Genomic DNA, 112,557 nt, shown 5'->3' with positions numbered 1-112,557 from the left:
TCGCGCACGTCCCGGAGCTCGCGGATTCGAGTGCCTTCGCCGACGCGACGGTCGGGCAGGTGCTCGACATGACCAACTCCATGGCCTTCACCGAGGACTACGCCGATCCGCTGTCCGGCATCCGCCGGTACGGCGCCGTGCTCGGCTGGACCGACCCCGTGCCGGGCATCCGCTACGAGGACAACCTCCCGGACTACCTCGCCACGCTCGAACGCGACGACGCCGAACCGCACGGCCGCACGTTCCACTACCAGACGCCGAAGACCGACGTGCTGAACTGGATCACGAACCGCGTCGAGGGCCGGTCGTTCCGCGAGACGCTGCACGACCGCCTGTGGTCGCGGCTCGGCACGGACGGCGAGACCTACGTGCTGCTCGATCGGAACGCGACGCTCGTCGCCGGCGGCGGCCTGAACGCGACTCCCGAGAACCTCGCCCGGTTCGCCGCGATGATGACCGCCGACGGCGTGTTCGCCGGCGAGCAGGTCGTGCCGTCGGGCGTGATCCGGAAGATCGCCGCCGGCGGCGACATCGCGGCGTTCGACCGCGGTCCCGATTCCGACGACGTCGTGCACCGGCGCGGTGAGTGGAGCTATCGCGCGCAGTGGTGGGTGCGCCACACGCCGGGTCGCGAGGCGTTCATGGCGATCGGCATCAACGGCCAGTGGATCCACCTGGACCCCGCCAGGCGCATCGCGATCGTGAAGCAGTCGTCGCAGCCGGTGTCGAAGGACGAGTACCTCAACGGCTTCGACCTGAACGCGTTCGACGCGATCGCCGCCCACGTCTCGTCGCGCTGACGCCCCGTCCGCGCGCACCTCGTCAGCGCGAGCGCTCGGCCATGAACGCAGCCACGCGCGGTGCCAGTCCGGCACCGATCTCGGCGGCCGGGCGCTTCGCGCCCTTCACCTCGAACGAGTGGTTCGCGCCGTCGATCCAGTCGAGCACCGCCGAGGGGGCGAGCCCCGCGACGAGCCGATCGAGTTGCTCGTTCGGGATCGCGAACGGGTCGTTGCGGCCCTGCAGGAACAGCATCGGCACGCCGGCGAGCTGCGGGAGATGCTCGTCGCGCGTCTTCTCGGGTCGACCGGGCGGATGCAGCGGATAGCCGAGGAACACCAGCCCGGCGGCGTCCATCCCCTCGGCGACGGCCATCGACGCCATCCGCCCCCCGAACGACTTGCCCGACGCCCAGACCGGTTCGGCGTCGCCCGCCTCGTCGCGGGCGGCGGCCATGACCGCCCGCCAGGTGGCGATCGCGACCGGAGGCCGGTCCGGGAAGCGGCGGCCCGCCACCCGGTAGGGGAAGTCGAACCGCAGCGTCGCGACGTCCAGCCCCCCGATCGCCCGGCAGAACCCGGTGAGGAACGGATGGTCCTTGCCTGCCCCCGCACCGTGTGCGACGACGAGGGTCGCGGTCGCACCACTCGGTCGCCGCAGGACCGCGGGCACCTCGCCGACGCCGTCGCCGACGTCGATCGAGAGGGGCCGTTCGTCGTCGCTCATGCGTTCCATGGTGCCCGAGCCGGCGCCGGTCGCACGACCCCGTGCGCGGCCGGCCGAGAGCCGAGACGAGGGCGGGGCCGGGACGACCCGAAACGCCCCGGCCCCGCGTGCTGCGCCCCCGCGCAGCATCCGTGTCACCCGTGCCCGGAGGTCCCCACCCCTCGGTCGTCGCGCGTGGAGCGTCCGGCTCCGATCCGCACGACGAGGGTGACCACGATGACGACCGACGCCGCGATCGCGGCGGCGATGCCGGTCGGCGCCGACGCCGGCTCGTCGGTGAGTCGACCCACCGCGACCCACGAGAGGCCCCAGGCGAGCGACAGTGCCGGGGCGATCCGGCCGCGGCCCCACCAGGCCAGCGCGACGCCGATCGCGGCGGCAGCGGCGATCACGCCGATCGCCCACGCCTCGGCCGGGAGCGCCCAGCCGTCGAAGCCGGCGGCCTGCAGCACCGCGGTCGCGTTCGCGGCGGTCGCGACGATCACCCAGCCGAGGTACAGCCCGATCGAGCCGTCCGTCACGACCGCGTCGACGACGCCGCTCGGCGGCATCCGCCGCAGCTGCACGAAGAGCCACGCGAGGACCACGACCAGGGCGACGATCACGGGCAGGCTCGCCCACAGCAGGTCGAGCTGCACGACGCCGATCCACACCGCGTTCAGCACGAGCGACGCCGCGACGGCGTAGCCGATCCGGCGGTGCCGCGAACTCGTGCGCTGGGCGGGCAGCACCTGGAAGATCGCGTACGCGAGCATGCCCGTGTAGATGACGCTCCAGATGCCGAAGGCCGGCCGTGCCGGCGCGATCAGCGTCGAGTCGGCGTCGAGCCATCCGCCGGCGGCGTCCTGGATGGGCGTCCCGCCCGCGGCGCCGGATCCGATGAACGCCGCCGCGATCGCCAGGAGCGAGGTGACGAGCACGACGACCTGGCGCACGGTGTCGGCGGCCGTGCCCGGTGCGTTCGCCGTGGCCTGGGTGCGGGTCTCGGTCGATGTCAACGGATGCCTCCCCTCGGCGTGCTGCCACGATCGTCCGACTCGTGGTCGAGGACCGATCGGGCGCTGGTGCGGCCAGCGTACGAATCCGCGGCGGCGGCGGCGTCAACCGTTCGATTGAATCCGGCGGCCCCGATCCCACGAGGGCCCGGACGTGCGGCCGCCCGTGAGGCCCACCCCGGCGCCCGGGCCGGACGTGGTGCTGGGCCGCGCGGTGATCGTCGCCGCGAACAGGCGCCGGAGGCCCGCGACCCCGCCCCGGTTCCACGCGGCGAGCTGCCGGCTCGCTCCCGTGCCGTCGCGGAGCAGGCGACCGACCAGCTGGTGCACGAGCTCGCGGTCGCCGGCGCGCTCGAGGGCCTCGGCGACGTGCCGCTCGAGCCGTCGGACGAGGTCGTGGGCCGGGGCGAGCCGGCCGCTCGCGGGATCGAACGCGCCGCCCGACAGGCCGGCGTGCGCCGCGTGCAGCGTCGCCGCACTCAGGAGCTCGGGCGGCACGTCGGGGTCGGGCTCGTCGAGCGATCGCAGCTGGCGGGTGGCCGCGGGGTCGGCGCCGAAGCGGTCGTGCTCGTCGATCGCCCGCATGACGAGGGCCCGGCACAGGGCCGCGACGAGCAGCGTGTCGTCCGCGGTGAGCTGCGCGTCGGCCATCCGGAACTCGATCGTCGGCAGGTGCTCGGAGAGGCGCACGTTCCAGGCGATCAGCGCGAGCTCGACGAGCCCGCCGAAGCCGAGCATGTCGTGGATGCGGCGGTCGTACTCCGCGGCGTCCGCGAATCGCGGCGGGCAGCCGGCCGTCGTCCACCGGCGAAGCTGCACGGTGCGCCAGCTCTCGTACCCGGTGACCTCGCCGCGCCAGAGGGGCGAGTTCCCCGTCATCGCCGTGAGCAGCGGCAACCACGGTCGCACGGCGTTCATCGCGGCGACGCCGTGTTCGCGACTCGGGACGCCGACGTGCACGTGCAGTCCGCTCATCTGGTGGTCGGCGATGATGCCGGCCATGTCGCGCACGATCCGGTGGTAGCGATCCGTGTCGGTGATCGACGGGAACCGGGGCGCGTCGGGCGACGTGCCGACGCTCGCGACGCAGGCCGCGTGCCGGCCGGCGTCGGCGTCGACCTCGCGGCGGAAGGCCACCAGCTGGTCCGCCGCCTCGGCGAGGGTCTCGAACACCGGCGTCGCGAACTCGACCTGCGATGCGAGGAACTCGGGGTGGGCGTGCTCGCCCCAGCGCGGGTCAGCGGCGAGCCGATCGTGGACCTCCTCGGCGATGTCCGCGGGGAGCATCGTCTCAGGGTCGAGGAAGAAGAACTCCTCCTCGATGCCGAACGTCGTCATCGTCGCTCCCGCCCGGGGCGCATGCCGTCAGGACCGATTCCATGCGCCTCATGTTCGCAGCGTGCGACGCACGGGCGACGGTGTCAAGGGCTATCGGCGGGCGGAGTGCGTGTGCGTGCAGGGCGCGCTGCGGGCGCTCCTGGCGATCACCGGGCGGGGGTCACCAGCCCTCGGTGAGCACCCGGTCGAGCATCGCGACGAAGAAGTCGGCGCTCTCGCGCGTGGCCACCAGCGGCGGCTTCACCTTGAGCACGTTCTGGTGGTCGCCGGTCGGCTGCATGATCACGCCGAGTTCGAGGAGTCGGTCGCAGATCGCCGCCGTCTCCGCCGTCGCCGGCTCGAGCGTGGCGCGATCGCGCACGAACTCGACGCCGAGGTAGAGCCCCAGCCCGTGGACGGCGCCGATGAGCGGATGGCGCTCCGCGAGCGCCTCGAGCCGGGACTTCAGGTACGCGCCCGTGTCGGCCGCGTTCCGCTGGAGTCCGTCGTCGCGGAACGCGTCGAGCACGGTGAGCCCCGCGATGCTCGAGGCCGGGCTGCCGCCGGTCGACGAGAAGAAGTACCCCTGCGTGCGGAACCGCGCCGCGATCTCGCGGGTCGTGATGACCGCGCCGAGCGGGTAGCCGTTGCCGGCGGCCTTCGCGACGGCGATCACGTCGGGCACGACGCCCTGCTGCTGGAAGCCCCAGAACCACTGGCCGAGCCGGCCGTAGCCGGCCTGCACCTCGTCGGCGATCGCGAGTCCGCCCGCCTCTCGGACGGCCGCGTACACCTCGGCGAGGTAGCCGTCGGGCAGGGGGATGCCGCCGGCGTTGCCGTAGAAGGTCTCGGCGATGAACGCCGCGGGCGGTCGACCGGATGCCGCGAGCTCGCGGATGCGCTCGGCGGCCTCGGGCGCGTACCGCGCGGCCTCGTCGCCCCGGTACCGGCCGCGGAACGGGTTCGGCGCCTCGACGGCGTGCACCCAGTCGGGCCGGCTGGCGAGCGCGTTCGGGTTGTCGGCCGTCGACGTGCTCACGGCGTCGGACGCGTAGGTCCAGCCGTGGTACGCCTCGAGCACCGAGACCACGTCTCGGCGCCCGGTCGCGGCCAGCGTCACGCGGATCGCGAGGTCGGTCGCCTCCGAGCCGGAGTTGACGAGGAAGACCGTGTCGAGGGGGTCGGGCGCCATCGCCGCGAGGCGCTCGGAGAACTCGACGACTGCGCCGTAGTTGAAGCGGGAGTTCGTGTTCAGCGTGCGCAGCTGCTTCGCCACTGCGGCGGCCAGCCCGGGGTGGCCGTGACCGAGTGGCGTCACGTTGTTGACCATGTCGAGGTAGACGCGCCCGTCGGTGCCGACGAGGTGCTCGCGCCAGCCGCGCTCGATGCGCGGCGGCGCGTCGTAGTAGTGCTCCTGGACCTCGGCGAAGGTGCGATCGCGCCGGGCGACGAGGTCGGCGGCGTCGTGCGCGAGGTCGCCGGATCCGGCCGCGGCCGCACTCGGCGCGAGGCCGATCGCGGCGGCCGGATCGGTCGTGAGCGACAGCCAACCCGGGGCGACCTCGGGCCGCACGAGGTGCGGCACGTGCGTCGGCGCGCCGGCGGCCTCGAGCCGGATCCGGGCGCGCGTGCGCGCGGGCACGGTGCCGTCGAGGATCGTCATGCCGTCGGCGGCCTCGACGACGAGACGTGCGTCGTCGCCGTCGGAGGAGACGTGGGTGGCGACCGCGAACCACACGTCGATGCCGGTCGGCACGGTCTCGCGCGACTCGGCCGAGTGCGTGCGGCTCGCGGTGAGGCGCGGCGTCGTCCGTTCGAGCCAGGCCATGGGCGCGCCGGCGTCGAGCGCCGCCAGCGCGAGCCGTTCCTCGAGGCCGGGCTCGAGCCAGGCGCCCGCGTCGACCTCGTCGGCGGTGATCGACACGTCGAGGCGGGCCGCCCGGGCGAGGTCCGGTGCCGGGTCGAGCCCGATCCGGGTGGGGCGGTGGTGCGAGGCATCCGCTCGCCCGTCGTCGAGCTCGACGCCCAGCGCTTCGGCGATGAGCCGGGTCATCACGATCGAGGGCACCGAGGTCGCCTGCTCGAAGATGCGCCACTCGCGCTCGACGCCCTCGGCGGCGTACGCGTTCGCGCCGCCGTCGATCTGCACCTGCTGCTCGCCGCTCACGACGAGCACGGCGCCGCGGAGCACGACGAGCGGCCACAGCGCGCGCACCTCGGAGGCCGACAGGGGACGCAGCGCGTGGAACGCCCGCACGGCGGGCAGTACCGAGACCGGCTCGGCGCCGGCGTGGTGCAGCACCGACGAGATCGTGATCGCGAGCTCGGCCACTGCCCAGCTGCGCGTCACGTCGCCGAAGTCGATCATCCCGTCGGGCAGGCGGATGCCGCGCTCGGTCGTGCACACCACGTTGTCGTCGGTCAGGTCGAGGTGCACCGCCTGCATCGGCAGCTCGCTCGCGACGGCCTGCACGTCGGCCCACGCGCGGGTCGCGGCCTCCGTCACCCGCTCCCGCTTCGCTCGGTCGGGGTGGTAGTGGGCGAGCAGGTCGACCACGCGGTCGGCGACCCGGAGGTCCCACTGCAGCACGCGGTCGAGGCCGGGGTGGTCGAAGTCCGCGAGCGCGAGGCTCGCGTGCGCCGCGACCTCGCCCATGCGCGCGACGACCGTGGGGGAGAGGTACGCGGGCCCGTTCAGGGTGCCGCCCGGGAGGTACTCGAGCAGCCGGACGGCGAGCGGCCCCGCGCTCGTGTCGGCCACGATCGACCGGGGCGAGCCGTTGTCGGCGACGCTCGTCGTGGCGATGCGGAGGTGCGGCGCCGCGTCGGCGATGCGCGAGGCCGCGTGGTCCTGCGCGTCGAGCTCGTCCGCGGTGAAGGCGGGGTTCGTGACCTTCACGACGCCGATCGGTGCGCCGGGGTCGTCGGAGCCGCCCGCGGCCGGTCGCGACCGAGCGAGGAAGTTCTGGTCCTGCTGGCTGCCGAGCCCCTCGAGCTCGACGTCGAGCCCCCAGTGCCGGCGCACGATCGCGACGACCTCGTCGGCCGGCAGTGCGGGTGCGGGCAGCTCGCCCGCCGAGAAGAAGTCGAAGCCGCGGATGTTGACGGGCTGGGTCATGTTCGCCCCTTTCCGCCTCGAACATAGTCAGGGCGGATGCCTCCGGCCGAGCGCCGCCGTGTCGATCCTCGTGCCGTTCGTCCACCGACCGGGCGACGCGCGGGTCGCCTGCGACGGATGTCGGAGGTCGCTCGTACCGTGATGGCCATGACGAACCAGCCGCTTCCGACGCTCGAGCCCGACGTGCTCGACGAGCCCTGCCTGCGCTGCGGCTCCGCCGCGGTCCGGGTCATCGTGTACGGCCCGCTCGATCTCGAGGTCGAGGCGGATGCCGCGGCCGCCGGCCTCTCCGGCGAGGCCCCCATCTTCGACTGCCGCGACTGCGGCTTCGAGTGGGGCGAGGCCGTCCGAGACCTGCTCGCCTGAGGTCTCAGGTCGGAATGCCGACTATCGGTCGTCGGCGGTGCTGCGGTCGGTCCGCAGGGTGAGGATCGCGGCGCGCGCCACGAATGCGGACCATGCGAGCAGTCCGAGCAGCTTCGCGCCGTCCTCGACGAGCACCGAGGCGCGGGTGGCCGGTTCGACGAGGACGTCGACGATCGCCGAGGTGCCGAGTCCGACGAACATGACCACGAGCAGCGCCGGGTCGAGGCGTTCCACGATGAGGTCGCGGAACCGGAGGGCGAAGGCGAGGAAGGCGATCGCGTAGGCGGCGGCGAGCACGAAGCCCGATCCCGGCCCGAACGCCGCGGTCTCGTGGAGCAGGAGCAGGTCGTCCAATGCGACGATCAGTGTCAGCGTCAGGCTCCAGGCGAGCAGGCGGCGGACGTCCCGGCAGCGGGGACGGAGGAGGAGCGCCATGCAGGCGGCACCGGCGGCGAGCAGCATCGCCACGATGCCCAGGTTCGAGACCAGTCCGTACGCCGGGCTCGCGTTGCCGCGCGCAGCCGCGACGACCTGAGCGTCCCGGACGAGGTCGGTCGGCACCGTCCACGGCTGGGTCACCACCACCGCCATCGCGATGACCACGGCTGCGGCGATCGCCGCGAGCAGCCAGCCCGGTGTGCGATGGAGCGCGTCGCGGATCCGTTGCGGCGCGCGGGTCTCGGTCGTCGTCGTGATGGTGTTCCCTCCCCGGCGTCGCGGTCGCGGCGCTCCGACCGTGCGAGCGTAGTCGCGACCCGCGCGAGGGCGAAGTCCTTGACATGCGGGCCCCGTCACGACATCGCGCGGGCGCGCGTCGTCAGGAGTAGATGCGTCCGCCGAGGTACTTGAGACCGTGGTCGCAGGCGATGGTCACCACGCGGTGGCCGGCGCCGAGTTCGACCGCCAGGTCGATCGCGGCGCTGACGTTCATGCCCGTCGAACCGCCGGCGAAGATGCCCTCGGTGCGGGCGAGCGTCCGGCAGGTCTCGAACGCGCGCTCCTGACCGATGGTGCGGATGCCGTCGAGCACACCTCGATCGAGGAACGGCGGGTCGGGGAACACCGCGACGCCCTCGACCGCGTGCCCGTGCGAGACGCCCTCCGACAGCAGCGGTGCCTCGGCAGGCTCGAGCGCGACGACCTGCGGCTCGAGGCCCGCGCTCCGGAGGCCGCGGAGCGTGCCCATGAGCGCGCCGCCCGTGCCGACGCCCGTGCAGAACACGTCGACGCCGTCGCCCAGCGCGGTCCCGATCTCCTCGCCCATGGGGGCGTACCCGGCGATGACGTCGGGTGACCCGAACTGGTCGGCGTAGTAGTGCCCGGGCTTCTCGGCGAGCGCGTACGCGCGCTCCCGCATCCGGCCGACGAGCTCCGGCGTGATCCCCTCGCCGTGGCTCTCCTCGACGAGGACCTCACCGCCGAACGCCTCCATCGCCTGCTGCTTGCTCACCGAGAACGCGTCCGAGAAGACCGCGGTGAAGCGCAGCCCGAGCACGGCCGCGACGAATGCGAGCGAGGTGCCGGTGCTGCCGCCCGTGTACTCGACGACCGTGTCGCCGGGGGAGGCGTCGCCGCGGGCGACCGCCGCCTCGAGCACGGACACCGCCATGCGGTCCTTGTACGACCCGGTCGGATTCGCTCCCTCGATCTTCACCCAGACCTCTGCGGCCCCATCGGGCACGATCGACTCGAGCCGGACGATCGGCGTGCCGCCGATGCCGTCGAGTACCCCACCGTCGCGCGCGTCCATGGCGGCCTCCCGTGCGCAGGCTACTCCCGTGAGCGGCGCGCCGTGGGTTCCGGCGGGAGATCGTCCTCGAGGAGCTCCTCGCGGATGCGGCGGAGGTCCTCCATGAGGGAGCCGATGAGGATCCAGTGTTCCGACTTCGGCGGAGCGATCTGGAGCGGCGCCGTGAGGGCCGGGATCGCGGAGGTCAGGGGCTCGGGGTCGACCTCGGCGAGGTGGACCGCGAGCCGGATGTCGTGCGCGACCCGGTGCAGCTGCTCGGCGATCGCGCGAACGGTGGGTTCGGTCGCGAGGCCGTCGTCGTAGTGGTCGACGAAGGCCCGGGTCATCCCCCCGACCTGCGTCACGATGGGACTGAGCCGCGTGAGCAGGCGATGCTGCTCGGCGATGTCGCCGCGATGCGCCGACCGTCGCGGGTTCAGGGTGAGCGACTCCTCGGCGTCCGCGATGGCGGTGGCCGCGGCATCCCGCATGGGCCGCATGAGGCGGACCTCGAGCAGGAGCTCGGTCAGGTCGGCCGGGCGCTGCGGCGCGCGCAGCGCTTCGGCGAGGCGGTCGGTGGATGCCGCGAGTTCGCTGCCGAGGCGGGCGAGGTGCTCGCGGGCGGGGTCGACGAGCACCGGCGGGACGATGAGCGCGTTGACGACGATGCCGATCGCCGCGCCGATGAGGGTCTCGAGCACGCGGTCGAGGGCGTACTCGGGTGACGTGCCGCCGAGTGCGAGCACGAGCATCGCGCTGATCGCGACCTGGTTCGAGGTGCCGGCCGTCATCCGCAGCGCCCACGCGACGAGCAGTGCGATGAGGATGGCGGCGAGGATCACCCAGCTCGTCGGCCCGAACGCGAGGCCGAGCAGCGAGGCGATCACGACGCCCGCGATCACGCCGACGCTGCGCTCGAGCGCCTTGGCCAGCGACTGGTTGACGCTCGGCTGCACGACGAGCAGCGCGGCGATCGCGGCGAACACGGGCAGCGGACCGGGGATCAGCCACCCGGCGAGCAGCCACGCCGCGACCGTCGCCACCGCGGACTTCAGCACCTGCAGGATCGGCGCCCGCCTCGTGGCGCGGAACCGCTCGGACAACCGCATGCGACTCACGCTAGCGGGCGCGAGGAGCGCATGCCCGATGGACGACGCGGGGCCCGCGACCGAGCGGTCGCGGGCCCCGGTGCCGCTGCTCAGCTCGCGGCGGCCGACGCGGATCCTGCGGCGTCGCGCTTCGGCAGGCGCCATCCGGGCCGGACGAAGTGGCAGGTGTAGCCCCACGGGATGCGCTGCAGGTAGTCCTGGTGCTCGGGCTCGGCCTCCCAGAACTCGCCTGCCGGCGCGACCTCGGTCACGACGGGTCCGGGCCAGATGCCGGACGCGTCGACGTCGGCGATGGTGTCGATCGCCGTGTCGTACTGGGCGTCGCTCGTCGGGAAGATCGCCGAGCGGTAGCTCGTGCCGACGTCGTTGCCCTGCCGGTTCTTCGTGCTCGGGTCGTGGATCTGGAAGAAGAACTCGAGCAGCTCGCGGTAGCTGAGCTTCGTCGGGTCGAACACGACCTCCAGCGCCTCGGCGTGCGAGCCGTGGTTGCGGTAGGTCGCGTGTTCGACGTCGCCGCCGCTGTAGCCGACGCGCGTGTCGAGCACGCCGGGCAGCTTGCGGACGAGGTCCTCCATGCCCCAGAAACAGCCGCCCGCGAGGACCGCGGTCTCGGCTCCGGGGACGGTGGTGATGGCGCCTGGGGTGGTCATGCGGTCTCCTCGGTGGTGGTGACGAACAGGGTGAGGTACTCGCCGTAGCCTTCGTCCTCGAGGTCGTCGAGGTGCACGAAGCGGAGTGCGGCGGAGTTGATGCAGTAGCGCAGGCCGCCCGCATCCGTCGGCCCGTCGTCGAAGACGTGGCCGAGGTGGCTGTCGGCGCCCGCCGATCGGACCTCGACGCGCTTCATGAAGAACGAGCGGTCGACGTGCTCGGTGACGGCCGTCTGGTCGATCGGGCGAGTGAAGCTCGGCCAGCCGGAACGGCTGTCGTACTTGTGCACGCTCGCGAAGAGCGGCTGCCCCGAGACGACGTCGACGTAGAGGCCCGGCTCGTGGTTGTTCCAGTACTCGTTGCGGAACGCGGGCTCGGTGGCGTCGTCCTGCGTGACCTTGCGCTGCAGCGGGGTGAGGCGGTCGAGCGCCTCGGGAGTCCTGCGATAGTCCTGTGACACGGTTGCTCCTTCTCCGGCGACACCGGCTGTGCCGCCCCGGACCGGTGACACCGGCTGTGCCGGTTACTCCTGCGTCCATGAGGAAGAACCCCGTTCGGGCGGCTGATGTTCCGCAGGATGCGCCCGCGGGCTGTGGGTTCGCTGTGAGCGGGCGGAGCGCACCCGGCGGGTGCTCGGGGTGTCGGTCCTGCCGGCGCGGGCGTGCCCTCGTCGGGCGGTGATGGGAGGATCGGCGCATGGCCGATCGACTCATGCTCCTCGACACCGCGTCGCTGTACTTCCGGGCGTTCTACGGCGTGCCCGACTCGCTGAAGCGGGCCGACGGCACGCCCGTCAACGCGGTGCGGGGCCTGCTCGACATGATCGCCCGGCTCGTGGCCGAGTTCGAGCCGACCCACCTGGTCGCGTGCTGGGACGACGACTGGCGCCCGCACTGGCGCGTCGAGCTCATTCCGAGCTACAAGGCGCATCGCGTCGAGCTGGTCGTGCCCGCCGGCCCCGACATCGAGGAGGTGCCCGACCCGCTCGAGGCGCAGCTGCCGATGATCCGCGAGACGCTCGGCCTGCTTGGCATCCCGATCGTCGGCGTCGCCGCGCACGAGGCCGACGACGTCATCGGCTCGCTCGCGACCCAGGCGACCATGCCGGTCGATGTCGTCTCGGGCGACCGCGACCTGTTCCAGCTCGTCGACGACGGCCGCGGCGTGCGCGTCATCTACACCGCACGCGGCATGAACCGACTCGAGCTCGTCGACAACGAGTGGGTCGTCGCGAAGTACGGCATCGAGGCGGCGCAGTACGCCGACTTCGCGACGCTCCGCGGCGACTCGTCCGACGGGCTGCCCGGCGTCGCCGGCATCGGCGAGAAGACCGCCGCGGGCCTGCTCGGCGACTTCGGTTCGCTCGATGCGATGCTCGCGGTGGCGTCCGGCGATCCGGATGCCGCGGATGCCGCGCCCGCGACCATGTCGGCCTCCATGCGGGCGAAGCTCACCGGCGCGCACGACTACCTGGCCGTCGCCCCGACCGTGGTGAACGTGGTGCGCGACCTCGACCTGCCGTCGGCGGAGGAGCTCGGCGCCCGCCTCGCGCCCGTGACGGGCGCCCGCCGCGAGGCCCTCGAGGACCTCGGGGAGGAGTGGAACCTGGGCGGTTCGGTGCCGCGCGTGCTGGCCTCGCTGGACCACGCCCCTTCGGCGTAGCGGGGCGCGCCCGCGGATCGCGCGTTGGCCGAGAACGCGGGGAGAGGTGCCCCCGCCGAAACCCGGTACCGAAGTACCGAAGTACCGGGCGTCCTCGATCCGGACCCCCCCCGGGTCAGCAGCCCGGGCCGTCGCGGACTGCGGTGCAGTCACCCCTGACGAGGACCGTGTCGAATTCGCCGACGAGCACGTTCATCCGCGGTGCGGGAAGGCTGAGCGTCCCGTCGATCCATCGCCAGACCGAACCGTCGAACCGGTACTCGGCCACGTAGACGACGGTCGGGTCGACCGTGTACCGACCGGATGCCGCGTACGCGTGGCTGGTCGGCGTCGTCGTGAACTCGGCGACACCCAGCTGGTCCCAGGTCCCGCCGGGACCGGCCGCGTGGACCAGGGCTCCGTCGGAGTGCGCCCACTGGTAGGCGACGGGGTGGAAGCGGACCTCGGCCGGGCGTCCGAGCAAGGTGCCGGAGCGGGTTTCGACGGTGGCCGATCCGATGAAATTGGCCGGGAGCCCGACGACGGCCCACCCGTCGGGCTCCATCCCGCTCGGCGGCACGCTCGGCCGGAACGAGGCGATGTCGCGGAGGGTGACGGTCGGCTCGCCCGGAGCCGGCGGCTCCGGCTCCCCGCCCTCGAACGCGCACACGGTCGGGTTCTCGGGATTGCACACGTCGCGCGGCGGCGCGGCGGGGCGCTCGGGCTCGGCCAGCGGCACATCGAGGAGCGCGATGCCCGCCTCGCTTGGTTGAGGATTGCGCGACTGATCGCGAAGTTCTGAGAGCTCCGCCTCAAGTTCCGCGAGATTGTCGGAAACCGAGGAGTCAATGCGGAGATCGCACAAGCCGGCGAGCTGAAGGTCTGCGGGGCAACTGGGACCCCCGGATCCCGTGAGCGCACCCGAGGCGAGCATTGCGCCTAGCAGAAGTTCTCGCCAGACCACAGTTCGTTCCCACTCACCTTGATATTGGTGCTAGTGCCCCGGAACTCCAGGACCAGCGGCACTCGCTCGTCGCGACTAGCGGGGGTGACGTTTTTGCCTTCCGAATTGAGCAAGACCGTGGCTGATACGTCCTGACATGCGTAAATCGACACTACGGTCTCGCCCGCGTCGACATGCGTCTCGATCAGGGCAGCGGAGTCGATCGTCGTCACACCGGTGGCCCGCAGTCCCGAGCCAAGAAATGCCTCGAGTTCGGAGGCGCGTTGCTCGCCGTACGGCCCCGAAGACGAATCCCGAATCACACCGGCCGGGAGTTGGCCGGAGAGTATGTTGGCGGTCGACTGAAGGTGCTCCTCGTACGCCGCGACCGCCGCCGCGAGCGCCTCCTCGTCGGTCGCGAAGAGCGGCGCGTCGGCGGCATCCGTCGTCGGGGAAGGGGAGGGCGCCGGCTCGACCGTGGCGCAGGCGGTGAGGGCGGCGAGCGCCGTGCCGGCGAGGGCGAGCGCGGCGAGGCGGCGGACGGCTGCGGGCATGCGGTCCAAAGTAGGGGGATCCGCGGCGAGCGGTCGGACGCCATCCACAGGATGGTGCGCAGAATGGGAGGCGGCGGCATCCGTCGACATGGGGAGGACCAGTGGGCGATCACGGGATCAGCGATGGCGACCTGGCGCGGTTGCGGCGATGCGTCGAGCTCGCGCAGCAGGCGCGGGAGCGGGGCGACCATCCGTTCGGGTCGATCGTCGTGACCGCCGACGGGCGCGTCGTCGAGGGCATGAACACGGTCGTGACGCGGCGCGATCCGACCGGGCACGCCGAGACGAACGTCGTCCGCGAGGCGGCGGCCGTCCTCGACGAACGCGACCTCGCGACCGCCACGCTGTACACGAGCACCGAGCCGTGCGCGATGTGCTCGGGTGCGATCTACTGGAGCGGCATCCCGCGGGTCGTGTTCGCCCTGTCCGAGGCGGGCCTCCGCGACATCGTCGCCGAACAGGAGGGCGTGCCGACGCTGAGCCTGCCGTCGCGTGAGGTGTTCGCGCGCGGCGGGCGCCCGGTGGCCGTCGTCGGTCCCGCCGACCTGCCCGAGGCCGCCGCCGTCCACGACGGGTTCTGGGCCTGATCGACGATCCCGGCTCGCTCAGCCGAGTCGACCGATGACCGCCCAGGTTCGCGCGCGCATCGCGATCGAACCATCGGATCGGGTCGCGGGTGCCACCGACTGGCGCATCCGGTCGCGGATCGCCTCGCGCGTGGCATCCGTGACCGACGCCAGATAGGTCGGTGCCGGGCCCTGCCCGCCGAGGAACGGCGCCCACAGGTCGTCGAAATCCGAGAAGACGGTGTCGATCTCGACGGGTTCGACGCGCACCGAATCGGCGTCCATCCCGGGCGAGCCGGACCAGAGCTCGCGCAGCGGCTCCGGCCGGCAGGTCGGGAAGCGCCGCCCCTCGTCGAGTTCGGACGCCGCCGGGTCGACCGACGCGGCCGCATCCCAGAACGTCCGCAGCATCCGCATGCCGTCGGCGTAGTCCCAGACGTACGCCGCGACGAGTCCGCCGGGTGCGGCGACCCGCGTGAACTCCGCCACGGCGGCCGCGGCATCCGGCACGAAGTTGAGCACGAGCCCCGAGACCACGACGTCGACGGCGTCATCGGGCACCGGGAGATGCTGCGCATCGCCCACGACGAATCGCGCCTCGGCGCGACCGGCGATCCCCGGCCGCTCGCGCGCGGCCGCGAGGAAGCCCTCCGACGGGTCGACGCCGAGGATCGAGGACGGCGACCAGCGCTCGATGGCCGCGGCCGTCAGCGCGCCCGTGCCGCAGCCGACGTCGAGCCAGCGGATGCCGCGTTCCGCGTCGAGCGAGTCGACGAACCGCTCCGCGACGAGTCGACTCCATCGTCCGACGTACCGTTCGTACGGTGCGCCGTCCTGCCATCGGTCCGTCACGGTCATGGGGTCGTGTCTACGCGGTTCGCGGACGCGCGGCAACCGACTTCGAGTTCAGGCGGCTCAGGTGGGCACGCCCGGCGCGGGCGCGGTCGGGGCGAGCCAGTACGACGGGGCCGGCAGTTCGACGCCGCCGCTCGCCGCGAAGATCACGATGAACGCGTAGATCGCCACGCCGATCGCGAGCCCCCCGAGCACCATCGCGAGCGGCACCGCCCACGAGACGCGCACGCCGGCGCGGCGGTACCGCGACGGCGCCATCCAGGCGATCCACATCGCGGCGGCGCCGAAGCCGGCGATCCACACCGTGCGCAACGCCTGGCCCTCGAGCGGGGCGAACAGCGCGATCCCGAGCGCACCGGCGCCGAGCAGCACGGCGGCCCACGCGAACAGCCGGCCCATGCCGAGCCCGCCGACGTCGTACTGGTCGCCGAACCACGGCGTCGGCGCCTGGCCGGTGGGGCCGCTCGCGTCGCCGACGCGGTCGGGCTCGTCGTGGTCCTCGGGCTCGCGCCCGGCGGGATCGGTCATGTGCTCGATCGTACGGGCGGCGGAGGTCGCGGTGCCGACGTCGCACCGATCGGGCGGTCGGCCCCACGTGTCGCCCGTTCGCGGGATGGCGCGCGGCGCGCGCCGCCCGAGAGGATGGACCGGCAGGGTCGGCCCTGCGTCGCCGAGGGGGAACGGAGACCGGGCCATGCGCGCACCCGTCCGATTCGCGGCCGCGTTCGCCGCGGCATCCGTCGTCGCCCTGCTCGTGGGATGCGCCGTCGGAGGCGAGCCGTCGGCGCAGCCGAGCCCGACGCCGGCCGAGGAACCGGGCGGCGGGGCGGGCGGCGAACCCGGGACGATCGACCCGGAGCTGCAGGCGCTCCTCGACGAGTCCGCCGCGGCCCAGGTGGAAGCGCACGCGCTGGGCTCCCTGATCGGCCAGATCCGCGTCGACGGCGACGTGGTCGCCCAGGTCGCCCTCGGCGAGGCGGTCGGGGGCGAGCCGGTCACGCTCGACGGGCGCTTCCGCAACGGCGCGGTCGCGATCACCTACGTCAGCGTCGTGATGCTGCGGCTCGCCGAAGAGGGGGTCCTCGACCTCGACGAGCCGATCGGCCGGTGGCTCCCCGAGATCCGCGACGGCGACAGCGTCACGCCCCGGATGCTCGCGAACATGACGGCCGGGTACCACGACTACGTCGGCGACCCCGCGTTCGAGGACGCCCTCGCCGCCGACCCGTTCCGCACGTGGACGAACGACGACCTCATCGAGGTGAGCCTGTCGGCACCGCGGCTCTTCCCGGCAGGTGAGAACTGGGACTACTCGCACGCCGACTACGTCGTGCTCGGCGAGGTGCTCGAGGCCGCGTCGGGCGAGCCGCTCGACGAGCTGATCGCCCGCGAGGTCCTCGAGCCGCTCGGCCTCGGGCAGACGGTCGCGTCGGAGGATCCGTCGATCCCGGCGCCCGCCGTGCACGCCTTCACGGCGGAGCGCGGCGTGTGGGAGGACTCGACCTACTGGAATCCGTCGTGGACGCTCCCCGAGGGCGCCGTCCAGACGAGCTCGATCGGCGACGTGACCGCGAGCTTCGATGCGATCGTGGGCCGCGGCGAACTGCTCGAGCCGGCCTCGTACGACGCGCTCATCGCACCGGACCTCGTCGGCTTCGGCGAACCGCTCGACGGATGCCGCGTCTGCATGACCCTCGTCCCCGAGTTCGCGTACGGCCTCGGCGCCTTCCTCAGCCTCGACTGGGTGATGCAGACCCCGCTCTTCGGCGGGTACGCGTCGGCGGTCGCCACACTCCCGGCGGACCGTGCCGATGACGGCCGGTCGGTGACGATCGCGGTCGCCGTCACCTACACGGAGGACACGTTCGACGACTGGGACGGCGCGCTCGTGAACTGGGGCGAGGACCTCGCGCGGCGGCTCACCCGCGAGCTCGCGCCCGGCAACCCGGCGGCGCAGCCGCTCGGCTGAGGTCGCCGCGGGCCGACGCGCAACCCGGGTGACGCCCCGGCCGTGTCAGGGCAGGATGGGGACCGGGGGACGACCACGAGGAGGGCATCCATGCCGAAGCGGATCTGCGTCACGGGCGCGTCAGGGCTCGCCGGACGGGCGGTGGTGGCCGACCTGCTGGAGCACGGGTACGAGGTGCTGGCGACCGACGTGACGCCGCCGTCGCCGAAGCTCCCGGCCCGGTGGTCGAGGCCCGACCTCGTCTACACGCAGGCCGACCTCACCGACTTCGGCGACACGGTCGAGGTGCTGCAGGACGTCGACGCGGTCGCGCACCTCGCCGCCATCCCGGCGCCGACGATCTTCACGCCGGCGCGCACGCTGAACGTCAACAACGCCGTCAACTCGAACGTCTTCCTCGCGGCGGCCAAGCTCGGCCTCGAGAAGGTCGTGTGGGCGTCGAGCGAGACGACGCTGGGGCTCGACTTCGGCCCCGACGGGCTGCCCGACTACCTGCCGCTCGACGAGGACCACTACCCGAAGCCGAACTCGACGTACTCGCTGTCGAAGGTGCTCGGCGAGACGATGGCCCACCACGTCTCGGACTGGACCGGCATCCCGTTCATCGCGCTGCGGTTCTCGAACGTCATCGATCCCGAGAAGTACGTCGACTTCCCGTCGTTCGAGGACGACCCGCGGTCGCGGCTGTTCAACGCGTTCGGCTACATCGACGTGCGGGATGCCGCGCAGTCGGTCCGTCGCGCGCTCGAGGCCGATGTCGACGGCGCACGCGCCTACGTGATCGCGAACGCCGACACCGTGATGAGCCGGCCGACGCGCGAGCTGATCGAGGAGTTCTTCCCGGGCGTCTCGCTGAAGCGCGACTTCACGGGGACCGAGTCGCTGTTCTCGATCGAGCTGGCGCGCGATGAGCTCGGCTTCGAACCGGAGCACGGCTGGCGGGACGGCCGATCGTGACGGCGCGCTCGGTCGGCTGCGAGATCCGCCTGAGGGTCGACGAGCCCGCGCGCCTGGCGTTCCAGGTCGCGGTGGCGAGTGACGTCGATGCGACGGAGCGCCTCGAGTTCCGTGCGGACGGCCGCCCGATCGAGTTCACCGAGCTGACGGATGCCGCGGGCAACCGCCTGCACGTCGTCGACGCGTCGGCGGGCTCGCTCGAGTGCTCGTACACGGCCGAGGTGGCGCGGCGTGCGCCCGAGGCATCCGTCGACGCCGTCGACCTGCTGACGTACCTGCGACCGAGTCGCTACGCCGAGTCGGACCGGCTGGCCGCGACGGCGGCCGCCGAGTTCGCGGGAATCGAGGGCATCGACCGGCTCGCCGCCGTCTCGTCGTGGGTGGGCACGCGGCTCGCGTACGTGCCGGGTTCGAGCAGTCCGACGGATGGCGCGGTGCAGACGCTCCTCGCGCGCCAGGGCGTGTGCCGCGACTACGCCCACCTCGTCGTGGCGCTGCTGCGCGCGCTCGACGTGCCGGCGCGGCTCGTCGCGGTGTACGCGCCGGGCCTGGATCCGATGGACTTCCACGCGGTCGCCGAGGCCTGGGTCGACGGGGGCTGGCACGTCGTCGACGCGACGACGCTCGCGCCCCGGGAGACGATGCTGCGGATCGCGACGGGGCGCGACGCGGCCGACACCGCGTTCCTGTCGGCGTACGGCGGCGCGGTCCGGCTCGACTCGGTCGAGGTCACCGCGGTCGCCGGCGAACTGCCCGACGACGACGTGCGGCGGCTCGTGCGGCTCGGGTGACGCGGGGGGTCAGCCGATGCCGCCGGTCGTGCTAGGCATGAGCAGCGCCGGGAGCACGGAGATCCCGACGATCGCGAGTGCGCCGACGCCGAGCCAGACCGCGGCGATCGCGGCCGTCGACGGACGTTCGCCCGCACGGCGGGCGCGGCTGCGCGCGACGAGGCCGAGGGTCGACGTGAAGACCGCGAGCGCCGCGAGCAGCGCGGAGCCGAGCGACTCCCGGTAGGGCGTCGCGAACGCGAGGATCACGGTGGTGAGGCCGAGGACGAGTGCGGCGGATCCGAGGGCGCGGCCTGAGGGCGCCGAGGGGTCGCCGACGCGCAGGCGGTCCTCGCCCGACTCGTGCGACTCGGCTGCCGACATGGTGTTCCCCCGGATGTTCGCGTGACGATGCCCGCGTGCCGGGAGTTCCGGCACGTCGTCGTCCCAGCTCGCGGTGTTGCTCCCGACATCCTCCCGCGATGCGCAGGCGTGTGACGCCGGTTTCGGGCGCCTCGCGGTCTCGATCCGATCACGGCGGTCTCGGCTGCGTCACGAGTCGAGGCCGGTCTCCGGTTCAGCCGGCACTCAGGATCGCGTAATCGACAGGTGTAGATTAGCTCCGAACCCGGAGCCATCCGACCCCGGGCCCGAACGGCAACGAACGCCGCAGGGCCGACGCCCGCGGCGAGACAAGGAGCGTCAGCAATGGCACGCGTCAACGGCAAGGTCGCACTCATCAGCGGTGGAGCACGGGGCATGGGCGCCTCCCACGCACGGCTGCTGGTCCAGGAGGGCGCCAAGGTGGTCATCGGCGACCTCCTCGACGACGAGGGCGCCGCGCTCGCCGCGGAGCTCGGCGAGGCGAACGCGCGCTACGTCCACCTCGACGTCACCGACTACGCGCAGTGGGAGACCGCCGTCGCGACCGCCACCGAGGCGTTCGGCCGGCTCGACATCGTGGTGAACAACGCGGGCATCGCGAACTTCGGCCCCATCGAGGACTACACGATCGAGGCCTGGCAGCAGATCCTCGACATCAACCTCACGGGCGTCTTCTACGGCATCAAGTCCGCGATCCCCGCCCTCAAGGAGTCCGGCGCCGGCTCGATCATCAACATCTCCTCGACCGCGGGCCTGCAGGGCTACGAGGCGCTCCCCGGCTACAACGCCGCGAAGTTCGGCGTGCGCGGCCTCACCAAGAACGCGGCGCTCGACCTCGGCCGGTACAACATCCGCGTGAACTCGGTGCACCCGGGCGTCATCCGCACGCCCATGACCGAGTCGCTCGAGACCCCGCAGAACCACGTCGCGCTGCACCGCGTCGGCGAGCCCATCGAGCTGTCGAACCTCATCCTGTTCCTCGCGAGCGACGAGTCGAGCTTCTCGACCGGCGCCGAGTTCGTGGCCGACGGCGGCGAGACCGCGGGCCTCGCGCACTACGAGATCTGACGGCCTCGCGTCATGCGAACCTGCGGGCGGATGTCGCGGCCCCGCGCCGCGGCATCCGCCCGCGGTCGACGGCTCACCCGCCCGCTCGTCCGTCCGATCCGGTCAGGTGCGGACGAGGCCCAGGTCGAGCAGGCTCTGCGCCGAGGCGAGGATCGCGTCCTCGCGGGAACGCGGAGTCCAGCCGAGCATGCGCGTCGCCTTCTCGTGCGACGCGTCGCCGCGTCGGCCGAGCTCGCTCGCCATCTGCCGGAGGTCGCGGCTGAAGGGCGCGCCCGCCTTGACGACCCAGTCCGGGATCACGCGCGTGGGTGCGCGCCGGGCCCGCTCGCCGAGGCGGTCGCGCAGGAATCGCGAGAGGTCGAGGTAGGTGATCGCATCGCCCGAGACCGCGAGGAAGCGCTCGCCCGCGGCATCCGGGTGGCGCATCGCGAGCACGTGCAGCTCGGCCACGTCGCGCACGTCCACGGCGCTGGCCGAGCCGTTCGGCACGACGGGGTAGTCGCCGTCGAGCAGCTGCCGCAGCAGTTCGAGCGACGTCGAGAGGTCGGTGCCGATGGCCGGACCGAAGATCCCGACCGGGTTCACGGTGGCCAGCTCGAGTCCGCCGCCCTCGCGGTCGACGAACTCCCATGCCGCTCGCTCGGCGAGGGTCTTCGACCGGATGTACGGCGTGACCCCGGGGCCGTCCGGGTCCGTCCAGTCCTCCTCCGTGTACGGGCGGCCCGGGTTCGGCCGGCCGTAGCCGATCGCGGCGAACGAGGAGGTCTGCACGACGCGCCGGACCCCTGCATCGCGTGCGGCCCGGAGCACTCGGAGCACGCCCTCTCGTGCGGGCGCGATGAGCTCGTCCTCGTCCTTCGGCTGCCGCACGGGGAAGGGCGACGCGACGTGCAGCACGTGCGTGACGCCGTCGACGGCCGCAGGCCACCCCGCGTCGTCGAGCAGGTCCGCGGCCACGACCTCGATCCCGTCCGGATCCGTGCCGCCGAGCCGGACGAGCGCGCGCAGCTCGTCGGCTCGAGCGAGGTCGCGCACCGTCGTCCGCACGCGCGCGCCGTCGGCCAGGAGCCGGATGATGCAGCTGACCCCGACGAAGCCCGTGCCGCCGGTGACCAGGATGGGTCCCTCGTCCATGTGCGCCTCCCGGGTCGGACCCTACTCCCCTCGGATGCCACCGGGGCGCCGCACGGGTGCGGCGCGCCGGAGCTCCGGGCCGCCGATATGGTGACGGCATGAGCGACGCCGACGCCCCGCCGCCGACGGCCGCGGCCCCCACGATGCCGGCACCGCGTGACGCGGCCTCGCCCGTCGACGACCCGCGGCACCGCCGCACGCGGGCCGCGCTCACCGCTGCGCTGCTCCGGCTCCTCGAACGCGAGCCGCTCGACGCGATCTCGGTCGCGGCGCTCTGCCGGGAGGCGGGCGTGCACCGCACCACGTTCTACGCGCACGCGCCGAACGTGCACGCGTTCGCCCTCGCGGTCTTCACGCAGGACCTCGACCGGCTGACCACGGTGGCCGTCGAACCCGATGCCGAGACACCCGAGCACGTCGCCGAGCGCTACCTCGGCTCGCTGGTGGCCGTGCTCGAGCACGTCGCCGAGGACCGCGCCGGCTATCGCGCGCTCTTCGGCTCCACGAGCCGCGGCGTGTTCCGGTCCGCGCTCGACGCGAGGCTCCGGCATCGGGCGCGACTGGCACTCGAGGTGTGGCGTGCGCAGGGCGTGGTCGGCGCCCCGCGCGACGACGTCGCGATCGCCGAAGCCGCGGCGTACATCGCGGGCGGGCTCGTCGGTGCGCTCGAGACGTGGGCGCTGGGCGACGAGACGGATGCCGCGGCATCCGCTGCCAGGATGGCGACGCTCATGCCGTCGTGGTGGCCCGGCTCGATCGCACCGCCGCCCAGCGGTCGATGAGGATCGGGATGGCGGTGCGCACCCAGAACGACGGGAGCACGTGCCCGTCGCTCATTCCGCTTCCGGTGACGAACGCGGCGACGCGCAGCGGCTCGTCGGTGTCGGTCAGGGGCTGACCGGTCAGGCGGGCGAACTCGCGGGCGACCGTGCTGCATGCGCCCACGCTACGCGCGGGCGCCGCGGGGTGCGACGGCGGCGGGCTGCGACATCCTTGCGATCGGTGGCATCCTTGCCACGGCGGGCACGCGCAGATCGCGCGGCCCGCGTTCGGGAGGTGCGGGTGATGTCGCGGTCGAATCACCGGGTCGCGGTGCTCGTCCTCGAGGGCGCGAAGCCGCTCGACGTCGGCATCCCGGCGCAGACGTTCACGACGCGCGCGAGCATGCCGTACGAGGTCCGCGTGTGCGGCGCGCAGCCGGGGCCCGTCACCGGCGGCGACGGGCTCTCGTACCACGTGGCCGACGGGCTCGAGGCGTTCGAGTGGGCCCAGACGATCTTCATCCCCGGCTACCGGCACCCCGACCGCGAGGACCCGCCCGCGGCGGTCGTCGACGCGCTGCGCGCCGCGCACGAGCGCGGCGCACGGCTCGCCGCGATCTCGACAGGCGCGTTCGCGCTCGCCGCGACCGGGTTGCTCGACGGGCGCCGGGCCACGACGCACTGGCACTACACGCGGGCGCTGCAGGCGCGGCATCCGCTCGTCAAGGTCGACGAGAACGTGCTGTTCGTCGACGAGGGGCAGGTGCTGACGTCGGCCGGCGCGGCATCCGGCATCGACCTCTGCCTGCACCTCGTCCGACGCGACCACGGCGTCGCGGTCTCGAACCACGCGGCCCGCCGGCTCGTCGCCGCGCCCTACCGGAGCGGCGGCCAGGCGCAGTACGTCCCGCGCGCGCTGCCGGAGCCGCTCGGCGAGGTGTTCGCCGCGACGCGGCAGTGGGCGATGGAGCACGTGCAGGACCCGCTCACGCTCGCCGACCTCGCCCGGAACGCGAACGTGTCGCCGCGCACCTTCTCGCGGCGCTTCGTCGAGGACACGGGCTACACCCCGATGCAGTGGATCCTGCGCGCACGCATCGACCTCGCGCGGGAGCTCCTCGAGCGCACCGACCTCGGCGTCGAGCAGATCGCGGGTCGGGTCGGGCTCGGCACCGGCGCGAACCTCCGGCTGCACTTCCACCGGATCCTCGGCACCTCGCCGACCGAGTACCGGCACACGTTCTCGGCCTGAGCCCGCTGGTCAGGGCTCGCGCGCGCCGGTCAGCGTGTGCTGCGGTCCGCGGGCGCGCGGGGGCGCGCGCGGTCCTCCGCGGTGATGCGGATGCCGCCGGTCGCAGTACGGGTCGTCTGCAGCGGCGACGTGCGCGTCGCCTCGCGGGCGAACGCGGCGCGCCGTCGAGCCTTGAGCGCGGCCGGAATGCTCGCGATCGCGTCGGAGATGCGCGCGATGAGGATGCCGATGACGGCGCCCATCGAGTTGGCGACGAGGTCGCGCGGGTCGGAGATGCGGTCGGCCATCGGGATCTGGGCGACCTCGATGAGCAGCGCGAACCCCGCGCTCATGACGGCGGGCACGATCGCGGGCGCCCCGCGGAGCGCGAAGGCGAGCAGTGCGCCGAACGGCACGAACAGCAGGACGTTGAGCTCGAACTCGGTCTGCGAGCCGATCGTCCAGGTGTCGGAGTCGAACCAGATGCCCGGATCGAGGATCCCGCGCGTGGCCTGGTTGCCCGACACGGCGCCGGGCGCCGGACCGAGCGTCACCCACATCATGACGACGGCGTACGCGAAGAGCAGCACGGCGGCGGTTCGTGAGGGGCGCATTCCCCGATCGTCGCGAGCCAACCTTTGTCCCTCCTGTGCGTCGGGTGGGAGCCCGATCGATCCCTTGGCGAGATCCTTTCGCATGCTGTCGCTCAAGCCACTGCCGCGGCATCCGTCCCACCATCATGCTGGACACGCAACAGAGGAAAGGACCCCTGACGTCATGACCCGCATCGCCGTCAACGGATTCGGCCGCATCGGCCGCAACGTCGTCCGCGCGCTCATCGAGCGCGACGCCGACTTCGAACTGGTCGCCGTGAACGACCTCACCGAGCCCGCCGCGCTCGCCCGCCTGCTGAAGTACGACACCGTCGGCGGCCGCTTCGGGCGCTCCGTCGAGGTGGACGGCGACGTCCTCGTCATCGACGGCCACCGCGTGAAGGTGCTCGCCGAGCGCGACCCCGCGAAGCTGCCCTGGGGCGAGCTCGGCGTCGACATCGTGCTCGAGTCGACCGGCCGGTTCACCGACGCCGAGGCCGCGAAGGCGCACCTCGAGGCCGGCGCGAAGAAGGTGCTCGTCAGCGCCCCGTCGAAGGGCGCGGACGTCACGCTCGCCTACGGCGTGAACACGGACGCCTACGACCCCGCGTCGCACACGATCGTCTCGAACGCGTCGTGCACCACCAACGCGCTCGCGCCGCTCGCGAAGGTCCTCGACGACCTCGCCGGCATCGAGCACGGCTTCATGACCACGATCCACGCGTACACGCAGGACCAGAACCTCCAGGACGCCCCGCACTCCGACGCGCGCCGCTCCCGCGCCGCCGCCGAGAACATCGTCCCGAGCTCGACCGGTGCCGCGAAGGCGATCGGCCTCGTCCTGCCCGCCCTCGACGGCAAGCTCAACGGCGACTCGATGCGCGTGCCCGTGCCGGTCGGTTCGATCGTCGAGCTCAACGCGACCGTGTCGAAGGACGTCACCCGCGACGAGGTGCTCGCCGCCTACCGCGCCGCCGCCGAGGGCCCCCTGAAGGGCGTGCTCGAGTACTCCGAGGAGCCGCTCGTCTCGAGCGACATCGTCGGCAACCCGCACTCGTCGATCTTCGACGCCGAGCTGACCCGCGTCGACGGCAAGCACGTCAAGGTCGTCGCCTGGTACGACAACGAGTGGGGCTTCTCGAACCGCGTCATCGACTCGCTCGGGCTGCTCGCCGCGGCCTGATCGCACCGACTCCGGTCGGCTCGGGGGGCGGTACCCGGGCCGACCGGCCCCGACATCGCGTCGGCGGGGGAGTGGAGCCCCCGCCGGCGCGATCCGCGTCTCCGGGCGCGGCGTCGCGTCGGGTGCGGCACCCGTCGTGCGGTCGCCGGGCTGGGCACGGGGTGTCGACGTGCTGGGAGAACGTCGAGGATCACCGCCGGCGGCCGATCGCGGACCTAGCCTGAGGTGAGGCGGGCTCGCGCCGGCCGGAGACACCGACCTCGATTCCGCTCACGCACGACGCCGTGCGGGGAAGCAGGTCGTCATGACCGGAATCATCGAGGTCGCGACGACGCCCGGCGGCACGCGTCCGGCCCGGAGCAACAGCGACTTCACCGATCTCGCGCGACGTGTCAGGGACGCGGGACTCATGCGTCGCCGCTACGGCTACTACTGGACGAAGCTCGTCTCGGTGCCGTTGGCCTTCGCCGCGGCGATCGCGATCTTCATCTGGATCGGCGACACGTGGTGGCAGCTCTTCACCGCCGTCGGGTTCGCCGTGCTGTTCACGCAGACGGCGTTCCTCGGTCACGATGCCGCGCACCGGCAGATCTTCCGCTCCGGGCGCTGGAACGACTGGATCAGCCTGATCGTCGGCGACCTGTTCATCGGCATGAGCTACGGCTGGTGGCAGCACAAGCACACCCGCCACCATGCGACGCCGAACCAGATCGGCGCCGACCCCGACATCGAGCTTCCCGTGGTCGCGGTCACGCCCGACCGGGCCGCGCGCGCCAAGACGCGCGTGATGCGCTGGATCATGTCGCACCAGGGCGTGTTCTTCTTCCCGATCCTGCTGCTCGAAGGGCTGTCGCTGCACGCGTCGAGCGTGCGGCGGGTGCTGGTCCGCGAGCGCGTCGCGCGTCGGCCCGTCGAGATCGCGTTCCTCGCGGTGCGGATCGTCGGGTTCGTCGCCCTCGTCTTCCTGGTGCTCTCGCCGGGCGTGGCCGTCGCGTTCCTCGCGGTGGAGCTCGGCGTGTTCGGCGTCTACATGGGCATGTCGTTCGCGCCGAACCACAAGGGCATGCCGCTCGTGCCCAAGGGCATGAAGCTCGACTTCCTCCGCCGGCAGGTGCTCATGAGCCGCAACATCCGCGGCAATCGATTCCTCGACGTCGTCATGGGCGGCCTGAACTACCAGGTCGAGCACCACCTGTTCCCATCGATGCCCCGCCCCCACCTCCGCGAGGCGGCCGCGATCATCGCCGACTACTGCCGCGAGCGCGGCGTCCGGTACACCGTCACGGGCCTGTGGCAGAGCTACGGCATCGTCCTCCGCTACATCAACCGGGTCGGACTCGGCGAGCGCGACCCGTTCGTCTGCCCGCTGGTCGAGCAGCGCGCGAGCCTCACGGCCTGACGATCGGCGGCGTCGTGCCGCCGGCCCGGCGTAGTGCCGTGACGCCGTGGTCCGGCTTCGCGGCGCCGTGCGGTGCAGGATCGGAGGATGGCCGAATTCCACCGCACGATGCTGAAGTCCAAGATCCACCGCGCGACGGTGACCCACGCCGACCTGCACTACGTCGGCTCGCTGACCGTCGACGTCGACCTGCTCGACGCTGCCGACCTCCTGCCGGGCGAGCTCGTCTCGGTCGTGAACATCAACACGGGCGACCGCTTCGAGACGTACGTGATCGCGGGCGAGCGCGGTTCCGGGGTCATCGGCGTGAACGGTGCGGCCGCGCGCCTCGCCGCCGCCGGCGACTTGGTCATCGTCATCTCGTGGGCCTCGGTGGCCTCGACGGATGCCGCGGGGTTCGCGCCGCGCATCGTGCACGTCGACGCCGCCAACCGCATCGTCGAACTCGGCGCCGACCCGGCCGAGGCGGTCGTCGAGGGGCTCGCGACGCCGCCGCACGCGCTCGCAGGCTGAGCGACGCGGGTCGCGGCATCCGCCCCCCCGGAGCCGATCTCGACGGATCTCCCTCGCCATGTCGATCGCACCCCCGCTCGTTCGACGTCCAGAATGAGAGGCACCCCGCCTCGCCCGAACCGAGCAAAGGACGACCCATGCGCACCCTCATCGTGACCGAGTTCATCACCCTCGACGGCATCATCGACTCGCCCGGAGGCGGGGACCACCCGCGTGCGGGCTGGACCTTCAAGGAAGTCCCCTTCGTCGAGGAGGCCTACGAGATCAAGGGCCGCGAGCAGCTCGAGGCGGGCGCGATGCTCATGGGTCGCGTCAGCTACGACGAGTTCGCACCGATCTGGCCGACGATGACCGAGGAGTTCCCGCAGTACAACGCGATGCCGAAGTACGTCGTCTCGTCGACCCTCACCGACCCGGCGTGGGAGGGAACTACCGTGCTGCGTTCGCTCGACGAGGTCGTCGCGCTCAAGGAGGGCGAGGGCGACCCGATCATCGTGCACGGCAGCGCCACGCTCGCCCAGGGCCTCGCCGCCGCCGGGCTCGTCGACCGCTACCACCTGCTCGTGTTCCCCGTCGCCCTGGGCGAGGGCAAGCGCCTCTTCGACGGCAACGAGCAGGGCACGCTGAAGCTCGTCGAGCACGAGGCCTACTCGAACGGCGTCGTCAAGAACGTCTTCGACGTGGTGCGCTGAGCACGCGGATGCCCCGGCCCGATTCGGATTCCGTGTCCGACCCCTCCGATGCTGCCGCGCCCGAAACCCGGAGCCGAACACGGTGGTGGCGCCGACGCCCGCCAGCTTCCCACACGCGTTTCGCCCGCGGCGTGTGGTGGGCCGGGCACGTGCAGCTTCCGATCTCGCTCGCGCTCTTCGCCGTCTGCCTCCCCGTGCTTCTCGCGGTGACGCGCCCCGCGCTCGGCTTCGCGTTCCCCGCGTGGTTCAGCGTCGACGTCTCGGCGGGAGGCCCGGCCTGGATCGGCCTCGCGATGGCCGGACCGTTCGCGCTGTCCGGGCTGATGCTCAGGGCCAGCAGCCACTGGCGGCTCTACTGGGATGAGCCCGTCGGCGGCGGTCTCGCCGCACGGTTGCTCGGGCTGGTCGCGACGATCGTCGGGATCGCCGTCGTGTCGATCCTGCTCACGATCGCCGCCGCGTTCCTGATCCTCATCGCGGGGTCGTGGGCGCTCGGGGCCGCCTGAGCACGCGCTGGGCATCGCCGGTTCCGGGAACACGCCGCCCGAGGCATCCGTTGGCGTCACCATGACCACTCTCGGAATCATCGGAGCAGGACACATCGGCAGCCAGGTCGCCCGGGCGGCCCTCGCGAACGGCTACGAGGTCGTCATCGCGAACTCCCGGGGCCCGGAGGCCCTCTCGGACCTCATCGAGGACCTCGGCCCGGGCGCCAGGGCCGCGACCGCGGCCGAGGCCGGCGCGGCGGGCGACATCGTCGTCGTGACGGTGCCGTTCAGGGCGTACGCGTCGATCCCCGTCGAGCCGCTCGCCGGCAAGGTCGTGATCGACACGAACAACTACTACTGGGAGCGCGACGGCCGCGTGCCGGCGCTCGACGAGGGGCATGCGACGGTCTCGGGCCTGCTGCAGGCGCACCTGCCGGAGAGCCGCGTCGCGAAGGGCTTCAACCACATCGTGGCGAGGGACATCACGACGGATGGCGTCCCGGCCGGAACGCCCGGTCGTCGCGCGCTCGCGACCTCGAGCGACTTCGAGGATGCCGCCACCACCGTCGAGCGCCTGTACGACCAGTTCGGCTTCGACACGGTGAACGTCGGCCCGCTCGCGGAGAGTTGGCGCGTCGAGCGAGACCAGCCGGCCTACGTCGTGCCGCAGACGCGGGATGAGCTCGTGGCGAACCTCGCCCGTGCCGAGCGCGGCCCCGCGGCGGCCTGACCGCAGGTCTCGCGCTGCGTGACCGGACAGGCGTTGCGGGTGCACGTCTCGCGGCACCCGCAACGCCTGTCGTGACGCGGGCCGCCGCCGACGACCGTCGAACCGGACGGGGTGGCGACGTGAGCGGACCGTGATGACGAAACGTTCACATTCTGCTTTGCGGTGGGGCCGCGACGCGGTATCTTCCTCTGCACCGGTTGACGACGACGTCATGATCGCTCCGAGGACCGAGAAGAGGAGACCATGATCTACGAAGACCGGGACCGCCTGAAGCGCGCCCTGCAGGCCAGCGCAGAGGGAACCAGCCGACAGCTCGAGCTCGACGAGGCGGCGCGCGAATGCGCCGAGGCGTTGATGACGGGCGCGATCGACCTGGCGCAGGTCCACGCACAGCGTTACTCCGACCTGAAGGGCATGCCCGCCGCAGCGCCGGCCGGAGCCTGACGCCGGCGACCGCCGTCGGAACGCCCCGCACGCGAAAACCGCGCGAAACGCGCCGGGTGCATACTGATCCCGAGCGCCGGGCCCGACCTCCCCCGACCGGGACCCCGGCTGGGAGGAGACCCGGCATGAACCGATCCGTGCGCTTCGACGACATCCGCGCCCTGCTCGTGTGCCATGTCGACAACGCCGGCATCTCGCGCGTGAAGGTGCTGCCGCACCGGAAGCTGCTGTCGGCGAGCACGCACGGCGTCACGATCTCGAACAGCGTCGGCGTGCTGTTCTCGGTCGACGACCACCTGAACGCCATCCCCGACGTCGACCCCGTCGTGGGCGACCTGCGGGGCATCGCCGACACGTCGTCGATGGCCATGCTCGACCGCGAGGCGCGGCTCGCATGGGCCCCCGCCGACCTGTTCTCGCTCGACGGGTCGCCGCACCCCACGTGCCAGCGCACCGCGCTGCGCCGCGTGGTCGACGACGCCGAGGACGCCCGGCTGACCTTCCTCGTCGGGTTCGAGCTCGAGTGCACCGTGTTCCGCCCGTCGCCCGTCGAGGGCGAGCCGCCCGTGCCGGCCACGACCGGCCCGGCGTACTCGACGCGCGCGCTGCTCGAGCTCGAGGCGTTCGCCTTCGCGGCGCTCGAGGCGCTCGACGTGGCCGGCGTGCCGGTCGACCAGATGCACCCCGAGTTCGGCACCGGCCAGCTCGAGTTCGCGTTCGCGCCGCGCGACCCGCTCGCCGCCGTCGACGACCTCGCCCTGGCCCGCGTCGTGCTGACTCGCGTCGCCCACAAGCAGGGGCTCATGGTGTCGTTCGCTCCGGTGCCGATCGTGGGCGGTTCGACGAACGGATGCCACGTGCACGTGTCGGCGCGACGCGACGGGCGCAACGTCTTCGCCGACCCGAAGGCCAAGCTCGGCGTCACGCCCGTCGGCGCGAACATGATCGCCGGCATCCTCGACCGCCTCGAGGAGGGCGTGGCACTGCTCGGCGGCAGCGTGCTCTCGTTCCACCGGCTGCGCCCGCACGCCTGGGCGGGCGCCGACGTCTGCTGGGGTGCGGGCAACCGCGAGGCGGCGATCCGCTTCGTGCCCGGCCAGGCGGGCATGGGCGCCGAGCAGTCGAACATCGAGGTCAAGCCCGTGGACGGCGCGGCCAACCCGTACCTCGCGACCGCCGCGATCATCTCGGCCGCGGTCGACGGGGTGACGCGCGACGCGACGCCCCCGAGGCCCGTGCGCGTCGACCCCTCGACCCTCACGGCCGCGCAGCGGCGATCCGCCGGCATCCGCCCGCTGCCCGCCGACCTCGGCTCGGCGCTGCACCGCCTCGAGTCGAGCGAGTTCTACCGCGGCGTCTTCGGCGACGTGCTCGTCGACGCGTACGTCGCGACGCGCCAGCACGAGTGGGAGGCGTACGGCGAGCACGTGCCGGAGGACGTCGCCGAGCTCGTGCGCTGGAAGTACTGAGCGCGGTCGCCGCCGCCGCGTCGCGGCCTCACGCCAGCAGCGGCTCCAGGCGCGCGGCCGCGTCGACGAGGGTCGCGCGCGCCGGGCCGGGGTCGGCGAGGCGGGCCGGCGTCGAGGCGAGGGCGAGGCCGGCGACGAGCGTGCCGCGGTCGTCGCGGATGGGCACGGCGAGGCACGCGCGTCCGCGGTCGATGGGGGAGTCCATGCGGGCGTGGTCGCGCGATGGGTCGAGGAGGAGCGCCCCGAGGGCGGAGACGTGCGGGTCGCGCGAGATGCGCACCTCGTCGCTGAACGGGAAGTCGGGGTCGGCGTCGACGATGTGGAGGATGCCGCCGTCGTAGCGGACGAGATGCACGCCGGCGCGCACGCTGCCGCGGAGCTCCTCGACGACCCGGCGCACGGCGCGCGGGGGCGGCGGGGTGGGCACGAGCGTCGCGAGCTGGGTGACCTTGCTGCCGAGCGCGAAGCCCGACAGGTCGGGCAGGCGCACGAGGTACTCCTCCTGCACGAGCAGGTTGAGCAGGCGGTAGGCGGTGGCCCTCGGCATCCCGAGGCTCCGCGACACCTGCTGCGCGGTCACGCCGGGTCCGATGCGGGCGACCTCCTCGAGCACGTGGAGGGCGTGCTGGATCGCCTTCGGCTGGCGCGCGCGCAGCTCGACGCCGCCGACCGCGGCGCCTTTCGCGGGCGCACCCGCCGGTCCGGGCGACCCGCCCGGTGCATGGGCGACGGATGCCGCGGCATCCGATCGCTCGTCAGGCGCCGCCACGGCGGCCGCCCCACACGTCGGCGATCGTGGGCACGTCGTACACGCCCCGGATGCGCGGATGCCGCAGTGCGAACGCCGCGCGCCAGGCGGCGAGCAGCACGGTGACGCCGAGCACGCCGACGATGACCCAGGCGGCGACGGCGCGCGCGCCCGTCCACTCGACGGCGAGGTAGGCGACGAGGATCACGACCACGGCGATCGCCCCGGCCGCGGCGACCAGCGTCGAGCGCCAGCCCGACTCGCCGATGCGCCAGAGGAACACGGGCGCCGCGACGCACGCGAGGAAGTAGGCGACGAGGTAGCCGGTCGCGGCGCCGAGCAGCAGCCACTGCATGGTCGGCCAGATCTGCGCGCCGAGCAGCACCGACACGGCCGGCACTGCCGTGACGAGCAGCATCGTGAGCGCGACGGCCGCGACGGGCGTGCCAGACCGGCGCCTCGTACGGCCGAGCGCGCGTGGCAGCAGGCCCTCGCGGGAGAGTGCGAAGAGCACGCGGGTCATCGCGGTCGCCGAGGCGATGAGGCACGCGAACAGCGACGCGGCGATCGAGAGTTCGAGCACGGCGCCGAGCCACGGCATCCCGAGGCCCGCGGTCAGGCCGTCGACCGGGAAGAAGCCGTCGCCGCCGCGCAGGTCGGCGGCGTCGCCGCCGGCCAGCTGCGCGTACCCGGTGAGCAGGTAGAGGCCCGCCGAGACGAACACGGTCCAGACGATCGCGCGCGGGATCGCGAGCAGCGGCCGCTTCGCCTCGCCGCCGAGCGTCGACGCGCTCTCGAAGCCGACGAGGGCGGTCATCGCCAGCGCGGTCGCGACGAGCAGCTCGGGCCCGTCGATGCCGGTCGGATCGAACACCGCGAACGTGCGGTTCGCCATCCGCGGGGCATCCGTCGCCCAGAGCACGACGAGGAACGCCACCGTGAGCAGGGCGATCGCGCCGACCGACACGACCTCGACGACGAGCGTCACACGGGCGGAGCGGCGGATGCCGCGCACGAGGATCCACAGCGCGAGCGCGCCGAACAGCACCATGAGCGTGACCGCCCAGCCGCCGGTCGCCACGTCCGATGCCACGCCCGAGGGCGCGACGAAGTCGGCGAGCGACAGGGTCGTGTACACCGTGCCCGCGAGGGCGAACATCGCCACGAACCCGTAGCCGATCAGCTGCGCGACGCCGCCGATGAGCGCCGCGGTCGAACCCAGCCCGCGGGCGATGTACGCCGAGACGCCGCCGGGGGCGGCCATGCGGCGGCTGAACTGCGTGATGGTGGATGCCACGAGCAGCGTGACGCCCGCCGCGACGAGCATCGGCAGCAGCGACGCCGAGCCGGTGACCGCGGCGATGATCGCGGGGATGGTGAGCGCCGCGCCCGCGGGGGCGACGGCCGAGACCGACTGGGCGAGCACCTCGATGCCGCCGACGCTGCGGCGGGCGAGGCCCGCGACCGGGGACTCGGCGTCGAGGCCCGGAACGGGTTCGGGGTTCGCGATCGCGCGTTCCAGGGCGGACATCGGCGGGCTCCTCGGGGTGGTGCGGGCGTGCTGGCGTGCTGATCGCGCGGGGGCGGGTCACGCGAGCCTAGGCGGCATCCGTTTCCCGCCTGCGTTCCCGATGTTTCGGGCCGATGACGCCCGAATGAGACGGCGTCGCACTCGGCGTCTCACTTGCGGCGCCGGAAGCGTTACCGGCGCCCGACATCGACGCAACACGCGTCCGAGAGGCTGTGCGGCATCCGCCCCACCCCCGCTCTCGTCGAAAGGGATCGACATGACCACCCAGCAGGACTCGGCCGCACCCGCCGAGACCCGGGCGCCGCGCACCCTCAGCGGCTCGCTCGGCGTCACCGCCATCGTCTTCATGGTCGTCGCGGCCGCATCGCCGCTCACCGTCGTCGGCGGCTCCGTGCCGCTCGGCATCGCCTTCGGCAACGGCGTCGGCTTCCCGTCGCTGTTCGTGTTCGCCGGCGTCGTGATGCTGCTCTTCTCCGTCGGCTTCGTCGCCATGACCCGCCACGTGCCGAAGCCCGGTGCGTTCTTCACCTACGCCGGCTACGGCCTCGGCCGCCCGATGGGCCTGGCCACCGCCTACCTCGCGTGGCTCACGTACACGACCGTGCAGGTCGCCGTGCACGGCTACGTCGGCTACATCATCGGCGTCTCGGTCGCCGGCCTCGGGGGTCCCGACCTGCCGTGGTGGCTCTGGGCGCTCGCCGTGATCGCGCTCGTCGGCGTGCTCGGCTACCGCCACATCGACCTGAGCTCGAAGGTGCTCGCCGTGCTGCTCGTGCTCGAGGTGGGCATCGCGGTCGTCATGACCATCGCCGTCGTGCTCAAGGGCGGCGCCGAGGGGCTCTCGCTCGAGACCTTCGTGCCGAGCGAGATCGTCTCCGGCGCACCGGGCGTCGGCCTCATGTTCGCCGTCGCCGCGTTCATCGGCTTCGAGGCGACCGCGATCTTCCGCGACGAGGCGCGCGACCCGAACCGCACCATCCCGAAGGCCACGTACATCGCCGTCATCGGCATCGCGCTGTTCTACACGTTCGTCAGCTGGGGCGTCGTCATGGCGTGGGGTCCCTCCGGCGTCGTCGAGGCCGCGACGAACGACCCCGGCGGGCTCGTCATCGCGACGGCGCTCGCCTACCTCGGCCCGGTCGGCGAGATCGCGATCAACGTGCTCATCATCACCGGCATGTTCGCCTGCGTGCTCTCGTTCCACAACGTCGTCTCGCGCTACCAGCTCTCGATGAGCAACGCGGGCGTGCTGCCCGCGAGCCTCGGCAAGGTGCACCACAAGCACCTGTCGCCGCACACGTCGTCGCTCGTGCAGACCGCGACCGCCGCCGTCGCGATCGCCGCGTTCGCCCTGCTCGGCATGGACCCCGTCGCCCAGGTCTTCACCTGGCTCGCGGGCATCGCGACGCTCGGCATCATCGTGCTCATGTCGATCACGAGCATCGCGATCATCGCCTACTTCGTGCGGACGAAGGCCGACACCCGCCCGTGGAACACGGTCGTCGCGCCGATCCTCGGCCTCATCGGGCTGGTCTTCTCGGCGGCCGTGATCGTCGCCTACTTCCCGTTCATGGTCAGCGACGTGGATGCCGCGGGCAACCCGGTCTTCGGCGCCGTCAGCTGGATCTGCCTCGCGGTCATCGTCGCGCTGCCCGTCTTCGGCTACCTGCAGGCGCTGTACCTCCGGCGCACCAGCCCCGAGACCTACCAGCGCATCACCGAGGCGATCAGCGCCTGACCCATTCGAAGACCGCCGCGGGGCCCGTGCTCACACCCGGGTCCCGCGGCATCCGCCCCCGGCACCAGAAGGAGCACCACCCATGACCATCACCGACCTCACCCTCGGCGAGACCTCGCCGGCCGCGGCGGGCCTGCCGCACCCCCTGAGCGACCTCACCGCCGCCGAGATCACGGCCGTGCGCGACCTGCTCGTCGCGGAGCTCGCGCTCGCGGCATCCGTCCGCTTCGCCTACGTCGGGCTCGACGAGCCGCACAAGCTCGAGGTGCTCGACTGGCAGGCGGGCGGCCCGCTGCCCGAGCGCCGCGCGCGCGTCATGCTGCTCGACCTCGCCGACGGGCGCTCGCTCGACGTGCTCGTCTCGCTCACCGACGGCGCGGTGCGGAGCACCGCCGTGCTCGACGGCTCCGAGGGGCAGCTGCCGATCCTCGTCGAGGAGTTCGAGATGGTCGGCGACATCGTCGCCGAGGACCCGCGCTGGCACGCGGCGCTCGCCAAGCGCGGCGTGACGCACGACCGGGTCGTGTGCGTGCCGCTGTCGGCCGGCCACTACGGCTACGAGGAGGAGGAGGGCACGCGGATGCTGCGCGTGTTCGCCTTCCGCCAGGACGGGCCGCAGGACCACCCGTGGGCGCACCCGGTCGACGGCCTCGCGGCGTACGTCGACGTCATCGCGCGGAAGATCACGCGCCTCGTCGACGACGCGCTCCTGCCGGTGCCCGAGGAGCACGGCAACTTCGACGACCCCGCGCTGCAGGGGCCGCCGCTGGCGTCGCTGAAGCCGCTCGTGATCACCCAGCCCGCCGGCCCGAGCTTCGAGGTCGACGGCGACGAGGTCTCGTGGGCGAACTGGCGCTTCCAGATCGGCTTCGACCCGCGCGAGGGCCTCATCCTGCGTCGCCTGCGCATCGTCGACGGCGAGGAGGAGCGCTCGGTGATCTACCGCGCGAGCGTCTCGGAGATGCTCGTGCCGTACGGCGACCCGTCGGCGTCGCGCTTCTGGCAGAACTACTTCGACACGGGCGAGTACCTCTTCGGCCGGTTCACCAACTCGCTGAAGCTCGGCTGCGACTGCCTCGGCGAGATCAAGTACTTCGACGCGACGTTCGCCGACGAGCTCGGGCAGCCGACGACCATCGAGAACGGCATCTGCATGCACGAGGAGGACTACGGCACGCTGTGGAAGCACAGCGACATGTTCACCGGGTCCGACGAGGTGCGCCGCGCCCGCCGGCTCGTGATCAGCTTCTTCACGACCGTCGGCAACTACGACTACGGCTTCTACTGGTACCTCTACCTCGACGGCACGATCGAGTGCGAGGCGAAGCTCACCGGCATCCTCTTCTCGTCGGCCTACCCGGAGGAGGGGTACCCGTACGCGACGCAGGTCGCGCCGGGCCTCGGGGCGCCGAACCACCAGCACCTGTTCAACTTCCGCCTCGACATGATGGTGGACGGCCTGGCGAACGCGGTCGACGAGGTCGATGCGGTGCGCGTGCCGATCGGACCCGGGAACGAGCACGGCAACGGCTTCACGTTCTCGCGGACGCGGCTGGCGACCGAGGCGGATGCCGCCCGCGAGGCGGATGCCTCGGTCGGTCGCGCCTGGCACATCGTCAACACCGAGCGCACCAACCGGCTCGGCCAGCCGACCGGCTACGTGCTGCACCCGTCGCAGACGCCGACGCTGCTCGCCGACCCGTCGTCGTCCATCGCGGAGCGCGCCGAGTTCGCGACGAAGCACCTCTTCGTCACGCAGTACGACCCGGCCGAGCGCTACGCCGCGGGCGACTTCGTCCACCAGAACCCGGGCGGCGACGGCCTCGCGAAGTACCGCGCGGGCGACCGCTCGGTCGACGGCGAGGACATCGTGCTCTGGCACACCTTCGGCCCGACGCACTTCCCGCGCCCGGAGGACTGGCCCGTCATGCCGGTCGACCACGCGAAGTTCACGCTGAAGCCGTACGGCTTCTTCGACCGCAACCCCGCGCTGAACGTGCCGGCGACGACCGCGCACGGCACCGGATCGCACGCGACGGGGTCGGCGCACGGCGACGCGCACGGTCACGCCGGCTGCGCGCACTGCGCGGGCGACGCCGGCGCGGCGTGCAGCTGCGGTCACTGAGCCCGGATCGGATGACGCGATGACCGAGCTGCTCGCGGCGGGCATGGTGATCCCCGCCTCGCTCGGCGTCTGCTGCTCGGTCGGCGTCGGCGCCTGGTCGGCCCCCTCCTCGGGGTCGGCCGGGCGCCGTGCGCGGGCCGCGGCCGCTGCCCGGCGGGCGCTGCCCGTGCTCGCCGCGCTGCTCATGCTCGGCGCGATGCTCGACATGTCGCTCGCCGGCGCCGGCGCCACCGGCTGGGCCGGCCGGTCGATCGGCTGGGCCGCCGCGATGGTGCTCACTGCCCTGCTCGTCGTCGGGACCGGCCGGGTCGCGGGGCGGGTCGGGCACGTCGACCTGCACCGTGCGCTCGGGCTGGTCGTGACGGCGTCGCTCGTCGCGGTCGCGCACCCGGGTCACTCGGCCGGGGTGGCCGCGACATCCGCGTCGGCGCACGGGACCCACGGGGGAGTCGGCCTCGCTCCCGCCGTGGTCGCCGCCGCGGTCGCATTCGCGGGGTACTCGGCCTGGTCGGCCGTGACGACCTGGCGCGGGACGCGCCAGCCGGGAACGCCCCCGTCGCGGGCCGTGATCGCCGCGCGCCTGCGCGGTGCGGATGCCGCCGGCATGGCGGTCATGGTGCTGGCCATGTCGGCGATGCTGCTCGGCTGAGGGTGCTCACGCGCTGCGGCTGAGGATGCGACCCCGCGCGTCGGATGTTCCGAACGGCGACGGTCAGTCGCGCGGGCCCGCACCGAAGAGACGCGTGATCGTCGCCCACAGGCCGCCCTCGGTGCGCCGGGGCGGCGCGGATTCGAAGCGGTCGTGCAGGTGAACCGGCCCGGTGAAGGCCATCGCCCCGCTCCATCCGGGATCGGCCCACGGGGCGGAGCCGCCGTGCTGGGGTGTCTCGTGGATGCTCGTCGCAGCGCTCATGTCTTCCTCCTCGACTGGTCGTCATCGACGGTCGGATCGCGCCGACGCTGCCCCTCCATTGTGCTCCTCCCGCCCCGGTTCCGCTTCGGGGATCGCTCGGAGCGCGTGGGACCGGCGGGTTTCGGAGGGCCGTTGCGAGTGTCGGCGGGCGCAGCGAGCATGGGTCGCATGGATGTCCCGCCCGACGCGATCTCGCCGCAGCAGTTCCACGATTCCGAGGGCGTCGACGACTGGCGGGTGCTCTACTGGGGCGCGCACGCGTTCTTCCGCACGTCGTCGTACGCGGAGGCCTCGCGGTTCGTCGCGGCCATCACCGCGATCGACGAGGTCGTGCGCCACGAGCCCGACATCGACCTGCGGCACGAGGGCGTGGCGGTGAAGCTCATCAGCCGCGACGTCCGTGACCTCAGCACGCGCGACGTCGACGTCGCCCGGATCATCTCGACGGTCGCGCGCGACCACGGCCTGGTGGCGGATGCCTCGGTGCTCCAGGTCGTGCAGACGGCGGTCGCGTCGCCGCCGTCGGCGGAGGTCACGCCGTTCTGGACCGCGGTGCTCGGGTACGTGCGCCCGAACGACACGCACCTCGTCGACCCGCTCCGCCGCGGGTCATCCGTGTTCCTGCAGCCCGAGGGACGGGTCGGCCCGCAGCGCGGGCGCATGCACGTCGACGTGTGCGTGCCGCACGACCAGGTCCATGCGCGCATCGAGGCCGCGCTCGCCGCGGGCGGCCGCATCGCCGACGACTCCGCCGCGCCCGAGTGGTGGACGCTCGCCGACGCCGAGAACCACGGCGTCGACGTCACGACGTGGTGGGGGCGCGAGTCGACGCGACTCGAGGAGGAGCGGCCGGTGCGCTGAGGCGCGCTCAGGCCCCCGCCTCGTCGAGCACCACGGTGACGCGCGACCGGTCGCGATCGTGGTACATCGCGCCGACGCGGCGGCGGCGCACGTCGCCCAGCAGGTCGGCCGAGCAGCACGCCCGTTCCGACGCCGTTCCCAACGCGGCGACCGCTTCGTCGATCCGCGTGGCCCGGTCGGCCTCGGTCGCCGCGGTCGCCGAACGCCATGCCGCCATGGCCGCGTCGAACGCGCGCGGCGCGTATGCGGGCACGTCGGCGCGGCGCGCGCGAGCGAAGGCCGCGGCGAGTCCGGCGAGGGTGGTCGCCGGGCGCCGGCGTTCGCGATCCTCACTGGCCGTCGCGGATGTCTCGGTGTCGGTCATCGGACCCAGCTCTCCTGTCGTCGGCGCAGACCCGCTGGTCGTCTCGCATCAGCGACTCCAGGCCCGGCCAGTCTGGTCGCTGCGCGGCGGCCTGTCGAGGGGAGACGGGTCGCATGGCACGAATGGCGGCGCTGCGGGCCGTTCGACCCGCGCCCGCGGCGTCCGAGCGCCTAGGGTGGCGAGAGACGCGGAGGAGGCTCGTGATGATCCGGAAGCGTGAATCCGACGACGGCGCGGAGACCGAGGCTGCGGCTGAGGTGGAGGCTGAGGCGGAGACCGAGGCGGAGGCCGAGGCCGAGGCCGAGTCCGCCGACCGTGCCAAGCGGTGGTCCGACGAACGTGCGGAGCACTGGCACGGCGCGTCGTCGTCGTCGGCGACCCAGGATCGCGCCGACGAGGAGTGACCGACCGGACCGCGCCGCAGGACGATCGGCCGTAGCCGCAGGACGTCGACGGCGTTACCCTCCTCGCGTGGCCCACCTCCACGAGGCATCCGCTGCCCGCCGGATCGACCGCGCCGACCTGGACGCGGCCCGGAACTCCGCGCTCGTGCGCCGCATCCGCGAGTCGGTCATCGGCGACGACCAGGTCGTGCCGGGGCCGTACGGCCCGCGCCGCGTGACGTACGCCGACTACACGGCATCGGGTCGTGCGCTGACCTTCATCGAGGACTTCATCCGCGATGAGGTGCTGCCGCGCTACGCGAACACGCACACCGAGTCGAGCGGCACCGGGCTGCAGACGACGCGGCTCCGCGAGGACGCGCGCGCGACGATCCGCGACGCCGTCGGCGGAGACGACGACACGGTCGTGATCTTCACGGGGGCCGGCTCGACGGGCGCGATCGACAAGCTCATCGGGATGCTCGGGCTGCGCGTGCCGTCCGCCCTCGACGACCGGTACCGCTTCGCCGCGTCGATCCCGCCCGAGGAGCGGCCGGTCGTGTTCATCGGCCCGTTCGAGCACCACTCGAACGAGCTGCCGTGGCGCGAGTCGATCGCCGACGTCGTGACGATCCCGCAGGACCCCGACGGCCACATCGACCGGCGCGTGCTCGAGGCCGAGCTCGTGCGGCACGTCGACCGGCCGCTGAAGATCGGCTCGTTCTCGGCGGCGAGCAACGTGACCGGCATCGTGAGCGACACGGCGGGCATCTCGGCGCTGCTGCACGAGTACGGCGCGCTCTCGTTCTGGGACTTCGCGGCGGCCGCGCCCTACGTCGACATCGAGATGACGCACGGCGACCCCGTCATGGCGCATGCGACCGGGCAGTACAAGGACGCGATCTTCCTCAGCCCGCACAAGTTCATCGGCGGGCCGTCGACGCCCGGCGTGCTCATCATGCGGCGCGAGCTCGCGACGAACCGGGTGCCGGATGTCCCGGGCGGCGGCACCGTCGCGTTCGTGAACCCGACCGAGCACGAGTACCTCGCCGACGTCGCGCACCGCGAGGAGGGTGGCACGCCCGCGATCGTCGAGTCGATCCGCGCGGGGCTGGTGTTCGGCCTGAAGGACGCGGTCGGCGTCCCGACGATCCGCGCGCTCGAGGACGACTTCCTCCGCCGCGCGATCGCGGCCTGGCACGACGAGCCCGCGATCGAGGTGCTCGGCAACGTCGGGGCCGAACGCCTGTCGATCGTGTCGTTCGTCGTGCGCGCCCCGAGCGGCAAGTACCTGCACCACAACTTCGTGGTCGCGCTGCTGAACGACCTGTTCGGCATCCAGTCGAGGGGCGGATGCTCCTGCGCGGGCCCCTACGGACACGACCTGCTCGGCATCGACATCGAGCGGTCGCACGAGTTCGAGCGCGAGATCTCCCGCGGCTGCGAGGGCATCAAGCCGGGCTGGGTGCGCATCAACTTCAACTACTTCATCTCGGAGGGCGTGTTCGACTACCTCGTCGAGGCCGTGAAGCTCGTCGCCCGCGACGGCTGGCGGATGCTCCCCGACTACACGTTCGACCCCACCAGCGGCATCTGGCACCACCGGCGCGGGCCGTCCGAGCCGCCGCTGCGCCTCTCCCAGGTGTCGTACGACGCCGACGGCCGGCTCGTGTACCCGCACCACGAGGACCGCGCGCCGGAGTCGGCGCTCGCCGGGTACCTGGCGGAGGCCGAGCGGGTGTTCGCGGCGGGGCCGGTCGGGGTCGGGGCATCCGCCGCAGGCACCGGGGGCGACGGCACGACGGATGCCGCGCCCGCGCGCCTCTCGGACGACTTCGAGCACCTCCGCTGGTTCGACCTGCCGGCGGTGTGCCTCACGGAGTGACGGCCGCGCGACGCCCGTGATCGAGCACGCCGTGCTCGGCGCGCGCGGGTCGTGGCATCCGTTTCGCATCGCCCGGTACTTCGGTACTTCGGTACTTCGGTACCGGGTTCGCGCGCGAAACAGGTCGGCGGCGACGCCGGCCGCCGAGCGCCGAGCGCCGAGCGCCGAGCGCCCGGGCGAACCGCTAGTCGGCGGCGCCCGCTCGCTTCTCGACCTCGCGCGCGTAGTCGGGCACCGAGTTTGTCCACTGGCGGGGCGGGCGCTCGTAGCCGGCCGACGGCGGGCGGTCGGGGATCTCGATCGGCTCCTGCGGCACGGGCTCCCACGGCACCTTCGAGAGGATGTGCGCCATCACGTTGATGCGCGAGCGGCGCTTGTCGTCGCTCTCGATCTCGTACCAGGGGGCCTCGGCGATGTCGGTGTGGAGGAACATCGTGTCCTTGGCGCGGGAGTAGTCCTCCCACTTGGTGATCGAGCTGAGGTCGGTGGGGCTCAGCTTCCAGCGTCGCATCGGGTCGTTCAGGCGTGAGCGGAAGCGCTCCTCCTGCACGACGTCGGACACGCTGAACCAGTACTTCAGCAGGATGATGCCGTCCTCCACGAGCATCCGCTCGAAGATCGGCGCCTGGTGCAGGAAGCGCTGGTACTCCTCGTTCGTGCAGTACCCCATGACGCGCTCGACGCCCGCGCGGTTGTACCAGGAGCGGTCCATGAGCACGATCTCGCCCGCGGCCGGCAGGTGCGGCACGTACCGCTGGAAGTACCAGCGCGTCTTGTCGCGCTCGCTCGGCGCCGGCAGCGCGACGATGCGCGTGACGCGCGGGTTCATGTACTCCGACACGCGCTTGATCGCGGAGCCCTTGCCCGCGGCATCCCGCCCCTCGAAGATCACCACGAGGCGCGCGCCCGACTGCTGCACCCACTTCTGCATCTCCACGAGCCGCGCCTGCAGGTCCCTGAGTTCCTGCGTGTACAGCGGCTTCGGCATCCGTTTGCCCATTCGCGCACCCCTGCACCGAAGCCTAGAGCGGATGCCGCGTCGCGGCCCAGCACGTCGACCCGGCGCGCTGCCGTACGAGTGGGGTGGTCGACTGAGCCCGCCCCTCCGGCCGGCCTGCTGAGCCCGCCTGCGCGGCTCGGCGGGTTGCCGCTTCGGTCGGGAACGGTCGCCGAATTTCCGGCGGATTCGGCAATCCGATGGGGGCGGAGGTGCGGGGCGCGGGGTGCGCATCGCGCGGCGCGCCAGGAGTACGCTCGCGCCTAGCGGCTGCGATACGGCGGATGGCGCGGCTCGGCCGCGGCGAGGAGGCGGAGATGACGGTCCCCGAGATCAACTACTGGGCGGTGCTGCTGGCGACCCTGTCGAGCATGCTCGTCGGCACGATCTGGTACGCACGCGGGGTGTTCGGCACCCGCTGGTCGAAGCTCGCCGGGGTCGACATGGACCGTCCGGGGTCGAGCGCCGTCGGCCCGATCGTCGTGACCGTGCTCGTCAGCTTCGTCACGGCGTGGGTGCTCGCGGGCGCGTCGACGATCGCGTGGCACTTCTACGGCGGCAGCTACCTGATCGCCGCGCTCTTCACGGCGATCATCCTGTGGGCCGGCCTCACCGCGGCGCGCTTCATCACGCACGACGCGTTCGAGGGTCGCCCGTCGTCCCTGACCATCCTCAACATCGGGCACGAGCTCGTGACGCTCGTCGTGATGGCCATCATCATCGGCGTGTGGCCGCCCGCCGGCACGGTCTGAGCAGAGCCCGCCCGCTCTCGGCGAAGGCTCGGCGGCCCGACCCTAGGATCGAGGAATGGCCGGGTTCTGGGGCAAGCGCAAGCGCGAGGAGCAGCAGCAACTCGAGGCGCTCGACGCCGACCTCGCGATCCGGGCACGAGCCGCGCTGGTCGCCGCCGACGAGCGCATCCGCGTCACGACCGACGAGCTCGGCTTCGCCGAGGCCGAGCTCGGCGCCGAGGCGACCGAACCGCTGCGCGAGGCGCTCACCGCGGTGCGCACCCACCTGGCCGAGGCGTTCCGGCTGCACCAGCTCAACCACGACCACATCCCCGACACCCCCGAAGAGCTGCGCACGCGCAACGCGCGGATCGTGCAGCTGTGCGAGTGGGCAGAGGAGCTGCTCGACGATCGGACCTCCGACCTCGCCGAGCGGATCGCCCGGGCGCGGCGCGCCCCGGAGATCATCGCCGGCATCCGCGTCGACATCGACCGCCTGCGCGCGCGCATCCCGCACGCCCGGGAGACCGTCGACCGACTGGCCGTGCGGTACGCGCCCGAGGCGCTCGCCCAGGTCGACGCCAACCCCGCCGAGGCCGACCAGCTGCTCGGCTTCGCCGAGCACGGCGTGGGCGTCGCCGAGCGCCGACGCGAGGCCGGGCAGCGCGAGCAGGCGAACCTCGCGCTCGAAGCATCCGCCGAATCGGTGCGTCGCGCGACGACCCTGCTCGACGCGGTCGAGACGTTCGAGGTCGAGGCGCTTCGCGCCGAGTCGACCCTCGCCGCGATCGTCGAGGACTCCCGCGGCGACCTCGTCGTCGCGCTCAAGGAGCCGCACTCGCCGGGCGTCGCGCAGGCGATCGCGGAGCTGCAGGCCGCGCTCGCGAGCCTGCCGCCGGCGGGCGTCAACACCGACCCGTTCACGCACCTCGACCGATTGCGCGAGGCGAACTCCGGGCTGGATGCCGCGATCGCCGCGGCGCGCGAGCGAGCGGCGCGCCCGATCCCGCCGCTCGAGCACGTGCGCCACGCCATCGACGACGCCGACCGGCAGCTCGCCGTGACGCGCGACGTCATCGCGGGCCACCGAGGCTGGATCGGTGCCGACGCCCGCACCCGGCTGGCCGAGGCCGAGCGCACCCGGCATGACCTCGACCGCTACCTCGGCGAGCCCGCGGCGACCGCCATCGTCATCGGCGACGACCACCGCGAGCACGCGATGGCGATCGCTCGACGTGCCGCAGCCCTCGCCGGAGAGGCGCTGCACCTGGCACGGCGCGACATCGACTCGTCGCGTCCGCAGGATCCCGGCCAGTGGGGCGGGCCCGGCGGCGGCCAGGGCTGGGGCGGCGGGCGCCGCGGTGGCGGGTCGGATGTCATGGGCGGCATCCTCGGCGGACTCGTGATCGGCAGCATCCTCGACGGGATCTTCGACTGACGCGTGCCGGGGCGCCGCGCCGGGTCGCCGCGCCGTGGCTCGCCTGGCGGTCGGTCGCAGCCGGTGCGTCCTGCGCGCTGCGGCCCCCGGCCTCGCCGCCCGACCCGCCATGGCGCGTGTCAGGCGGCGCTCGTAGAATTCATGCATGGCCGGGTTCTGGGCCAGGCGCAGGCGGGGTGCGCCCGAACTCCAGGTCCACGACGCCGACGCGGGGTTGGCGACGCGGGCCGGCTCCGCGCTGGTCGCCGCCGACGACCACCTCCGTGCCGCCGCCGACGAACTCGGCTTCGCCGAGGCGGAGCTCGGCTTCGACGCGACCGTGCAACCCGCCGGGGTGCTTGCGGTCGCCCGCAGGCAGCTGACCGAGGCGTTCCGGCAGAATCGGCTGAATCACGACGCCTCGCCCGGTTCTGCCGAGGAGGTGCGCTCCCGCTACCTGCGCGTCGTCGACCTGTGCGACGCCGTCGAGCGTGTGCTCGACGAACAGGCCGCAGACCTGGCAGAGCGGATGTCCCGGGCGCGCCGAGCCCCCGACCTCATTGCCGGCGTGCGCGCCGACATCCTGCGCCTGCGGGCGCGCATCCCGTACGCCCGCACCACGATCGACCGGCTCGGGGCGCGCTATGCGCGCTCCGCGCTTTCCGGCATCGAGTCGAACCCCGCGGACGCCGCCCAGCTGCTCGCCTTCGCCGAGCACGGGGTCGGCGTGGCCGAACGTCGGCGCGAGGCTGGCCGGCGCGACCACGCGGACGTCGCGCTCGAGGCATCCGCTCGCTCGGTTCGTCGCGCCGCGACGCTGCTCGACGCCGTCGAGACCTTCGAGGTGGAGGCGCTGCGCGCCGAGGCCACGCTGGCCTCGCTCGCGGACGAGTGCCGCCGGGAGCTCGCCGCCGCGGTCGGCGCCCCGCGCTCGCCGGCCGCCGCCGACGCGATCGCCGAGCTGCAGGCGGCGCTCGCCGCCCTCCCCGCTGCCGGCGTGAACACCGACCCGCTCGCGCACCTCGTGCGACTGCGCGCAGCGCGCATCGCGCTCGACAGGGCCCTCGCGGCGACCCGCGAGCGCGCGACGCGCGACCAGCCGCCGATCCCGCACGTGGTGCACGTCCGCCACGCGGTCAGGGACGCCGACCGGCGCCTCGACGTCGCCCGCGATGCCGTCGCCGGCCACCCCGGCTGCATCGGCGCCGAGGCCCTGGCGCGGCTGGCCGAGTCGGAGCGCATCCGGGTCGACCTCGGCCACTACCTCGGCAGCGCCGAGACGACGGTCGTCGTGACCGATTTCGACCACCGGGCGCAGGTGATCGCGATGGCCCGGCGCGCCGCGAGCCTCGCGAGCGAATCGCTCGCGCTCGCCCGACAGGACATCGGCGCGTTCCGCGCGCAGCGCCTCGGCGCGTAGGCCCGCCCGGCGCGCGTCTCGCCCATCCGAGGACGGTTTCTGCGGTGGAGTGCCGTTCGAAATCGACCTCGACCGCAGAAATCGACCGTGGATGCGGGCGGGCCCGGCCCAGCCGTCCGCGTGACGTTCGCGCGCGCCCATGTTCGATGCGTCGCGCCGATCCGGCACGGTCAGCCGGCGATCAGCGCGCCCACGGCATCCGACCAGGCCGGGAAGCCGGCGATGGCCGCGAGAATCAGCCCAGCCAGGCCCGCGAGTACCCATCCGGTTCGCCGGTGCTGGGCCGACGTGATCGCACCTCTCAGTCGATCGAACGCCGCATGGTCGACGGGCTCGGCCTGGGCCATCCGCCCCCACGCCTCGGGCCGTGCCGCGACCGCGGCGAGATGCCGTACCTGCTCGGGGGTCAGCACCGCCCGTCGTCGCCGCAGCCAGCGCACCAGGTTGGACTCGCGCAGCACCACGACGTCTGCGGGACGCTGGCGCACCGTCATCCGCTTCGCCCCGACGATCGCGATGATCGGCGTGACCTCGAGGGGCGTGCCCGTGGCGGCGGACAGCAGCTTCGCCGCGCGCTTCGCCTCGTACGCGGCGTTGCGGAGGTGGTCGGTGCGCTGCCCGTTCACGAGGATGCGCTTCGCGCCGACCCAGACGGGCTGCCCACGGTGGTGCTTCGTGTTGATCGTGAACACGCCCGCCCGCCCGATGACGACGTGGTCGAGGTCGCTCGACCCGGTACCGACCGGTACCGAGTGCAGCACGACCCACTCCGGGCCGAGCGCCTCCAGGCGGCGCGCGACCTGGAGTTCGCCGAGCGCGCCGACGTACCAGGGCTCGGCGTCGCGGCCGAGCGGCGAGACGCCGAAGAACCGTTGCACGGCGGTGTTCGGCGGCACGGTCGACTGCACGCGTAGGCATTCGGCGATGACGGATGCCGCGGGGCGGCGGCTCACGAGGGAGGACGCTTCGGGACGGGTCATGGCACGGATGTCTCGATCACGCCGGTCGACGAGGTGAAGGTCGCCGTCACTCCCGATGGGCCGATCAGCGTGAGCGAGTACTCACGTCGATCACTCGAGGTCGAGTAGAGCACCTGCGTTCCGGGTGGGATCGTGGTGAGCTGCATGCCGTCGGGTAGGAGGAGGGCGGTGCCGTCGGTGGTGATGGCGAGCGACGCCGGCCATGCGGCATCCGCTTGCGTGCGCTGGCCGATGAGGACCGTCGCGAGGCCGATCGACTGGGCGAGCTCGACCCGCTCCGCTTCGATCGGGTCGCTCGGGAGAGAGGTCTCGGCGGGCACCTGGACGGTACCCGAATCCGTCGTCGAATCCACGCCAGCGGGTACAACTCCGACCGGTGAGGCTGCGCCGGAGGAGACGACCGAGCCGCCGATCCAATGCGCTGGAGCGGGCAGCGCGACGTTCGCGGACGCGAGGGAGATGGCGGTGAACGCGTAGGCCATCACGGCGATCGTCGCGATGCCCGTCGTGATGCCGGTGTTGGCGAGGACCGAACGACCGCGTCCCGCGCGCCGATACCTCGGAATCGCCATGAGACCGGCCCAGATCGCCATCGCCGCGAATCCGGTGATCCACACCATTCGGGCAGGGTCGGGTGCCAGGGGAGCGAGCAGGCCGATCACGAGCGAAGCGATGCCGACGATCAGGCTCGTCCAGGCGAGCAGTACGCCCCACCCGAACGCGTCGACGTGTCCTGCGCCGCGGATCGGAGCTCGGCCTGATGCCGAGGATCGGGTCGTCGGTCCGGGGTCGGGCGGGGACCAGTCTCTCGGTCCGGGCGGAAGTGGGGTCATCAGTGGTCGATCCGGTCGGCGGTAGGGTCGCCCGAATCCTCCCAGTCGTGCGAATGCGGAGGGGAGTCCCCGAATGCGGGGTTGCGAGGGCAACGCCGGGTTCCCGTACCGTCGCTCCATGACCTTCGACCGGATGGCTGAGGCGATGGGTCTCGCACAGGCCGACATGCACACCTACGGTGCAGAGGACATGGAGGAGCTCATCTCCATCCTCGGTGCCCTCGATAGGGCGAATGGCGACATGGAGCCATGGCTCGTCCGCGGGAGCAGGTGGGAGTCGGTCATCGCGCTTCCGCGCAAGCGACTGGGCGGGCTCTCCAGCAGCGAGATCCCCATGAGTCCGGGCGTCCTCGTCTTCTTCGATGCCGATGTCCCGGTCTTCGTCGGGGAAGGAACCGGCCGGAACGGACTTCGAGGTCGCCTTCGCCAGCACCGAGCCACCGGTTCCAACCTCAGCTCGAGCACGCTCCGCGCGAGCGTCGCGGTCGAGGTGCTCGGAGTCAGTCGGTGGACCGCACGTCAGCGTCCGGGCGTCCTCCTCGACAGCATGGTCGAGGAGGTCAATGAGGTCGTGGCCGAGTTCGAGGTCGCTTGGATCGAGTGCGAAACACCTGAGGCGGCGCACGAGTTGAAGCACCAGCTCTGGATGCAGTACAAGCCGGAGCACAACATCCTCTGATCGTCGGCCAGGCGGGGGATGGGCTTCACCTGAGCCGCCTCCAGCCGCAGTTCGTCATGGGCGACGAAGCGCGCATGAACACGCTGGCGGTCGGGATGTGCGTTCGAGGTCCGTTTCAGATGTACCTCGAGCGCACAAATCGACCGTCGTTGGGGGATGCCGCGGGGCGGAGGTGGGCGGGATGCCGCGGTGCGGTGGGGCGGTGCGGTGGCGCGCGCACCGGGCGGATGCCGCGAAACCCGCCATTGACCCCACGCCCGCCCCACCGCTAACGTTCGAAGGCTGCGCACCCGCGCAGCATCCCGGAGACCTGCACGAGGAGGGACGAGCCGCCGTGTATCTGCAGCGCACGAATCGCCAGTCCTTCGTCGAGCCCGCGAAGCGCCGCCAAGAGCGGCGGTTTCGCACGCTCGAGCAGGTGCTCGAACCGGCACGCTGACGCCGCGCGGCCCGATGGCCGCGAGAATCGCGTCACCCCGTGCCATCCGAGGCCCGGGGTTTCCTTCCGTCTGCGCGCGACGGGAGTCCTCGGGCTCCGCGATCCGCACCGACCCGCCCGCCCGCGAACGCGGGAGCGGAGCGGAACGGTGCGACATCCGCAACGCAACCAGACAGGAAAGGACCATGGAGAAGCTCTCCGCACGGCTCGTCTCGTGGGCGAGCATGATCGACGAGAAGACCGTCGAGCAGGCCCGCACGTCGTCGACGATGCCGTTCATCTACCCGCACATCGCGCTGATGCCCGACGCGCACCTGGGCCTGGGCGCCACGGTGGGGTCGGTCATCCCGACGCTCGGCGCGATCATGCCGGCCGCGGTCGGGGTCGACATCGGCTGCGGCATGATCGCGGTGAAGACGCAGTTCGAGGCATCCGACCTGCCCTCCGACCGGAGGGAGCTCCGGGAGCAGATCGAGCGCGCCATCCCGCTGTCGGCCGGTCACGCGAACCGCACGGTCGTCGCGACCGCCGAGCCGCGGATCGCCGAGCTCGAGGCGCTCGCCGAGGCGAAGGGGTTCGACCCGGCCAGCTACCGGGGCGATTGGCGGCTGCAGCTGGGTTCGCTCGGCAGCGGCAACCACTTCATCGAGGTCTCGCTCGACGAGGCGGATGCCGTGTGGCTGTTCCTGCACTCCGGAAGCCGGGGCGTGGGCAACCGGATCGCGCAGCACCATATCCGGGTCGCGCAGGAGCTCTGCCGGAAGTGGTGGATCGACCTGCCCGACACGGACCTCGCGTACCTCGTCGAGGGCACGCCGGAGTTCTCGCGGTACATCGCGGAGCTGCGGTGGGCGCAGCACTTCGCGCTGCTGAACCGTGAGGAGATGATGGACCGGGTCATCCGGCAGGTCTCGGAGTGGGTCGGCGTGCCGGTGGAGGAGCGGGAGCGGATCAACTGCCACCACAACTTCACCGAGAGCGAGGAGCACTTCGGCAAGCGGGTGTGGGTGTCGCGGAAGGGCGCGATCCAGGCCGATGCCGGGCGGCCGGGCCTGATCCCGGGTTCGATGGGTACCGCGTCGTACGTGGTCGAGGGCCTGGGCGATCGGATGTCGCTGAACTCCTCGCCGCACGGCGCGGGCCGGACGTACTCGCGCTCCGCCGCCCGGCGGACCTTCACGCAAGAGCAGCTGCGGGAGGCGATGGCCGGCATCGAGTTCCGTGACACCGACGCGTTCATCGACGAGATCCCGGCAGCGTACAAGCCGATCGATCGGGTGATGGCGGATGCCGCGTCGCTCGTACGGGTGCGGCACACGCTGCGGCAGGTGGTGAACGTGAAGGGGGACTGAGGGGTCCCGTCGCGACCGCATGAAGGGGTGACGGATGCCGCGGCTCGCGCCCGCTCGGAGACGGGCGGGTGCGGGTCACGGCCAGTCGCGCGATCGGGTAGGTGACACATGGGTATCAGTATTGCTACCCTTGTGTCATGCCATACGGGGTCGCTGAATTCGCCGCGAAGCTCGGGGTGTCCCGAGCAGCGGCGTACAAGCGCGTCCGGAGCGGCGCCGTTGGGGCTTACCGGGTGGGCTCGCAGTGGGTCGTGCCCGAACAGGCCTTGGCCGCGCCGCAACCGTCCGCACGGCCGATGTCCGCTGCGAACGCCGAGATCCTGCTCGCGGCGATCTCGAACGGTCGCGTCGCCGCATCCGACCCGGTGGTCCGGCGGAGGATCGCCGAGAAGGCGGGCCTCGTGCGGTCGGGCGACGTCGACGCGCAGCGGTTCTGGAGCTGGGTCAGGGCGCGCTCGTCCCGCCTGGCGCTCGGCGCCAGCGCGGCGGACCTGCCCGACCTGCTCGACGACGTACGTCTCGTACGGTCGGGGGTCTCCGACCCGCGCGCCGGCCTCGCGGCATCCGCTGTCGCCGAAGGCTACGTGTCGCCCGCAGATGTCGACGCCCTCGTGAAGGACTACCTGCTCGTCGAGAGCGACCGCCCGAACGTCTGGCTGCACGTGGCCGACATCGCGCTCGACGATGAGGGCCGCGCTCCGATCGGCTTCGTCATCGCCGACCTGCTCGACCACAGCGGTGCGCGCGAGCGCGGGCAGGCGGAGCAGCTGATGAAGGAGCTGCGTCGGTGAGCGACGACCCGCCCCTGATCATCCTTCCGCCGCTGGCCGGCGCCGCTGACGAGTCCTGGGCCGGGATCCTCGATCTCGCCGACGAGGTGCCCGACGGGTGGTGCCTGATCGGCGGATTCATGGTGTTGCTGCACTGCCTCGAGCGTGGCGCGGTGCCGACCCGGCCCACCGATGACGGGGATGCAGTCGTCGACGTCCGCGCACGTCCGACAATGCTGCGGGACCTCACCGGGGCGCTGGTGCGTCTCGGATTCGCGGCGGACGGGATCACCGCCGACGGGCACCAGCACCGATGGATTCGCGGGACTGCGTCGATCGACGTCCTGCTTCCCGACGGGATCGGTGAGCGGGCCGGACGAGCGACCGGCGTCGGCGGCGCCACCACCCTGCAGGCACCGGGAACCACGCAGGCGCTCGATCGCGCGAACCTCGTCCGCGTGCGGCACGGGGATCGCGTGGGAAGGATCCGGCGCCCCGACCTGCTCGGAGCGCTCGTCGCGAAGGCGGCGGCGGTGAGCATTCCCGACGGCATTCGCGGCCAGCGCCACATCAGCGACTTCTGCACCCTCGCGCCGCTCGTCGGCGCCCGCGATCTTCGCGCGCTGACGGTCAAGGATCGCCGACGGCTTCGAATCATGCTCGCGAAGACCGAGGCGCATCCAGAGCTCGTCGCCGCCGTCGATGGCGCGGTCGAGGGTCTGCGGCGAATCGCGCTCGCGATCGAGTACCGCGCGGCGAACGCTGGGACCTCATTTCGGGGTCAGGGCGTTATTCGACGACCACCCCGGCAAGGCCGCCCACGTAGCGACCGCAGCGCCCAGCAGACCCGAAGAACCGTTGTACCGCGGTGTTCGGCGGCACGATCGCCTCCATGCGCAGGCATTCGGCGATGACGGATGCCTCGGGGCGGCGGTTGGCGAGAGATGCCGCTTCGGGCGCGCTCATGGCACGGATGTCTCGATGACACCGGTCGACGACGCGAACGTCGCCGTCACTCCCGAGGGGCCGATGAGCGTGAGCGAGTATTCACGGCGGTCACTCGAGGTCGAGTAGAGCACCTGGGTCCCGGGCAGAATCGTCGTGAGCTGCGTGCCGTCGGGTAGCAATAAAGCGGTGCCGTCGGTGGTGATGGCGAGCGACGCCGGCCATGGGGTATCCGCCTGCGTGCGTTGGCCGATGAGGACCGTCGCGAGTCCGATCGACTGCGCGAGTTCGATGCGCTCGGCCTCGATCGGGTCGCTCGGGCGAGAGGTCTCGGCGGGCACCTGGACGGCATCCGAGTTCGTCGTCGAATCCACGCCAGCGGGTTCGACTCCGACCGGTGAGGCTGCGCCGGACGAGACGGCCGAGCCGCTGGTCCAGTGCGCTGGAGCGGGCAGCACGACGTTCACGGACGCGAGGGAAATGGCGGTGAACGCGTAAGCCATCACGGCGATCGTCGCGATGCCCGTCGTGATGCCGGTGATGGCGAGGACCGAACGACCGCGTCGCGCACGCCGATACCTCGGAATCGCCATAAGACCCGCCCAGACGGCTACTGCACCGAACCCGGCGATCCACACCATTCGAGTAGGAGCGGGGGCCAATGGAGCGAGCAGGCCGATCACGAGCGACGCGGCGCCAAAGACCAGGCTCGTCCAAGCGAGCAGGACACCCCACCCGAACGCGTCGACGTGGCCCGCGCCGCGGATCGGGCGGCGCCCTGACGGTACCGATCGCGTCGGTGAGCTGGAATCGGGTGGGGACCAGTCTCTCGGTCCGGGCGGAGGTGGGGTCATCACTCGTCGATCCGGTCGGCGGTAGGGTCGCCCGAATCCTCCCAGTCATGCTGACGCGGAGGGGAGTCCCCGAATGCGGGGTTGCCGCGAAGGCCCGCAGCCCAGCGCTGTTTCCATTGCTGACCTCCAGCGTCGGCCTCTCGCGCGAACCGACAGAACCCGATATCCGCGAGGTGAACGATCCGTAGGTAGATCCCATTCCGGCAGGAAAGCGCGACCCCTAGTAGGCGAAAATATCGCCTGACCCTCGCAAATCTGTTAGAACGCGGATTGGCAGGTACTCGAAGGATCGTTCCGCCAAACCTGCGACGCCCGCGATTAATGCCTTTGCCATTAGAGCCTCGAACAACTCGTGAAGGTGCCGAACATCCTCTACCGCATAGGCGATCTGATCATCCGAGAGCTTCGGTGTTGACCAGTCCGACGTACGAATCTGATCCTTAGCGATTCGGACCCCGAGCTCGGCCCGGAGGAGATCCTGCAGGCTGTAGGACGTCGCTCCGGGACTGACAATTTTTGCCAGGACCTTTGTGCAAACGATATTCAGCGGCCGCGCTCTCCACGCGTGGACCATGAAGCTTAGATCGAAGGGGGCGAAGTGAAAGATCTTGCGCAGCGCGGGAATCTCCAGGAGAGTAACAAGATTCTCTGGCGTCTGGCCGGGCTTGATCTGAACGACAGCTGTCTCCCCGGACGGTAGTGCGAGCTGCACGGTACCGATACGATCGTGCCGCCAATCGAGGCCTGTCGTCTCAATGTCCCAAGCGACACTGCCCTGCTTCCGAGCCGCGAGAAAGAACTCGCTGTCGATGTCTCCTTCGACCAGTGAAGGACTGGGAATAGTGATCATTGGATCGCTCCTTCTGCAGCGGGGACTTCGCTTGAGATACGAAATACCTCATCAAAGTCTGCTTGAACGAACTTGGCGAGATCTCCACCGCGTACCCTTACCACCGGGATTTCTGCGATCTTCGCTTTTCGATGCGTATACAGGGTCATGACGAGATCTGCGTCGAACTTGTAGGCGGCGTAAAGAGGTTCACCCTCACGGTAGTACACTCGAATGTCCGCGCCGCCTCTAGCCTTGCGCAGGGAAAGGTAGCGACTCGCGGCCTCCTCGATACGAGCCTTTACCACGTCCTCTGTGGTGAAGAACCGCTTGGCCAGCGCTGTCATTACCCAGTCGCTGCCTGGGTCCGGAAGTGCTACCCGGAGCTTCCGGCCACGCTTGGCCGCAAACGCTTCGAGCGCAAGCTGGCGTGAGCCTCCGCTCCAGGTATATCCGTAGCCATGAATGATATCGACCTGCGACGCATGCTCGAAGAGCCCCTTCCAATCGACGCTTTCCCAATCCATGGAAAGTTCACGCAATCCCCAGTTCTGTGCAGACTCGCCAACATGCTGCAACTCGAGAACCTCCTCTGCGAACATTCGATTTCCGCGCAGTCGCCAAAAACCCGTCACCGCGACGGCGAGCAGCATCGCGATCGCGATGTCTTTGACAACCCCTTGCCACCATGGATCGGTCAGGGGCGGTCCAATGACCAGAAGAAGGAAAAGCGCGGCGGCGATCGCGGCAACGATGAGTGATCCAAAGGCCCAGTTGTTGCGGCTACGCGTCATCCCCACATCGGCCACCATAGATCCTTTCTAGCTGGAGGGTCCGACATCAGCGGGCGTGTGCCTCACGACGGCTGCCTCTAGGTCGGATGGCGGACCACTCTGGCGGCCCCGTCTCCCAGGGTTGGCTCCTGGATGAGGTTCTCCCGCGTGAGTGCCGACTCGATGCACCCACGCCCGCCCGACCCCGAGCGACAGCCGACGTGCAGGTATGGTCGCGGACTGTACCGGACCGATCTGTCTCCCGAACACAGCGTGGATCACCTGGCCTGCTGGCTTGATCCTCGATCGCTATCGCAGTGGGACGGGCGGCAACAGTCGCGAACGGCAGGAGGCGCGACGTCGAGGCTCCGACGGGTGGCTCGAGCGTGCGCAGGGCTTCATGGGCGCTCGAGGTCGATCTGGATGCGCCAGTAGTGGCGATGGCGGCCGAGCTCGGCCTGCCCAGATCGGCCTGGTTAATTCAATCACCCGCCTTCCGGCGTATGTTGGTGTTGAAGGCGTGCAGTGAGATGCAGGTGGGGGCGCGCAATTCCGTTGCAGTCCAACACACCATTCGTATTGAATTGAGGGAAGAATTACCGATGACTCCGGCAAAGTCGATGCTCACCAACAGCTCGGACGAATTGCCCCTCGCGCGCCTTCTCGGGAGTGGAACCATATTCTCAATCCCGTTCTTTCAGAGACCCTACAAGTGGTCTCCGGATAAGATCAAGGAACTCAACGAAGATATCAAGGCTCTCATCGATGTTCCTAATGATATCCACTTCCTTGGCGCGATTATCACGCACGGGTTGCCGCGCAGCAATTCAGCCGACGTTTCCGTTTCTGAAGTCATCGATGGACAGCAGCGGCTGACGACCGTATACCTATACGTGTGTGCGGCCGTGAAGGTAATGCTGGAGAACGACGCACTGGAAGATGCCCAAAGCTTCTTCGCCAAGTTTCTGACGATCCAGCTCAACACGAAACAGCGTTCAAACTTGGCCCTGCATCCGAGTCATGAGGACCGCCGACAGCTCAACGCGATTATAGATGATCTACTCGATACCCGGTCGTTTGCAAAGCACCTTGGCGCCTTCGCGTTCAAGCGACTGTCTGTTAGCGGCACGGGCCCTTCGCGAAGTGTGCTTCGCAACAACTACAATGCGGCGAAGAGATTCATGAACGAGCAATTTGATCAGGGCGGCGTCGCTCGTGTTGGTGAGGCTATCAATGGGCTGCTTGAGCGAATGACCGTAGTCCAGATTGAGATTCAGGACCCGACGAACGGTCCGAAAATATTCAATAGTCTCAACTCGCGACAGGAACCGATGACTATCGGAGATCTGGTGCGAAACGACATCTTCGCGCGGGGGCCCGCCGAGGATGCAGATGAGATGGAGCGCGTCAATGCCGAACTTTGGCAACCATTCTATCAGCGATTCATCGCGGACCGCCTCGGCAAGGATGTAAACTATTTCGACTCGTACTTCTTTCCGTTTGGACTCGTGCATGATCCGAATATCACAAAATCTGACGTCTACACGCGGTTGAGCGAGAAGTGGAAGGGCTTTACGCCGAGAGAGGTAATCTCCGAGCTTTCTGAGTACCAACCAGACTTCATGACCATAGTCACGGGGAAGAACGTCGCGAAGCATGGAAAGGATGTCTTCGCCGCATTCGGGCGCCTGGCTGCGTCTGGTGCTCCGTCCTCGTCCTATCCGTTCCTTATGTCCGTTTCGCGCGCAATCCGAATGGAGAAACTAGTCGATCATGTAGCACTCGATATATTGACGCTGGTGGAAGCATTCCTGGTTCGACGTGCATTGTCAAGCATTGAGCCGACCGGCCTTCACGCAGTGTTCAAGCGTCTCTGGGTGGAGAGCGGGAACCACCCGAACGCTGAGTCGGTCATGACCGCGATGAAGAAACATAAGACGGTGAAATGGCCGACTGATTCTGACGTTAGGGCAGGAGTTCAGGCTACGCCGATGTACCGGTCTGCAGTGTGCAAGTACTTTCTTATCGAGTACGACCGCGGGCTTGGGGGTGACCACGTCCAATCTCAGCCTTGGGTCGAGCACGTGCTACCGGACGCCTGGTCTCCGAAGCAGTGGCCGTCCGTCTCCCGCGATGATCACAACCAGCTGAAGGACGTCCTTGGCAACCTGCTTCCGCTGACCTCCGAAATGAATGCGGAACTAAGCAATTCGGCATACGCTTCCAAGCGCCCTGTGTACTCGCGCGACTCAGTCTTTAAGAGCGCTCGCATGCTAGGTGAGGCCAATGAAGACTGGAACGCCGAGACGATTGTGGCCCGCGGCAAAGAAATGGCGGATTGGGCAGTGACGAGATGGATGGATCCATCGGTTCAAACGGGCTCGGAGTAGGCGCTGCAGCGACGAGCGCTGAGGCACCGATCCCATCGACCAGAGCTGTAGCGTTCGGCATGTAGGCCGCTGCTCCACCAGGCGGGCTGTGCACGCTATGGGGACGCTCAGGTTGTGGTTGGGTTGGATGGCTCCAGGCGAACTGTGCGTTCGATTGCGTCAGCCACCGCGTCGGGCGACTCGTGTTCCCAGAACCGCAGCACGGACCATCCCGCGTCCCGGAGTGCGTCATCAGTCTCACGATCGCGTAACTGGTTCCCCCGCAACTTCGGTTCCCAGTACTCAACGTTCGAGTGCGGAATGTGCCCGTGCTCTGGGCACACGTGCCAGAAACAACCGTCGATGAACACAGCGATCCTTCGGCGAGTGAAGACGATGTCGGCAGTACGAGGCAACGCCACCACTGGGCGGGTGTGAACGCGGTATCGGAGACCACGTGCATGGAGGAGTGACCGCACCGCCTTCTCGGGTGACGTATCCCGCGAGCGGTTCGCTACCATCGATCGCCGGACTCGCTCGTCAGTCCCCAATGACTCCACGTTCCGATGATTCCAGAGGGAACGCGGTTGCGCCCATCTACCGACGCTGACTCGCTGCGCGCAAGAGTGCGGCGACGTCGGCGGGTGTGATCCATTCGCCGCGATGACACATACGATGACAGTTTGAGCATACGAGCGCGAGGGACTCAAGTGACGTCTCCGTCTCCCCAGTCACGTGAAGTGGGGAGACATGATGCACTTCGATGTAGCCTTCCCCGCGTGGACCGTACGCTGTAGAAAACTCGAATCCACAGGCCTCGCAACTCAGAGACCCTCCGTGTGCGAGCACCGACTCGATCTTCTTCCGGCGAATTGTCGAGTTCCGCTCACGCCGCCGGGCCACAAACTCGAGGATCCCGCCCTCCCACGCGGTTGCCTCATCGTCGATGTCAGGTTGAGCGTCGGGATTCACAAGGGCCTCGCCAGATACAAGCGCGGCGCGAATCGCATCGGCTCGATGTCCCATTTCTTCGGGTTTCTCCCGGAAGGCGCGCACGACCTCACGGTCATGCGGCCCGAATCGGGTCGGCTTACCCCGATAGGCCTCATCCGCCGTAAGGAGGTCGTAGGTCTTGCGCTGGATACTCGAGGGGCTTCTGAAGTTCTTCGGCAGAGTTTCACCAGGGTGGAGTTGGGCTCGTCTGAGCAAACTAGACAAGTCTCGGGCCTCGCGAGACGTGGCGCGGATGGCGTTCCAGCCGTTCTTTACGACCAGATCTCCCGCAAGGATCACTTCGTCCCGGTGCCAGCGAACCATCAGATCGCGAGGTCGAGCGGTAGATCCGAGATATCCCGTAGCCGCCTACCATCGACGAGGGTCTGGAGCATCTGCTGCGCTTCACTATTTCCGGAGCGCTTCGTTGCGGCCGTCAGTTCCGGAAGCGCGAAATGGTACACCGTGTCGACATCACCTGTCCCGAGCGCGAGAGAAGCCAGTCGTGTAGACGACGGCTCGCCCGTCACCACGGCGATGTGAGGAGTCCGGCCCTTGCGGTTGCGGATGATGTTCAGTGCCTCACTTCGCGCGTTCTGAGCTCTGTCGCTTCGCAGGGTCCACTTGCATGAGACGACCGCGTGAACGATCCCGTGAGTCTGGTTCGCTTGCCGAATGGGCGAGAGTCTAGCGGTCGAGCCATCTACCACAGACGTTTGGTTGTTGATGTGCGAGTCCGATTCTGGCTTCCGAATGACGATGACGTCGGGCGAAATATCGTAAGAGTTTCCGAGCACGCTTGCGAGCGTGGGGCTCATCTCGATGGCCTGCGCCAGATCGTCTAGGTGCCGATAGGGCTCGTACCTGGCAAGGTGGTAGACGCCGCGAGAGCCACCCACATTCTCAATCTCCCACGTGCCCGGTCTAAGGGCTCCGAGATGAAGAAACGTGGCGCTTAGAAACGACTGGACCGCAGCTTCGAAGCGCTTGCCAGCGACCTGCCCGTCGAGCCGCTTCTTGGCCCGCGATGCGCCCAGCTGCTTCGCTATGTCGAGCCCGACGTCTACCGAGAATTTCTGGCCAGAATCGGAGTTTGAGGCACAGTCGAACGGCTGCTTCTTCTTGTCCTTGGGCTGAACTTCGGTAATCACGAGCGTACTGCTTGCTATGAGCTGCTGATGAAATGCGTGCCGCTCATCCGTAACGATGGCGCTCATGCGGCGGCAGAAGCCTTGCCTGCATTCAGCGCGGCAGCGATCTGCGATCCGACAGCTCTCGCTACAGGCGGGGGGAAGGCGTTGCCTACTTGACGATAGGCATTCGTCTTCGCGCCACTGAACCTCCAAGAGTCCGGAAATCCCTGCACCCGTGCTGCCATACGGACCGTCAGCCGCGGGTCTCCCACGAAACCGGGTTCGGGTGCAGCCTCGGCAATCGTCGAACCGTTGACACCGAGTTCAGCCCACGCGCGTCGTGCTCGAGTCGGTCCGAGATCCGGCCCGCCGTGCTTCTTTGAACCGCCTACAAGGGTCGGTGCGATCCTGTCAGCTCGGTTCGCCCAGGCGGTCGCGCCCTCCCAGCCGTTCTCTGCCATAAGATCCAGAAGCAGCTTCCCCACGGTCGGCGCAGCATCAGGACGCGGCTCCGGGAATTCGAAAGAGGCGTCGACGTCATCGCGCAGTCCGACCGCGATGACACGAGGACGCAACTGGGCAACTCCGTAGTCTGACGCTTGCAGGAGCCGCCACTGCGTCCTGTAGCCAAGCCGCCGCAACCTGCGGGTTACGCCATTGCGGTAGTCCTCGAAGACGGGATCGAGCAAACCGCGAACATTCTCGATCATCACCGCGCGGGGTCGAGTAACGCGAACGAGCTCGATCATGGCGGGGAATAGATCGCGCTCGTCCGCAGCCCCTAGCTGCTTCCCCGCCTTGGAGAAGGGCGGGCAGGGCACGCCGCCAGCGACTAGATCGACCCCGGCGTACGCTGAAGCGTGTGACTTGATCCAGCCGACGACGTCGCCCTCGATCACGTTCCAACCCGGACGATTGTCGCGTAGCGTCGCGCACGCATGCTTGTCGATCTCGACAGTTGCCAGATGCTCGAAGCCTGCTTGCTCGAGGCCCAGAGCTTGGCCGCCCGCGCCCGCGCAGATCTCGATCGATGTCAGTGCAGTAGTCAACTTCTACCCTTCCTACAGAGACCATACCCAGGGCCCACCGACATCGTTGATGGGCGCACCGGGCTGGCACAGGTGACACCCGCCGCTGGATCGGTTGTCCGTCGACGCTCGATCGCGCCGGGTCTTGGTCGGTCGGTAGGGTCGATGCGTGCCTGACTTCCCCTGGTTCCTCGCGTGGATGCAGGATGCCATCGCTTGGGAGTGGGTACGCACTGCATTAGCCGCGTTTATCGGTGCCGTGCTCGGTGGGATCTTCACGCTTCGCGCGCAAGCGAACGCCAGTCGTGATCAGGCGGAGCGAGACAGCGTCGCACGCGAGAATCAGCTGATGCACGCAAGGCGTGTGGCTGTCGAGAAGGACATGCAGGACCTTCACGAGAAGTTCGTCAAGCTAGTTGCGGCCGTCGACACTAGTCCGCAGACGATCCTTCACATGGTCGGGCAGGAACCGTGGGCTCCCTTGTGGAAGGAGATCTGGACTTACGACACGAGAATCGGAATGCGATCTCAAGCAGATCTGATCCCAGTCGCAGAGGTGCGATCCCAAGTCGTCCAGATCGTAGAGTTTCTGAACGATGCTCGGGATCACTCTTGGGAGAGTGCATGGCACGGCGCGCCTGAGCGTTCGCTGCGCCGCCTGGCCGGCCAGCTCGCAGCTGAGGGGGCAGAAACGATGGCTGCATATTTGCGTCATGACGACCACCGGACGCGACGAACTCGACTCCTAAGTAACCTCCAACGCGAAGCCGCGGAGTACAGCGCATGGGAAAGCCACGAAGTCGAGCGTTCCGAACTCGAAGCAGAACAGTGGTACGAGAATGCGACACCGCAGGAGCGAGCTGAAGCCGACGCCAATTTCGCTGAGTTCTTCACACGCCCACGAGGGGAGGCACCCGATGATCGTGAGGACCTTTCGCCGAATCCTGCTGCACGCCCGCCCGGTGAGGCCCACGGAAGGCCCCGCTCTATCTGGGTTCGATGGTTTCCAGGTTACGGTCAGTACCTGCGCTGACCAGGCCGACTCGTTCCACTAGGCATACGAAGTAGTGCCAGCCGCGCATCGCCGTCGGCTCGTTAGTCTGGCGCGACACGTGGGATCCCGACCAGAATCGCTCCTCTCTCAGGGGAAACACGTCTGTAGAAGCAGCCGGGGGAGGTCGACAGCCTTCTCCGCGGCCGAGGCGTCCTCTGGGTGCCTCGGCCGCATTAGCGTCCGGGCCCACCCCGATGCATCCGCCCCCACCAAGGAGCATGATCCTCACGTAACCATCGAACCCGGCCGGCCGCCCGCGCGCGGCGCCCAGCGCACGCGCGCGCACGACCGCCATCCCGAACGGAGGGGAGCGGATCATGGGCATGATCGACGGCAAGGAGCTCGACCCGGCCGAGGCGCCGGAGGTGCGACGACGCGTGGTCGTGAAGGTCACCGATGCGGCGCGGCGCGAGCGGGCGCTGAAGGAGCGTCCGGGTGAGCGGCGGGCGGGGGAGCAGGAGGACGACGTCGGGCGCGAGCTGATCGATGCGGTCGCGGTCCTCGGGGATGTGCTCGCGGAGTACCAGCGGCGGATGGCCGGGGAGGCGTACCTCGAGCCGATGGTCGGGCGCGACGAGCGCGAGCGGCTCGGGCGGGGGCGGCGGGCCCGGTTCGACGGGTATGCGGCGATCACGGTGCGGGACGAGGCATCCGCTGCCGAGCTCGCCAAGGAACTCGACGCGCGCGACGACGTCGAGACCGCCTACGTCGAGGGCGGGCCGACGCCACCGCCGGTGAACGCGGGCGACGACCCGCGCAGCGGGAACCAGGGGTACCTGGATGCCACGCCCGACGGCATCGACGCGCGGTGGGCGTGGGGTGCGACGGATGGCGCGGGCATCGGGTTCGTCGACCTCGAGCAGGGGTGGACGCTGAACCACGAGGACCTCGCGGCGGCCGGCATCACGATCATCTCGGGCGTGAGCCAGGCGTACCACGGGCACGGCACGGCGGTGCTCGGCGAGGTCGTCTCGGTCGACAACACGAGGGGCGGGGTGGGCGTCGCGCCGGGGGCATCCGCTCGGGTCGTGTCGCAGTACCGCACGTCGACGAGCTACAGCACCGCGGCGGCCATCATCTCGGCGGCCGACGCGATGTCGCCGGGCGACGTGCTGCTGCTCGAGGCGCAGACCACCGCGGCCGGGTCGTCGACGTCGTACCTTCCGGTCGAGGTCGAGCAGGCGGTGTTCGACGCCATCCGCGATGCGGTCGACGCCGGCATCGTGGTCGTCGAGGCGGCCGGCAACGGCGGCAACGACCTCGACGACTGGACGGATGCCTCCGGCCGCCACCTGCTGAAGGTCGGCGACGACGACTTCCGCGACTCCGGGGCGATCCTGGTCGGCGCCGCGTCATCCGCCGCGCCGCACTCGCGACTGTCGTTCTCGAACCACGGCAGCCGCGTCGACTGCTACGCGTGGGGCCAGAACGTCGACACCACCGGCGACGGATGGACCGGCACCTCGACCACGGCGTACACCGGCGGGTTCGGCGGCACGTCGGGCGCCAGCCCGATCGTCACGGGCGCCGCCGTGCTGCTGCAGAGCTGGCGGAAGGCGCGGAAGGGGCAGCCGTTCTCGCCGGGAAGCGTGCGGTCGTGGCTCTCGTCCTCGCTCAACACGCCCAGCGCTGACCCTGCGTCCGATCGCATCGGGGTCATGCCCGATCTGAAGGCGATCTTCGAGCGGATCGAGTGGAACGACCGCTTCACGGGCATCGACGACCGGTTCGTGTACTGGGTGTACATCCTGTTCGGCATCATCGACGACGCGCCGGGCGTGATCTGGGTGCCGGGCAAGGGGCCGGTGCCGGTCGATCCCGACTGGCGGTCGCGAGCGGTGCGCGGGCGGCGCGAGCTGGTCGCGGCGATCGCGCGAGGCGCGCGGCCTCGACGGGCGGCTGACGGCGAAGCAGTTGGATCGGATCGCGGACAAGGCGTTCAAGCGGTTCGGTGCTTAGGGCGGGCGCCGGCCAGCTCAGGCTGCCCGTCAGAGCGGACGTGCAAGGCGCCGGCAACTAGCGGAGAACGCCGTTGGCAGCTCTGACGTATGCAGGGATCTGGAAAAGGTCGACGATCAACCAAGCGGCGATACCTGCAACGAACAGCCAGCCGAAGCCGGCGCCTAGTCCAATAAGGACCCATCCGCCCAACCACATTGCCAATTGCGTGAATGCGACGCCGGAATTGCGCAGGTAGAAATGGTGAGCGCCGAACCCACCGAGCAAGATGAGCAGCAGGTAGGCAATGCCACGTTCCTTGCGGGCAACTGCCGCCGGCGTATTCCTAGGCTCTTGAAGAGCCTCATTCGGAGCGTGGGGCCCCCACTCCGTTCCGTCCCACCATCGCATGCGGGCCGTCTCGGGCTCCGGGTACCAACCAGCTGCAGGAGGCTGCGCAGGCGCAGGGCTTGTGTCGCTCATGGCGCGAGGATAGCAATCCGGGTCCCTACGCGTCGGGCGCCTGCTGTAGCGCGCGCACCTCGATCGGCGTCCGAAGCGCACGCGACGCGCGCGTCGCCCACTCGACCGCCGTCCGCTCGTCGGCCGCCTCGATCACCCAGAACCCGCCCACGTAGAGGGGCGCCTCGACGAACGGCTCGTCGAGCACGCGCGGCTCGGCGCCCGAGGCATCCACGGTCTTCGCCGTCGACGGCGGGTGCAGGCCGCCCGCGAAGCGGAACGCGCCCGACTCCACGAGCGCGGTGTTGAACTCGTCGACCGCGGCCATCACGGCGGCGAGCTCGGCCGGGTCCATGGCCTGCATCGACTCCATCGTGGGCTCGTCGGCCGAGTCGTGGGGCATGGTCAGGAAGTACCGCGTCATCGGTCGGTCCTCTCGTGATCGGGCGGATGCCGCCCTCACTGAAGACGTCGAACGGGGCGCGGCTCGATCGACATCGCGGCCGACATTCCGTTCCGGATGCCCGCGACCAGCGCGCCGATCAGGCGCGGATACGACCGACGAGCTCTGCCAGCTCGGGGAAGCTGCGCGAGACGGTGACCCAGAGCGCGTCGGCGTCGACGCGGTCGTAGTGGTGCACGACGAAGTCGCGGTTGCGCGCGGCCTGCGACCAGAGCGGATCGTTGAAGTGCGACCGATCGGCGGCGACGAGGCGCTTCGCGAGATCGCCGACACGGTTCGAGAGCGCTTCGAATGCCAACGGGATCGCTGGATCGCGATCGAAGTCGGCGCGACCGCGGGCAACGAGAGCCGAGGCGGTCTCCAGCGTCGCGGCGAGGTCATCGAGCCAGCGCTCGATGCGGTCGGCCGGCCTCACAGGTCGACGGCCTCGGCGAGCACGTCGCGGTCGCGGTCCGGGTCGAGCGAGCGGCGCGACACGACGTCGACCGGCCGCTCGAGCAGCAACTCCAGGTCGATCTCGAACTGGGCGAGGTCGAAGAGCGACGCGTCGGGATCGGGGTCGACGAGGAGGTCGATGTCGCTCTCGGGAGTCTCGTGCCCGCGCGCGACCGAGCCGAACACCTGCACCGAGCCGATGCGATTCGCGCGAGCGAGGCGCTCGATGAGCTGCCGACGGCGGTGAAGCAGGTCGATCACCGGCTCCGCCGTGCGTTCGGCGGCGGGCGACGCCTCGCCGAGGGTGGCATACGGCATCAGCACCGCCTCGGGCTTGCGGTGCGATCCGATGACGATCGGATTCGCCGCTGCTCCATGCGCGCGGAACTGGCGGAGGAGGCCCGAGAGGCCGGCGCGCGCCTCAGCGACCGGCACGACCGGGGTGCCGGAGAGGTCGTCGAATGCGGCGGGCTGCATGGGGTCGATCGTATCAAAAATGTACAGAAATCTGTACAGATCGGCGCCAATGACGCGCGATCATCCGCTCGTCGGTACGGCCGGCCGCCGAGATGCCGCAAACGGATGGTTCGAAGCCGGCGACCCGACCATTTCCGGCATCTCGATCGGACGGCAGGCGTCAGCGCCGCGCGCCGTCGGGCGCCGTGCTCCACAGCGCCCAGGCCACGAGCACCGGTTGCAGGAACAGCCGCAGGAACCGCGCCCGGTCGGTGCGCATGAGCGGCACCGAGCGGCCGGTGCGCCAGTGGTGGACGTTGCCCGGGAACACCGCCACGAAGAACGCCGCGATCGCGAGGCCCACACGCTGGCGCTCGCGCGGCAGCGCCACCGCGGCGGCGCCGAGCATGATCTCGGCCGCGCCCGACGCGATCACGACGGCATCCTTGTCGGCCGGCTCGCTCGCCACCCAGTCGGGCACCGCGATGCGGAACCCCTTCCGCGCCCAGAACAGGTGCGAGAGCCCGGCGAACACGAGCATGCCGGCGAGCAGCCAGCGAGCGGCCGAGCGGATGACGGTGAGCGCGCCGGATCGGCGAGGGCGTCGGGTCCGGGCGGGGCGTCGGGTGCGGGTCGGCATCGGGCCAGTCTGGCAGCCGGGCTCACCGATGGGCGGCGGGCGACCCGCGCCGGTTCCGGCAGGGCGCCCCGCGCGCAGCGCCGCCTACTCCTCGACGCCGGGGTCGCCGCCGTCGAGCCCGCCGTCCGTCGACTCGCTAAGGGGCTGGGCGTCTCCGGTCTCCGACGTGCTGCCGTCGCGCACCTCGTCCGGATCCTCGGTGCGCTCCCGAGCGTCCTCGTAGCCGTCGGGTCGCTCGGGCATCTCGGCTGATCGATCCGTGTCGCTCATCAGCGGCTCCCTTCCTCGGGGACGGCGACGCGGTCGAGCCGCGCGGCCGTCGCGTGATCTCCGTTCCAGCCTCGCCCGATCTGCGCGGCACCGGCAGGGCTTGACACCCATCGCACGTCGCGTGCTGCCCCGACCACTCGCCGCCACCGCCACCGTCGCGCGAAGGGACGCGCTCCGCTCGTCGTGGTGCCACTTCTGCGCCTTTCGGAACCTGACTTTCCGGCGAAAGTGGCAACCCGCGAGGGCGACGAGAGGGCGCGGCGGGCCGCGGGGCGGGGCGCAGCAGTGGGTGGGCACGGGCGCGGCGGGAACGCGAGCGGAGCCGCGCGAGTGCTCGTGCACTCGCGCGGCCCCGTGGCATCCGCTGCCGCCCCTCAGCGAGGCGACCAGCACAGCCTCAGACCAGCGCCGCGTCCCGCTTCGCGGCCTCCATCCGCCCCAGCCGCTGCCAGGTCTCGACGACCGTGTCGGGGTTGAGCGAGATCGACGAGATGCCCTGCGCCATGAGCCACTCGGCGAAGTCGGGGTGGTCGCTCGGGCCCTGGCCGCAGATGCCGACGTACTTGCCGCGCGAGACGCACGCCTCGATCGCCATGCTCAGCATCTTCAGCACCGCGGGGTCGCGCTCGTCGAAGACGCGGGCCATCTCGGCCGAGTCGCGGTCGACGCCGAGCGTGAGCTGGGTGAGGTCGTTCGAGCCGATCGAGAATCCGTCGAAGTGGTTGAGGAACTCGTGCGCGAGCACCGCGTTGCTCGGCACCTCGCACATCATCACGACCTGCAGACCGTTCTGCCCTCGGACCAGGCCGTTCTCGGCGAGTGCCGCGATGACGGCCTCGGCCTCGGCGATCGTCCGGACGAACGGGATCATGATCTTGACGTTGGTCAGGCCCATCTCGTCGCGCACGAACTTCAGCGCCTGGCACTCGAGGTCGAAGCACTCGCGGAACCCCGGCGACACGTACCGCGATGCCCCGCGGAACCCGAGCATCGGGTTCTCCTCGTCGGGCTCGTACCGGTCGCCGCCGATCAGGTTGGCGTACTCGTTCGACTTGAAGTCCGACATCCGTACGATCACCGGGCCGGGCGCGAACGCGGCCGCCAGCGTCGAGACGCCCTCGGCGACGCGCTTGACGAAGAAGTCGCGCGCGCCGGCGTAGGGCGCGATGCGCGCTCGGATCTCCTTCGCCACCTCGGGGGCCTGGTCGTCGACGTCGAGCAGCGCCTTCGGGTGGATGCCGATCTGCCGGTTGATGACGAACTCGAGGCGGGCGAGGCCGATGCCGTCGTTCGGGGTCTGCGCGAAGTTGAACGCCTGCTCGGGCGTGCCGACGTTCATCATCACCGACGTCGGGATCTCGGGGAGGTCGCCGAGGTCGGTGTACTCGATCGAGTAGTCGAGCGTCCCGTCGTAGACGTACCCGGTCTCGCCCTCGCCGCACGAGACGGTGACCTGCTGGCCGTGGACGAGGGTCGATGTCCCGTCGCCCGTGCCGACGACGGCGGGCACGCCGAGCTCGCGGGCGATGATCGCGGCATGACAGGTGCGGCCACCGCGGTTCGTGACGATCGCCGACGCGATCTTCATCACCGGCTCCCAGTCGGGGTCGGTCATGTCGGCCACGAGCACATCGCCGGGGTTGAACTCGTGCATGTCGTCGATCGAGGTGAGCACGCGCGCCGGGCCGGCGCCGATCTTGTGCCCGATCGCCCGGCCCTCGGTGACGACCGTGCCGCGCTCGCCGAGGACGAACCGCTCGGTGCGGCCGGTCCGACGTGCGACGACCGTCTCGGGGCGGGCCTGCACGATGTACAGGCGGCCGTCGACGCCGTCCTTCGCCCACTCGATGTCCATGGGGCGGCCGTAGTGCTTCTCGATGCTCACCGCGTAGCGGGCGAGCTCCTCGATCTCGGCGTCGTTCAGGCTGAAGCGTCGTGCCTCGGGCTTGGTGACCGGCACGAACTCGACGGTGCGGCCGACGGTCTTCGACTTCGTGTAGATCATCTTGGTGGCCTTCTCGCCGACCGTCCGCTTCAGGATGGCGGGGCGGCCCGCGTTCAGCGCCGGCTTGTAGACCACGAACTCGTCGGGGTTCACCGCACCCTGCACGACGCCCTCGCCGAGCCCGTACGCCGACGTGATGAGCACGGCGTTCGAGAAGCCCGACTCGGTGTCGATGGTGAACATCACGCCCGACGAGGCGAGGTCGCTGCGCACCATCCGCTGGATGCCCACCGACAGCGCCACGTCGAGGTGCGCGAAGCCGTGGTGCACGCGGTACGAGATCGCGCGGTCGTTGTAGAGCGACGCGAAGACCTCGTGCACGGCGCGCAGGATCTGGTCGATGCCGCGGATGTTCAGGAAGGTCTCCTGCTGGCCGGCGAAGGATGCGTCGGGCAGGTCCTCCGCGGTCGCGCTCGAGCGCACGGCCCAGGAGACCGGGTCGTCCGGGTCCTCGCCCTCGGTGAGCGCCGCGTAGGCGGACCGGATCTCGGCCTCGAGGTCCTCCTGCAGCGGGGTGGCGATGATGTCCTCGCGGATGGCGCGGCCGGCGCGAGCCAGGGCCAGGGTGTCGGAGCTGTCGAGCCCGAGGAGGGTCGCGGCGATCCGGTCCTCGAGGCCGGTCTGGGCGAGGAACGTGCGGAACGCGTCGGCGGTGGTCGCGAACCCGTCGGGCACGTTGACGCCTGCGGCGCCGAGGTTGTGGATGAGTTCACCGAGCGAGGCGTTCTTGCCGCCCACCTTCCCGATGTCGTCGAGGCCGAGGTCGGAGAGCCAGAGGATGTTGGTGGTCACGGTGGACTCCCTTTCGTGAAACGGTGGGGACCGGTGTGTTCCGGTGATTCGAGATTGCCTCACGAACGGAGTGCCGCGATGCCAGATCGGCGCGAAAGAATTGCAGAATTTACGCGTTTCGTGCGGAAATGGCACCCTTGGAGCGCTTTGCACGCCAAGAACGTGTGAATATTTCGTGCGTATTACAGGATCGGATGCGTGGCGCGGTTCGCGGGGTCGTCAGGCCTCAGCGGGCGGCGTCGCCTCGCGCAGCAGCCGGAACTCGTGCCGGCCCGCCAGCCTGAGCACCCACTCGGCGGGCGGCCCGAACGCACGGAGGCCGGCATCCGTCGCCATCGGCTCGGGCGCCTCGACGGCGATCTCGCGGCGCTTCCAGCCGATGGTGCCGCCGCCCGCCGCGATGAGGTTGCGGTACCAGTTCACCTCGTCGCCGTAGGTGAGCTCGGCGACGAACCCGCCCGGCACCCGCGCCAGGATGAGCGGCGTCTCGAACGTGCGGCCGCTCCTGCGCCCCACGGTGCGCACGAACGAGAACGGCGGGATGCCGCGGCGCGCCATCCCCAGCGTGACGTGGTTCAGCGTGTGCTTGATGAACGTCAGCCACCCGCGCTTGAACCGTCGCATCGCCATGCTCCGACCGTACGGCGCACCGAGCGCGGCGTCGAGCGGATGCCCCGGGGGTTCGCGGCGCGCGCGGCGCCGTGCCGCGGCATCCGTCGTCGTCGCCGGGCCGGGCGGCCCTCGCCAGGCCTACCGGTGCAGGTGCGCCGGCTGCCCGGTCGCGCCGCGGATGTCCTTCTCCGCGGTGTGCAGCATGCGCTCGGCGAGGTTGCGGAGCGCGCGCGAGACCGCGAGCTCATCGCCGATCTCGGGCACGCTCGGATCGAGCGGATTGCGCTGCGCGTGGCCGTCGCCGGTCACGTCCATGCCCGCGGGCGTGCGCAGGCTGACGTGCGCCCACGTGGTGTCCTCTTGCTCGTCGATGTCGACGGTGACGCTCCACTGCTTCGTCGCAGTCATGGAACTCACCACCCCTCCCGGTCGGTTCCACGGCCAGCGTAGCCACGGGCCCGGAGGGCGGCGGCAAGTCCGTGCAAGGTGTCCACCCGCGCGGGCAGGGCCTGGAGTTCGCAGGATGAGACGGGCGATGGTCGCTTCGGCGGATGCATCGCGCGCATCATCCTGCGAACTCGAACTCGACCTCGCATGCGACCTCTCGACTACCCGCGCTACCGCCCCGCGCTACCGCACGACCCCGATCGCGAGCCCGTCCCACCCCTTCGCGCCCACGGTCTGCAGCGCCGTGGCATCCACCCGCGGGTCGCTGCCCAGCAGGTCGAGCCCCTGCCGCGTGCCGACCACCATCGGATCGACGCTGTCGGCGTCGGCGTCGGCGACCGCGCCGCCGCGCCCGATGTTGTCGACGACGATGACGGTGCCCGGATGCCCCAGCCGGATCGCCCAATCGACGTAGAGCGCGTTCGACTCCTTGTCGGCGTCGATGAAGACGAGGTCGAACGGATCCTCGCCCGGTTCGGCGAGGCGCTCGGCGAGGCGGGGCAGCGAGTCGGCGGCGCGCCCGACGATGATCTCGACCCGGTCCGAGACCGCCGCACGCGTCAGGTTGGCGCGGGCCACGGCCGCGTGCCGCTGCTCGAGCTCGAGCGTCACCACCAGGCCGTGGGGGCGGATGCCTCGGGCCAGGTGGATCGTCGAGTAGCCGCCGAGCGTGCCGATCTCGAGCACGCGTCGGGCTCCCGACATGCGGGCGAGCAGGGTGAGGAACGCGCCGGCGAGCGGCGTGACCTCGATCGCCGGGAGGCCCGCGGCGAGGGAGTCGCGGCGCGCGGCGACCAGGTCGGGGTCGTCGTCGAGCAGGGTCGCCGCGAGGTAGTCGTCGACGCGGCGCCAGTTCTCGAGGGTGGGTTCGGTCATGGCGTCAGCATCGTCCGGGTGGGGTGCGGCGTCAACGGGGTGCAGGGCGGCCTCAGTCGCGCCAGGCCCCGAGCTTCTCCGGGTTCATCACGATCCACACGTCGGCGACGTGACCGGCGACCACGTTGAGGTTCACGATGCCGATGAGGGCGTCGCCCCGGACCACGGCGAAGCCCGTGCCATCCGTCGTCGCCGTCGGCTCGACCCGGTCGTCGGGGTTCTTGGCGAGCAGGCCGAGCAGGAACCGCGCGACGTTCTCGGCGCCGAGCACGGGCTTGCGCGCCGCCGAGACGAGACCGCCGCCGTCGGAACGGAGCGTCACGTCGGGGTCGAGCACGCGCGTCAGCGCGGCGAGGTCGCCGGCCTGCGCGGCCGCTGCGAACGCGGCGACGACGGCGTCGTGCTCCGCACGCGAGACCTGGCGCGAGCGTTCGGCTGCGACGCGGCGACGGGCCGAGGTCGCGAGCTGCCGCACCGCGGCGGGGGAGCGCCCGACGATCTCCGCGATCTCGGGGAAGGGCACCGCGAACACGTCGTGCAGCACGAACGACACCCGCTCGGGCGGCGTCATCGCCTCGAGCACGACGAGCAGCGCGCTCGACACCGCTTCGTCGAGTGTCACCCGGTCGAGCGGGTCGGCCGCGTCATCGGCCTGTGCGGTTACCGATCCGTCGCCGACACCGGCTGAGGCGGTCGCAGCGGATGTCGCGGCCGCGCCGGTCCCGGCCGCGAAGAAGCCCGCGGGAAGGGGTTCGGGCAGCCACGGGCCGACGTACCGCTCCCGGCGTGCCCGCGCGGTGCCGAGCAGGTCGAGGCACACGCGCCCCGCGACGCGGGTGAGCCAGCCCTGCGGATTCGCGATCGCGGCGCGCTCGGCATCCGACATCCGGTACCAGCGCACGTACGTCTCCTGCACGGCGTCCTCGGCCTCGCCGGTCGTGCCGAGCATGCGGTACGTGAGCGCGAGCAGGCGGCGGCGCTCATCGACCACGTCGGCGAGGTCGTCGCGGGCGCGCTCGGCGGTGCCGTCGTCGGCGGCCCGCCCCGGGTCATCCGTCATCCTCATTCCCTTCCCCCGTCACCAGCATGACGACACGGCGCCCGGAATCGTGAGCCGCCTCACACATCGCGCCGCCGTTTCGTCAGGGTTGGCATGAGCAGAATCCACACGGCCGCGCTCGCAGCATCGGCGGCCATCGCGTTCCTCGTCGGCGGCTGGGCGTGCTTCGCGCCCCGCTCGTTCTACGACTCCTTCCCCGGCGTGCTCGGCACCTGGATCTCGACCAACGGGCCCTTCAACGAACACCTGATCCGCGACGTCGGCGCCCTGTACCTCGGCCTCGGCGTCGCAAGCGTCGCCGGGCTCGTCTGGCGAAGCCCCGCGCTCTTCCGCGCGCTCGGCCTCGCATGGACGGTCTTCGGCGCGCTGCACCTCGGCTACCACGTCACGCACCTCGGCCACCAGGACGCCGCCGACGACATCGCCGCCATCACGTCGCTCACCATCGCGCTCGCGCTCGGCGTAATGCTGCTGATCCCGGGCCGCGATCGAGGGCGAGCGGATGTCGCGACCGCGACGGCTGCCGCGACATCGACGGCTGCCGCGGCGGGCGCGCCCCGCGCCCGGAGGTCGGATCCCGCCGACGCGCACCCCGCGGCATCCGCCCCGACCCGTTCCGCCGGCGAGGCGACGGAGGTGACCCGATGAGGATCGCGATCGCTGGAGCGACCGGCGTCGTCGGACGCCACGTCGTCGCCGCCGCCGAGGCGCGCGGGCACGACATCCTGCCCCTGACCCGCCGCACCGGGCACGACCTCGAGCGGGGCACCGGGCCGTCGGGCTCGCCTCTCGCCGCCGCCCTCGATGGCGTGGACGCCGTGATCGACGTCACGAGCGTGCAGACCACCGCGGCGAGCCGCTCGCGCGCCTTCTTCACCGCGGTCACCGGCAACCTGCTGCGCGCCGAGCGCGACGCCGGAGTCGGACACCACGTCGCGCTCTCGATCGTCGGCATCGACGGCGCCGACGCCTCCTACTTCGCGGGCAAACACGCGCAGGAGCGCCTCGTCGCGGCCGGCGACGTGCCGCACACGATCCTGCGGGCGACGCAGTTCCACGAGTTCGCCGAGCAGGTGACGGCGCGGCTGTCGCTCGGACGGATGCTCACGCCGATCCCGGTCGGGCACTACCGGCCGGTCTCGGCGCGCGAGGTCGGCGTGCGACTCGTCGAGGTCGCCGAGGCCGGGGCGGTCGGACGGGCCCGCGACCTGGCCGGTCCGCGCGAGGAACGGCTCGCCGAGATGGTGCGGCGCATGTTCGCGCACGACGGCGTCCGGCGGCCCGTGCTCGAGTTCCCGCTGCCGGGGCCGTACGGGCGTGCGTCGGCGTCGGGCGCGCTGCGCGGCGGCGCCGACGCGGACCGGGCGGCGATCACGTTCGACGAATGGCTGCGGTCTGCCGACCACACGCCGATCGGGGAGCGGGCGGATGCCGCGGCATCCGCTCGGGGTGCTCGCGCCGACGGTCCGCGAGCGAGGGGCTGACGGCCGAGCGAAGGTGAGTGTGCAGGATGAGCCGCCTCACGGGCCTCGGACGAGGTGCATGACGCGGCCCATCCTGCGAACCGGGTGGTGCCACCGACGGCTCGAGCCGGCGTCCTGGCACCCGCGCCGCGACCGTCATGTCCGATTCCCGCTACCGATCTCCGCGCGAGCCGGCGGGCGACGCGCGAGAATCGACGCATGACCCGCCGCCACGCCACGCTCACGACCGGGATCGGCGACCTGCTCGTGGTCGCCGACGTCGGCGGGCTCGCGGGCCTCTACTTCCCGGGTCACTGGCATCCGCCCGCCCCCGAGTCGGTCGGCGTCGCCGTCGACGCCGCCGACGACCCGCTGTTCAGCCGGCTCGGCGTCGAGCTCGACGAGTACCTCGCGGGACGCCGCATCCGCTTCGACCTGCCGCTCGCGCCGACCGGCGACGAGTTCCAGCATGCGGTGTGGGGGATGCTCCGCGAGATCCCGTTCGGCGAGACCGTGACGTACGGCGAGCTCGCCGACCGGCTCGGCGACCGGAACCTCGCCAGGCGCGTGGGCGGCGCGGTCGGGCGGAACCCGATCAGCATCCTGGTGCCGTGCCATCGCGTGGTCGGCGCCGACGGGTCGCTCACCGGCTACGCCGGCGGGCTCGACCGCAAGCGCCGCCTGCTCGAGCTCGAGGGCGCGGAGGTCGTCGCGCAGCGGCGGCTGTTCTGACGCGCCGCGGGTGCCGCGCAGCCATCCGTCACCTCGTCACCTGGCCTCGTCGGAGTGCGGTTTCTGCATTGGAGTGCGGGTTGGTTCCGTACTCGAACGCAGAAGTCGCACTTGGATGGGGGGCGCATGGCGTGCGGTGAGCGCCGAGTGCGGAGCCCGCTCGGGCCGAGCGCGACCCCGACCGCGCGGTGCGAACGCACCATCCGCCCCGCCCGAAGGCGACGGCCGCGCCGACGCCGCGTCACGCGACGGAGAGCGGCGTCCGGATCGCGCCGATCAGAGGGAACCTGATCGAGACACGTCGGAAACACTGCGGCGATACGGTGACCACACCGCTGAGGCCCGAGCGCGGTGAGCAATTCCCCCACGCCCGTGCAGGACCCACCGGAAGAGGCACGTCATGAAGCTGCTCCACATCATCGCCAGCCCGCGCAGCGAAGCATCCAACACCCTCCGAGTCTCGAGCGCCCTCCTCGACGCGCTCGGCGAGCGCATCACCGGCCTGGAGGTCGAGGAGGTCGAGCTCTTCCAGGCAGACCTGCCCGCGATCGCCGGCGACAACATCGAGGCGAAGTACACGCTCATGGTCGGCCAGCCCATCGACAAGACCCACGCCGAGTCCTGGAAGCAGATCGAACGCGAGATCGATCGGTTCACGCACGCCGACGCCTACGTGATCTCCACGCCGATGTGGAACCTCAGCATCCCCTACGCGCTGAAGTACTACATCGACTGCATCGTGCAGCCGGGGTACATGTTCCGCTACGACGAGCTCGGCCGCGCGCTCCCCCTCGTGCACGGCAAGAAGATGGTCGTCGTGACGTCGCGGGGCGGCGACTACTCGGAGGCGAGCCCGCTGCACGCCTTCGACTTCCAGGAGCCGTACCTGCGTGCGATCTTCGGATTCGTGGGCATCACCGACGTGACCTTCGTGAACGCCCAGACGATGGATGTCTCGCCGGAGTTCCGCTCGGCGTCGACGGCGAACGCGATCGACGAGGTCCTGCGCGTCGCAGGCACCGACGACTGGGCCACCCTCGGCGCCGCCGCCTGACGGGTTCTCGACATCCGCCGTACCTCGCGCACGGGCGCGTCGTTCCTGCCCGCGTACGCGGGATGCGCCGTGTCACGGCCTCGAATGAGGGCCCATAGGCCGGCTCATCCTGCGAGTGGGCCGCGCGCGGCCCGCGCGGCCGGTGGCCGGCGTGATCGCCCTCGGCGAACGGCGGGTCGAAAGTCTTAGCACTCTCGCGCGGTGAGTGCTAATCTCGGAGCAAGTTGAGTCGAGGGGACTCAACTCCAGATCTCACACGAGAGGAGACGCTCATGGCAATGAGCTGGGACCCGTTCCGCGACCTCGACCGTCTCGCGGCGAGCATGATCGACTCGAGCCGAGGCCCGAGGATGATGCCGATCGACCTGCACCGCGACGGCGACCACTACGTGCTGTCCGCCGACCTGCCCGGGGTCGACCCCGGCTCGATCGACATCGACGTCGACGGCCAGCTGATGACCATCCGCGCCGAGCGCACGCTGCGCAACGACGAGAACGTGCGGTGGCTCGTGCACGAGCGGCCGAGCGGGTCGTTCCTGCGCCAGCTCACCCTCGGCGAGGGCATCGACACCTCCGGCATCAGCGCCCACTACGACAACGGCGTGCTGAGCGTGATCATCCCGGTGTCCGAGCGCGCGAAGCCGCGCAAGGTCGAGGTGCGCTCCGCGGCCGACGACGTCGTGACGCCGGAGGTCACCTCCAGCGGGAGCTGATCCAGCGGCGCTGGCACGGCGCGCGGGCGAGGGCTCGTCGGGCCGACCGGCACAGCGGGGCGGATGCGCGGCATCCGCCCCGCTGCCGTGTCCGGCGGCTGGTGCGTCTCCGCCCAGGCGGCCCGGCACCGAGTGGGACTGCGCCGCGCGGACACGCCCGGTCGAGTTCGGCCGAACCGCGCGCAAGGGGCAGCGGAGACACGGTCGAGGCCGTACGATCGGCGTACGCGCGAGCCCGCGCACCCGACCGCCACAGAACACCGCCCCGCAGCGCCAGCCGTTCCGCCGACACGACGCCCCCGATCCCCTCGGAGCACCCCGTTGAGAGCCCCCGCCGATGACGAGCCCATGCCCGACTTCGGCCTGCCCGGCGACGGCCCCGGCCACGCGCAACCCGGCGGTCGCCGCTCGCGCGACGGCAGCGCGTCCGACGAGATCGGCGTGCTCGAGCGGGATCGCTGGGCCATGCGCGCGAGCGCGACCCCGGGGCGCCGGCCGCGCCGACGTGCGGCGACGATCGTGCTCGAGTCCGACGAGCACGCGGACCCCGACCGGCGCCGGTACTTCCTGAGTTCCCTGCAGCCCAGCGGCGACTACGAGGCCGTGATCGTCGCGATCACCGACGGGTCGAGCCGTCGCTACTTCAGCTCGCGCGACGGCTCGCACTTCATCGAGGTCGACGAGCTCTCATTCGAGCAGCGGCGCAAGAGCGGTACGCGATCCCTCCTCGAGATCGGCGAGCACGAGCTGCGCGAGCTCGAGGGGGCGCTCATCTTCGTGCGGCCGCTCGACGGCCGCGATCCGATCGCCGAGGTGGCCGCGGCGAAGAAGGCCGCGCTCGAGGCGACGCGTCCGATGGCGATCCTGCCGATCGCCGCGCCCGGCGCGGTCGATGCGACGACGGATGCCGCGGCCGGCGGCACCGCGGACGGACCCGCCACCGGCGACGACGCCATGCCGGCCGAGGCTCCGGGTGATCGCGACGATTCCGGACGACCGTCGTCCGCCGCACCTGACGAGTCGTCGGAGGGGACCGAATCGCCGGGGCCGCGGCGCTCGACGTTCGAACCGGTGGTTCCGAAGCCGCCGGCCGATGCGCCGGCAGCCGACGCGGATGCCGACGCGGGCGAGGATGCGGATGCCGACGCCGACGCCGACTCCGACTCCGAAGCCCCGGCCGCGGCCGACGCGCCGGCATACCCCGAGGCCGTGATCGATGACGGCATCGCCACGGCCGATGACGGCGCAGATCCAGCCGCCGCCTCTGAGCCCGCACCCTCCGACCCGGCGCTCGCGCAGGCGCCGGACCCGGCGCGCACCTGGGCCGGGCCAGCGCCCGTCGCGGCATCCGTCACCGACGTGTCCGAGCCGAGCGAGCCGCGCCCGGCGGCGCCGCGATCGCCCGAGTCGCTCTCCACGCTCGATGCCGTCGCGCAGGTCGCGCTCGCGAAGGGCATCGCGTTCGCCGCGCACCGCGGCCAGCTCGACAAGAGCGGCACGCCGTACATCGACCACCCGGGGCGCATCGCCGAGCGGTTCGATCCGGTCACCGACCCGATCGCCGCGGCGGCGGCGTGGCTGCACGACGTGCTCGAGGACACGCCGATCACCTCGCGCGAGCTGTTCGAGGCGGGCGTGCTGCTCGAGGTCGTCGGCGTCGTCGAGCTCCTCACCCGCCGGCCCGAGATCACGCCCGACGAGTACTACGCGCGCATCCGTCGCCATCCGGTCGCACTGCGCGTCAAGCTCGCCGACATCGACGACAACACCGCGCCCTGGCGGCTGCGCCGTCTCGACTTCGCCAAGCAGGCGCGCCTCGCGGAGAAGTACCGGCACGCGCGTCGCGCGCTCGGCGCGGACTGACGGGATCCTCGGGACCTTCGGCCCGCGCGGCGCCGGCCCGCGCGCGAGTAGCGTGTGGCCCGCGTCCGGCCGAGCCGTGAGACAAGAGCGGGAACACCGGGTTTCAGGCGGCCTTCCCTTCGGGGCTGCGCCAAGCAGAGCACGGCTGGTCCCACCCGCCGCCGGACGCGATGACGTCGAGCGCGTCAGGCGGATGCCGCGGCATCCGCCCGGTCGAAGACGAGCACCCGCAGCAGCAGTTCGAGCGAGTGCTGCACGCGCTCGTCGGGCCAGCCCTCCGGGTCCTCGACCGACTTCACCTCGTAGCCGCGGCAGTAGAGGTAGAGGATGTCGGCGATCCGTGCGGCCTCGGCGCGGTCGGCGGCGCGCGCGCCGTCGAGGAAGCTCTCGTAGGTGGCATCCGTCACCGTGCGGAGCAGGTCGTAGGCGCGGTCGTGGCCGGCGCGCACGTCGGCGATGACCTCGATCCAGAGGCTGCGGAACACCGATTCCTCGGGGGAGGAGGTGCACATCCAGCGCGTGAGGGCGGCGAGCCGCTCGACGCCGACGAGGCCGCCGAGTTCGTCGCGACGCTCGTCGTCCCAGCGGGCTCGGGCGAGTTCGAGGGCGTTCGCCATGAGCTCGGCGCGGCTCGGCACGAAGTGCGTGATGAACGCGGTGGAACGGCCGAGTCGCTCGGCGACCGCGCGCAGCGTGACCGCGTGCGTGCCGCGCTCCTGGGCGACGGCGACCGTGGCGCGCGCGATGTCGGCCAGGCGTTCGGCGGTGTCGACTTCGGCCGGCAACGGCGGCTCCCTTCCGGCGGGGCGGATGCCGCGGCATCCGCTCGTTGACATCCCGACGGGCACCACACTAACGTCGCTGCAGGTGTTGTCAAACACTGTTTGAAAAAAGATGGAGGACGTGTGGCGGGCGACGGAGTCACCAACGGCGGGGTCTCGTTCTGGATGCAGCAGGTCGGCGTGCCGGCCGAGCGACCCACGCTCGCGGGCGACCTCGACGTCGACGTCGCGATCGTCGGCGGCGGCTACACCGGGCTCTGGGCCGCCTACTACCTGAAGCGCGACCAGCCCGACCTTCGGATCACGGTGCTCGAGCAGCGCTTCGCTGGATTCGGCGCATCGGGGCGCAACGGCGGGTGGCTCACCAACTCCGTGACCGGCGGACGCGAGCAGTATGCGAAGAGCCACGGCCGCGACGCCGCGATCGCGCAGCAGCGCGCGCTGAACGAGACCGTCGACGAGGTCATCCGAGTCACCGGCGCCGAGGGCATCGACGCCGGCATCCACAAGGGCGGCGAGCTCGAGATCGCGACCGCGCCCGCACAGCTCGCGCGCCTGCGCGCCGCCGCGGCGGCCGAGCGCCAGTGGCCGGCGACGGATGTCGAGGAGCTCGACGCCCGCGAGACCGCGGCCCGCGTGAACGTGGCGGGCGTGCTCGGCGGGCTGTGGCATCCGCACTGCGCGCGCGTGCACCCGGCGAAGCTGGCGCTCGGGCTCGCGGCCACCGTCGAGCGGCTCGGCGTCGCCATCCACGAGGGCACGCGCGTCACCGAGATCGCGCCCGGCGAGGCGCGCACCGAGCACGGCACCGTCCGCGCCCGGCACGTGCTGCGCGCGACCGAGGGCTTCACGCCGAACCTGGCCGGCGAGCACCGCACCTGGCTCCCGATGAACTCGTCGATGATCGTGACCGAGCCGCTCGCGGCATCCGCCTGGGACGAGATCGGCTGGAACGGTCGCGAGACGCTCGGCGACTTCGCCCACGTCTACATGTACGCCCAGCGCACCGCCGACGACCGCATCGCGTTCGGCGGTCGCGGCGTGCCCTATCGCTACGGCTCGCGCGTCGACGTCGACGGCGCCACCCAGCCGCGCACCATCGAGAGCCTCACCGAGCTGCTGCGCCGGTACTTCCCGGCCGCTGCGGGCGCCGCGATCGAGCACGCCTGGGCGGGGGTGCTCGGCGTGCCGCGCGACTGGGCGGCGACCGTCGGTCTCGACCCCGCGACCGGGCTCGGCTGGGCCGGCGGCTACGTCGGCACGGGCGTGACCGCGACGAACCTCGCCGGCCGCACGCTCCGCGACCTCGTGCTCGGCCGCGACACCGAGCTCACGCGCCTGCCGTGGGTGAACCACCGCGCGAAGCGCTGGGAGGTCGAACCGCTGCGCTGGCTCGCCGTGCAGGCCATCTACACGGCGTACCACGCCGCCGATCGCGCTGAACTGCGCGGTCGCGCGACCACCTCGCCGATCGCGAGGGTCGCGGACCTCGTCGCGGGCCGCTGACCGGCTTCAGGCCGGCTGCACCCCTGGGAACGTCCACGACCCGTCGAGGACCTCGGCCCGGGGCCGGTACATCCGCACGGCGTAGTTCCAGCCCTCCATCAGGCCGAGGCGGTTCGGTCGGCCGTCGTCGGGGCCCCCGAAGTTCACCGTCGTCGTGCCGTCGTCGTTGCGGGTCGCGGTCGTGCTGTTGACGCTCACCAGGCCGTCGGTGGCCTCCATGAAGCCCGTCGGGTTGTACACGGTGATCGACCAGAACGCGTCCACCGGCACGTCGCCGAGCTCGAGCCGATAGGCGCCGAGCGGCAGCTTCGGTTCGACGTTGAGGTAGAACACCTCCGACTTCGGCAATCCGCCCCACCCGACCGCCGTGCCGATCAGGTGGTGCACGGGATCCACCTCGTCGCGACGGCCGAACGCCGTGGTGAAGCCCCGCACGCCTCGGCCGAGGGCAAGGAGGGCGTTCCGCGTCTCGGTGAGCGACGCCTCGTCGTACTCGGGCATCGGGAACGGCCCGCCGGTCGTCGCGTCGAGGACGAGCCCGTCCTGGAGCGCGTTGACGGCGGCGACGTCGTCCGGGTCGTCCGGGTTGACGAAGATCCGGGGCACGAGCACGACCCACTGCGTGTCGAAGTCGTCGGCGGTCAGCCGGTGCTCGCCGGGCTCATGGAGGATGGTGGGGATGTAGTGGTCCTGGTCCACGATCATGAGCGACAGGTAGCGGTCGCCGGGGTCGGGGATCGTGACCGTCGCGCCGTCGGTCACGTCGATCACGGCCATGCTGTAGAGGGTGTCGCGGTTCTGCCGGACGACCGGCTGGTTGTCGAGCGGCGTGGGCGTGCGACTGTGCATCCAGCGCCCGGTGCCGCCCGATTGCGCGGCGAACGCCGCGAACATGCGGTTCGTCTCGGCGCGTGCGAAGTTGTCGACGTTGACGAGCTCGGCCATCTCGGTTCCCCCCGGATCGGTGCACGGTGCACGGTGCACGGTGCGCGTCAGCCTAGTGTGCGACGGATGCCGCGGGGGGACCTCGGTCCCGCGCCGCCGCACACCAGGGCCGAGGGGACCGGCGCTTCGCTCGTGGTCCCCGGTCGGCGATCGGAGTACCGTGCGAGTCAGCGGCACGCACGGTCGCGCCGAGGCGGGAGCATCGACATGGACCTCGCTGCGTCGGGTGGGAGCGGGCTGGGCCTCGCGGTGCTGCCGATCGTCGCCCTCCTGACGTCAGTCGTCGCGGCGACCGCGGTCGGTTCGCTCGTGGTCGCCTGGCTGCAGAAGCCGCGCGACGCGGCGGACCCGTCGCTCGTCGATCCCGAGACGGTCGGACTGCTTCCGGTCGCGTACGTCTCCGGCTCCGCATCCAACCGTTGGCTGCCGGCAGCCGTGGTCGAGCTCGCGCTCGATGGCGCGATCACGATCGAGGATCGTCGCCCCGGCGACGCGAGCGAGGACGGGCTGGATTCGGCTCGTGGCATCCGTCTCGTGTACGCGTCCGACCGGCCTTCGGTGAGGGCCGGAGTTCCGCGCGATGCGTCGCCCGATCTCCTGCTCGCCGTCTTCGGGCCGGGGACCACGGGCACGGCTTCGGTGATCGCGCACGGCGCCACCGTCCCCGTCGACCGCGTCGTCGCGCAGAACGGCGAGCTGGCCTGGGTCACCCGCCGACGGTTCCTCGACACGGCCGGGCGCTACCGCGAGCCGCGGCCAGTCGGCCGATTCCGCACGGCTTCCGTCGCCGGTGTGACCGGCGTCGTGCTCGGCTTCGTCGCCCAGTTCGTCGGGAGGGGGACGGATGACTCGATCGCCTGGATCGCGCTCGCGATCGGTGCGGTCGCGCTCGTCGTACGTGCCGTGCTTCCGCGCTGGATCCCCCTCAACGCGACCGGACTCGCACTGCGGGAGCGGGCGAACGACCTCCGAGAGCGGATCGCGAGCGCCGACCTCCGTGACGTCTCCGTCGCCCGGTCGATGCTCCCGTGGGCCGTGCTCTTCGGCCAGGACGAGCTCATCGCACGGGCGGCCGCGACGTTCGCGCTGCGCGATGCCGAGTCCGACTGGTACGCCTCATCGGAGTCGGTCACTCCGGAGCGGCTCGCCTCGTGCCTCCGAGTGGCCGCCGCGGCCCTCCTCCAGCCGATCGCCGTCGGCGGCCGCGACGACGGGCGGTTCGGCGTTCCGCTCCTCGAGCAGCGCGGCCTGAACACTGACGGCGGCTACTTCAGCGAGACCAGGGGGTGGGGGCGGGGCGCGATCTACGGCGGCGCCGCCGGCGACGGGTTCGACGGCGGAGGCATCGGCGGCTTCGACGGCGGTGGCATCGGCGGATTCGACGGCGGTGGTTTCGACGGCGGAGGTGGCGGCCCGTAGAGACGGGAGCGGGCGGTCGTCGCGTTCGGCGGGTCGGTACCGAAGTACCGTGGATCGCGTGAACCCGCCCACGCCGTCCGCGCCGGCGCGGGTCGGCGTGCGCGGCGCGGCCGCGATCGCCGGGCTCGTGCTCGCGACGTTCGGAGCCGTGCTGCCGCAGGCGATGAGCGCGCCGACGCTCGCGCTCACGGCCGAGTCGTATTCCGCCACGGTCGCCGAGTCGAGCTGGGCGCTCACCGCGACGCTCATCGTCGCGGTCGCCTCGACGCCGGTCCTCGGCCGACTCGGCGACGCGTTCGGTGCGAGGCGGATGCTGCTGATGCTGCTGCCGGTCGTCGCGATCGGCCTTGTCATGGCGGCACTCGCTCCCGACCTCGGCTGGCTCATCGCCGGGCGCGCCGTCCAGGGACTCGCGGGCGGGGCGTTCCCGCTCGCGATCGCGTGCGTGCCGCACCTCGTGCCCGAGCGTCGTCGCGCCGCCGCCGTCGGCCTGGTCACCGCGACGTTCGCGACCGGCACGGGGTTCGGCGTCGTGATCGCCGGGCTGCTCGTCGACCACGTCGGCGTCCGGGCGCTCTCGTGGGTGCCGCTCGCGTTCCTCGCCGCGGCCGAACTGGTCATCGCGGCGTCGCTCCCGCACATCCCGACCCACCCCGACGTGCACCTCGACGTGCGCTCCGCGCTGCGGCTGTCGCTCGGGCTCGCGGCGCTGCTCGTCGCGCTCACCGAGGCGCCGCAGTGGCCGCTGCCCGCGCTCGCCATGGCCGGATGCCTCGCGCTCGGCGCCGGCCTGATCGCGGCGTGGCTCGTCCGCGAGCACCGCAGCCCGGATCCGCTCGTCGATCCCCGGACGCTCCGGCGACGCGGCGTCTGGTCGACGCACCTGACCGCGATGCTGCTCGGCGCCACCCTGCTCGGCAGCTTCGTGCTGCTGCCCGCCTTCGCGGAGGCCCCCGCCGAGACCGGACGCGGGCTCGGACGGACGGTGACGGATGCCGCGCTGCTGCTGCTCCCGGCATCCCTCGCGATGCTCGCGGTCGGGCCCCTCTCCGGGGTGCTCCGCCGCCGCATCGGCGCGCGCGCGCCGGTGCTGCTCGGCGCCGTGACCGCCGCCGCCGGCGGGCTCGTGATCTTCGCCGCGACGCGCGACTTCGCGGCGCTGCTGGTCGGGACCGTGCTGCTCGGCGTGGGCATCGCGGTCGCCTCGGCGGGCATGGTGAACGTGCTCGTCGACCAGGTGCCCGACGACGAGGTCGGCGTCACGACCGCGGTCAACGTCGTGGCGCGGCAGGTCGGCGGCGCACTCGGCGCGGCGGGGGTCGCGGCGGCGCTCGCCGTGGGCGGCGCGGGGCCGGACGACGCCGACTACGGTGGGGCGTTCGCGGTGCTCGTCGTGCTCGCGGGGCTCGGGGTGCTCGCCGCGCTGCTGATCCCGGGCCGTGCCGACGTGCAGGAAACGTGAGTCGCCGCGCGGCTGGACCCGACTCGGGTCGTCAGGGCGACCACACCGGCAGCGTGATGCGGGTCCCGGTCGACCCGCCGTGGGCGACCTCCTGGTGGGCGACCACCGTCTCGGCGGCGTCGACAGCGCGTTCCCCGGTTCCGGGGTTCCGCGCGAAGCGCGGGTGCGCGCCCGAGCTGACCTGGACGCCGAGTCGGTGTCCGACGGCGAACCGATGGAACGTCGGCCACAGCGTCACCGCCACCTCGCGGAACCCGTCGCCGTCCGGGCCGGGGTCGGTCGAGACCGTGCCGACCGAGCCGATGCGCCGGATGCCGTCGCACACGGTCATCGAGCGTCCGTCCGGGTGCACGTCGGTGATCCGGACGAACACGTCGAAGCTGGGCGCGCTCGATCGGACGCGCACGCTCGCGACGGGCTCGCCCGCGACGTCGAGCGGCGCGCCGAGCGGGTCGGATCGGTAGGTGGCGACATCCGGCCGGTGCTCGTGCTCGGCATTGTCGATCGGCTCGGCACCGCGCTGCCGCATCGGACCGCCGACCGCGGGCGTCGGATGCTGCGGATCGTACGTGTACGACGAGATGCCGGGCGCCGCGGCATCCGGTGCCATCCCTCGGTCCACGCCCAGGTGCCAGACCTGGGCGTGGGTCGGCGGGGGCCACTCGGGCAGGTCGAGCCAGCGCTCGGCCCCCGTCTGGTACGCGTGCACCGGCGCCGTTCGGTCCCACGCCTCGCCGAGGAACACCTCGCGGAGGAAGGCGACGGTGTCGGGGTGCGCCTCCGAGGCGCGTTCCGGCGATCGGTGGCTCCAGGCTCCGATGGTCAGTCGCGGGGGGTTCCCCGCTTCGACGAGGCGCCGGTACGAGCGCAGGTGCCAGGGCAGGAAGAGGTCGTACCACCCGGTGGCCATGAGCACCGGAGCAGTCACGTCGGCGACGGACGCCGCGTGCGATTGCCGCGTCCAGTACTCGTCGGCGAGGTCCTCGTGCCGGAGCCACTGCTGGTACCACTCGATGGGATGGCCGGCGGCGGCGGTGTCCCCCGCGCCGAGCGGCAGGACGTCGAGGGCCTTCGCGAGCGACCGGTCCGGCAGGAGCATCCCCAGCATCGCCGCGCCGCCTCGCCGCAGGCGGTCCATTCCGCGGCTCCAGCCCAGCGCGGTGTTCAGCGCGAACGCCCCGTTCTCCCACGCGACCGAGCCGAAGTCGGTCAGCGCGACCTCGACGACGAGCGCCTCCGGCGCGTCCTCCGGATGCTCGCGCTGCAGCGCCCCCGCGGCCGCCCACTCGGCGAAGGCCATGTAGCTCTCCCCGGCGGTCGCGAGACGACCGGTGAACCACGGCTGGCGCCGCACCCAGCGGTAGGTCGCGATGCCGTCGCGCTGTTCGTCGACCCACGGACTGAACTCGCCGCCCGAGCCCCACGTCCCTCGGCAGCTCTGGAACAGGACGGGGAATCCCGAGTACGCGAGGACGCGCGCGATCGTGCCGATCCCGCCGCGCCGCCCGTAGGGTCCGCGGATCACGACGGTCGGCATGCGGCCGTCGACGTCCAGCGGACGATAGAGGTCGCCGAGCAGCTCGACCCCGTCGTCCATGGGCGTCCGCAGGTCGCGCTGCACGGTGATGTCGTGCGGGCCGAGCTCGACGCCCCGCCAGAGTCGCCGATCGAGGGCTCGCGTGATCCGCCAGCGCGTCGCGGTCATCCCGCCTCCTCACGGTCGCCCGTCCGGGGCCGGGCCGGCGCCGCCCCCGCGCTGTCAATGTAGCGCGCGCCCGCCGCGACCGGACGTCCCCGAGCGGGTCACGCCTCGACGAACGCCCGAACGTAGACCGCCTCGGCGTTCCGCCACGCGATGCCCTCCGCGACGCGGATCGCCTCGTCGATCGGCCAGCCGTGGTCCTCGACGTGTCCGCCGAGCACGCGTGCCGCGGCATCCCGCCACAGCCGTGCACCGAGCAGCACGCGCTCGGGAACGCCCCACGCGTCGGTCGAGAACAGCACGCGCGAGAACGGCGCGAGGTCGAGCGCGTCGCGGACGACCGAGTCGGCGTTCGCGCCGAGGAAGCCGACCGCGAGCCCGACGTCGAGGAAGACGTGCGGGAACACGTGGGCGAGCCAGCCCGCCTCGCGCACGTACGGGTAGCAGTGCAGGAAGGCGATGCGCCCGCCGGTGCCCGCCGTCGCCGCGACGAGCGCCTGCATGCGCGCCGGGTTCGCCCGCTCGAGCACCAGGTCGGCGTCGCCGAAGCCCGCGTGCACCTGCAGCACCGCCCCGCGCTCGAGCGTCCACCAGACGAGGTGGCGGATGATCGTCGGGTCGGTGAGGCGCGGGCGGGCGGATGCCGCGGGGTGGGCGGATGCTGCGTGGCCGGCGGTCTCGGCGAACCACGCGTCGGCCGCGGAGCGCAGCTCGATCGCGGTCGGCTTCGACGGATCGAGGTCGAGCCCGCACCGATGCGCGGCGACGGTCTTGAAGCCGACCGCATCGGCGGCGGCCGCTTCCAGCGCGGGTTCCAGCCGCTCGGCGAACTCGGCGCCCGACGCGCTCTGCGCGAGCACGGCCTCGGCGATGGTCTCGAGCCGAGCGACGCGGTGCGTGGGAGCGCCGGCCAGTCGCGCCATCCGCTCGTCCGCCATCAGCAGGTCGGGGCGGTGGCCGTCGTCGACGAGGTACGCGGCGATGCCGGAGGCGCGGAGGAGTCGGCGGGCGACCTCGTCCGAGCCGAGCGTGCGCCGGGCGGCGAGGTAGTCATCGGGGCTCGCGAAGGGCGGCAGCCCCAGGAGCGGCGCGCAGTGCCGGCGCAGCGCGAACCCCTGTGCACTGTCGAACACGTGAGCGCTCTTCGGAGGCGGTTCGGCCTGCGTCAAGGCCGCGAGCAGGTCGGCCTCCGAGGGGTCGGGGAGCATGCCGTGCACGTGGTGGTCGACGAGCGGCATCCGCTCCATCGCCTCGGCCAGGTGCTGCACGGTGTCCGCGCCCATGCCGCGATCCTCTCGCGATCCGGTCGCGGCGACTACCCGAGGCGCTTCTCGAACCAGAAGTCCGCGTACGGCTCGCCGTTGAAGTCGGGGATCTCGACGTAGCCGTGCGAGCGGTACATCGCGATCGCCTCGGTGAGGGTGCGGTTCGTGTCGAGCCGGACGACGCCCACCCCGAGCGCGACCGCCGCTGCCTCGACTTCGCGAAGCAGCCGCGCCCCCAAGCCGAGACCGCGCGTGCTCGACGCGACCCAGAGCCGCTTGACCTCCGCGGGTTCGTCGCCGTGCAGCTTGAGGCCCACGCAGCCGACCGGCTCGCCGTGCAGGAACGCGACGAGGAACGTGCCGTTCGGCTCGCGGAACTCGTCGTCGGGCGTGGGCCGAGTGCGCGCCGGGTCGAAGCCGATGTCGAAGCGCGAGGCGAGCTCGGCGAAGTACGCGGCGACGCTCGTGCGGGCCGACGGATCGGCCGGGTCGACGCACCGGACCTCGACGGCCGAGGCGGTCATGAGACGGCCGACCTCGTCCATCGCGGCGAGCAGCCGTTCGCGCTGCCGCTCGGTGAGCGGGTCGAGGATGCCGCCGACGAGCGCGTCGGACGACCGGTCGAGCTCGGCGCGCTCGGCGACTCCGGCGGGCGTGAGCCGCGCGACGCGGACCCGCGAGTCGCCGGGGGAGGCCTCGACGCGCACGAGGTCGTCGGCCTCGAGCGCGCGGAGCTGCCGGCTGAGGTACCCGCTGTCGAGCTCGAGCCGCTCGCGCAGATCGCGGAGCTGGGCACCGCGGTCGCCCGCGGCGCCGATCTCCCACAGCAGTCGCGACTGGCCGAGCGGCCGGCCGCGCGAGAGGTACCCGTCGTCGAGCGCGCCGATCCGCTCGGTGACCGTGCGGTTGAACTGCCGCACCCTGGCGATGTCGTCCATATCTCTGACTCTAGTCAGAGAACTGCGGAGGTGCACGTGCCGGAGCGCGCGATACGCGCTCCGGCACGCGTTCGACGCCTCAGTCCTGGCCGGGCCGGCGCTGCACGTAGAGGCGGTTCCCTTCGGGTCCCGTCCACTCCATCCGCACCACGCCGGGGACGGCCGAATCGTCGATCCGTGACGGATCAGACCAGTATCCCGCGTTCGGGTTGCGGAAGAAGGTCGCCCAGGGCTTGCCGCCGTGGTCCGTGAAGAGGTTGTTGTGTCCGGCCCCGACCCCTGCGTTCCACCGAGCTGAGTAGGGGCCCTCGAACGAATCCGCCACGGCGACGACGGCGTCGTACTGGTACTGGGTTCTCCCCGGCGCCGGCGGGTCGTACGCATACCGGGCGCTGCCGTCCGCCGCGACGGACGTGCGGTCCCATGCGGCGTGCATGAGGTAGTACTTCCCGCCGTATTTGAACACGTAGGCGCCCTCGAGGTACGGCTCGGGCGAGTAGGGCGTCTGCTGGAACTCCGAGAGGCCGGTCGAGGGGACGATGTCCTCCATGTCATCGCGGAACTTCGCATACTCGTCGTTGTGCAGCACGAGCCACGCATCGTCGCCCTCGGTGTACATGCTGCCGTCGATGTGGTGGTACGCGCCGGGCGCGATGAACGCCGGCCCGCCGACGAAGGGGTCGCCGAACGGCTTCTCGAGGTTGCCCTCGACCACGCGGTACGGGCCTTCGATGCCGCCCTCGCTCACGAGCATGAATGAGCCGACCTTCTGCGAGTGATCGCCCATGCACGCGACGATGTACCAGGTGTCCTTGAAGTAGTGGAGCTCCGGCGCCCAGACCTGGCCCCGCTTGCCGAACCGTGCGTCGTACCAGTACTCCTGCCACGGGGCGACGACCGTGCGCCCTGGGCGGTTCTCGTCGACGAACTCGGGCGACCATACCTTGCCACGCTCGGCGCCGGGCCGGATGGCGGTCGTGTCGGCCAGTCGCCACGGTCCGCGAAGCGACGGGGCCGTCCACACGAAGATGCCGTCATTCCACGGTGCCGCTCGATCGAGTCCGGGCACGCGCGTCGTGCCGGTCGCGACGTACAACGGCCTGCCGTCGACCACGAAGCAGTTGACGTACGTGTCGCGCATCCAGACATGTCGGTTCGCCGGGTCTCGTGGGCGGTGCTCGAGCGGCAGGATGAACGAGTTGTCCTCCCGCAGCCAGAGGTCCACTCGCGTGTCGGCGATGCCGTAGGGCTCCGGATCCGGCCAGTTCGACGGGAAGGCGTCGCCCGACGCGTTCGCCGCTGGAGTCGCCTGTGCTGCGGTCATCGGCAGGGTCGCCGCTGCGACCGCGCCGGTGACCCCGGCCAGGAACGCCCGTCGTCCCAGGCGCGCTCCGATCTCGGAGTTGTTCATCATCGAATCTCCCTCGTTGAGACATGGGCGCATCGTGGGCGACGGCCCGTCGGGCCGTAGGGCCGACCCGTGCTGAGGGACGCTACGGAGGCGGGATTTTTCCGTCAACGGACCGTCGGAAAGAACGTCCGGGAGCCGATCGTCCGTTTCTGACGGTGCTCTGACAGATCCGAGAAGTTTTTCTGTCGGGCTGTTGACGGAAAAATTCGGCGTTGAGAGTGTTGCTGGCATGTCGACGACGACCGGAGTCCACGCCCTCGTGAGGCGGACCCACGAGGAGCGGGTGCTGGCGGCCCTCAGGGCCCACGGCGCACTCAGCCGCGGCGAGCTCGCCAAGCGCGTGGGCCTCAGCCGCACGACGCTCTCCGAGATCACCGCGAACCTCCTCCAACGGGGCGCGATCATCGTCGCCGACACGGATGCCGCGACCCGCGCCGGCAGCGGCCGCCCCGCCGAGCGACTCGCCCTCGACCCCGACTCGGGCCAGTTCCTCGGCGTCGACTTCGGGCACCGCCGCGTGCACGTCGCGGTCGCCGACGCGTCGCACGAGATCATCGCGCAGGGCGTGGAGCGCTACGACGACGACCCGCCCTGGGCCGAGCGGCTCGAGATCGCGTTCGACCTCATCGACCGGCTGAGCCGCGACACCGGCGTGCACTTCGGTGCGCTGCAGTCGATCGGCATCGGCGTCCCCGGTCCCTACACGGGCGCCCGCGCCGGCACGCCCGCCGTCAGCTGGAAGAACCAGCTCGCACCCGACGGCGTCGACCGGGCCTTCGCCGAGCGCTTCGGCGCCCCGGTCGTGGTCGACAACAACACCCGGCTCGCCGCGCTCGCCGAGGCGATCAGCCGCCCCGACGCGGTCGACAACCTCATCTACCTGCGCCTGTCCGACGGCGTCGGCGGTGGGCTCGTCGTGTCGGGCCGACTCGTCACCGGGTCGCGCGGCTTCGCCGGCGAGCTCGGCCACGTGACGGCGAACCCCTCGGGCGCGGCGTGCCGGTGCGGCAAGCGCGGATGCCTCGAGACCATCGCCTCGGTCCCCGCCATCCTCCGAGCCTGCAGCGAGGCCGGTGCCGACGTCGAGAACCTCGCCGACCTCGCCGCGGCCGTCGCCAAGGGCGACCCCGCCGTCGACGCGGTCCTCCGCGAGGTCGGATCGACGGTCGGCCGTGTGCTCGGGGCGGCGGCGATGACCCTCAACCCGCGTGAGGTCGTGATCGGCGGCGAGATCGTCCGCATCGCGCCCGTACTCGTCGAGCAGGCCGCCGCGACGCTCCGCTACGAGCTGTACTCGATCCCCTCGGACCAGCCGCACATCGTGCGCGCGGCCCAGCTCCGCGACAGCGATGGCGCCCTCGGCGCGATCGCCGCGATCTTCCACCAGTCCCCACTCCTCGCCGGGTACCCCGACGCCGGGGCATCCGCCGAACCCGTTCAGCAGCAAAGGAGCGCACGGTGAACGCCACCCCCACACGAGACGAGGTCGCGCCATGGCGCGGATGAGCACGATGGAACAGCAATCGCAACAGCCGGTCACCGGCACCGAGGACACCGCGGTCGTGGTCGACGGCATGCGCACGAGCGCCATCACCGCGGTCGACGACGACGGCGGCCGCCCGCGCCGACGCCGCTCTGGCGGGATGGGCACGCGCACCAAGCTCCTGATCCTGAACGCCGTCTCGATCATCGGCGGCATCGCGATCTGGTGGCTCCTCGCCCTGAACGGCTTCCAGCTGCCGACCCCGCCCGAGGTGGTCGAGAAGGCGGTCCAGCTGTGGAACGCGGGCATCCTGCAGGAGGACATCCTCGCGAGTCTCGGCCGCGTGCTCGCCGGCTTCCTGCTCGGCTCGGCCGCAGCCATCCCGGTCGGCTTCCTGATGGGCTGGTACACCGTGGCCCGCGGGCTGTTCGAGCCGTGGATCCAGTTCTTCCGCACCATCCCGCCGCTCGCGCTGCTGCCGCTCGTGCTCGTGCTGCTCGGCATCGGCGAGATCCCGAAGATCGTCGTCATCTTCCTCGCCGCGTTCCTCGCCTGCGTGATCTCGACGTACCAAGGCGTCGTGAGCGTCGACAGGACGCTGATCAACGCGGCGCGCGTCCTCGGCGCGAAGGACGGCACGATCTTCGCCCGCGTCGTCGTCCCGGCGTCGACGCCGTTCATCCTCGTGGGCATGCGCGTCGGCCTCGGCTCCGCGTGGGCCACGCTCGTGGCCGCCGAGCTGCTGGCCGCGCAGGCCGGCCTCGGGCGCCGGATGCAGGAGGCGCAGATCTACTACGACCTGGCGACCATCTTCGTGGGCATCGTCCTGATCGGCATCCTCGGCCTGGTCATGGACCGCCTGCTCCTCTTCGCCGAAACCAAGCTGACCGGATGGCAGGAACGACGATGACCACCACGAACCCCGCGACGGCCACCGACGCGAAGATCTCCGTCCGCGAGGTCACGAAGACCTTCCCGCTCAAGGGCGAGGAGTTCACCGCCCTCGATCGCGTCTCGATCGACATCGCCGACAACGAGTTCGTCACCGTCGTGGGGCCGTCCGGATGCGGCAAGTCCACCCTGATGAACGTGCTCGCCGGGCTCGAGACGCCCACTTCGGGAGAGGCGCTCGTCGACGGGCGAGCCGTGTCGGGGCCCGGTCCGGAGCGCGGGGTGATCTTCCAGCAGTACGCGCTCTTCCCGTGGCTGTCCGTGCGGAAGAACGTCGAGTTCGGGCTCAAGGTGAACGGCGTGCCGAAGGCGCAGCGCCGCGAACGGGCCGAGCACTTCATCGAGATGGTCGGACTCCAGCAGTTCGCCGACGCCCTGCCCAAGATGCTCTCCGGCGGCATGAAGCAGCGGTGCGCCATCGCCCGCGCCTACGCCGTCAATCCCTCGATCCTGCTGATGGACGAGCCGTTCGGCGCACTCGACGCCCTCACGCGCGTGAAGCTGCAGGAGCAGCTGCTCGACACGTGGAGCCGCGAGAAGCGGACGGTCATGTTCATCACGCACGACGTCGACGAGGCCGTGTTCCTCGCCAACCGGGTGGTCGTCATGGCCGCCCGGCCCGGCCGGATCTACGACGTCATCGACGTGGACCTCCCGTACCCCCGCACGGAGGACGTGCGCCTGAGCCCCGAGTTCGGGGAACTGCGCAACCGCGTCTGGCACGCGGTGTACCACCAGGAACCCGGCGTCGCCGCCGGGGCCACGTCGCACTGACGCGGCGCCCGCCCCCACCCATCCAGCACCGGAATCACCCCCACACCCACTGAAGGGAAGCACAGCCATGCGATTTTCCAGGAAGCTCCTCGGCACGGCCGCCGTCGGCGCCGCCGTCGCCCTCCTCGCGACCGGATGCGCCTCGGACGGCGGATCGAGCGACTCGGCCGCCGCGCAGAGCGAGTACGACGACGTCATCGAGGTGAACTTCGGGTACATCCCCGACTTCAACGGCACCAGCCTGCTCGCCATCGCCGAGGACCAGGGGTACTGGGCGAAGTACGGGCTCGACGTCGAGACCCCGTCGTTCACCAACGGCCCACTGCAGATCCAGGCGCTCGGCACGGGCGACCTCGACTTCGGCTACATCGGCCCGGGCGCCTTCTGGCTGCCGGCGAGCGGCGAGGCGCAGATCATCGCGATGAACACCCTCGGCCAGTCCGACCGCGTCGTCGGCCAGCCGGGCAACGACTCGATGGAGGACCTCCGCGGCAAGACCGTCGCGGTCCCCGAGGGCACCTCGGGCGACATGATCCTGACGCTCGCCCTCGAGGACGCCGGGATGACCAAGGACGACATCGAGCTCGTGCCCATGGAGCCGTCGGCGATCGTGTCGGCGCTGGCGTCCGGCCAGGTCCAGGGCGCCGGCTTCTGGTACCCGGCCCTCGCGACCGTGAAGGAGCAGGTGCCCGACCTCGTCGAGATCGCGCAGAACTCCGACTTCGAGGAGACCGTCGCCTTCCCGACCGCGTTCGTGGCCGGCAACGACGTCGTCGAGAACGAGCCCGAGAAAGTCGACCGGGTGCTGAAGGCACTGCGCGACGCGATCACGTTCCGCTACGAGAACCCCGACGAGGCCGTCGAGCTGACCGCCGCCTACAACGCGCTCGACGCCGAGGCCGTCGCCGCAGACGCCGCGAACAACAAGGTGCTCTCGCTCGAGGAGCTCGACACCCTCACCGAGGACGGCACGGTCGACTCGTGGCTGAACGGCATGCAGGACTACTTCGTCGCAGCGGGCAAGCTGACCGAGGTCGCGGAGCCGTCGTCGTTCTACACCGGCGACCTGTTCCTCCAGGCAGGCGAGTAGTCCAGCCATGAAGCCGAGCAACATCCTCTTCCTCATGACCGACCAGCACCGGGCGGACACGCTCGGGGCGTACGGCAACGCGATGGCCGCGACGCCGGTGCTCGACGAGCTGGCCCGCACGGGCACGCGCTTCGACCGCTGGTACACGCCGACCGCGATCTGCACGCCGGCCCGCGCGAGCCTGCTGACCGGCCAGGCCCCCTTCCGCCACCGCGTGCTCGCCAACCACGAGCGGAACGTGGGCTACCTGGAGGACCTCGCCGAGGGCAGCTTCACCTTCGTGGAGGCGCTGCGCGAGAAGGGCTACAACACGGGACTCGTCGGCAAGTGGCACGCCGGCACCGAGAAGGACGCCGCCGACTTCGGCTTCGACGGCCCCGACCTTCCCGGATGGCACAACCCCGTGGAGAACGAGGACTACCTCGGCTACCTGGCCGAGCACGACCTGCCGCCGTACGCGATCAGCGATCGCATCCGCGGCACCCTGCCGAACGGTGGGCCGGGCAACCTGCTGGCTGCCCGGCTCCACCAGCCGGTGGAGGCCACCTTCGAGTACTACCTCGCGACGCGCACGATCGAACTGCTCGAGCGGTACGCCGCCGACGCCGACCGCGTCGGCACCCCGTTCTTCCTCGAGCTGAACTTCTTCGGGCCGCACCTGCCGTACATCGTGCCGAACGAGTACTTCGACATGTTCGACCCGGCCGACATCGAGCTGCCCAAGTCGATCGCCGAGACCTTCGAGGGCAAGCCGCCGGTGCAGCGCAACTACAGCGCGCACTGGACCTTCGACACCATGCCGATCGAGGTGACGCGCAAGCTCATCGCGGTCTACTGGGGTTACGTCGCCCTGATCGACCAGCAGATCGGGCGGGTCATGGCCGCGCTCGAGCGCCTCGGGCTCGTCGACGACACGGCCGTCTTCTTCACGTGCGACCACGGCGAGTTCACGGGCGCGCACCGGCTGCACGACAAGGGGCCGGCGATGTACGAGGACATCTACCGCACGCCCGGCCTGCTGCGGATCCCCGGCGGTCCGGCCGGTCAGGTCCGCTCCGAGTTCGTGAGCCTGCTCGACTGCACGGCGACGATCCTCGAACTCGCAGGGCTGGACCCGTCCCCCGCGGTCGACTCCCGCAGCCTGGTGCCGCTCGCCGCCGGCGAGCAGCCGGAGTGGGCCGACGACATCGTCTGCGAGTTCCACGGTCACCACTTCCCGTACCCGCAGCGGATGCTCCGCAACGACCGGTACAAGCTGGTCGTGAACCCCGACTCGGTGAACGAGCTGTACGACCTCGAACGGGACCCCGACGAGCTCCTCAACGTCTACGAGCACCCCGAGATGCGGGAGGTCCGGAACACGATGATGCAGCGCCTCTACGGGCTGCTGCGCGACCGTGGCGACAACTTCTACCACTGGATGACGACGATGTACGACGTCGGCGAGGTCGACTACGACCCGACCCAGTCGGGCCTCGACGAGACGACGTACCAGGCCGTCGAGCGAGCGGATGCCGCGGCGCCCGTGGCATCCGTCGCCCCCGTGCCCGTGGCCGACCCCGAACGGCGGTCCGCCTGATGACCGCCCGCCGCCCGAACATCGTCATGATCCTCACCGACGACCACGGATCGCAGGCCATCGGCGCGTACGGCTCGGTGCTCAACGCGACGCCGCGCATCGACGAGATCGCGGCGAACGGATGGCGCTTCGACCACTGCTTCGCGACGAACGCGCTGTGCTCGCCGAGCCGGGCGTCCATCCTGACGGGCACGTACAGCCACGTCAACGGGGTCTCGACGCTCGTCACGCCGATCGACGCGAGCCAGCCGACGTTCGTCTCGCAGCTGAAGGCCGCCGGCTACCGTACCGCGATGATCGGCAAGTGGCACATGGGCGAACACGCGGGCTCGACGCCCGAGGGCTTCGACTACTGGGACATCCTCGTCGGCCACGACGGACAGGGGGAGTACTGGGACCCGCTGTTCCTGTCGGCCGAGGGCGAGCGCATCGTCGAGGGCTACGCGACCGACCGGATCACCGACCTCGCGTTCGACTGGCTCGACTCCCTCGAGGGCGACGACCCGTGGTGCGTGCTGATCTACCACAAGGCGCCGCACCGGCCGTGGGAGCCGAAGCCCGAGGACCTCGAGCGGTTCCGCGATGCGGTCCCCGTGCCGTCGACGTTCTGGGACGACTACGACACCCGGTCGTCGTCGACCAGGCGGGCGCTCATGCGCCTCGCCGAGAACCTGAACGAGGAGGACCTCAAGGTCTCGCCGCCCGAGGGGCTCGGCTACGAGGAGCTCGCGCTGTGGAAGTACCAGCGCTTCATGGAGGACTACCTCGCGTGCGTGGCATCCGTCGACGACAACGTGGGCCGGGTCATCGACCGGCTGCGCGCGCGCGGCGAGTTCGACGACACCCTGCTCATGTACGCCTCCGACCAGGGCTTCTTCCTCGGCGAGCACGGCTGGTTCGACAAGCGGTTCATGTACGAGGAGTCGTTGCGCATGCCGATGCTGCTCAGCTACCCGCGCGCGCTCGAGGGCGACCGCGTCTTCGACGGCATCGTCACGAACGTCGACTTCGCGCAGTCGCTGCTGGATGCCGCGGGGGTGCCCGCCCATCCGCGCATGCAGGGTCGCAGCTTCTGGCCCGACCTCGTCGGGTCGCCCCTGTCGCCGCCGGCGGACGGCATGTACTACCGGTACTGGGAGCACGACGACGCGTTCCACAAGGCGCCGGCCCACTACGGCTACCGAACGCACCGCTACAAGCTCATCTACTACTACAACGACGGGCTCGGCCTGCCCGGCACCGGGCCGTTCACCTACCCGCCGGAGTGGGAGCTCTACGACCTCGAGCGCGACCCCGAGGAACTGCGGAACGTCGCCAACGACCCGGCCTACCGCGAGGTCCGCGAAGAGCTCGAGCGGGCGATGTGGCTCGAGCAGTCGCGGCTGGGGGATGCTCCGCACCCGAGCCAGCCGCGGCCTGCCGGCCTCGTGGAGCCCGCCGGTCCGGTGGTGCGAGCGAGCGCCTGAGGTACCTCAGGCCCGCCCGGGGCGCTGCGGCGGCCCAAGATAGGACACCCGCCCGATACGCGGGGCCCACCTCAGCGAGGAACCTGAGTGCAGGTGGTCAGCCACCTCACGAAGGGATCGGGATCATGGACCTCGCACACGGCTTCCTCGCACAGCAGATGACCGAGCACGACCAGCGCACGGCCGAGCTCGTCGCGGAGCGCCGCAGCGTCGCCGCCGAGCGTCGAGCGCTCGCGCGCTCGGAGCGCGTCGCCGCGCCTCGCCGCGGCACCCCCGGCGCGGGCCTGCTCGCCCGACTGCAGTTCGGCCGTGCGCGCAGCGCGCACTGATGCCGGATCAGTCGCCCGCGTTCACCCGCACGGACGGGATCCACTCGACGTCGACGGTCGACGGGTCGACGCCGGCCGCGGTCAGCCGATCGGTGAGGTCCGCGACCTCCGGTGCCTGCTCGCCGCCGGTGATGCGCACGAGGTACGACAGCGCCGAGACGTAGTCGACCGAGATCACGTCGAGGTTGCTCGTCAGGGCCCACGCCCTCGCCGCCTGCGTGATCGTCGCCTGCTGCGTGTTCAGGGTCGTCGTGATCCAGGTCGACGCGCTCAGCGGGATCGCGACGAGAACCAGCATCCCGGCGATCGCGATGTTCGACCGCTTGCGGTTCACGGCCTTCGTCCCCGGGGGCGGGGTCTGGTGCCCGATGCGTCCCCATCGCTGCACGCGGTAGATCGCCATGATCACCACGCCGGTGCCGAGGATCGCCGCGACGTTCGCGATGAACAGGATGAGGGAGCCGATCGAGCTGCCGAGGTCGCCGGACTCGGCCGCGATGCCGACCACGACGAGCGGCGGGACGAGCGAGATCGCGATCGCGACGCCGGGCAGCGTGTCGGAGATGTCCTTGCGGACGAGCGCGATCGAGCCGACCGCTCCCGTCGCGAGCGCGGCGAGCAGGTCGATGAGGCCCGGCGTGGCGCGGGCCGCGACCTGCGAGTTCGTCTGCTCGGTGATCGGGCTCGCCGCCAGCAGTCCGACCGCGTAGCCGATCGCGATCGCGGCCGCCGCGCCGCCGATCATCATGAGCAGCGACAGCGTCAGGTTGCGCCGGTCGCCGAGCACGGTCGCGAGCATCGTGCCCTGGATCGGGAGCATCATCGGGGCGACGATCATGGCGCCGATGACGGTCGCCGTCGAGTCGCCCACGACGCCCGCCGCGGCGATCACGGACGAGAGCGAGAGCAGGATCCAGAAGCGCTGGATCTTGCGACGGCGCTTCGGCCCGTCGAGGAACACCGATTCGCGCATGTCCTCGATGCGGTTGAGCGCATCGGAGGGCGGAGGCGGGTAGACGGGTCCGTGCTCCGGCGACGGCTGCGCCGGCAGGGGCTGGGACATGGCTCGCTCCTCGATCGGCGCCCGCTTCCGGGGCGCTGAGCAGAGCGTACGACGAGGGCCCGCCTCCGTGATGGAGACGGGCCCTCGCGTGTCATCCGCTGGGGACGACGTGTGCGTCAGCTCACGGGTTGACGACGTGGATCGTCATCGTGCCGCCCGTGACCTGCGAGGTCACGGTGACCTCGACGCCGTGCCCGGCGACGATCACGCCGCCGAGCGGGTTCGACGAGTGGAAGAACGCGTTCGCGTCGGCGTCCGTGAAGGTGGCCGTCTGCTGCGTCGTCCCGTCGGAGCCCACCGCGCCGATGTAGTCGACCGACTGGCTCCTGCCCTTGCCGACGAGGACCTCCTTGTGCAGGGTGACCGCGTCGATCGCCTGCAGGCCGAAGGTGGCGTCGAACGGCTGGCGCCGGTTGCTCGGCCCGGTGCCGTCCTCGTAGGCGAACTTGACCGGGTTCGCGTCCACCGGGAGCGCGAGGCCGTGCCCCTGGTGCTCGATGGTGTTGTTGTCGCCGTACGCCTCGTCGATCGCCCACACGAGCATGCCGTCCTGGAACGGGAAGTGCTCGACGTGGTCGGGCGCCGTGAGGCCCTTGTCGAACTGGTACGGGCCGTGCTCGAGCGTGGCGTCGTAGTCGACGTACGTGCGGTTCTCGACGAGGTAGTAGCGGTCGCCCTCGCTCGTCTCGGTGCCGGTGCTGATCGTGAAGCCGTCGCCCGCGGCGGTCCAGCCGTTCTCGCCGGACTCGACGTCGTCGGTGAGCAGCGTGGTGCCGCCGCTCTTGATCACGATGTCGTCGAGGAACGCGCCGGCGTAGTGCACGCCGCCGTCGGTCTGGTACCGGAACCGGAACTGCACCTCGCTGCCGCCGGGCACGCTGTACCGGAGGTTCGACCAACGACCGTTCGACGAGCCGTCGAGGGGCCTGCCGACCTGGGTCCAGTTCGCGCCGCCGTCGACCGAGTACTCCGCGTAGAGGTAGTCGTAGCCGGCCTCGATGTCGTACCAGGCCTTGGCCGTCACGGTGGCCGAGCGCACGCCGGCCAGGTCGAGCGTGCGCGTCAGCGTCGTGTTGAGGTCGTCGGCGCTGCCGGTCCACCAGGCGTGCGAACCGGAGTTCGGTGCGGTGTACTCGCTCGTGATGCCCGCGTCGGGGACGTCGATGACGAGCGCCTGCTCCTGGTCGGCGACCTGGCGGGCCGCGGGGCTGAGCGTGAACTCGCCCGCGTCGCCGGCGCCCTGGTCGACGACCGCGTAGTCGAGCCAGCCGAGCTGGAGCTTCTCCCACGGACCCATGTAGTTCGGCGTGGTGCCGATGTCGTCGCCGCCCTCGCCGAGCCACGAGCCGCTGGACATGAGGGTCCAGAACGACGTCGAGTTCTCGCCGCCCGCGGTGTCGTAGAAGTCGGGCAGGCCGAGGTCGTGGGCGTACTCGTGCGCGAAGACGCCGAGGCCGCCGTTCTCGGGCTCGACCGTGTAGTCGCCGATCCAGATGCCGGAGTCGCCGATCCGGGTACCGCCGAACTTCACCTGCGTGTCGCCGACCATCGGACCGGTCTGGCCGAAGTCGGTCGAGTTGACGTACCAGCGGTGCGACCAGATCGCGTCGTCGCCCTGGGCGCCGCCGCCCGCGTCCTCGCCCTCGCCGGCGTGCACGGCCTGGAAGTGGTCGAGGTAGCCGTCGGGCTCGTCGAAGTTCCCGTCGTCGTCGAAGTCGTAGCGGTCCCAGACGTCGAACGAGGCGAGCTCGGCCTCGACCTCGTCGGGGGTCGCGCCGTCGGCGATGCGGGAGGCGTACCACGCGTCGGCGGAGTCGGCGATGAACTGCCACGCGCCGCCGTCGTCCTCGACGCTGTTGTCGCCGTAGGTCGAGGCGTTGCCGGGCACCTGCACCCAGTCGCTCACCTCGCCCTCGACGGTGTAGTTCCCCGAGGACTGCTTCGAGTAGAAGTCGGCCATGGAGTCCTCAGGGCCGAAGAAGAGGTCCTCGTAGTAGGCGGTGTCGAAGTCGGCGCGCCAGTGCGTGCTGTTGTTGACCGTGCGGTCGGGCTCGGCGATCTCGTTGTGCAGCGGGCCGGGCGTCGTGCCGAGCTTGCCGCTGCCCTGGTCGCCGAACTCGGCGAGGATCGTGAACAGGCGACCCGAGCCGCTGACGGCTGCCTGGTAGTACTTGTCTTCCGCAAGCTGGACGACGCCGTCGTCGCCGGGCGCCGCCTGGCCGGACAGGATCAGCTCCTGCGCCGCCTTGCGGCGCTCGTCCTGTCGTTGGGTCAGCGGGCCGGGGCGGTTGTCGGGTCGCGCCTCGGCGGCTGCGGTCGAGTCGGTAGGGGAATCGGTCGCGGGGGCGGCGATCGCGGCCGGTCCGAAGGCGGCTCCGGCGACCATCGTCGCGCTCGCTGCGGTCACAGCGAGCCATCCGCGCGTGCGTTGCTTCACGTGCTCTCCTTACAGGGAAATCGCCCGGGATTCCCGGGCAAGTGAGACGGACGCTAACACGTCCCCCGGACAGGGGGAAGAGCATGGAAGGGTCTTGACGAAGCCTCACGAATCGGGCAGTCGGATGTCGCAGCATCCGTCGCCCGGAAACGGCGAAGTCGCACGAATCATCCACCCGGGTGGTCTCGGGCGGCGATTCGTGCGACCTCGCCGTCGATCGCCGAATGCGCTCAGGCGGCGCGCTGCGTCTCGACGACGTCGCGGAGGGCGTCGACGAGCGGCGTCGTGGGTCGTCCGATGAGTCGCGAGAGCGTCCCGTCCGACTCGGCGAGGTCGCCGCGCGCGATGCCCTCGTCGATCGCCGCGACGAAGCCTGCCGTGCCCTCGTCGAGGCCCACCGCGATGAGCGAGGCGATGCGCTCCTCCGGCGCCTGGTCGACGAACGCGACCTCGCGGTCGAGCACGGCTGACGCCGCGGCCGCGAGCTCCGCGAACGTCCAGGGCTCGTCACCGCCGAGCTCGTACACCTCGCCGACGTGCCCCTCCTCGAGGAGGACGACCGCCGCGGCCTCGGCGTAGTCGCGCCGCGGTGCCGATGCGACCCGACCGGTGCCGGTCGCGGCGGCGATCACGCCGGTGGAGGCGGCGACCGCGACATCCTGCGCATAGTTCTCGGTGTACCAGTTGTTGCGCAGGATCACGGCCGGGACGCCGACCTCGGCGATGACCTCCTCGGTGCCGCGGTGCTCGGGAATGAGCACGAGGTCGCTCGTGTCGGCGTTCGGCCCGCTCGTGTAGGCGAGCTTGGCGACGCCGGCCGCCTTCGCGGCCTCGATGACGTTGCGGTGCTGGTCGACGCGCTCGCCGAAGGCGGTGCCCGAGACGAGCAGCAGCGCGTCGACGCCCTCGAGCGCGGGCGCGATGGTCTCGGGGCGGGCGTAGTCGAGCTCGACGGTGCGGATGCCTCGGGCGGCGAGGTCCGCGATCCTCGACGTGTCGCGCGATGCGGCGATCACGTCGGCGGGGGCGGCGCCGCGCTCGAGCAGCGCCTCGACGACGAGGCGGCCGAGGTGGCCGGAGGCGGCGGTGACGAGGATGGTCATGGGGAACTCCGTTCGATCGGTTCCGACGGCGTCGGTTCACCGAGGCCAACCGACCGAATGCCGCATACCTTCCCTTCCGGTGGTACCCACTTTCAAGTAAGGTACCCACATGGTGGTAAGTCTTGCGCAGATCCGGGAGACCTCCGGCGAGGTCTTCATGGAGGGTTGCCCGACCCGTGTCGTGCTCGACCACATCATGAGCAAGTGGGGCGTGCTCGTGCTGCTCGCCCTCACCGATGGCACGCTCCGCTGGGGAGAACTGCGCCGCGAGGTCGAGGGCATCAGCGAGAAGATGCTCGCCTCGACGCTTCGAACGCTCGAGGCCGACGAGCTCGTCGCACGCACCAGCTACCCCGAGGTGCCGCCCCGCGTCGAGTACTCGCTCACCGACCTCGGTCGCGAGCTGATGGACCGGATGCTCCCGCTCGTCGAGTGGGTCGCGGCGCACGCCGACGGGATCGTCGCGCGCTGACCGGAGCCGCGATGCCGGCCGCCCGACCGCGCCGAGGGTCGCCCGACCTTGCCGAGCGACGCGGGACGTCGTAGCGTCCGCAGCAGCGGCATCCTCGACCGACGACCGAGTGGCCGACCCGCTCTCGGAGCCCGGAGGACGCGATGCCGCCGGTCCGAGGTGAGGAGGCCGGCAGCCGTGGACGGCGACGAGGTCGACCGGCGCATGGACGACGCCGCGTCGGCGCTGGCGGAGGCGCGCTGGGGCGACGCGCGGATCGCGTTCACCGAGGTGGTCGCCGTTCGGCCGAGCGCGGAGGCGCTCGACGGCCTCGGCCGGACCATGTGGTGGATCGGCGAGACCGCCGAGGCGATCGCGCTCCGCACCCGCGCCTACACGGCCCACCGCCGGGCGGGGAGGGATGCCGATGCCGCCCGCATCGCGACCTGGCTCGCGATCGAGCACGCGTCGACGCCCGGTCGTGAGGCCATCGCCCGGGGATGGCTCGGCCGCGCCGAGCGACTCGCCGCCGGCGGCGACCCGACGGCGCGGGGATGGTTCGCGCTCGCCCGCAGCACGCTCGAGACCGACCCCGTCCGGATCGCGGCGCTCGCCGACGCGGCGCTCGCCGTCGCCCGCGACACGGCCGACGCGGCGCTCGAGATCCGGGCGCTCGGGAGGTCGGGACTCGGCCTCGTCCGGTCCGGGCGCTCGGACGCCGGCATCGCCCGGCTCGACGAGGCGATGGCGGCGGCGTCCGCGGGCGAGGCGGAGCAGCCGGAGGTGTTCGCCGAGACGTGCTGCGACATGGTCGCCGCGTGCGAGGAGACCCTCGACGGACGTCGCTTGGAGCAGTGGGGCGGCGTCGCGGAGCGATTCCTCGACCTGCGACCCCATCCGACGCTGCTCGGCTTCTGCGGGTCGTGCTGCGCGGGAATCCTGGCGGCGCGCGGCGACACCGCGGGCGCGGAGCGCTGGCTGACCTGGACGATCGACCGGCTGGCGGCCGGCGGGCACGCCTCGCGTTGCGTCGAGCCCGCCGCGCGGCTCGCCGAGTTGCGGGTCGCGCAGGGGCGACTCGAGGAGGCGGAGCGGCTGGTCACGGGCATCGAGGCCCGGCCGGAGGCGGTGCGGGCCGTCGCCGGCATCCACCTCGCCCGGGGCGAGACCGGCGCGGCCTCGTCGGTGCTGCACCGCCGCCTCGCGAAGATCGGACCGGACTCGATGGCCGCGATCCCCGTCCTCGCCATGCTCGTGCCGATCCAGGTCGACCGGCACGACCTCGCCGGCGCGGAGACGTCGGTGCAGCGGATCTCACGGCTGTCCGCGGCCTCCGGCGACGACGCGCACCGTGCGCTCGCCGACGTCGCGGCGGCGCGCCTGCGTCTCGCCCGCGGGGACGCCGAGGCCGCGGGGAAGGGGTTCCGGTCCGCCGCCGAACGGTACGACCGCCTCGGCATGCCGCTGGACGCGGCCCGGGCACGGGTCCTGCTCGCGGAGGCGCTGTCCGCGTCAGGGGACACGGGATCCTCGGCCGCCGAAGCCCGGGCGGCCGCGGCAGTGCTCGACCGCGCGGGTCTCGTCGCCGAGGCGGACGAGGCGGATGCGCTCTCCCGATCGCTCGGCGGGCGCGGGCGCGTCGGGCCGAAGCGGGTCGGCACGCTGACCAAGCGCGAGCGGGAGGTGCTCCTCCTCGTGGCCGAGGGGCTGAGCAATGCCGAGATCGCCGAGCGGCTCTACATCAGCCCGGTCACGGCCGGCCATCACGTGAGCAACGTGCTGGCCAAGCTGGGCGTGCGCAGCCGGACCGAGGCCGCGGTGCATGCGCACCTGCTCCGGTCCGGCTGACCGGTGGAGGGTCAGTCCACGCCCGCGTGCTCGAACGCGCCGATCTGGTTCATGAGGCCGAACAGGTCGGGGACCGACCAGGATTCGGCGATCGAGCCGCCCTCGACGCGGAAGATGTCGATCTCGTCGAGCTCGATGGTCCGCCCGGTCGGCGCGGAACCGAGGAACTCGCCCAGGTGCGTCGCGGTCGCGTGGGTGCGAGCGACGACCTTGTCGCCGTCGGCGATGAGGTCCTCGATCGAGACCCGTGCGTCGGGGAATGCCCCGAACCAGAAACGCCCCTCCTCGATGACGCCTTGGCGTCCCTGACTCGTCGACGAGTTGTTGACGAAGTCCTCGGTCACGAGGCCGGCCGCGGTGTCGAGGTCCTGGCTGCTCCACGCCTCGAGGAATCGGCGGACGACGTCCGTGCTGTCGGTGTCCATGATGTGCTCCTCACCTTCGGGTCGCACGGCCACGGTGCCACCACGACGGCGCGGAAGCATGGTGAGGATTCGCCATTCCGGGCGCCGAGCGCTGCGCCGATCGCCTCAGTCGGCGGTCCCCGAGACGAAGGCGAGGCTCGCCTCCGAGATCAGGGCTCGGGCCTCGTCGTCGGTCAGCTCGGGGGTGCCGTCGCCGGCCTGCGGCCCGTAGTCGCCGAACTGCGCATGCGAGGCGCCGGCGATCTCGGTGAACCCGGTCCCGGTGGGCAGGTCCGTGCGGGAGGCCTCGATCTTCGACGGCGTGGCCAGTCCGTCTCGCGAGCCGGAGATCGACTCCACCGGGACGGTCAGGCTCTCCGAGACGTCGCCGGCCGGATAGGAGGCGAAGAGCAGCAGCCCTGCTGCGGGTGCGTCGACGTCGTCGTCCGCGTCGTCGGCCTGCATCGCGGCGACGGTGCCGCCGAGGGAGTGCCCGCCGAGCACCCACCGCTCGATCGCGGGATGCGCCGACCGGGCCTCGTCGAACGCCGGAACAGCCAGGAACGCGATGCCGAGCGGCTGCTTCGCGATGACCACGGTGTGCCCGGCCTCCGCGAGGGGGCGCAGCACCGCGGCGTAGGCGCGGGCGTCCACGAGCGCCCCCGGCTGGAAGAAGACGCCGGTGCCGTCGCCGCCGGCGGTCGGCGCCAGCGTGATCCCGGTCGGCGTCTCGGTGACGTCGACGAGCTCGTCGGACACCATCGCCGTGAGCGCCGGCTCGACCGCCGGATACGGGCGGAGCCAGCCGATCACGCCGATCCAGGCCACCGCGAGCGCGACGAGCGCGACGCGGCCCACCCGCCGCCACACGACCGATCGGGTCGGCCGGCTCGACCGGCCCGACCGAGCCGTCCGTCGGATCGTCAGGGCGAGCGCGGTCACCGCGCCGATCGCGGTCGCGACGAGCAGGACGCCGTAGGCCGGGTGGCCGTGGACGATGGCGCCCCAGGCGGTCAGGCCGGCCCAGCCGACGACGAGGAGGGCGGCGATGGCGACGATGCGGACGACCCAGAGGCCCCACCCGGCACGGCGCGGCGGAGCGTCGGCCGGGGTCGCGGGGATCGCGGCGCTCATGCGCTCCGAGCTCCCTGCGCGTCCACGACGGCGGGAGGCAGTGTCCGGTGGCGGAGAATGGGGGCGGGCATGGGGAGAAGTTTACCGACGCCATGTCGACAAGACCAAGACGCGCGGCGCATAGGGGCTTGCCCTCCGGCGCGGCGGGTCGTAGCGTCGCGCGCAGCAGCATCCGTCGCCGACGATCGGGGGATCACATGGCCGCGACCGCACTGCCGCCGAGCGGCGACCCGCCGGAGCCCGGCGCCACCGCCGCGAGGTCGTGCGACGCCCGCGGGATGATCGAGATCCATCGCATGTTCCGCGCCGAGTTCGCCGAGGGACCCGAGCTCGTCCGGCGCGTGGCCGAGGCGGATGGCGCGCATGCCGACGTCGTCGGCGACCACCTCGCGCTCATCTCGGGAAGCCTCCACGCGCACCACGAGTTCGAGGACGAGCACCTGTGGGACGCACTCGACGAACGTGCGCCCGCCTGCGCGGGCCACGTCGAGCGGATGAAGGAGCAGCACGCCGAGATGCTCGTGCACCTCCGCGAGCTCGACGCCGCCCTGCCGGCGTGGCGTGCGAGCGGGCGCGCGACGGATGCCGCGGCCGTGCTCGCCGCGCTCGACGGCGTGAACGGCGCGCTCGCCGTCCACCTTCCCGACGAGGAGGCGAACATCGTGCCGGTCATGGAGACCGTGCTGACGCAGAAGGAGGTGGACGCCGCGGGCGTCCACGGCCGCAGGGCCACGCCGAAGGGCAAGACCTGGCAGCAGCTCGGGGCGATCCTCGCCGCGCAGCCCGACGGCGGAGACGAGTGGCTCCACGAGCACATGCCCGCGCCGGCGAGGCTGGCCTGGCGGTTCATCGGCCGCCGCGACTACGCGGCCAACCGGGCGGCGCTCACGGGCGACACGCCGGCCCGACCGCACTGACGCAGCCGGGCGCGGCCGGTCATCCGACCGCGACCTCGACGTCGTCGCCGATCGCGAGCCGCGGCATGCGGGCCGATCCGCCGTGGGCGTCGCGGTCGAGCTCCGGGACGAGCCGGATGCCGAACCACGTCGCGCCGTCCCACTTCCGGTGCCTCGCGAGCGTGCGGATCGGCTCCTTCCCGCGGGCGAGGGTCTCGGGGTCGATCGTCGTCATGACGCAGCGGTCGCAGACCTCGCCGAAGTGGAAGCGGACGCCGCCGATGCGCACCTGCGTCCACGCGTCCTCCGCGAACGGCGCGTCGCCGTCGACGACGACGTTGGGACGGAACCTCACGACGTCGAGCGGCGGCACGTCGTCGGGCGTCCAGGCGTTCAGCTGGGCGAGCGAGGCCTCGCTCGCGAGGAGCAGGGGTCCCGCGTCGGCGAGCGTCAGCCCATCGCCGGGCCGGCCGCCGTGCGCGGGGTTCACGGCGCGCTGCGACGGGTCGGGCTGCCAGACGAGCCGGAGCGGCATCCGCATGCGCTCGGTCAGCCAGGCATCGGCCTCGTCGCCCGCCGGCAGCGCCTCGCGCTGCCGGGAGTGCCCGACGGGGATCGGTGCGGCGCCGTACGGTGGATCGACGCGCAGCGGTTCCGCATCGCCGGGCGCGGCGAGCAGGAGCCCGCCGTCGGCGAGCGGCTCGGCCGTGAGTCCGAGCAGCGCATTCCTCTCGCGCGCGGTGACCGGCGTGCCGTCCGGCTCGACGACGCCCCACCGTCGGTCGCTCTCGAGCCCCCACGGCCGCACCACCGCCGACGTCACGTCCCGGCCCGCGAACGACTTGACCGGGTACACGCGGAGCCGGGTCACCTGCATCCCGCCACGCTAGCCGAGCTGTCGGACGCGCGTGCGAGCATGGACGACATGCCCGCCGACCGTACGCCCGACTGGCGCGCTGCGCTCGCGGGCCTCGACGCGGAGGGCGGTGTCGCCGCGGCAGCCGAGGACGCGACGACGGATGCCGCGGGCACCGGCGGCACGGGCGGCCTCCGACCGCTCGGGCTCCAGTTCGAGTTGCGGCGTCGCGTCGAGCGACGCAGCGGCGAGTGGCGCGGCCCGCGCGACGAGCCCGCCCGGCGGGCCTCCGGGGTCGACCGACTCGCCGTCCGGCCGGTCGTGCAGGGCGCCCGCGGCGCGTGGGTGAAGGGCGGCCTCACCTGGCAGAACATCGCCTACCAGGCATCCGCCGCGGGCGTCGATCCCACGCAGTCGCGCTGGTTCGCGCAGTTCGCGCTGCTCAAGGGCACGACCCCGTCGGTCCACGTCTACGGGTCGGAGTGGATCACCGTCGACGAGTTCGAGAGCCCGATGCTGTGGGCCCTGCTGGCCGAGGCGACTCGGCTCGGCATCGCGCTCGTCGGATCCGAGGCGACGCCCGAGGTCGTGGTGCGCGGCGTCGGGGCGCTCGCGCTCGACGCGAGTCGCGCCGACGGCGACCTCGTGCTCGAGCCGACGCTCGTGCTCGACGGCGAGGCGCGATCCCTCGGCGGCGCCGATGGCACGAGCGGAGGCGGCATCCGCCCGATCGCCGGACACGGCCTCTACCGCTTCGACCTCGACGCGGGCCGGATCGAGCTCGCGGCGGTCCCGTCCGGGCTCGGCCCCGCCGAGCTCGCGCTCCTCACCGCACCCGAGACGATCCGCGTCCCCGCGGCCGAGGTGCCCGAGTTCCTCACGGCGCACGTGCACCCGCTCGCCCGCGCGGTCGCCGTCACGAGCCGTGACGCGACGTTCGAGCTCCCGCCGGAGCCGCCGGCGACGCTCGTGCTCGACGCCCGCTACGAGCCCGACGACGTGCTGCGCCTCGCGTGGCGGTGGGAGCACGCCGACGGTCGGACGAGCGAGGTCGACCCGTCGGCCGAGCCCGACCCCGAGTTCGACGACGACCTCGTGGCGCGCATCGCCGACGAGCTCGGCTGGGTGCCGTTCGAGGCGGTCCTGCTTCGCGGCATCGACACGGCCCAGTTCTCGATCGAGCGGATGCCGCGACTCGCGTCGCTCGCCGAACGGAGCCCGAGCCCGTTCCGCATCGACGTCCGCGGTGAGCGCCCCGACTACCGCGAGGCGACCGAGCGGCCCGAGCTCGCGGTCTCGCTCGTCGAGAGCCGGAAGCGCGACTGGTTCGACCTCGGCGTCGTGGTGACGGTCGGCGGCCGGAAGGTGCCGTTCATGCCGCTGTTCCGTGCGCTCGCCACGGGCCGCACGCGGCTGCTGCTCGTCGACAAGTCCACCCTGTCGCTCGACCTGCCCGTCTTCGACGAGCTCCGCGACCTCATCGCGGAGGCGGGCACGCTCGACGAGTGGGAGACGGGCGTGCGCATCCACCGCAGCCGCACGAGCCTCTGGGCAGACTTCGAAGACCTCGCGGACGTCGCGGAGCCGGCGCTCGCCTGGCGGGCCACGGTCGCGGGGCTCGAGCACGGTGCGGTGCCCGAGCTCCCGCCCCCGTCCGGTCTCGCGCTGCCGCTCCGGCCCTACCAGCTCGACGGGTTCCGGTGGCTCGCGTTCCTCCACGCGAACCGGCTCGGCGGCGTGCTCGCCGACGACATGGGCCTCGGCAAGACCGTGCAGTGCCTCGCACTCGTGCAGCATGCGCTCGAGCAGGGGGCGACGGATGCCGCGGCGACTGCGGCCCCCGGCACCGACCCCGGCGCCGCGCGTCCCTTCCTCGTGGTCGCGCCCACCTCGGTGGCCTCCAACTGGGTCCGCGAGGCCGCCCGGTTCACGCCCGGCCTGCGCGTGGCATCCGTCACCGCCACTACCGCGAAGCGCCGCCGCACGCTCGCCGAGATCGCGGCGGGCGCCGACCTGGTCGTCACGACGTACGCCGTGCTCCGGCTCGATGCCGAGGAGTTCGCCGACGTCGAGTGGGGAGGGCTCGTCCTCGACGAGGCGCAGTTCGTGAAGAACGCCGCGACGCGCGTGCACGAGGCCGCCCGCGGCATCCGTGCGCCGTTCCGGATCGCGGTGACCGGCACGCCCCTCGAGAACCACCTCGGCGAGCTGTGGGCGGTGCTGCGGATCGTGGCGCCGGGCCTCTTCCCCTCGCGGCGCGCGTTCGACGAGCGCTACCGCCGGCCGATCGAGGAGGACGGCAACCGCGAGCGCCTCGACCGGCTGCGGCGCCGCATCCGCCCGCTCGTGCTGCGCCGCACCAAGGAGGCCGTCGCCCCCGAGCTGCCCGCGAAGCAGGAGCAGGTGCTCGAGGTCGACCTCGCTCCGGAGCACCGCCGGCTCTACGACGTCGTGCTGCAGCGCGAGCGCCAGAAGCTGCTCGGACTCGGCGACGACCTCGACCGGCAGCGGTTCATCGTCTACCGGTCGCTCACGCTGCTCCGGCTCCTCGCGCTCGACGCGAGCCTCGTCGACGCCGAACGCCACGCCGGCATCCCGTCGGCGAAGCTCGACGCCCTGTTCGAGCAGCTCGACGACGTGCTCGCCGAGGGGCATCGGGCGCTCGTGTTCAGCCAGTTCACGTCGTTCCTCGACCGGGTCGCCGCCCGGCTCGACGCGGCGGGCGTGCCCTACGCGCACCTCGACGGGTCGACGCCCGCGCGCCGCCGCGACGCGGAGGTCGCGCGCTTCCGCGCGGGCGAGGCATCCGTCTTCTGCATCAGCCTGAAGGCGGGCGGGTTCGGGCTGAACCTGACCGAGGCCGATTACGTCTTCCTCATGGACCCGTGGTGGAACCCCGCGAGCGAGGAGCAGGCGGTCGACCGCGCCCACCGGATCGGGCAGGACAAGCAGGTCATGGTCTACCGCCTCGTCGCGGCGGGCACGATCGAGCAGAAGGTCATGGACCTCAAGGCCAGGAAGGGCGAGCTCGTGGCATCCGTCATCGACGGCGACGGCGACGGCGGCGTCTCCGGCGCGGGGTTCGACGCCGACGACCTGCGCGGCCTCCTCGAGGGGTAGCCGCTACGACGCGGTCGCCCGAGTGGGCGCCTGCGCCTGCGCCTGGTGCGCCATCCGCGCGCGCTCCGTCGCGCGGAGCCGCCGGATCCACTTGTCGCCCTCGACCGCGACGATGAGGAACAGGAGCAGCACGAGGCACTCGAGCCACTGCCAGCCGGTGAGCGAGACGGTGCCGAGCAACTGCTGCAGGAAGCCGAGCTCGGTCGAGAGCACGATGATGACGACCGGCCACACCAGGAACTTCGCGATGGCCGCGATCGGGGGCACGAGGCCCGACTCCGGCGAGCGGCGCATGAGCAGGGCGCTGACCACGGTCGCCAGGCCGACCACGACGTAGGCCATGGTCATCGACGCGCTCGGTGCGTCGGCGCTCGGCTCGTCCGGACCCCACACGAGCGGCACGAGCGTGATGAGGAAGATCACGGCTCCGTAGCCGAGCCACTCGGCGACCGAGTGCGGGTTCACGATGCCGAGCTTCGGGTTCCGCGGCGGCTGCGTCATCGTCGCCGGCGGCGCCGCGTCGGCCGCGATGCCGAGCACCGCGAACAGCGTGACGAAGAAGTTCAGGAACAGCACCTGCTGCGGGAAGAGCGCCACGCCGTCCGCGATCTGGAACGCGCTGGCCGCGAGGAACAACAGGATCAGGCTGATCAGCTGCGTCATCTGGAAGCGCAGGTAGGCCGTGATCTTGGCGTACACGATCCGACCCAGCTCGACCGCGTGCACGAGCGTGGCGAAGTTGTCGTCGGTCAGCACGAGCTTCGCCGCCTGCTTGGTCACCTCCGATCCGGAGCCCATCGCGACGCCGACGTCGGCCTGCTTGATCGCCGCGGCGTCGTTCACGGCGTCACCCGTCATCGCCACGATCTCGCCCTGCGCCTGCAGCAGGCGCACCAGGCGGAGCTTGTCGTCGGGCGTCACGCGTCCGAAGACGTGCAGGTCCGGCAGTCGCCGGGTGAGCTCCTCGTCGCTCATCGCCTTCAGGTCGGCGCCGCTCACCGCACCCGCGCCGAGCCCGAGCTCGGCGCCGATCGCGCCCGCGGTGACCGCGTGGTCGCCCGTGATCATCCGCACCTCGATGCCGGCGCTCGCCGCGACCTCGACGGCCGTCTTCGCCTCGGCGCGCAGCGGGTCGACGATGCCCACCAGGCCGATGAGGGCGAGCTCCTCCACCCACGACATCGGATCGGCCGCCACGCGTCCCTCGTCGGCGTCGTCGACGAACCGCGCGGCGACGGCCAGCGTGCGCAGCCCCGTGGCCGACATCTCCTCGAGCTCGGCGGTCGCGCCCGCGGCATCGACGGGCGCCAGGTCGCGCTCCCTCGTGAGCATGGTCGTGCAGCGGCCGAGCACGACGTCGGGCGCCCCCTTGACGAGCAGGACCAGGCGGGTCTCGCCGCGCACGGGCATCCGCTGCAGCGTCGCCATGAACTTGTAGTCCGAGTCGAACGGCACCTCGGCCAGGCGCGGGAAGTCGCGCCGCGCGGCATCCGCATCGATGCCGAGCTTCGCGCCGAGCACGATCATCGCCGCCTCGGTCGGGTCGCCGACCACCGTGCCGTCGGCCGACACGGTCGCGTCGTTCGGCAGGCTGATGGCGAGTCCGAGCGTGGCGGCCTCGACGGGCTCGTCGGTGGCGCCGAGCATCCGCCCGTCGAAGGAGTAGCCCTCGCCGGTGACCCGGAAGTGGTCGCCGCCCATCCAGGCGGTGCGGACCATCATCTCGTTCATCGTGAGCGTGCCGGTCTTGTCGGAGCAGATCGCGCTCGTCGCGCCGAGCGTCTCGACGTCGTTGAGGGAGGCGACGATCGCGCGCTGCTCGGCGAGCTTCGACGCGCCCCACGAGAGCAGCCCCTGCACGAACACCGGCAGGCCCGTCGGGATCGCGGAGATCGCGACCGCCGTGCCGAGGAAGAGCAGCTCGGTCACGCTCTGCCCGCGGAACGCGCCGATCGCGATGATGACGAGGACCGCGCCCCAGGCGATGATCCCGAGCACCTTCGTCAGCCCGTCGAGCTCGCGCTGCAGGGGCGACTTGCCCGAGCCCACCTCGGTGAGCATCGACGCGATGCGGCCCATCTGCGTGCGCATGCCCGTCTCGGCGACGACGATGCGGGCGGTGCCGCGGGTCACGGAGGTGTTCTGGAACACCATCGAGGTGCGGTCGGCGAGCGCCGTGCCGGGGTCGTTCGCGGTCGGGCTCTTCGGGATCGGCAGCGACTCGCCGGTGAGCGCCGCCTCCTGCGTCTCGAGGTTCGCCGCACGCAGGATGCGCCCGTCGGCGGGCACGAGATCGCCGGCCTCCAGGTCGACGATGTCGCCGGGCACGAGATCGGTCGCCGCCACCAGCGCGATCGAGCCGTCGCGCAGCACGCGCGCCTGCGGGGTCTGCAGCTTCGCGAGCGCGTCGACGCTGCGGCGGGCCTTGAGCTCCTGCCGGGTCCCGCTGATCACGTTGTAGAGCACGAGGATCGCCACGATGATCGCGGTCGACACCTGGCCGATGAGGAGCGACACGACCGCGACGGCGATCAGCATGAGCGTCATGAGCTGGCCGACCTGGCCGAGGGCGATGCGCCACGT

109 protein-coding genes and 1 pseudogene (2 of these 110 running past the window's edge) are annotated in these 112,557 nt (G+C 71.4%); 55 read left to right on the top strand and 55 right to left on the bottom strand.

The features are described from left to right. A protein-coding gene (locus tag GJR97_RS12605) for a serine hydrolase domain-containing protein (RefSeq protein WP_324613456.1) crosses the window boundary here: on the top strand, positions 1-800 show its 3' portion. The gene continues 454 nt to the left of window position 1, outside the view; only the last 800 of its 1,254 coding nucleotides appear in the window; its start codon lies beyond the left edge, outside the window; its stop codon occupies positions 798-800. A 22-nt stretch (positions 801-822) separates the two neighbouring features. Here GJR97_RS12605 and GJR97_RS12600 read toward each other — a convergent pair whose 3' ends face one another. The 4 genes from GJR97_RS12600 to GJR97_RS12585 form a co-directional block, all read right to left on the bottom strand. Continuing rightward, positions 823-1,506: an alpha/beta hydrolase family protein gene (locus GJR97_RS12600; RefSeq protein WP_154346881.1), complete on the bottom strand. Its 684-nt coding sequence runs from the start codon at positions 1,504-1,506 to the stop codon at positions 823-825. Between the two features lie 134 nt (positions 1,507-1,640). Continuing rightward, positions 1,641-2,504 (bottom strand): tryptophan-rich sensory protein, encoded by an 864-nt coding sequence (locus GJR97_RS12595; protein WP_154346879.1) that lies wholly within the window; start codon positions 2,502-2,504, stop codon positions 1,641-1,643. A gap of 102 nt (positions 2,505-2,606) precedes the next feature. Beyond that, complete coding sequence (locus tag GJR97_RS12590) at positions 2,607-3,839, bottom strand: carboxylate-amine ligase (protein ID WP_154346877.1); 1,233 nt, start codon at positions 3,837-3,839, stop codon at positions 2,607-2,609. A 160-nt stretch (positions 3,840-3,999) separates the two neighbouring features. Next, positions 4,000-6,936: an aminotransferase class III-fold pyridoxal phosphate-dependent enzyme gene (locus tag GJR97_RS12585; protein WP_154346875.1), complete on the bottom strand. Its 2,937-nt coding sequence runs from the start codon at positions 6,934-6,936 to the stop codon at positions 4,000-4,002. Between the two features lie 147 nt (positions 6,937-7,083). Between GJR97_RS12585 and GJR97_RS12580 the strand changes: the two genes are divergently transcribed. Continuing rightward, positions 7,084-7,302: a hypothetical protein gene (locus tag GJR97_RS12580; RefSeq protein WP_154346873.1), complete on the top strand. Its 219-nt coding sequence runs from the start codon at positions 7,084-7,086 to the stop codon at positions 7,300-7,302. A gap of 21 nt (positions 7,303-7,323) precedes the next feature. Here the strand turns inward: GJR97_RS12580 and GJR97_RS12575 are convergent, their stop codons facing one another. From GJR97_RS12575 to msrB, 5 genes are all read right to left on the bottom strand, one after another. Beyond that, entirely contained in the window at positions 7,324-7,905 is a 582-nt protein-coding gene (locus GJR97_RS12575) for a hypothetical protein (protein ID WP_154346871.1), read from the bottom strand. 214 nt (positions 7,906-8,119) lie between these two features. Further along, positions 8,120-9,052 carry a PLP-dependent cysteine synthase family protein gene (locus GJR97_RS12570; protein WP_154346870.1) on the bottom strand — a complete coding sequence of 311 codons (933 nt, stop codon included), beginning with the start codon at positions 9,050-9,052 and terminating at the stop codon, positions 8,120-8,122. Between the two features lie 20 nt (positions 9,053-9,072). Further along, positions 9,073-10,140 carry an FUSC family protein gene (locus tag GJR97_RS12565; protein WP_154346868.1) on the bottom strand — a complete coding sequence of 356 codons (1,068 nt, stop codon included), beginning with the start codon at positions 10,138-10,140 and terminating at the stop codon, positions 9,073-9,075. Positions 10,141-10,229: 89 nt separating this feature from the next. Then, on the bottom strand, positions 10,230-10,790 hold the full coding sequence (gene msrA, locus GJR97_RS12560) for a peptide-methionine (S)-S-oxide reductase MsrA (protein WP_154346866.1): 561 nt from the start codon (positions 10,788-10,790) through the stop codon (positions 10,230-10,232). Continuing rightward, a complete protein-coding gene (msrB, locus tag GJR97_RS12555) occupies positions 10,787-11,251 on the bottom strand; it encodes a peptide-methionine (R)-S-oxide reductase MsrB (RefSeq protein WP_324613455.1) in 465 nt (154 codons plus the stop codon). Before msrB ends, msrA begins: the two co-directional genes overlap by 4 nt. Before the next feature lie 236 nt (positions 11,252-11,487). Between msrB and GJR97_RS12550 the strand changes: the two genes are divergently transcribed. Next, complete coding sequence (locus tag GJR97_RS12550; RefSeq protein WP_154346864.1) at positions 11,488-12,453, top strand: 5'-3' exonuclease; 966 nt, start codon at positions 11,488-11,490, stop codon at positions 12,451-12,453. Positions 12,454-12,568: 115 nt separating this feature from the next. On the opposite strand, the gene GJR97_RS12545 is transcribed toward GJR97_RS12550, so the two are convergent. Further along, the gene (locus tag GJR97_RS12545) at positions 12,569-13,396 is read right to left on the bottom strand and encodes a hypothetical protein (protein WP_154346862.1); all 828 of its coding nucleotides are present in this window, start codon (positions 13,394-13,396) and stop codon (positions 12,569-12,571) included. Beyond that, entirely contained in the window at positions 13,372-13,929 is a 558-nt protein-coding gene (locus GJR97_RS12540; protein WP_154346860.1) for a hypothetical protein, read from the bottom strand. Before GJR97_RS12540 ends, GJR97_RS12545 begins: the two co-directional genes overlap by 25 nt. A 101-nt stretch (positions 13,930-14,030) precedes the next feature. Between GJR97_RS12540 and GJR97_RS12535 the strand changes: the two genes are divergently transcribed. Next, positions 14,031-14,516 carry a nucleoside deaminase gene (locus GJR97_RS12535; protein ID WP_324613454.1) on the top strand — a complete coding sequence of 162 codons (486 nt, stop codon included), beginning with the start codon at positions 14,031-14,033 and terminating at the stop codon, positions 14,514-14,516. Between the two features lie 18 nt (positions 14,517-14,534). Here GJR97_RS12535 and GJR97_RS12530 read toward each other — a convergent pair whose 3' ends face one another. Together GJR97_RS12530 and GJR97_RS12525 are read right to left on the bottom strand one after the other, a co-directional pair. After that, positions 14,535-15,353: a class I SAM-dependent methyltransferase gene (locus GJR97_RS12530; RefSeq protein WP_154346858.1), complete on the bottom strand. Its 819-nt coding sequence runs from the start codon at positions 15,351-15,353 to the stop codon at positions 14,535-14,537. A gap of 57 nt (positions 15,354-15,410) precedes the next feature. After that, positions 15,411-15,878 carry a hypothetical protein gene (locus GJR97_RS12525; protein WP_195760699.1) on the bottom strand — a complete coding sequence of 156 codons (468 nt, stop codon included), beginning with the start codon at positions 15,876-15,878 and terminating at the stop codon, positions 15,411-15,413. Positions 15,879-16,044: 166 nt separating this feature from the next. Between GJR97_RS12525 and GJR97_RS12520 the strand changes: the two genes are divergently transcribed. The 3 genes from GJR97_RS12520 to GJR97_RS12510 all read left to right on the top strand — a co-directional run bounded on the left by GJR97_RS12520 (position 16,045) and on the right by GJR97_RS12510 (position 19,067). Next, positions 16,045-17,319 (top strand): serine hydrolase domain-containing protein, encoded by a 1,275-nt coding sequence (locus GJR97_RS12520; RefSeq protein WP_195760698.1) that lies wholly within the window; start codon positions 16,045-16,047, stop codon positions 17,317-17,319. Between the two features lie 90 nt (positions 17,320-17,409). Then, entirely contained in the window at positions 17,410-18,276 is an 867-nt protein-coding gene (locus GJR97_RS12515) for an NAD-dependent epimerase/dehydratase family protein (RefSeq protein WP_154346853.1), read from the top strand. Continuing rightward, positions 18,273-19,067, top strand: a complete 795-nt coding sequence (locus GJR97_RS12510) for a transglutaminase-like domain-containing protein (protein ID WP_324613453.1) — start codon at positions 18,273-18,275, stop codon at positions 19,065-19,067. Before GJR97_RS12515 ends, GJR97_RS12510 begins: the two co-directional genes overlap by 4 nt. Before the next feature lie 9 nt (positions 19,068-19,076). Here GJR97_RS12510 and GJR97_RS12505 read toward each other — a convergent pair whose 3' ends face one another. Then, entirely contained in the window at positions 19,077-19,430 is a 354-nt protein-coding gene (locus GJR97_RS12505; protein WP_154346850.1) for a hypothetical protein, read from the bottom strand. Between the two features lie 324 nt (positions 19,431-19,754). On the opposite strand from GJR97_RS12505, the gene GJR97_RS12500 reads away from it, so the two are divergent. Then, the gene (locus tag GJR97_RS12500) at positions 19,755-20,498 is read left to right on the top strand and encodes a glucose 1-dehydrogenase (protein ID WP_154346848.1); all 744 of its coding nucleotides are present in this window, start codon (positions 19,755-19,757) and stop codon (positions 20,496-20,498) included. 102 nt (positions 20,499-20,600) lie between these two features. On the opposite strand, the gene GJR97_RS12495 is transcribed toward GJR97_RS12500, so the two are convergent. Continuing rightward, positions 20,601-21,632 carry an SDR family oxidoreductase gene (locus tag GJR97_RS12495; protein WP_154346846.1) on the bottom strand — a complete coding sequence of 344 codons (1,032 nt, stop codon included), beginning with the start codon at positions 21,630-21,632 and terminating at the stop codon, positions 20,601-20,603. A 98-nt stretch (positions 21,633-21,730) separates the two neighbouring features. Here GJR97_RS12495 and GJR97_RS12490 point away from each other — a divergent pair, with 98 nt between their 5' ends. Continuing rightward, a complete protein-coding gene (locus tag GJR97_RS12490; RefSeq protein ID WP_154346845.1) occupies positions 21,731-22,414 on the top strand; it encodes a TetR/AcrR family transcriptional regulator in 684 nt (227 codons plus the stop codon). Here the strand turns inward: GJR97_RS12490 and GJR97_RS12485 are convergent. Further along, a complete protein-coding gene (locus tag GJR97_RS12485) occupies positions 22,362-22,577 on the bottom strand; it encodes a hypothetical protein (protein WP_154346843.1) in 216 nt (71 codons plus the stop codon). The genes GJR97_RS12490 and GJR97_RS12485 overlap by 53 nt on opposite strands. A 120-nt stretch (positions 22,578-22,697) precedes the next feature. On the opposite strand from GJR97_RS12485, the gene GJR97_RS12480 reads away from it, so the two are divergent. Continuing rightward, the gene (locus GJR97_RS12480; RefSeq protein ID WP_154346842.1) at positions 22,698-23,645 is read left to right on the top strand and encodes a GlxA family transcriptional regulator; all 948 of its coding nucleotides are present in this window, start codon (positions 22,698-22,700) and stop codon (positions 23,643-23,645) included. Positions 23,646-23,674: 29 nt separating this feature from the next. Here GJR97_RS12480 and GJR97_RS12475 read toward each other — a convergent pair whose 3' ends face one another. Continuing rightward, complete coding sequence (locus tag GJR97_RS12475) at positions 23,675-24,238, bottom strand: VanZ family protein (protein WP_195760697.1); 564 nt, start codon at positions 24,236-24,238, stop codon at positions 23,675-23,677. A gap of 163 nt (positions 24,239-24,401) precedes the next feature. On the opposite strand from GJR97_RS12475, the gene gap reads away from it, so the two are divergent. From gap to GJR97_RS12440, 8 genes are all read left to right on the top strand, one after another. Further along, positions 24,402-25,400 carry a type I glyceraldehyde-3-phosphate dehydrogenase gene (gene gap / locus GJR97_RS12470; protein WP_154346838.1) on the top strand — a complete coding sequence of 333 codons (999 nt, stop codon included), beginning with the start codon at positions 24,402-24,404 and terminating at the stop codon, positions 25,398-25,400. A gap of 304 nt (positions 25,401-25,704) precedes the next feature. Further along, on the top strand, positions 25,705-26,799 hold the full coding sequence (locus GJR97_RS12465; RefSeq protein ID WP_154346836.1) for a fatty acid desaturase family protein: 1,095 nt from the start codon (positions 25,705-25,707) through the stop codon (positions 26,797-26,799). 87 nt (positions 26,800-26,886) lie between these two features. After that, complete coding sequence (panD, locus tag GJR97_RS12460) at positions 26,887-27,312, top strand: aspartate 1-decarboxylase (RefSeq protein ID WP_154346834.1); 426 nt, start codon at positions 26,887-26,889, stop codon at positions 27,310-27,312. 137 nt (positions 27,313-27,449) lie between these two features. After that, on the top strand, positions 27,450-28,004 hold the full coding sequence (locus tag GJR97_RS12455) for a dihydrofolate reductase family protein (RefSeq protein WP_154346832.1): 555 nt from the start codon (positions 27,450-27,452) through the stop codon (positions 28,002-28,004). 149 nt (positions 28,005-28,153) lie between these two features. After that, a complete protein-coding gene (locus GJR97_RS12450; protein WP_154346830.1) occupies positions 28,154-28,510 on the top strand; it encodes a hypothetical protein in 357 nt (118 codons plus the stop codon). 61 nt (positions 28,511-28,571) lie between these two features. Further along, positions 28,572-29,222: an NADPH-dependent F420 reductase gene (locus tag GJR97_RS12445; protein ID WP_154346828.1), complete on the top strand. Its 651-nt coding sequence runs from the start codon at positions 28,572-28,574 to the stop codon at positions 29,220-29,222. Positions 29,223-29,465: 243 nt separating this feature from the next. Next, positions 29,466-29,666, top strand: coding sequence for a hypothetical protein (locus GJR97_RS17910; protein WP_195760696.1), 201 nt, complete (start codon positions 29,466-29,468; stop codon positions 29,664-29,666). Positions 29,667-29,791: 125 nt separating this feature from the next. Then, the gene (locus GJR97_RS12440) at positions 29,792-31,135 is read left to right on the top strand and encodes a type I glutamate--ammonia ligase (RefSeq protein ID WP_195760695.1); all 1,344 of its coding nucleotides are present in this window, start codon (positions 29,792-29,794) and stop codon (positions 31,133-31,135) included. 28 nt (positions 31,136-31,163) lie between these two features. Here the strand turns inward: GJR97_RS12440 and GJR97_RS12435 are convergent, their stop codons facing one another. Then, positions 31,164-31,904 carry a helix-turn-helix domain-containing protein gene (locus tag GJR97_RS12435; RefSeq protein ID WP_324613452.1) on the bottom strand — a complete coding sequence of 247 codons (741 nt, stop codon included), beginning with the start codon at positions 31,902-31,904 and terminating at the stop codon, positions 31,164-31,166. Then, positions 31,891-33,414, bottom strand: a complete 1,524-nt coding sequence (locus GJR97_RS12430; RefSeq protein ID WP_154346825.1) for an APC family permease — start codon at positions 33,412-33,414, stop codon at positions 31,891-31,893. Before GJR97_RS12430 ends, GJR97_RS12435 begins: the two co-directional genes overlap by 14 nt. A gap of 256 nt (positions 33,415-33,670) precedes the next feature. Between GJR97_RS12430 and GJR97_RS12425 the strand changes: the two genes are divergently transcribed. From GJR97_RS12425 to GJR97_RS12415, 3 genes are all read left to right on the top strand, one after another. Continuing rightward, entirely contained in the window at positions 33,671-35,152 is a 1,482-nt protein-coding gene (locus GJR97_RS12425; RefSeq protein ID WP_154346823.1) for an APC family permease, read from the top strand. An 82-nt stretch (positions 35,153-35,234) separates the two neighbouring features. After that, the gene (locus GJR97_RS12420) at positions 35,235-37,277 is read left to right on the top strand and encodes a primary-amine oxidase (RefSeq protein ID WP_154346821.1); all 2,043 of its coding nucleotides are present in this window, start codon (positions 35,235-35,237) and stop codon (positions 37,275-37,277) included. 19 nt (positions 37,278-37,296) lie between these two features. Beyond that, complete coding sequence (locus GJR97_RS12415; RefSeq protein ID WP_154346819.1) at positions 37,297-37,926, top strand: hypothetical protein; 630 nt, start codon at positions 37,297-37,299, stop codon at positions 37,924-37,926. Between the two features lie 63 nt (positions 37,927-37,989). Here GJR97_RS12415 and GJR97_RS12410 read toward each other — a convergent pair whose 3' ends face one another. Next, positions 37,990-38,190 carry a hypothetical protein gene (locus GJR97_RS12410; protein ID WP_154346817.1) on the bottom strand — a complete coding sequence of 67 codons (201 nt, stop codon included), beginning with the start codon at positions 38,188-38,190 and terminating at the stop codon, positions 37,990-37,992. A 168-nt stretch (positions 38,191-38,358) separates the two neighbouring features. On the opposite strand from GJR97_RS12410, the gene GJR97_RS12405 reads away from it, so the two are divergent. Continuing rightward, positions 38,359-39,051: a VOC family protein gene (locus tag GJR97_RS12405; protein WP_195760694.1), complete on the top strand. Its 693-nt coding sequence runs from the start codon at positions 38,359-38,361 to the stop codon at positions 39,049-39,051. A 7-nt stretch (positions 39,052-39,058) separates the two neighbouring features. Here the strand turns inward: GJR97_RS12405 and GJR97_RS12400 are convergent, their stop codons facing one another. Next, the gene (locus GJR97_RS12400; protein WP_154346813.1) at positions 39,059-39,415 is read right to left on the bottom strand and encodes a hypothetical protein; all 357 of its coding nucleotides are present in this window, start codon (positions 39,413-39,415) and stop codon (positions 39,059-39,061) included. A 203-nt stretch (positions 39,416-39,618) separates the two neighbouring features. Here GJR97_RS12400 and GJR97_RS12395 point away from each other — a divergent pair, with 203 nt between their 5' ends. Next, the gene (locus tag GJR97_RS12395) at positions 39,619-39,819 is read left to right on the top strand and encodes a hypothetical protein (protein WP_154346811.1); all 201 of its coding nucleotides are present in this window, start codon (positions 39,619-39,621) and stop codon (positions 39,817-39,819) included. 67 nt (positions 39,820-39,886) lie between these two features. Continuing rightward, positions 39,887-41,683: an aminotransferase class V-fold PLP-dependent enzyme gene (locus GJR97_RS12390; RefSeq protein ID WP_324613451.1), complete on the top strand. Its 1,797-nt coding sequence runs from the start codon at positions 39,887-39,889 to the stop codon at positions 41,681-41,683. A gap of 184 nt (positions 41,684-41,867) precedes the next feature. Here the strand turns inward: GJR97_RS12390 and ppk2 are convergent, their stop codons facing one another. Then, positions 41,868-42,671, bottom strand: coding sequence for a polyphosphate kinase 2 (gene ppk2, locus GJR97_RS12385; protein ID WP_154346809.1), 804 nt, complete (start codon positions 42,669-42,671; stop codon positions 41,868-41,870). Between the two features lie 326 nt (positions 42,672-42,997). Here ppk2 and GJR97_RS12380 point away from each other — a divergent pair, with 326 nt between their 5' ends. The 3 genes from GJR97_RS12380 to GJR97_RS12370 all read left to right on the top strand — a co-directional run bounded on the left by GJR97_RS12380 (position 42,998) and on the right by GJR97_RS12370 (position 46,248). Continuing rightward, complete coding sequence (locus GJR97_RS12380) at positions 42,998-43,432, top strand: DUF1761 domain-containing protein (RefSeq protein WP_154346807.1); 435 nt, start codon at positions 42,998-43,000, stop codon at positions 43,430-43,432. 55 nt (positions 43,433-43,487) lie between these two features. Continuing rightward, on the top strand, positions 43,488-44,849 hold the full coding sequence (locus tag GJR97_RS12375; protein WP_154346805.1) for a hypothetical protein: 1,362 nt from the start codon (positions 43,488-43,490) through the stop codon (positions 44,847-44,849). A gap of 145 nt (positions 44,850-44,994) precedes the next feature. Next, complete coding sequence (locus tag GJR97_RS12370; RefSeq protein ID WP_154346803.1) at positions 44,995-46,248, top strand: hypothetical protein; 1,254 nt, start codon at positions 44,995-44,997, stop codon at positions 46,246-46,248. A 170-nt stretch (positions 46,249-46,418) separates the two neighbouring features. On the opposite strand, the gene GJR97_RS12365 is transcribed toward GJR97_RS12370, so the two are convergent. Together GJR97_RS12365 and GJR97_RS12360 are read right to left on the bottom strand one after the other, a co-directional pair. Next, entirely contained in the window at positions 46,419-47,228 is an 810-nt protein-coding gene (locus GJR97_RS12365) for a nuclease-related domain-containing protein (protein ID WP_154346801.1), read from the bottom strand. Continuing rightward, on the bottom strand, positions 47,225-47,848 hold the full coding sequence (locus GJR97_RS12360) for a hypothetical protein (RefSeq protein ID WP_154346800.1): 624 nt from the start codon (positions 47,846-47,848) through the stop codon (positions 47,225-47,227). The genes GJR97_RS12365 and GJR97_RS12360 overlap by 4 nt, the downstream gene beginning before the upstream one ends. Positions 47,849-48,179: 331 nt before the next feature. On the opposite strand from GJR97_RS12360, the gene GJR97_RS12355 reads away from it, so the two are divergent. From GJR97_RS12355 to GJR97_RS12340, 5 genes and pseudogenes are all read left to right on the top strand, one after another. Continuing rightward, the gene (locus tag GJR97_RS12355; protein ID WP_154346798.1) at positions 48,180-48,740 is read left to right on the top strand and encodes a hypothetical protein; all 561 of its coding nucleotides are present in this window, start codon (positions 48,180-48,182) and stop codon (positions 48,738-48,740) included. Between the two features lie 624 nt (positions 48,741-49,364). Beyond that, complete coding sequence (locus tag GJR97_RS12350; protein ID WP_154346796.1) at positions 49,365-50,531, top strand: RtcB family protein; 1,167 nt, start codon at positions 49,365-49,367, stop codon at positions 50,529-50,531. Positions 50,532-50,668: 137 nt separating this feature from the next. Then, a pseudogene (locus tag GJR97_RS18905) lies at positions 50,669-50,794 on the top strand (helix-turn-helix domain-containing protein); the annotation flags it as partial. Positions 50,795-50,827: 33 nt separating this feature from the next. Further along, positions 50,828-51,322, top strand: a complete 495-nt coding sequence (locus GJR97_RS12345) for a hypothetical protein (RefSeq protein ID WP_229276236.1) — start codon at positions 50,828-50,830, stop codon at positions 51,320-51,322. After that, entirely contained in the window at positions 51,319-52,215 is an 897-nt protein-coding gene (locus tag GJR97_RS12340) for a hypothetical protein (RefSeq protein ID WP_154346792.1), read from the top strand. The genes GJR97_RS12345 and GJR97_RS12340 overlap by 4 nt, the downstream gene beginning before the upstream one ends. Positions 52,216-52,263: 48 nt before the next feature. Here GJR97_RS12340 and GJR97_RS12335 read toward each other — a convergent pair whose 3' ends face one another. The 3 genes from GJR97_RS12335 to GJR97_RS12325 all read right to left on the bottom strand — a co-directional run bounded on the left by GJR97_RS12335 (position 52,264) and on the right by GJR97_RS12325 (position 54,741). After that, on the bottom strand, positions 52,264-52,839 hold the full coding sequence (locus GJR97_RS12335; RefSeq protein ID WP_154346790.1) for a hypothetical protein: 576 nt from the start codon (positions 52,837-52,839) through the stop codon (positions 52,264-52,266). Positions 52,840-53,320: 481 nt separating this feature from the next. After that, complete coding sequence (locus GJR97_RS12330; protein WP_154346788.1) at positions 53,321-53,950, bottom strand: ribonuclease D; 630 nt, start codon at positions 53,948-53,950, stop codon at positions 53,321-53,323. Beyond that, positions 53,947-54,741 (bottom strand): hypothetical protein, encoded by a 795-nt coding sequence (locus tag GJR97_RS12325; protein WP_154346786.1) that lies wholly within the window; start codon positions 54,739-54,741, stop codon positions 53,947-53,949. The genes GJR97_RS12330 and GJR97_RS12325 overlap by 4 nt, the downstream gene beginning before the upstream one ends. A 347-nt stretch (positions 54,742-55,088) precedes the next feature. Here GJR97_RS12325 and GJR97_RS12320 point away from each other — a divergent pair, with 347 nt between their 5' ends. Next, positions 55,089-57,092 carry a DUF262 domain-containing protein gene (locus GJR97_RS12320; RefSeq protein ID WP_154346784.1) on the top strand — a complete coding sequence of 668 codons (2,004 nt, stop codon included), beginning with the start codon at positions 55,089-55,091 and terminating at the stop codon, positions 57,090-57,092. 107 nt (positions 57,093-57,199) lie between these two features. Here the strand turns inward: GJR97_RS12320 and GJR97_RS12315 are convergent, their stop codons facing one another. The 4 genes from GJR97_RS12315 to GJR97_RS12300 all read right to left on the bottom strand — a co-directional run bounded on the left by GJR97_RS12315 (position 57,200) and on the right by GJR97_RS12300 (position 60,246). Continuing rightward, positions 57,200-57,631, bottom strand: a complete 432-nt coding sequence (locus GJR97_RS12315) for a very short patch repair endonuclease (protein ID WP_324613450.1) — start codon at positions 57,629-57,631, stop codon at positions 57,200-57,202. Positions 57,632-57,668: 37 nt separating this feature from the next. Further along, on the bottom strand, positions 57,669-58,097 hold the full coding sequence (locus tag GJR97_RS18900; protein WP_407643599.1) for an HNH endonuclease: 429 nt from the start codon (positions 58,095-58,097) through the stop codon (positions 57,669-57,671). 290 nt (positions 58,098-58,387) lie between these two features. Further along, positions 58,388-59,281, bottom strand: coding sequence for an NgoMIV family type II restriction endonuclease (locus tag GJR97_RS12305; protein ID WP_154346779.1), 894 nt, complete (start codon positions 59,279-59,281; stop codon positions 58,388-58,390). After that, positions 59,278-60,246, bottom strand: coding sequence for a DNA cytosine methyltransferase (locus GJR97_RS12300; RefSeq protein ID WP_154346777.1), 969 nt, complete (start codon positions 60,244-60,246; stop codon positions 59,278-59,280). The genes GJR97_RS12305 and GJR97_RS12300 overlap by 4 nt, the downstream gene beginning before the upstream one ends. 148 nt (positions 60,247-60,394) lie before the next feature. Here GJR97_RS12300 and GJR97_RS12295 point away from each other — a divergent pair, with 148 nt between their 5' ends. Next, positions 60,395-61,258: a hypothetical protein gene (locus GJR97_RS12295; RefSeq protein WP_154346775.1), complete on the top strand. Its 864-nt coding sequence runs from the start codon at positions 60,395-60,397 to the stop codon at positions 61,256-61,258. Between the two features lie 338 nt (positions 61,259-61,596). Next, complete coding sequence (locus GJR97_RS12290) at positions 61,597-63,324, top strand: S8 family peptidase (protein ID WP_229276235.1); 1,728 nt, start codon at positions 61,597-61,599, stop codon at positions 63,322-63,324. Here the strand turns inward: GJR97_RS12290 and GJR97_RS12285 are convergent. The 11 genes from GJR97_RS12285 to GJR97_RS12235 form a co-directional block, all read right to left on the bottom strand. Beyond that, a complete protein-coding gene (locus GJR97_RS12285; RefSeq protein ID WP_154346998.1) occupies positions 63,296-63,700 on the bottom strand; it encodes an NINE protein in 405 nt (134 codons plus the stop codon). The two genes, GJR97_RS12290 and GJR97_RS12285, sit on opposite strands and share 29 nt — an antisense overlap. Positions 63,701-63,725: 25 nt before the next feature. Then, positions 63,726-64,103, bottom strand: coding sequence for a YciI family protein (locus GJR97_RS12280; protein ID WP_154346773.1), 378 nt, complete (start codon positions 64,101-64,103; stop codon positions 63,726-63,728). Between the two features lie 118 nt (positions 64,104-64,221). Further along, positions 64,222-64,557, bottom strand: a complete 336-nt coding sequence (locus GJR97_RS12275) for a HepT-like ribonuclease domain-containing protein (protein WP_154346771.1) — start codon at positions 64,555-64,557, stop codon at positions 64,222-64,224. Beyond that, positions 64,554-65,054, bottom strand: a complete 501-nt coding sequence (locus GJR97_RS12270) for a nucleotidyltransferase domain-containing protein (protein WP_229276234.1) — start codon at positions 65,052-65,054, stop codon at positions 64,554-64,556. The genes GJR97_RS12275 and GJR97_RS12270 overlap by 4 nt, the downstream gene beginning before the upstream one ends. 160 nt (positions 65,055-65,214) lie before the next feature. Further along, positions 65,215-65,673, bottom strand: a complete 459-nt coding sequence (locus tag GJR97_RS12265; RefSeq protein WP_154346769.1) for a DoxX family protein — start codon at positions 65,671-65,673, stop codon at positions 65,215-65,217. An 84-nt stretch (positions 65,674-65,757) separates the two neighbouring features. Then, a complete protein-coding gene (locus tag GJR97_RS12260; RefSeq protein WP_154346767.1) occupies positions 65,758-65,943 on the bottom strand; it encodes a hypothetical protein in 186 nt (61 codons plus the stop codon). A gap of 397 nt (positions 65,944-66,340) precedes the next feature. Then, positions 66,341-68,740 (bottom strand): phosphoenolpyruvate synthase, encoded by a 2,400-nt coding sequence (ppsA, locus tag GJR97_RS12255; protein WP_324613449.1) that lies wholly within the window; start codon positions 68,738-68,740, stop codon positions 66,341-66,343. Between the two features lie 219 nt (positions 68,741-68,959). Next, positions 68,960-69,370 carry a PNPOx family protein gene (locus GJR97_RS12250; protein ID WP_154346765.1) on the bottom strand — a complete coding sequence of 137 codons (411 nt, stop codon included), beginning with the start codon at positions 69,368-69,370 and terminating at the stop codon, positions 68,960-68,962. A 120-nt stretch (positions 69,371-69,490) separates the two neighbouring features. Further along, complete coding sequence (locus tag GJR97_RS12245; protein ID WP_154346763.1) at positions 69,491-69,760, bottom strand: DUF1876 domain-containing protein; 270 nt, start codon at positions 69,758-69,760, stop codon at positions 69,491-69,493. A gap of 222 nt (positions 69,761-69,982) precedes the next feature. Next, positions 69,983-70,675 carry an O-methyltransferase gene (locus GJR97_RS12240; protein ID WP_154346761.1) on the bottom strand — a complete coding sequence of 231 codons (693 nt, stop codon included), beginning with the start codon at positions 70,673-70,675 and terminating at the stop codon, positions 69,983-69,985. Between the two features lie 52 nt (positions 70,676-70,727). Beyond that, positions 70,728-71,735: a sigma-70 family RNA polymerase sigma factor gene (locus tag GJR97_RS12235; RefSeq protein WP_154346759.1), complete on the bottom strand. Its 1,008-nt coding sequence runs from the start codon at positions 71,733-71,735 to the stop codon at positions 70,728-70,730. Between the two features lie 93 nt (positions 71,736-71,828). On the opposite strand from GJR97_RS12235, the gene GJR97_RS12230 reads away from it, so the two are divergent. The 6 genes from GJR97_RS12230 to GJR97_RS18310 all read left to right on the top strand — a co-directional run bounded on the left by GJR97_RS12230 (position 71,829) and on the right by GJR97_RS18310 (position 77,560). After that, positions 71,829-72,383: a hypothetical protein gene (locus GJR97_RS12230; protein ID WP_195760693.1), complete on the top strand. Its 555-nt coding sequence runs from the start codon at positions 71,829-71,831 to the stop codon at positions 72,381-72,383. Beyond that, positions 72,380-73,219 carry an SDR family oxidoreductase gene (locus tag GJR97_RS12225; RefSeq protein WP_154346757.1) on the top strand — a complete coding sequence of 280 codons (840 nt, stop codon included), beginning with the start codon at positions 72,380-72,382 and terminating at the stop codon, positions 73,217-73,219. Before GJR97_RS12230 ends, GJR97_RS12225 begins: the two co-directional genes overlap by 4 nt. Before the next feature lie 198 nt (positions 73,220-73,417). Further along, the gene (locus GJR97_RS12220) at positions 73,418-73,930 is read left to right on the top strand and encodes a methylated-DNA--[protein]-cysteine S-methyltransferase (RefSeq protein WP_154346755.1); all 513 of its coding nucleotides are present in this window, start codon (positions 73,418-73,420) and stop codon (positions 73,928-73,930) included. 400 nt (positions 73,931-74,330) lie between these two features. Then, positions 74,331-74,984, top strand: a complete 654-nt coding sequence (locus GJR97_RS12215) for an FMN-dependent NADH-azoreductase (RefSeq protein WP_154346753.1) — start codon at positions 74,331-74,333, stop codon at positions 74,982-74,984. Between the two features lie 272 nt (positions 74,985-75,256). Continuing rightward, positions 75,257-75,697: an Hsp20/alpha crystallin family protein gene (locus tag GJR97_RS12210; protein ID WP_154346750.1), complete on the top strand. Its 441-nt coding sequence runs from the start codon at positions 75,257-75,259 to the stop codon at positions 75,695-75,697. A 321-nt stretch (positions 75,698-76,018) separates the two neighbouring features. Next, positions 76,019-77,560, top strand: coding sequence for a hypothetical protein (locus tag GJR97_RS18310; protein WP_229276233.1), 1,542 nt, complete (start codon positions 76,019-76,021; stop codon positions 77,558-77,560). A gap of 185 nt (positions 77,561-77,745) precedes the next feature. Here the strand turns inward: GJR97_RS18310 and GJR97_RS12200 are convergent, their stop codons facing one another. Then, positions 77,746-78,345: a TetR family transcriptional regulator gene (locus GJR97_RS12200; RefSeq protein WP_195760692.1), complete on the bottom strand. Its 600-nt coding sequence runs from the start codon at positions 78,343-78,345 to the stop codon at positions 77,746-77,748. Between the two features lie 162 nt (positions 78,346-78,507). Here GJR97_RS12200 and GJR97_RS12195 point away from each other — a divergent pair, with 162 nt between their 5' ends. Continuing rightward, the gene (locus GJR97_RS12195; RefSeq protein WP_154346994.1) at positions 78,508-79,848 is read left to right on the top strand and encodes an NAD(P)/FAD-dependent oxidoreductase; all 1,341 of its coding nucleotides are present in this window, start codon (positions 78,508-78,510) and stop codon (positions 79,846-79,848) included. 6 nt (positions 79,849-79,854) lie between these two features. Here GJR97_RS12195 and GJR97_RS12190 read toward each other — a convergent pair whose 3' ends face one another. Next, positions 79,855-80,793 carry a DUF1254 domain-containing protein gene (locus GJR97_RS12190; RefSeq protein WP_154346746.1) on the bottom strand — a complete coding sequence of 313 codons (939 nt, stop codon included), beginning with the start codon at positions 80,791-80,793 and terminating at the stop codon, positions 79,855-79,857. A gap of 207 nt (positions 80,794-81,000) precedes the next feature. Between GJR97_RS12190 and GJR97_RS17905 the strand changes: the two genes are divergently transcribed. Both GJR97_RS17905 and GJR97_RS12180 read left to right on the top strand, forming a co-directional pair. Then, positions 81,001-82,212 (top strand): DUF2207 domain-containing protein, encoded by a 1,212-nt coding sequence (locus GJR97_RS17905; RefSeq protein WP_195760691.1) that lies wholly within the window; start codon positions 81,001-81,003, stop codon positions 82,210-82,212. A gap of 58 nt (positions 82,213-82,270) precedes the next feature. Next, positions 82,271-83,674, top strand: a complete 1,404-nt coding sequence (locus GJR97_RS12180; protein ID WP_154346744.1) for an MFS transporter — start codon at positions 82,271-82,273, stop codon at positions 83,672-83,674. Between the two features lie 31 nt (positions 83,675-83,705). Here GJR97_RS12180 and GJR97_RS12175 read toward each other — a convergent pair whose 3' ends face one another. The 4 genes from GJR97_RS12175 to GJR97_RS12160 form a co-directional block, all read right to left on the bottom strand. Then, a complete protein-coding gene (locus GJR97_RS12175; RefSeq protein WP_154346742.1) occupies positions 83,706-85,379 on the bottom strand; it encodes a CocE/NonD family hydrolase in 1,674 nt (557 codons plus the stop codon). A gap of 98 nt (positions 85,380-85,477) precedes the next feature. Then, positions 85,478-86,659: an amidohydrolase family protein gene (locus GJR97_RS12170; RefSeq protein WP_154346740.1), complete on the bottom strand. Its 1,182-nt coding sequence runs from the start codon at positions 86,657-86,659 to the stop codon at positions 85,478-85,480. Positions 86,660-86,691: 32 nt separating this feature from the next. After that, positions 86,692-87,579, bottom strand: coding sequence for a bifunctional helix-turn-helix transcriptional regulator/GNAT family N-acetyltransferase (locus GJR97_RS12165; RefSeq protein WP_154346738.1), 888 nt, complete (start codon positions 87,577-87,579; stop codon positions 86,692-86,694). A 79-nt stretch (positions 87,580-87,658) separates the two neighbouring features. Beyond that, positions 87,659-88,993 carry a family 43 glycosylhydrolase gene (locus GJR97_RS12160; protein ID WP_229276232.1) on the bottom strand — a complete coding sequence of 445 codons (1,335 nt, stop codon included), beginning with the start codon at positions 88,991-88,993 and terminating at the stop codon, positions 87,659-87,661. Between the two features lie 226 nt (positions 88,994-89,219). Between GJR97_RS12160 and GJR97_RS12155 the strand changes: the two genes are divergently transcribed. The 7 genes from GJR97_RS12155 (at position 89,220) to GJR97_RS12125 (ending at position 96,662) form a co-directional block, all read left to right on the top strand. Next, positions 89,220-90,452, top strand: coding sequence for an ROK family transcriptional regulator (locus tag GJR97_RS12155; RefSeq protein WP_154346736.1), 1,233 nt, complete (start codon positions 89,220-89,222; stop codon positions 90,450-90,452). Between the two features lie 49 nt (positions 90,453-90,501). Next, a complete protein-coding gene (locus tag GJR97_RS12150; RefSeq protein ID WP_229276231.1) occupies positions 90,502-91,383 on the top strand; it encodes an ABC transporter permease in 882 nt (293 codons plus the stop codon). Beyond that, positions 91,380-92,198: an ABC transporter ATP-binding protein gene (locus tag GJR97_RS12145; RefSeq protein WP_154346734.1), complete on the top strand. Its 819-nt coding sequence runs from the start codon at positions 91,380-91,382 to the stop codon at positions 92,196-92,198. Before GJR97_RS12150 ends, GJR97_RS12145 begins: the two co-directional genes overlap by 4 nt. Positions 92,199-92,265: 67 nt before the next feature. Then, positions 92,266-93,288: an aliphatic sulfonate ABC transporter substrate-binding protein gene (locus GJR97_RS12140; RefSeq protein WP_154346732.1), complete on the top strand. Its 1,023-nt coding sequence runs from the start codon at positions 92,266-92,268 to the stop codon at positions 93,286-93,288. A 7-nt stretch (positions 93,289-93,295) separates the two neighbouring features. Then, the gene (locus GJR97_RS12135; RefSeq protein WP_154346730.1) at positions 93,296-94,867 is read left to right on the top strand and encodes a sulfatase-like hydrolase/transferase; all 1,572 of its coding nucleotides are present in this window, start codon (positions 93,296-93,298) and stop codon (positions 94,865-94,867) included. Then, positions 94,867-96,333, top strand: coding sequence for a sulfatase family protein (locus GJR97_RS12130; protein WP_154346728.1), 1,467 nt, complete (start codon positions 94,867-94,869; stop codon positions 96,331-96,333). The genes GJR97_RS12135 and GJR97_RS12130 overlap by 1 nt, the downstream gene beginning before the upstream one ends. A gap of 125 nt (positions 96,334-96,458) precedes the next feature. Further along, positions 96,459-96,662 carry a hypothetical protein gene (locus GJR97_RS12125; protein ID WP_154346726.1) on the top strand — a complete coding sequence of 68 codons (204 nt, stop codon included), beginning with the start codon at positions 96,459-96,461 and terminating at the stop codon, positions 96,660-96,662. A gap of 7 nt (positions 96,663-96,669) precedes the next feature. Here GJR97_RS12125 and GJR97_RS12120 read toward each other — a convergent pair whose 3' ends face one another. The 3 genes from GJR97_RS12120 to GJR97_RS12110 all read right to left on the bottom strand — a co-directional run bounded on the left by GJR97_RS12120 (position 96,670) and on the right by GJR97_RS12110 (position 101,265). Further along, the gene (locus GJR97_RS12120) at positions 96,670-97,725 is read right to left on the bottom strand and encodes a DUF389 domain-containing protein (protein WP_229276230.1); all 1,056 of its coding nucleotides are present in this window, start codon (positions 97,723-97,725) and stop codon (positions 96,670-96,672) included. 121 nt (positions 97,726-97,846) lie between these two features. Further along, positions 97,847-100,162 carry an immune inhibitor A domain-containing protein gene (locus tag GJR97_RS12115; protein WP_324613447.1) on the bottom strand — a complete coding sequence of 772 codons (2,316 nt, stop codon included), beginning with the start codon at positions 100,160-100,162 and terminating at the stop codon, positions 97,847-97,849. A gap of 230 nt (positions 100,163-100,392) precedes the next feature. Further along, positions 100,393-101,265 carry an SDR family oxidoreductase gene (locus GJR97_RS12110; RefSeq protein WP_154346724.1) on the bottom strand — a complete coding sequence of 291 codons (873 nt, stop codon included), beginning with the start codon at positions 101,263-101,265 and terminating at the stop codon, positions 100,393-100,395. A gap of 109 nt (positions 101,266-101,374) precedes the next feature. Between GJR97_RS12110 and GJR97_RS12105 the strand changes: the two genes are divergently transcribed. Both GJR97_RS12105 and GJR97_RS18810 read left to right on the top strand, forming a co-directional pair. Further along, positions 101,375-101,737: a winged helix-turn-helix transcriptional regulator gene (locus GJR97_RS12105; RefSeq protein ID WP_154346722.1), complete on the top strand. Its 363-nt coding sequence runs from the start codon at positions 101,375-101,377 to the stop codon at positions 101,735-101,737. Positions 101,738-101,914: 177 nt separating this feature from the next. Then, positions 101,915-103,564 carry a LuxR C-terminal-related transcriptional regulator gene (locus tag GJR97_RS18810; protein WP_324613446.1) on the top strand — a complete coding sequence of 550 codons (1,650 nt, stop codon included), beginning with the start codon at positions 101,915-101,917 and terminating at the stop codon, positions 103,562-103,564. Between the two features lie 11 nt (positions 103,565-103,575). Here the strand turns inward: GJR97_RS18810 and GJR97_RS12095 are convergent, their stop codons facing one another. Both GJR97_RS12095 and GJR97_RS12090 read right to left on the bottom strand, forming a co-directional pair. Continuing rightward, positions 103,576-103,989 (bottom strand): ester cyclase, encoded by a 414-nt coding sequence (locus GJR97_RS12095; protein WP_195760689.1) that lies wholly within the window; start codon positions 103,987-103,989, stop codon positions 103,576-103,578. A gap of 105 nt (positions 103,990-104,094) precedes the next feature. Next, on the bottom strand, positions 104,095-105,102 hold the full coding sequence (locus GJR97_RS12090) for an alpha/beta hydrolase (protein ID WP_154346718.1): 1,008 nt from the start codon (positions 105,100-105,102) through the stop codon (positions 104,095-104,097). 197 nt (positions 105,103-105,299) lie between these two features. Here GJR97_RS12090 and GJR97_RS12085 point away from each other — a divergent pair, with 197 nt between their 5' ends. Further along, positions 105,300-106,019: a hemerythrin domain-containing protein gene (locus GJR97_RS12085; protein WP_154346716.1), complete on the top strand. Its 720-nt coding sequence runs from the start codon at positions 105,300-105,302 to the stop codon at positions 106,017-106,019. 19 nt (positions 106,020-106,038) lie between these two features. Here GJR97_RS12085 and GJR97_RS12080 read toward each other — a convergent pair whose 3' ends face one another. Next, entirely contained in the window at positions 106,039-106,875 is an 837-nt protein-coding gene (locus tag GJR97_RS12080; protein WP_154346714.1) for an MOSC domain-containing protein, read from the bottom strand. Positions 106,876-106,923: 48 nt separating this feature from the next. Between GJR97_RS12080 and GJR97_RS12075 the strand changes: the two genes are divergently transcribed. Beyond that, positions 106,924-109,974 carry a DEAD/DEAH box helicase gene (locus GJR97_RS12075; protein ID WP_154346712.1) on the top strand — a complete coding sequence of 1,017 codons (3,051 nt, stop codon included), beginning with the start codon at positions 106,924-106,926 and terminating at the stop codon, positions 109,972-109,974. A gap of 3 nt (positions 109,975-109,977) precedes the next feature. Here GJR97_RS12075 and GJR97_RS12070 read toward each other — a convergent pair whose 3' ends face one another. Then, positions 109,978-112,557, bottom strand: partial view of a cation-translocating P-type ATPase gene (locus GJR97_RS12070; protein ID WP_154346710.1) — the 3' portion only. The gene runs 198 nt beyond the window's last position; 2,580 of the gene's 2,778 nt are visible here — the last part of the coding sequence; the start codon falls outside the window, past its right edge; the stop codon is at positions 109,978-109,980.

It is taken from the genome of Agromyces kandeliae (assembly GCF_009674665.1).
In the GTDB taxonomy this organism is placed as follows: Bacteria; Actinomycetota; Actinomycetes; order Actinomycetales; family Microbacteriaceae; genus Agromyces; species Agromyces kandeliae.
Note: the sequence above shows the minus strand (reverse complement) of the source record. Positions and strands in the feature narration are given on the sequence as shown.

Coding starts and splice junctions, on each gene's coding strand:
- GJR97_RS12600 (WP_154346881.1), bottom strand. CDS start 1,506: ATGAGCGACGACGAACGGCCCCTCTCGATCGACGTCGGCGACGGCGTC.
- GJR97_RS12140 (WP_154346732.1), top strand. CDS start 92,266: ATGCGATTTTCCAGGAAGCTCCTCGGCACGGCCGCCGTCGGCGCCGCC.
- msrA (WP_154346866.1), bottom strand. CDS start 10,790: ATGACCACCCCAGGCGCCATCACCACCGTCCCCGGAGCCGAGACCGCG.
- GJR97_RS12525 (WP_195760699.1), bottom strand. CDS start 15,878: ATGACCGATCCCGCCGGGCGCGAGCCCGAGGACCACGACGAGCCCGAC.
- GJR97_RS12105 (WP_154346722.1), top strand. CDS start 101,375: ATGGTGGTAAGTCTTGCGCAGATCCGGGAGACCTCCGGCGAGGTCTTC.
- GJR97_RS12430 (WP_154346825.1), bottom strand. CDS start 33,414: ATGTCCGCCCTGGAACGCGCGATCGCGAACCCCGAACCCGTTCCGGGC.
- GJR97_RS12280 (WP_154346773.1), bottom strand. CDS start 64,103: ATGACGCGGTACTTCCTGACCATGCCCCACGACTCGGCCGACGAGCCC.
- GJR97_RS12350 (WP_154346796.1), top strand. CDS start 49,365: ATGGAGAAGCTCTCCGCACGGCTCGTCTCGTGGGCGAGCATGATCGAC.
- GJR97_RS12420 (WP_154346821.1), top strand. CDS start 35,235: ATGACCATCACCGACCTCACCCTCGGCGAGACCTCGCCGGCCGCGGCG.
- GJR97_RS12380 (WP_154346807.1), top strand. CDS start 42,998: ATGACGGTCCCCGAGATCAACTACTGGGCGGTGCTGCTGGCGACCCTG.
- GJR97_RS12175 (WP_154346742.1), bottom strand. CDS start 85,379: ATGACCGCGACGCGCTGGCGGATCACGCGAGCCCTCGATCGGCGACTC.
- GJR97_RS12240 (WP_154346761.1), bottom strand. CDS start 70,675: ATGACCGAACCCACCCTCGAGAACTGGCGCCGCGTCGACGACTACCTC.
- GJR97_RS12490 (WP_154346845.1), top strand. CDS start 21,731: ATGAGCGACGCCGACGCCCCGCCGCCGACGGCCGCGGCCCCCACGATG.
- GJR97_RS12120 (WP_229276230.1), bottom strand. CDS start 97,725: ATGTCCCAGCCCCTGCCGGCGCAGCCGTCGCCGGAGCACGGACCCGTC.
- GJR97_RS12465 (WP_154346836.1), top strand. CDS start 25,705: ATGACCGGAATCATCGAGGTCGCGACGACGCCCGGCGGCACGCGTCCG.
- panD (WP_154346834.1), top strand. CDS start 26,887: ATGGCCGAATTCCACCGCACGATGCTGAAGTCCAAGATCCACCGCGCG.
- GJR97_RS12445 (WP_154346828.1), top strand. CDS start 28,572: ATGACCACTCTCGGAATCATCGGAGCAGGACACATCGGCAGCCAGGTC.
- GJR97_RS12085 (WP_154346716.1), top strand. CDS start 105,300: ATGGCCGCGACCGCACTGCCGCCGAGCGGCGACCCGCCGGAGCCCGGC.
- GJR97_RS12335 (WP_154346790.1), bottom strand. CDS start 52,839: ATGGCGATTCCGAGGTATCGGCGTGCGCGACGCGGTCGTTCGGTCCTC.
- GJR97_RS12410 (WP_154346817.1), bottom strand. CDS start 38,190: ATGAGCGCTGCGACGAGCATCCACGAGACACCCCAGCACGGCGGCTCC.
- GJR97_RS12145 (WP_154346734.1), top strand. CDS start 91,380: ATGACCACCACGAACCCCGCGACGGCCACCGACGCGAAGATCTCCGTC.
- GJR97_RS12480 (WP_154346842.1), top strand. CDS start 22,698: ATGTCGCGGTCGAATCACCGGGTCGCGGTGCTCGTCCTCGAGGGCGCG.
- GJR97_RS12370 (WP_154346803.1), top strand. CDS start 44,995: ATGGCCGGGTTCTGGGCCAGGCGCAGGCGGGGTGCGCCCGAACTCCAG.
- GJR97_RS12245 (WP_154346763.1), bottom strand. CDS start 69,760: ATGACTGCGACGAAGCAGTGGAGCGTCACCGTCGACATCGACGAGCAA.
- GJR97_RS12345 (WP_229276236.1), top strand. CDS start 50,828: ATGTCCGCTGCGAACGCCGAGATCCTGCTCGCGGCGATCTCGAACGGT.
- GJR97_RS12210 (WP_154346750.1), top strand. CDS start 75,257: ATGGCAATGAGCTGGGACCCGTTCCGCGACCTCGACCGTCTCGCGGCG.
- GJR97_RS12160 (WP_229276232.1), bottom strand. CDS start 88,993: ATGATGAACAACTCCGAGATCGGAGCGCGCCTGGGACGACGGGCGTTC.
- GJR97_RS12405 (WP_195760694.1), top strand. CDS start 38,359: ATGGATGTCCCGCCCGACGCGATCTCGCCGCAGCAGTTCCACGATTCC.
- GJR97_RS12285 (WP_154346998.1), bottom strand. CDS start 63,700: ATGAGCGACACAAGCCCTGCGCCTGCGCAGCCTCCTGCAGCTGGTTGG.
- GJR97_RS12165 (WP_154346738.1), bottom strand. CDS start 87,579: ATGGACGACATCGCCAGGGTGCGGCAGTTCAACCGCACGGTCACCGAG.
- GJR97_RS12305 (WP_154346779.1), bottom strand. CDS start 59,281: ATGAGCGCCATCGTTACGGATGAGCGGCACGCATTTCATCAGCAGCTC.
- GJR97_RS12495 (WP_154346846.1), bottom strand. CDS start 21,632: ATGGACGAGGGACCCATCCTGGTCACCGGCGGCACGGGCTTCGTCGGG.
- GJR97_RS12250 (WP_154346765.1), bottom strand. CDS start 69,370: ATGGCGATGCGACGGTTCAAGCGCGGGTGGCTGACGTTCATCAAGCAC.
- GJR97_RS12440 (WP_195760695.1), top strand. CDS start 29,792: ATGAACCGATCCGTGCGCTTCGACGACATCCGCGCCCTGCTCGTGTGC.
- GJR97_RS12130 (WP_154346728.1), top strand. CDS start 94,867: ATGACCGCCCGCCGCCCGAACATCGTCATGATCCTCACCGACGACCAC.
- GJR97_RS12415 (WP_154346819.1), top strand. CDS start 37,297: ATGACCGAGCTGCTCGCGGCGGGCATGGTGATCCCCGCCTCGCTCGGC.
- GJR97_RS12455 (WP_154346832.1), top strand. CDS start 27,450: ATGCGCACCCTCATCGTGACCGAGTTCATCACCCTCGACGGCATCATC.
- GJR97_RS12365 (WP_154346801.1), bottom strand. CDS start 47,228: ATGACCCGTCCCGAAGCGTCCTCCCTCGTGAGCCGCCGCCCCGCGGCA.
- GJR97_RS12230 (WP_195760693.1), top strand. CDS start 71,829: ATGAGCAGAATCCACACGGCCGCGCTCGCAGCATCGGCGGCCATCGCG.
- GJR97_RS12500 (WP_154346848.1), top strand. CDS start 19,755: ATGGCACGCGTCAACGGCAAGGTCGCACTCATCAGCGGTGGAGCACGG.
- GJR97_RS12395 (WP_154346811.1), top strand. CDS start 39,619: ATGATCCGGAAGCGTGAATCCGACGACGGCGCGGAGACCGAGGCTGCG.
- GJR97_RS12565 (WP_154346868.1), bottom strand. CDS start 10,140: ATGCGGTTGTCCGAGCGGTTCCGCGCCACGAGGCGGGCGCCGATCCTG.
- GJR97_RS12125 (WP_154346726.1), top strand. CDS start 96,459: ATGGACCTCGCACACGGCTTCCTCGCACAGCAGATGACCGAGCACGAC.
- GJR97_RS17910 (WP_195760696.1), top strand. CDS start 29,466: ATGATCTACGAAGACCGGGACCGCCTGAAGCGCGCCCTGCAGGCCAGC.
- GJR97_RS12585 (WP_154346875.1), bottom strand. CDS start 6,936: ATGACCCAGCCCGTCAACATCCGCGGCTTCGACTTCTTCTCGGCGGGC.
- GJR97_RS12150 (WP_229276231.1), top strand. CDS start 90,502: ATGGAACAGCAATCGCAACAGCCGGTCACCGGCACCGAGGACACCGCG.
- GJR97_RS12330 (WP_154346788.1), bottom strand. CDS start 53,950: ATGATCACTATTCCCAGTCCTTCACTGGTCGAAGGAGACATCGACAGC.
- GJR97_RS12580 (WP_154346873.1), top strand. CDS start 7,084: ATGACGAACCAGCCGCTTCCGACGCTCGAGCCCGACGTGCTCGACGAG.
- GJR97_RS12375 (WP_154346805.1), top strand. CDS start 43,488: ATGGCCGGGTTCTGGGGCAAGCGCAAGCGCGAGGAGCAGCAGCAACTC.
- GJR97_RS18900 (WP_407643599.1), bottom strand. CDS start 58,097: ATGGGACATCGAGCCGATGCGATTCGCGCCGCGCTTGTATCTGGCGAG.
- GJR97_RS12270 (WP_229276234.1), bottom strand. CDS start 65,054: ATGCAGCCCGCCGCATTCGACGACCTCTCCGGCACCCCGGTCGTGCCG.
- GJR97_RS12530 (WP_154346858.1), bottom strand. CDS start 15,353: ATGACCGTGACGGACCGATGGCAGGACGGCGCACCGTACGAACGGTAC.
- GJR97_RS12425 (WP_154346823.1), top strand. CDS start 33,671: ATGACCACCCAGCAGGACTCGGCCGCACCCGCCGAGACCCGGGCGCCG.
- GJR97_RS17905 (WP_195760691.1), top strand. CDS start 81,001: ATGGACCTCGCTGCGTCGGGTGGGAGCGGGCTGGGCCTCGCGGTGCTG.
- GJR97_RS12190 (WP_154346746.1), bottom strand. CDS start 80,793: ATGGCCGAGCTCGTCAACGTCGACAACTTCGCACGCGCCGAGACGAAC.
- GJR97_RS12550 (WP_154346864.1), top strand. CDS start 11,488: ATGGCCGATCGACTCATGCTCCTCGACACCGCGTCGCTGTACTTCCGG.
- GJR97_RS12195 (WP_154346994.1), top strand. CDS start 78,508: ATGCAGCAGGTCGGCGTGCCGGCCGAGCGACCCACGCTCGCGGGCGAC.
- GJR97_RS12590 (WP_154346877.1), bottom strand. CDS start 3,839: ATGACGACGTTCGGCATCGAGGAGGAGTTCTTCTTCCTCGACCCTGAG.
- GJR97_RS12265 (WP_154346769.1), bottom strand. CDS start 65,673: ATGCCGACCCGCACCCGACGCCCCGCCCGGACCCGACGCCCTCGCCGA.
- GJR97_RS12260 (WP_154346767.1), bottom strand. CDS start 65,943: ATGAGCGACACGGATCGATCAGCCGAGATGCCCGAGCGACCCGACGGC.
- GJR97_RS12520 (WP_195760698.1), top strand. CDS start 16,045: ATGCGCGCACCCGTCCGATTCGCGGCCGCGTTCGCCGCGGCATCCGTC.
- GJR97_RS12475 (WP_195760697.1), bottom strand. CDS start 24,238: ATGCGCCCCTCACGAACCGCCGCCGTGCTGCTCTTCGCGTACGCCGTC.
- GJR97_RS12080 (WP_154346714.1), bottom strand. CDS start 106,875: ATGCAGGTGACCCGGCTCCGCGTGTACCCGGTCAAGTCGTTCGCGGGC.
- GJR97_RS12215 (WP_154346753.1), top strand. CDS start 74,331: ATGAAGCTGCTCCACATCATCGCCAGCCCGCGCAGCGAAGCATCCAAC.
- GJR97_RS12225 (WP_154346757.1), top strand. CDS start 72,380: ATGAGGATCGCGATCGCTGGAGCGACCGGCGTCGTCGGACGCCACGTC.
- GJR97_RS12075 (WP_154346712.1), top strand. CDS start 106,924: ATGCCCGCCGACCGTACGCCCGACTGGCGCGCTGCGCTCGCGGGCCTC.
- GJR97_RS12220 (WP_154346755.1), top strand. CDS start 73,418: ATGACCCGCCGCCACGCCACGCTCACGACCGGGATCGGCGACCTGCTC.
- GJR97_RS12515 (WP_154346853.1), top strand. CDS start 17,410: ATGCCGAAGCGGATCTGCGTCACGGGCGCGTCAGGGCTCGCCGGACGG.
- GJR97_RS12325 (WP_154346786.1), bottom strand. CDS start 54,741: ATGGTGGCCGATGTGGGGATGACGCGTAGCCGCAACAACTGGGCCTTT.
- GJR97_RS12090 (WP_154346718.1), bottom strand. CDS start 105,102: ATGAGCGCCGCGATCCCCGCGACCCCGGCCGACGCTCCGCCGCGCCGT.
- GJR97_RS12135 (WP_154346730.1), top strand. CDS start 93,296: ATGAAGCCGAGCAACATCCTCTTCCTCATGACCGACCAGCACCGGGCG.
- GJR97_RS12235 (WP_154346759.1), bottom strand. CDS start 71,735: ATGACGGATGACCCGGGGCGGGCCGCCGACGACGGCACCGCCGAGCGC.
- GJR97_RS12170 (WP_154346740.1), bottom strand. CDS start 86,659: ATGGGCGCGGACACCGTGCAGCACCTGGCCGAGGCGATGGAGCGGATG.
- GJR97_RS12505 (WP_154346850.1), bottom strand. CDS start 19,430: ATGTCGGCAGCCGAGTCGCACGAGTCGGGCGAGGACCGCCTGCGCGTC.
- GJR97_RS12290 (WP_229276235.1), top strand. CDS start 61,597: ATGGGCATGATCGACGGCAAGGAGCTCGACCCGGCCGAGGCGCCGGAG.
- GJR97_RS12570 (WP_154346870.1), bottom strand. CDS start 9,052: ATGGACGCGCGCGACGGTGGGGTACTCGACGGCATCGGCGGCACGCCG.
- gap (WP_154346838.1), top strand. CDS start 24,402: ATGACCCGCATCGCCGTCAACGGATTCGGCCGCATCGGCCGCAACGTC.
- GJR97_RS12360 (WP_154346800.1), bottom strand. CDS start 47,848: ATGGTGTGGATCACCGGATTCGCGGCGATGGCGATCTGGGCCGGTCTC.
- GJR97_RS12110 (WP_154346724.1), bottom strand. CDS start 101,265: ATGACCATCCTCGTCACCGCCGCCTCCGGCCACCTCGGCCGCCTCGTC.
- ppk2 (WP_154346809.1), bottom strand. CDS start 42,671: ATGCCGAAGCCGCTGTACACGCAGGAACTCAGGGACCTGCAGGCGCGG.
- GJR97_RS12155 (WP_154346736.1), top strand. CDS start 89,220: ATGTCGACGACGACCGGAGTCCACGCCCTCGTGAGGCGGACCCACGAG.
- GJR97_RS12095 (WP_195760689.1), bottom strand. CDS start 103,989: ATGGACACCGACAGCACGGACGTCGTCCGCCGATTCCTCGAGGCGTGG.
- GJR97_RS12355 (WP_154346798.1), top strand. CDS start 48,180: ATGACCTTCGACCGGATGGCTGAGGCGATGGGTCTCGCACAGGCCGAC.
- GJR97_RS12400 (WP_154346813.1), bottom strand. CDS start 39,415: ATGACCGACACCGAGACATCCGCGACGGCCAGTGAGGATCGCGAACGC.
- GJR97_RS12540 (WP_154346860.1), bottom strand. CDS start 13,929: ATGCCCGCAGCCGTCCGCCGCCTCGCCGCGCTCGCCCTCGCCGGCACG.